The sequence below is a fragment of the Nannocystis sp. genome, from assembly GCF_016714285.1.
Lineage (GTDB): Bacteria > Myxococcota_A > Polyangia > Nannocystales > Nannocystaceae > Nannocystis.
Genome location: NZ_JADJNN010000001.1, coordinates 57672 through 173014 on the forward strand (window position 1 = coordinate 57672; position 115343 = coordinate 173014).

The 115343-nt window shown below is 70.3% G+C and carries 92 protein-coding genes, 1 tRNA gene and 8 pseudogenes (2 of these 101 cut by a window edge); 38 read left to right on the forward strand and 63 right to left on the reverse strand.

Annotated elements, in window-relative coordinates; all coding sequences use genetic code 11:
• The 6 genes and pseudogenes from IPJ59_RS00265 to drmA form a co-directional block, all read right to left on the reverse strand.
• Positions 1 to 1737, reverse strand: the 5' portion of a protein-coding gene (locus IPJ59_RS00265) for a phage tail sheath family protein (RefSeq protein ID WP_293269224.1). The gene continues 168 nt to the left of window position 1, outside the view; 1737 of the gene's 1905 nt are visible here — the first part of the coding sequence; the start codon lies at positions 1735 to 1737; its stop codon lies off the left edge, out of view.
• A gap of 42 nt (positions 1738 to 1779) precedes the next feature.
• Positions 1780 to 2607 (reverse strand): hypothetical protein, encoded by an 828-nt coding sequence (locus IPJ59_RS00270; RefSeq protein ID WP_293269225.1) that lies wholly within the window; start codon positions 2605 to 2607, stop codon positions 1780 to 1782.
• Positions 2604 to 3185 (reverse strand): Pvc16 family protein, encoded by a 582-nt coding sequence (locus IPJ59_RS00275; protein WP_293269226.1) that lies wholly within the window; start codon positions 3183 to 3185, stop codon positions 2604 to 2606. Before IPJ59_RS00275 ends, IPJ59_RS00270 begins: the two co-directional genes overlap by 4 nt.
• Positions 3186 to 3565: 380 nt before the next feature.
• On the reverse strand, positions 3566 to 4399 hold the full coding sequence (gene drmC, locus IPJ59_RS00280; RefSeq protein ID WP_293269227.1) for a DISARM system phospholipase D-like protein DrmC: 834 nt from the start codon (positions 4397 to 4399) through the stop codon (positions 3566 to 3568).
• Positions 4400 to 4442: 43 nt separating this feature from the next.
• Complete coding sequence (locus IPJ59_RS37415; RefSeq protein WP_366524531.1) at positions 4443 to 5579, reverse strand: DUF1998 domain-containing protein; 1137 nt, start codon at positions 5577 to 5579, stop codon at positions 4443 to 4445.
• Between the two features lie 869 nt (positions 5580 to 6448).
• Positions 6449 to 9694 (reverse strand): annotated as a pseudogene (gene drmA / locus IPJ59_RS00290) (DISARM system helicase DrmA); the annotation flags it as partial.
• A gap of 538 nt (positions 9695 to 10232) precedes the next feature.
• Here drmA and IPJ59_RS00295 point away from each other — a divergent pair.
• Together IPJ59_RS00295 and IPJ59_RS00300 are read left to right on the forward strand one after the other, a co-directional pair.
• Positions 10233 to 11015, forward strand: a complete 783-nt coding sequence (locus IPJ59_RS00295) for a hypothetical protein (RefSeq protein WP_293269229.1) — start codon at positions 10233 to 10235, stop codon at positions 11013 to 11015.
• A 117-nt stretch (positions 11016 to 11132) separates the two neighbouring features.
• Entirely contained in the window at positions 11133 to 11993 is an 861-nt protein-coding gene (locus IPJ59_RS00300) for a hypothetical protein (protein ID WP_293269230.1), read from the forward strand.
• 4 nt (positions 11994 to 11997) lie between these two features.
• Here IPJ59_RS00300 and IPJ59_RS00305 read toward each other — a convergent pair whose 3' ends face one another.
• The 30 genes and pseudogenes from IPJ59_RS00305 to IPJ59_RS00425 all read right to left on the reverse strand — a co-directional run bounded on the left by IPJ59_RS00305 (position 11998) and on the right by IPJ59_RS00425 (position 41529).
• Positions 11998 to 12492 carry a hypothetical protein gene (locus IPJ59_RS00305; RefSeq protein ID WP_293269231.1) on the reverse strand — a complete coding sequence of 165 codons (495 nt, stop codon included), beginning with the start codon at positions 12490 to 12492 and terminating at the stop codon, positions 11998 to 12000.
• Between the two features lie 32 nt (positions 12493 to 12524).
• Entirely contained in the window at positions 12525 to 13739 is a 1215-nt protein-coding gene (locus IPJ59_RS00310; protein ID WP_293269232.1) for an AAA family ATPase, read from the reverse strand.
• Positions 13740 to 13744: 5 nt separating this feature from the next.
• Positions 13745 to 14560, reverse strand: coding sequence for a hypothetical protein (locus IPJ59_RS00315; RefSeq protein WP_293269233.1), 816 nt, complete (start codon positions 14558 to 14560; stop codon positions 13745 to 13747).
• 7 nt (positions 14561 to 14567) lie between these two features.
• Positions 14568 to 15740: an AAA family ATPase gene (locus tag IPJ59_RS00320; RefSeq protein ID WP_293269234.1), complete on the reverse strand. Its 1173-nt coding sequence runs from the start codon at positions 15738 to 15740 to the stop codon at positions 14568 to 14570.
• Positions 15741 to 15804: 64 nt separating this feature from the next.
• A complete protein-coding gene (locus IPJ59_RS00325) occupies positions 15805 to 16284 on the reverse strand; it encodes a hypothetical protein (protein ID WP_293269235.1) in 480 nt (159 codons plus the stop codon).
• A 99-nt stretch (positions 16285 to 16383) separates the two neighbouring features.
• Positions 16384 to 16833, reverse strand: a pseudogene (locus IPJ59_RS37420) (type IIL restriction-modification enzyme MmeI); the annotation flags it as partial.
• A 115-nt stretch (positions 16834 to 16948) separates the two neighbouring features.
• Complete coding sequence (locus tag IPJ59_RS00330; RefSeq protein ID WP_293269236.1) at positions 16949 to 19753, reverse strand: Eco57I restriction-modification methylase domain-containing protein; 2805 nt, start codon at positions 19751 to 19753, stop codon at positions 16949 to 16951.
• Positions 19754 to 19767: 14 nt separating this feature from the next.
• The gene (locus IPJ59_RS00335) at positions 19768 to 20529 is read right to left on the reverse strand and encodes a hypothetical protein (RefSeq protein WP_293269237.1); all 762 of its coding nucleotides are present in this window, start codon (positions 20527 to 20529) and stop codon (positions 19768 to 19770) included.
• A 154-nt stretch (positions 20530 to 20683) separates the two neighbouring features.
• Entirely contained in the window at positions 20684 to 23341 is a 2658-nt protein-coding gene (drmD, locus tag IPJ59_RS00340; protein ID WP_293269238.1) for a DISARM system SNF2-like helicase DrmD, read from the reverse strand.
• Positions 23342 to 23755: 414 nt separating this feature from the next.
• Positions 23756 to 24118, reverse strand: coding sequence for a DUF1843 domain-containing protein (locus IPJ59_RS00345; RefSeq protein ID WP_293256576.1), 363 nt, complete (start codon positions 24116 to 24118; stop codon positions 23756 to 23758).
• A 37-nt stretch (positions 24119 to 24155) separates the two neighbouring features.
• Positions 24156 to 25642 (reverse strand): annotated as a pseudogene (locus IPJ59_RS00355) (GDL motif peptide-associated radical SAM/SPASM maturase).
• A 310-nt stretch (positions 25643 to 25952) separates the two neighbouring features.
• The gene (locus tag IPJ59_RS00360; protein ID WP_293269241.1) at positions 25953 to 27476 is read right to left on the reverse strand and encodes a c-type cytochrome; all 1524 of its coding nucleotides are present in this window, start codon (positions 27474 to 27476) and stop codon (positions 25953 to 25955) included.
• A 288-nt stretch (positions 27477 to 27764) separates the two neighbouring features.
• Entirely contained in the window at positions 27765 to 29237 is a 1473-nt protein-coding gene (locus IPJ59_RS00365) for a sigma-70 family RNA polymerase sigma factor (protein ID WP_293269242.1), read from the reverse strand.
• 109 nt (positions 29238 to 29346) lie between these two features.
• Positions 29347 to 30288 (reverse strand): hypothetical protein, encoded by a 942-nt coding sequence (locus IPJ59_RS00370; protein ID WP_293269860.1) that lies wholly within the window; start codon positions 30286 to 30288, stop codon positions 29347 to 29349.
• Between the two features lie 47 nt (positions 30289 to 30335).
• Positions 30336 to 30491, reverse strand: a pseudogene (locus IPJ59_RS37425) (glycine cleavage system aminomethyltransferase GcvT); the annotation flags it as partial.
• Positions 30478 to 32691, reverse strand: a complete 2214-nt coding sequence (locus tag IPJ59_RS00375) for a beta-ketoacyl synthase N-terminal-like domain-containing protein (RefSeq protein ID WP_293269243.1) — start codon at positions 32689 to 32691, stop codon at positions 30478 to 30480. The gene IPJ59_RS00375 and the pseudogene IPJ59_RS37425, both read right to left, overlap by 14 nt.
• Positions 32692 to 32693: 2 nt before the next feature.
• Positions 32694 to 33122 (reverse strand): hypothetical protein, encoded by a 429-nt coding sequence (locus IPJ59_RS00380; protein ID WP_293269244.1) that lies wholly within the window; start codon positions 33120 to 33122, stop codon positions 32694 to 32696.
• Between the two features lie 97 nt (positions 33123 to 33219).
• A complete protein-coding gene (locus tag IPJ59_RS00385) occupies positions 33220 to 33867 on the reverse strand; it encodes a hypothetical protein (RefSeq protein WP_293269245.1) in 648 nt (215 codons plus the stop codon).
• Between the two features lie 605 nt (positions 33868 to 34472).
• Positions 34473 to 34964 carry a hypothetical protein gene (locus IPJ59_RS00390; RefSeq protein WP_293269246.1) on the reverse strand — a complete coding sequence of 164 codons (492 nt, stop codon included), beginning with the start codon at positions 34962 to 34964 and terminating at the stop codon, positions 34473 to 34475.
• A gap of 160 nt (positions 34965 to 35124) precedes the next feature.
• Complete coding sequence (locus IPJ59_RS37430) at positions 35125 to 35916, reverse strand: GH3 family domain-containing protein (protein WP_366524532.1); 792 nt, start codon at positions 35914 to 35916, stop codon at positions 35125 to 35127.
• A gap of 479 nt (positions 35917 to 36395) precedes the next feature.
• Entirely contained in the window at positions 36396 to 36836 is a 441-nt protein-coding gene (locus IPJ59_RS37435) for a GH3 family acyl-acid amido synthetase (RefSeq protein WP_366524512.1), read from the reverse strand.
• 341 nt (positions 36837 to 37177) lie between these two features.
• A pseudogene (locus IPJ59_RS37440) lies at positions 37178 to 37405 on the reverse strand (cytochrome P450); the annotation flags it as partial.
• A gap of 4 nt (positions 37406 to 37409) precedes the next feature.
• Positions 37410 to 37496 (reverse strand): annotated as a pseudogene (locus IPJ59_RS37445) (cytochrome P450); the annotation flags it as partial.
• 137 nt (positions 37497 to 37633) lie between these two features.
• Positions 37634 to 37843, reverse strand: coding sequence for a hypothetical protein (locus IPJ59_RS00400; RefSeq protein WP_293269248.1), 210 nt, complete (start codon positions 37841 to 37843; stop codon positions 37634 to 37636).
• A 58-nt stretch (positions 37844 to 37901) separates the two neighbouring features.
• A complete protein-coding gene (locus IPJ59_RS00405) occupies positions 37902 to 38168 on the reverse strand; it encodes a hypothetical protein (protein ID WP_293269249.1) in 267 nt (88 codons plus the stop codon).
• Between the two features lie 520 nt (positions 38169 to 38688).
• A tRNA-His gene (locus IPJ59_RS00410) sits at positions 38689 to 38761 on the reverse strand.
• A 1195-nt stretch (positions 38762 to 39956) separates the two neighbouring features.
• Positions 39957 to 40064: pseudogene (locus IPJ59_RS37450) on the reverse strand (citrate/2-methylcitrate synthase); the annotation flags it as partial.
• Between the two features lie 188 nt (positions 40065 to 40252).
• Positions 40253 to 40534, reverse strand: a complete 282-nt coding sequence (locus tag IPJ59_RS00415) for a hypothetical protein (RefSeq protein ID WP_293269250.1) — start codon at positions 40532 to 40534, stop codon at positions 40253 to 40255.
• Between the two features lie 264 nt (positions 40535 to 40798).
• Entirely contained in the window at positions 40799 to 41224 is a 426-nt protein-coding gene (locus IPJ59_RS00420) for a hypothetical protein (protein WP_293269251.1), read from the reverse strand.
• A 62-nt stretch (positions 41225 to 41286) separates the two neighbouring features.
• The gene (locus IPJ59_RS00425; RefSeq protein WP_293269252.1) at positions 41287 to 41529 is read right to left on the reverse strand and encodes a hypothetical protein; all 243 of its coding nucleotides are present in this window, start codon (positions 41527 to 41529) and stop codon (positions 41287 to 41289) included.
• A gap of 1235 nt (positions 41530 to 42764) precedes the next feature.
• Between IPJ59_RS00425 and IPJ59_RS00430 the strand changes: the two genes are divergently transcribed.
• The gene (locus IPJ59_RS00430) at positions 42765 to 43043 is read left to right on the forward strand and encodes a hypothetical protein (RefSeq protein ID WP_293269253.1); all 279 of its coding nucleotides are present in this window, start codon (positions 42765 to 42767) and stop codon (positions 43041 to 43043) included.
• 678 nt (positions 43044 to 43721) lie between these two features.
• Here IPJ59_RS00430 and IPJ59_RS00435 read toward each other — a convergent pair.
• Positions 43722 to 43967, reverse strand: coding sequence for a hypothetical protein (locus tag IPJ59_RS00435; RefSeq protein WP_293269254.1), 246 nt, complete (start codon positions 43965 to 43967; stop codon positions 43722 to 43724).
• A gap of 66 nt (positions 43968 to 44033) precedes the next feature.
• On the opposite strand from IPJ59_RS00435, the gene IPJ59_RS00440 reads away from it, so the two are divergent.
• Both IPJ59_RS00440 and IPJ59_RS00445 read left to right on the forward strand, forming a co-directional pair.
• Positions 44034 to 44342, forward strand: a complete 309-nt coding sequence (locus IPJ59_RS00440) for a hypothetical protein (protein WP_293269255.1) — start codon at positions 44034 to 44036, stop codon at positions 44340 to 44342.
• Between the two features lie 700 nt (positions 44343 to 45042).
• Positions 45043 to 45372 carry a hypothetical protein gene (locus tag IPJ59_RS00445; RefSeq protein WP_293269256.1) on the forward strand — a complete coding sequence of 110 codons (330 nt, stop codon included), beginning with the start codon at positions 45043 to 45045 and terminating at the stop codon, positions 45370 to 45372.
• A 482-nt stretch (positions 45373 to 45854) separates the two neighbouring features.
• Here the strand turns inward: IPJ59_RS00445 and IPJ59_RS00450 are convergent, their stop codons facing one another.
• From IPJ59_RS00450 to IPJ59_RS00465, 4 genes are all read right to left on the reverse strand, one after another.
• On the reverse strand, positions 45855 to 46478 hold the full coding sequence (locus IPJ59_RS00450; protein ID WP_293269257.1) for a hypothetical protein: 624 nt from the start codon (positions 46476 to 46478) through the stop codon (positions 45855 to 45857).
• 705 nt (positions 46479 to 47183) lie between these two features.
• Entirely contained in the window at positions 47184 to 47501 is a 318-nt protein-coding gene (locus IPJ59_RS00455) for a hypothetical protein (protein ID WP_293269258.1), read from the reverse strand.
• Complete coding sequence (locus IPJ59_RS00460; protein ID WP_293269259.1) at positions 47480 to 48772, reverse strand: hypothetical protein; 1293 nt, start codon at positions 48770 to 48772, stop codon at positions 47480 to 47482. The genes IPJ59_RS00455 and IPJ59_RS00460 overlap by 22 nt, the downstream gene beginning before the upstream one ends.
• A 62-nt stretch (positions 48773 to 48834) precedes the next feature.
• Positions 48835 to 49719 carry a hypothetical protein gene (locus IPJ59_RS00465; protein ID WP_293256487.1) on the reverse strand — a complete coding sequence of 295 codons (885 nt, stop codon included), beginning with the start codon at positions 49717 to 49719 and terminating at the stop codon, positions 48835 to 48837.
• 165 nt (positions 49720 to 49884) lie between these two features.
• On the opposite strand from IPJ59_RS00465, the gene IPJ59_RS00470 reads away from it, so the two are divergent.
• The 6 genes from IPJ59_RS00470 to IPJ59_RS00495 all read left to right on the forward strand — a co-directional run bounded on the left by IPJ59_RS00470 (position 49885) and on the right by IPJ59_RS00495 (position 56994).
• Positions 49885 to 51615, forward strand: a complete 1731-nt coding sequence (locus tag IPJ59_RS00470; protein ID WP_293269260.1) for a serine/threonine-protein kinase — start codon at positions 49885 to 49887, stop codon at positions 51613 to 51615.
• A gap of 132 nt (positions 51616 to 51747) precedes the next feature.
• On the forward strand, positions 51748 to 52797 hold the full coding sequence (locus tag IPJ59_RS00475; protein WP_293269261.1) for a hypothetical protein: 1050 nt from the start codon (positions 51748 to 51750) through the stop codon (positions 52795 to 52797).
• Positions 52798 to 52882: 85 nt separating this feature from the next.
• The gene (locus IPJ59_RS00480) at positions 52883 to 53800 is read left to right on the forward strand and encodes a hypothetical protein (RefSeq protein WP_293256478.1); all 918 of its coding nucleotides are present in this window, start codon (positions 52883 to 52885) and stop codon (positions 53798 to 53800) included.
• Between the two features lie 31 nt (positions 53801 to 53831).
• Entirely contained in the window at positions 53832 to 54629 is a 798-nt protein-coding gene (locus tag IPJ59_RS00485) for a hypothetical protein (RefSeq protein ID WP_293256475.1), read from the forward strand.
• Positions 54630 to 54680: 51 nt separating this feature from the next.
• A complete protein-coding gene (locus tag IPJ59_RS00490; RefSeq protein WP_293269262.1) occupies positions 54681 to 55418 on the forward strand; it encodes a hypothetical protein in 738 nt (245 codons plus the stop codon).
• A gap of 208 nt (positions 55419 to 55626) precedes the next feature.
• Positions 55627 to 56994, forward strand: a complete 1368-nt coding sequence (locus IPJ59_RS00495; protein WP_293269263.1) for a choice-of-anchor L domain-containing protein — start codon at positions 55627 to 55629, stop codon at positions 56992 to 56994.
• Positions 56995 to 57114: 120 nt separating this feature from the next.
• Here the strand turns inward: IPJ59_RS00495 and IPJ59_RS00500 are convergent, their stop codons facing one another.
• On the reverse strand, positions 57115 to 59781 hold the full coding sequence (locus IPJ59_RS00500) for a DUF4388 domain-containing protein (protein ID WP_293269264.1): 2667 nt from the start codon (positions 59779 to 59781) through the stop codon (positions 57115 to 57117).
• A 371-nt stretch (positions 59782 to 60152) separates the two neighbouring features.
• Between IPJ59_RS00500 and IPJ59_RS00505 the strand changes: the two genes are divergently transcribed.
• A complete protein-coding gene (locus IPJ59_RS00505; protein ID WP_293256463.1) occupies positions 60153 to 60884 on the forward strand; it encodes a sugar phosphate nucleotidyltransferase in 732 nt (243 codons plus the stop codon).
• Positions 60885 to 60897: 13 nt separating this feature from the next.
• Here the strand turns inward: IPJ59_RS00505 and IPJ59_RS00510 are convergent, their stop codons facing one another.
• Positions 60898 to 61269: a response regulator gene (locus tag IPJ59_RS00510; protein WP_293256460.1), complete on the reverse strand. Its 372-nt coding sequence runs from the start codon at positions 61267 to 61269 to the stop codon at positions 60898 to 60900.
• Between the two features lie 181 nt (positions 61270 to 61450).
• On the opposite strand from IPJ59_RS00510, the gene IPJ59_RS00515 reads away from it, so the two are divergent.
• The 5 genes from IPJ59_RS00515 (at position 61451) to IPJ59_RS00535 (ending at position 70078) form a co-directional block, all read left to right on the forward strand.
• Positions 61451 to 62896 (forward strand): BamA/TamA family outer membrane protein, encoded by a 1446-nt coding sequence (locus IPJ59_RS00515; RefSeq protein WP_293256457.1) that lies wholly within the window; start codon positions 61451 to 61453, stop codon positions 62894 to 62896.
• Positions 62893 to 63540: a hypothetical protein gene (locus IPJ59_RS00520; RefSeq protein ID WP_293256454.1), complete on the forward strand. Its 648-nt coding sequence runs from the start codon at positions 62893 to 62895 to the stop codon at positions 63538 to 63540. The genes IPJ59_RS00515 and IPJ59_RS00520 overlap by 4 nt, the downstream gene beginning before the upstream one ends.
• A complete protein-coding gene (locus tag IPJ59_RS00525) occupies positions 63537 to 65528 on the forward strand; it encodes a sensor histidine kinase (RefSeq protein WP_293269265.1) in 1992 nt (663 codons plus the stop codon). Before IPJ59_RS00520 ends, IPJ59_RS00525 begins: the two co-directional genes overlap by 4 nt.
• 406 nt (positions 65529 to 65934) lie before the next feature.
• Entirely contained in the window at positions 65935 to 68907 is a 2973-nt protein-coding gene (locus IPJ59_RS00530; RefSeq protein ID WP_293269266.1) for a hypothetical protein, read from the forward strand.
• A gap of 43 nt (positions 68908 to 68950) precedes the next feature.
• A complete protein-coding gene (locus IPJ59_RS00535; protein ID WP_293256445.1) occupies positions 68951 to 70078 on the forward strand; it encodes a hypothetical protein in 1128 nt (375 codons plus the stop codon).
• Between the two features lie 4 nt (positions 70079 to 70082).
• Here the strand turns inward: IPJ59_RS00535 and IPJ59_RS00540 are convergent, their stop codons facing one another.
• Positions 70083 to 71423 (reverse strand): MlaD family protein, encoded by a 1341-nt coding sequence (locus IPJ59_RS00540; protein ID WP_293269267.1) that lies wholly within the window; start codon positions 71421 to 71423, stop codon positions 70083 to 70085.
• A gap of 22 nt (positions 71424 to 71445) precedes the next feature.
• Positions 71446 to 72288: a helix-turn-helix domain-containing protein gene (locus IPJ59_RS00545; protein ID WP_293269268.1), complete on the reverse strand. Its 843-nt coding sequence runs from the start codon at positions 72286 to 72288 to the stop codon at positions 71446 to 71448.
• A 101-nt stretch (positions 72289 to 72389) separates the two neighbouring features.
• Here IPJ59_RS00545 and IPJ59_RS00550 point away from each other — a divergent pair, with 101 nt between their 5' ends.
• The 3 genes from IPJ59_RS00550 (at position 72390) to IPJ59_RS00560 (ending at position 75573) form a co-directional block, all read left to right on the forward strand.
• Positions 72390 to 73328: a TIGR01777 family oxidoreductase gene (locus tag IPJ59_RS00550; RefSeq protein ID WP_293256436.1), complete on the forward strand. Its 939-nt coding sequence runs from the start codon at positions 72390 to 72392 to the stop codon at positions 73326 to 73328.
• Positions 73329 to 73402: 74 nt separating this feature from the next.
• Positions 73403 to 73792 carry a PaaI family thioesterase gene (locus tag IPJ59_RS00555; RefSeq protein ID WP_293256433.1) on the forward strand — a complete coding sequence of 130 codons (390 nt, stop codon included), beginning with the start codon at positions 73403 to 73405 and terminating at the stop codon, positions 73790 to 73792.
• Positions 73793 to 73806: 14 nt separating this feature from the next.
• Positions 73807 to 75573, forward strand: a complete 1767-nt coding sequence (locus IPJ59_RS00560; protein ID WP_293269269.1) for a thiamine pyrophosphate-binding protein — start codon at positions 73807 to 73809, stop codon at positions 75571 to 75573.
• A gap of 12 nt (positions 75574 to 75585) precedes the next feature.
• On the opposite strand, the gene IPJ59_RS00565 is transcribed toward IPJ59_RS00560, so the two are convergent.
• The 6 genes and pseudogenes from IPJ59_RS00565 to IPJ59_RS00590 all read right to left on the reverse strand — a co-directional run bounded on the left by IPJ59_RS00565 (position 75586) and on the right by IPJ59_RS00590 (position 83016).
• A complete protein-coding gene (locus IPJ59_RS00565) occupies positions 75586 to 76752 on the reverse strand; it encodes an FG-GAP repeat domain-containing protein (protein WP_293269270.1) in 1167 nt (388 codons plus the stop codon).
• A gap of 68 nt (positions 76753 to 76820) precedes the next feature.
• A complete protein-coding gene (locus IPJ59_RS00570) occupies positions 76821 to 78290 on the reverse strand; it encodes a flavoprotein (protein WP_293256424.1) in 1470 nt (489 codons plus the stop codon).
• 51 nt (positions 78291 to 78341) lie between these two features.
• Positions 78342 to 78743, reverse strand: a complete 402-nt coding sequence (locus IPJ59_RS00575) for a hypothetical protein (RefSeq protein ID WP_293269271.1) — start codon at positions 78741 to 78743, stop codon at positions 78342 to 78344.
• Positions 78744 to 78844: 101 nt separating this feature from the next.
• Positions 78845 to 80128, reverse strand: coding sequence for a citrate synthase (locus IPJ59_RS00580; RefSeq protein ID WP_293269272.1), 1284 nt, complete (start codon positions 80126 to 80128; stop codon positions 78845 to 78847).
• Between the two features lie 1443 nt (positions 80129 to 81571).
• A pseudogene (locus IPJ59_RS37455) lies at positions 81572 to 81853 on the reverse strand (DUF167 domain-containing protein); the annotation flags it as partial.
• 23 nt (positions 81854 to 81876) lie between these two features.
• Positions 81877 to 83016 (reverse strand): alanine racemase, encoded by a 1140-nt coding sequence (locus IPJ59_RS00590; RefSeq protein WP_293269275.1) that lies wholly within the window; start codon positions 83014 to 83016, stop codon positions 81877 to 81879.
• A gap of 308 nt (positions 83017 to 83324) precedes the next feature.
• Here IPJ59_RS00590 and IPJ59_RS00595 point away from each other — a divergent pair, with 308 nt between their 5' ends.
• Positions 83325 to 85154 (forward strand): hypothetical protein, encoded by a 1830-nt coding sequence (locus IPJ59_RS00595; RefSeq protein WP_293269277.1) that lies wholly within the window; start codon positions 83325 to 83327, stop codon positions 85152 to 85154.
• 133 nt (positions 85155 to 85287) lie between these two features.
• Here IPJ59_RS00595 and IPJ59_RS00600 read toward each other — a convergent pair whose 3' ends face one another.
• The 4 genes from IPJ59_RS00600 to IPJ59_RS00615 all read right to left on the reverse strand — a co-directional run bounded on the left by IPJ59_RS00600 (position 85288) and on the right by IPJ59_RS00615 (position 89936).
• Positions 85288 to 86037 (reverse strand): succinate dehydrogenase/fumarate reductase iron-sulfur subunit, encoded by a 750-nt coding sequence (locus IPJ59_RS00600; protein WP_293269279.1) that lies wholly within the window; start codon positions 86035 to 86037, stop codon positions 85288 to 85290.
• 41 nt (positions 86038 to 86078) lie between these two features.
• Entirely contained in the window at positions 86079 to 87992 is a 1914-nt protein-coding gene (locus IPJ59_RS00605; RefSeq protein WP_293269281.1) for a fumarate reductase/succinate dehydrogenase flavoprotein subunit, read from the reverse strand.
• Between the two features lie 22 nt (positions 87993 to 88014).
• Positions 88015 to 88776 carry a succinate dehydrogenase cytochrome b subunit gene (locus IPJ59_RS00610; RefSeq protein WP_293269282.1) on the reverse strand — a complete coding sequence of 254 codons (762 nt, stop codon included), beginning with the start codon at positions 88774 to 88776 and terminating at the stop codon, positions 88015 to 88017.
• 122 nt (positions 88777 to 88898) lie between these two features.
• Positions 88899 to 89936, reverse strand: a complete 1038-nt coding sequence (locus IPJ59_RS00615; protein ID WP_293256394.1) for an FHA domain-containing protein — start codon at positions 89934 to 89936, stop codon at positions 88899 to 88901.
• 440 nt (positions 89937 to 90376) lie between these two features.
• On the opposite strand from IPJ59_RS00615, the gene IPJ59_RS00620 reads away from it, so the two are divergent.
• The 8 genes from IPJ59_RS00620 to IPJ59_RS00655 all read left to right on the forward strand — a co-directional run bounded on the left by IPJ59_RS00620 (position 90377) and on the right by IPJ59_RS00655 (position 98863).
• A complete protein-coding gene (locus tag IPJ59_RS00620) occupies positions 90377 to 90844 on the forward strand; it encodes an ATP synthase F0 subunit B (protein ID WP_293256391.1) in 468 nt (155 codons plus the stop codon).
• Positions 90841 to 91518 (forward strand): ATP synthase F0 subunit B, encoded by a 678-nt coding sequence (locus IPJ59_RS00625; protein WP_293256388.1) that lies wholly within the window; start codon positions 90841 to 90843, stop codon positions 91516 to 91518. The genes IPJ59_RS00620 and IPJ59_RS00625 overlap by 4 nt, the downstream gene beginning before the upstream one ends.
• A gap of 39 nt (positions 91519 to 91557) precedes the next feature.
• On the forward strand, positions 91558 to 92109 hold the full coding sequence (atpH, locus tag IPJ59_RS00630) for an ATP synthase F1 subunit delta (RefSeq protein WP_293256385.1): 552 nt from the start codon (positions 91558 to 91560) through the stop codon (positions 92107 to 92109).
• Between the two features lie 44 nt (positions 92110 to 92153).
• Positions 92154 to 93695: a F0F1 ATP synthase subunit alpha gene (gene atpA / locus IPJ59_RS00635; protein WP_293269284.1), complete on the forward strand. Its 1542-nt coding sequence runs from the start codon at positions 92154 to 92156 to the stop codon at positions 93693 to 93695.
• Positions 93696 to 93702: 7 nt separating this feature from the next.
• On the forward strand, positions 93703 to 94608 hold the full coding sequence (atpG, locus tag IPJ59_RS00640) for an ATP synthase F1 subunit gamma (protein ID WP_293269286.1): 906 nt from the start codon (positions 93703 to 93705) through the stop codon (positions 94606 to 94608).
• A 54-nt stretch (positions 94609 to 94662) separates the two neighbouring features.
• Positions 94663 to 96276, forward strand: coding sequence for a F0F1 ATP synthase subunit beta (gene atpD, locus IPJ59_RS00645; protein ID WP_293269288.1), 1614 nt, complete (start codon positions 94663 to 94665; stop codon positions 96274 to 96276).
• A gap of 24 nt (positions 96277 to 96300) precedes the next feature.
• Positions 96301 to 96717 carry an ATP synthase F1 subunit epsilon gene (atpC, locus tag IPJ59_RS00650; protein ID WP_293256373.1) on the forward strand — a complete coding sequence of 139 codons (417 nt, stop codon included), beginning with the start codon at positions 96301 to 96303 and terminating at the stop codon, positions 96715 to 96717.
• A 172-nt stretch (positions 96718 to 96889) separates the two neighbouring features.
• The gene (locus IPJ59_RS00655) at positions 96890 to 98863 is read left to right on the forward strand and encodes a DUF4215 domain-containing protein (protein WP_293269290.1); all 1974 of its coding nucleotides are present in this window, start codon (positions 96890 to 96892) and stop codon (positions 98861 to 98863) included.
• 64 nt (positions 98864 to 98927) lie between these two features.
• Here the strand turns inward: IPJ59_RS00655 and sppA are convergent, their stop codons facing one another.
• On the reverse strand, positions 98928 to 100871 hold the full coding sequence (sppA, locus tag IPJ59_RS00660) for a signal peptide peptidase SppA (protein ID WP_293269292.1): 1944 nt from the start codon (positions 100869 to 100871) through the stop codon (positions 98928 to 98930).
• A 139-nt stretch (positions 100872 to 101010) separates the two neighbouring features.
• On the opposite strand from sppA, the gene IPJ59_RS00665 reads away from it, so the two are divergent.
• Positions 101011 to 102072: a ribonuclease H-like domain-containing protein gene (locus IPJ59_RS00665; protein ID WP_293256365.1), complete on the forward strand. Its 1062-nt coding sequence runs from the start codon at positions 101011 to 101013 to the stop codon at positions 102070 to 102072.
• Between the two features lie 60 nt (positions 102073 to 102132).
• Positions 102133 to 104724 carry a penicillin acylase family protein gene (locus IPJ59_RS00670; RefSeq protein WP_293269293.1) on the forward strand — a complete coding sequence of 864 codons (2592 nt, stop codon included), beginning with the start codon at positions 102133 to 102135 and terminating at the stop codon, positions 104722 to 104724.
• A 13-nt stretch (positions 104725 to 104737) separates the two neighbouring features.
• Here IPJ59_RS00670 and IPJ59_RS00675 read toward each other — a convergent pair whose 3' ends face one another.
• The 7 genes from IPJ59_RS00675 to IPJ59_RS00705 all read right to left on the reverse strand — a co-directional run bounded on the left by IPJ59_RS00675 (position 104738) and on the right by IPJ59_RS00705 (position 109226).
• The gene (locus IPJ59_RS00675; RefSeq protein WP_293269295.1) at positions 104738 to 105370 is read right to left on the reverse strand and encodes a YcbK family protein; all 633 of its coding nucleotides are present in this window, start codon (positions 105368 to 105370) and stop codon (positions 104738 to 104740) included.
• On the reverse strand, positions 105367 to 105837 hold the full coding sequence (locus tag IPJ59_RS00680; RefSeq protein ID WP_293269297.1) for a M67 family metallopeptidase: 471 nt from the start codon (positions 105835 to 105837) through the stop codon (positions 105367 to 105369). Before IPJ59_RS00680 ends, IPJ59_RS00675 begins: the two co-directional genes overlap by 4 nt.
• A gap of 4 nt (positions 105838 to 105841) precedes the next feature.
• The gene (locus IPJ59_RS00685; RefSeq protein WP_293269299.1) at positions 105842 to 106822 is read right to left on the reverse strand and encodes a PLP-dependent cysteine synthase family protein; all 981 of its coding nucleotides are present in this window, start codon (positions 106820 to 106822) and stop codon (positions 105842 to 105844) included.
• 5 nt (positions 106823 to 106827) lie between these two features.
• Positions 106828 to 107100, reverse strand: coding sequence for a ubiquitin-like small modifier protein 1 (locus tag IPJ59_RS00690; protein WP_293256351.1), 273 nt, complete (start codon positions 107098 to 107100; stop codon positions 106828 to 106830).
• 64 nt (positions 107101 to 107164) lie between these two features.
• Complete coding sequence (locus IPJ59_RS00695; RefSeq protein WP_293269301.1) at positions 107165 to 107854, reverse strand: HesA/MoeB/ThiF family protein; 690 nt, start codon at positions 107852 to 107854, stop codon at positions 107165 to 107167.
• The gene (cysK, locus tag IPJ59_RS00700; protein ID WP_293269303.1) at positions 107851 to 108804 is read right to left on the reverse strand and encodes a cysteine synthase A; all 954 of its coding nucleotides are present in this window, start codon (positions 108802 to 108804) and stop codon (positions 107851 to 107853) included. The genes IPJ59_RS00695 and cysK overlap by 4 nt, the downstream gene beginning before the upstream one ends.
• 8 nt (positions 108805 to 108812) lie before the next feature.
• Positions 108813 to 109226, reverse strand: a complete 414-nt coding sequence (locus IPJ59_RS00705; protein ID WP_293256342.1) for an RrF2 family transcriptional regulator — start codon at positions 109224 to 109226, stop codon at positions 108813 to 108815.
• Positions 109227 to 109609: 383 nt separating this feature from the next.
• On the opposite strand from IPJ59_RS00705, the gene efp reads away from it, so the two are divergent.
• From efp to IPJ59_RS00740, 7 genes are all read left to right on the forward strand, one after another.
• Positions 109610 to 110170: an elongation factor P gene (efp, locus tag IPJ59_RS00710; RefSeq protein ID WP_293256339.1), complete on the forward strand. Its 561-nt coding sequence runs from the start codon at positions 109610 to 109612 to the stop codon at positions 110168 to 110170.
• 42 nt (positions 110171 to 110212) lie between these two features.
• A complete protein-coding gene (locus IPJ59_RS00715; RefSeq protein WP_293269305.1) occupies positions 110213 to 111214 on the forward strand; it encodes an amino acid--tRNA ligase-related protein in 1002 nt (333 codons plus the stop codon).
• A gap of 305 nt (positions 111215 to 111519) precedes the next feature.
• The gene (locus IPJ59_RS00720; RefSeq protein ID WP_293256333.1) at positions 111520 to 112581 is read left to right on the forward strand and encodes a tetratricopeptide repeat protein; all 1062 of its coding nucleotides are present in this window, start codon (positions 111520 to 111522) and stop codon (positions 112579 to 112581) included.
• A 3-nt stretch (positions 112582 to 112584) separates the two neighbouring features.
• Positions 112585 to 113382, forward strand: coding sequence for an energy transducer TonB (locus IPJ59_RS00725; RefSeq protein WP_293256330.1), 798 nt, complete (start codon positions 112585 to 112587; stop codon positions 113380 to 113382).
• A gap of 115 nt (positions 113383 to 113497) precedes the next feature.
• The gene (locus tag IPJ59_RS00730; protein ID WP_293256328.1) at positions 113498 to 114220 is read left to right on the forward strand and encodes a MotA/TolQ/ExbB proton channel family protein; all 723 of its coding nucleotides are present in this window, start codon (positions 113498 to 113500) and stop codon (positions 114218 to 114220) included.
• A 1-nt stretch (position 114221) separates the two neighbouring features.
• Complete coding sequence (locus tag IPJ59_RS00735; RefSeq protein WP_293256326.1) at positions 114222 to 114737, forward strand: ExbD/TolR family protein; 516 nt, start codon at positions 114222 to 114224, stop codon at positions 114735 to 114737.
• Between the two features lie 230 nt (positions 114738 to 114967).
• Positions 114968 to 115343: the 5' portion of an ExbD/TolR family protein gene (locus tag IPJ59_RS00740; RefSeq protein ID WP_293269307.1), read on the forward strand. 74 nt of this gene lie beyond the right edge of the window; the window shows 376 of its 450 coding nt (coding positions 1–376); the start codon lies at positions 114968 to 114970; the stop codon falls past the right edge of the window.

The window sequence follows — 115343 nt, forward strand, 5'->3', positions numbered from 1 at the left end:
GAGCAGCGCGCCGTCTCGCCACATGACCCGCAGGAAATCCTCGATCGAGCGGCGGATGCTGTCCCACAGACGGCGGTTGTTCGGCTCGAACACGGCCCACTGGGTGCCGCGGTCGATCGAGTGGGCGAGGTAGTTGAAGATCCGGCGGACGTTGACGTACTTCCACTCGGGGTCGGAGCTCATCGTCCGCGCGCCCCAGATCCGGTTGCCGCGCCGCTCGAGCGCCCGGAGGGCGTTGACTCCCTCGGGGTTGAGCACGTCCTGACGGGCCTGGGTGATGTTCGACTCGAAGCGGACGAGACCCTGGATGATCTCGTTGGCCGGCGCCTTGTGCACGCCACGGGCGACGTCGGTTCGCGCATAGACGCCAGCGACGGCGCCCGATGGTGGCAGCGAGAGCAGGCGTGGCGGTCCTCCGGACGGGCGCTCGTTGGGATCGAGGACCTCGAGCCACGGGTGGTAGAGCGCGGCGTGCGAGCTGTCGAATCGGCCGCGGAACTCGCGGACCTCGTTGAGCGAGCTCTCCCGGGGAGCGTCGACGATGGCGATGCGATACGGCACGTTCGTGACGTGCGCCAACAAGGCGCCGACAGCGGCGGTGCAGAGGCCGTCGTCGTCGTAGGTGGCGGCGTCGGGCAGAGCGACGATGGCGATGTCATCGATCTCACCGATCGCGGCCAGGCCGGTCGCCTTGATGTTGACGTCGTCGGGATTGGCTTCCTTGCCGGCGAGGTCGTCGGGCTGGGCAAGGAGGCCGTCATGGCCGCCTGTGAGCCGCTTCGTGGGTTCGCTTACGAGGGCGTACAACAGCTGCGCGGGAATGAATGGTCGCAACTTGGCATCGAGCGTTGTCCAGTCGTCCGGAGCCCATTTGAGCCAGACCATGCAGTCCTCGTCGGCGGGGTCGTCCTTCTGCAGGACCCTTCCGACGTAGCGCCGCTGTGCCGCCGAGGTGCTGAGTTCGCTGTACTCGTCGCGTCGCTCGCGCCCGGCCTCCACGCGGACCCGCAGTTCGAGCAGTTGGATGACGACGTCGTGAGCGAGCGCGGTGGTGTTGCCGCTCTCGTCGAAGAACGTCTGGAAGCCCTCGCCATCGATCTCGACGACGCGGAGCTGGGCGGTGCCCGTCAGGGTCGAGCCGACGGGCGCCGGGCCGCTCGCAATGACCTCGACGACGGCGCCCGGGCGGACACGCCGGGCCTGTGCGATCTTCTTGGCGTTGTCATCCGGGTCCGTGATAGCGAACGCGATGTTTCGGCTGCGTATCACCTCGGCGGTCACGCGGACGTTGCCGGCCCGTCCTGGCCAGCGGGCGCGCCACGTCGCGGTCGCCGTATTTGTCCCTTCTCCCAAGGTCACGGCCAGGCTAGCGACGCCATCCTTGGGATCGGTGGTGCGCGGCACGAACACCCGCGAGATGTAGAGGCGCTTGCCGCCATTGTCGAAGAAAGCCCGGGCTGCGTGGCCCAGGTAGGGAAGGCGCTCGTCTGCCCCCGTTTCGCCGACCTGGAGCGGGTCGAGGCCGCCGTAGACCCGCTCGAACTCGGTGAAGCTGGTGATCAGGCGCGGTGCCGAGGATTTCGGGCCATATTCGTTGCTGGCGCCGTAGGTGTAGTGAACCGGCCCGAAGTGGGCCATGCCGGCGAAGCCGGTGGTGCTGGTCGGAACGCCCTCGATCGACTTCGAACGGAAGCTGACTTCCTCGACGTACACTCCGGGCGACAGATACTCGGGCATGGCGGACCTCCCTGGGCGGGCGATGGAATGGATGCAGCAGATTCAGGGCGAGAATGGGAGCACGGCCGAACTGATTCGGCCGAGTCGCAGTGCGACAGGAAACAGCGGCGCCGCCTGATACCCGGCGGGCGGTGTGGTGCCGGCCGAGATCGGATCGGGGGCACCGGGCGTGGGCAAGTCTTCGACGGGGAGTGCGGCGAGCACGTCAGTCGCGGGCGCGGGGGGCACTGACGGTCCAAAGACCCGAATCGACACGGCGATCGTGCCCTGCGGATCCACGAACGGCGCCGGGTGAGCGCCGACCAACAGCAGGAATTCGCCGCGGTCGTCGCCGTGTGCGTGGCCAGCGACCATATCGCCATGATCGGGGTAGAGCGCCTCGATGCGCGCCCAGGCGACCGGCACGCCGTCGCGGAGCACCTGGCCACGCAGCCCCGTCATTCTCTCGCTAAACTCGTAGGCGGTGCCCGGGAACACAGCGATGTGGCGGATCCGCTGTTCGATGGGATGGAGGCCGAGGTCGTCCCGTTCGATGTCGTGGGGATCGACCAGCGGGACACGGATCCGCCGTGGGACGAACCAGCGCGCGTGATCGTGGATGTAGATCGCAACGTGACGGTCCGCCGGCTTCAGGGCGATCAGGGCGGGGTGGTAGAGCAGGGCGTGCAGGCACGAGGCATGACGTGAGACCCCGGGCGAATCGCGCCACCCCGACGGCCGCGTATATGGGGAACCAGGCGTCACGTTGCGCGGTGCCCATTGGCCTTCGAGGTCGACGCGGATCGGGCGTGCGACGCGACCGCCGCGAACGGCGTCCAGCACCTCGATACCCTGGGCCAGACGCTGTTCGGATCGCGGCAGGGGTGTCACTTGGCCCTCGTCATGAAGGTGGCGACTGGGCGATCGGCGACCGCGCGCCGCTCGTCGAGGCGGAGGATCCGGGCCACATAAGCCACGCTCAGCTTGTAGTCGGTCGGCAGGGAGTCGAACACCCGCATCAGGTTCTCTGTCGAGATGTCCTCGATGCCGATCTGCAGGGCGTCGCCGACGGCCCAGGCGCCGGCAGGGTGGAGGAGCGGGCCGCTCAGGATCGGCTGGGCATCGAGGCACTGCATGGCACACCCGAGAATACGGGCCTCATGATCGGCGTTCTCGGCCCACGGGGTCATCAGGATGTGCAGGTCGAGCGGCAGGCGGGCCCGCCCGTCCTGGGCGCTGACCGCCGACCAGGCGGCCCGCATCGCCTTGTTGACATCGACGCGATAGATCAGCAGCGAGAGCGCCGGAGGCTCGATGATGCTGCCCTGAACGGTGGTATCGAGGTCGGCAGTGCGTGCCAGGACCGCGTGGGTGGTCTTGTGAGGGACCGGACGGACCTCCTCGAACGCGGCGTTTAGCAGCATCTCGATGCTGCGCGCCACAACCGAGATCGAGTCAAAGTCCGCCAATTTCCCTGCCGTTCATGTTGTCTCTGCGCAATCGCAGACAGCCTACAGGTAGAGCAGTTCGCTGCGGCATGTCAACGCGAATCGCAGCAAGAATAGCCGCGTAATGGTCTGGTGATTCTATAATAGCCCAATTTTTGAGGGTATGCCGGTGATTCCCAGGCGTAACAGGACACGATTCCTACAGAACAATGTTTACACTGATGGATGATGGATATTGAAACACGTACCATGTGTAGTGATGTCTTCGAACCCCAATTCGATCAGGCGTCGTGAGGATTCGATCTCCGCGCTGCGAACTGGACATCCACTGCCCGGCCGGCTACGTAGGTTTGCGGCGACCTGGCTCAGGCGCCGATGAGGTGCACGATCGGAGCGGACTCTCAATGGTGAGGGTCGCTGCCGTGGATCTGCAGCAGGGCCGTGGCGCAGGTGGGGGCGTCGAACTGGGCGGTGAGGTCGCGGGCGAGGGCGGGGTCTTGGAGGAGGAGGCCGGCCTCGAGGTTGCGCTGCTGACCGGCTTGCGTGAAGTTGGCGGAGGTCAGGAAGACCTGGGACTCGTCGACGATGACGCACTTGGCGTGGAGGATGGCGCGCTGGGTCGGGTCGGGGTGGAGGCTGCGGGGGTCGTAGTAGAGGTCAGGGAGGCGCTTGCCCGGCCACAGGTGGGTGGTGAAGTGGTGGCGGAAGCGGTTGACGAAGTACGCGGCGTCGCGGTCCGGGTATCTGGGGGCGTCCTTGCGCTCGACGTTGGCGAAGATGCGGACGGCGAGCCGGGGATTCGCGTCCATGGCGGCGGCGAGGGGGCGCCAGAGGGCCTGGGCGTGCTGCAGGGCCTCGCCCTCGCGGGCGCGGTCGAAGGCGTAGTTGGCGATGAGGACGCTGTGGCGGGCTGCGCTGCACAGGTCGCGGATGACGACGGCGGTGTCGCGCGGGGAGGTGCCGGGGGCGTCGGGGCCGCTCCAGACGAGCTCGGTGCGCTCGGCGGAATGTTGCTGGTGGCGGCGCTCGCTAGCGAGGGTGCGCAGGAGCAGGGCGGCCTGGGCGGCGGTGAAGTGTTGCGATTCGAGGGCGGCGAGTTCGCGCAGGGTCTCGTCGGTGGCGGCCTCGGGGACGTGGCGGCGGACGGCGCTGCGGGTGAAGGGTGCTCGCAGGCGGCCGGCCTCGAGCGCGGCCGCGAGGTCGTCCAGCGTGGTCGGGCCGAGGCTGGGGAGCATCACTGGCATTTGTCGCCCGGGGATCGTGGCGCTGGCAAGCGGCTCACGGGTCGACGAAGAACTCGGCGCCGAGCTCGTCGACGGTGGCGACCACGAGCGCGCGATCGAGCAGCTCATTGCGGCGCTCGCAGGAGGGCTCGGCGATGAGCAGGCAGCCGTGGCAGGCGGCGCCGTGGAGGAAGCGCTCCTCGTGGCGATCGTCGGGGCGATGCTGGGCGCAGATCGGGTCGTTGGAGCAGAGGCGGCCGAGCTCGAGGGCGGTGGCGAGGTAATGCTCGATGCGCTTGCCGACTGCGACGAGGCCGCCGAGGGTGCCCTCGGAGCCGGGGGTGCCGGTGTAGAGCAGGATGCCGTGGCCCGCCGCGCCGGCGTAGACGCGCTCGGAGATGGCGGTCGCGGCATATCCACACTCGAGCGCGACGGCCTGGATCAGCAGGTGGGCGAGCGAGTGGAGCATGAGGTAGGGGAGGCCAGGGAACTTGGCGTTGTCGAGGCGACGGGCGCCGGCCCAGGCGTCGAAGCCCTTGAGGAGCTGGTCGCCGCGCGCCTGGACGCGATCGCGGCGGAGCCAGGCGGCGATGGCGTCGTTGCTGAAGCCGAGGAACACGCCCTCGCCGCGGTTCTCGACGGCGGGGACCCACGTGGGCTCGCGCGAGAGGGCGGCCGGGCGCACGTCGAGGGTGAGCTCGCCGTCGATGTCGGGCATGACGGCCTCGAAGCGGGTGAAGCCGATCTGGGCGACGACCTCGCGCAGCTTGTGGACGAGCACGACGCGATCGAGGCGGCCTCGCAGGCCGGCGCGAGCTGGCCGAGCGGGCGGGCGCGGGCGTAGAAGTCGCTGGCCGGCTCCTCTTCGTGGGCGGCCTCGGGTTCGCAGGCGAGCAGGGTCTCGAGCTCGGCGACCTTGATCTTCTTGTCGGGCTCGAAGCCGCGGCGGCGGCGCTCGACCTCGGCCCAGATGTCGGCGTCTTTCAATGCGCCGAGCTTGCTCGAGACCTTCGGCTTGTTCTTGCGGCGGAGCTTGATCAGCTCGTCGATATCGTCGACGTAGGCGAGCTCGTCGTCCCACAATGCGTCGACGGCCTTGCGCACGGCCTCGTCGGCCTCGGGCAGGGAGATGACGCGCATGACCTGGGCGAAGTAGGCGTTGCTGGCCGAGCGGACCAGCAGGCGGCTCCACTCGGGTTCGTCGCTGTCCTTGGCCTTGCAGGGCTCCTGGGCGTTGCGGCCGAGCCAGGGGCGGTCGCCGTGGCAGCGGCCGAGGACGCGGCTCTCGGGCAGCTTGGCGTCGGCGAGCGGACGGCGCGCGCCGGTGGCCTCGCAGCGAATGTAGATATCGCCGAGGTCGCCGCCGGTGCCGCCCTCGTCGATCCAGAGGCGGGCGCGGGCCTGGGGGGCGTCGCCGGCGTGGACGAAGCGATACCAGTCGATGTCGCTGATGTGGCCATTGCGGCAGGCCTGGACGAATCTCACCGGGACGACGGGGATCTTCTTGCCGTTATGTAAGTAGTGGCTGCCGCCGTCGAGGGCGCGCCAGTGGACCAGGGGGCGCGTGCGGTACTGTTTGCCGGTGTGATCGCGGTGGGTGACGCCGTCGACCTGGCCGACGAACCACGCGGGGAACACGAAGCAGGTCATGCCGGCGCGCGGGGAGGCGGGGTCGCCGTCGTCGACGGGCGGGGTGTACATCGGCACGCGCTCGCCCTCGGGGAGGCCGAGCTGTTTGGCGATGCTGGCCTCGAGGCGCTTCTCGTGCACGGGCTGGCGGCCCTGCTCGGTCCAGTGCTCGAGGCCGCCGACTAAGACGGAGTGGAGCGGGAGGTCGACCATGGCGCCGGGGCCGAAGGTGCTGACGACCTGGCTGCGGCGGATCTGGCCGGAGACGGGGGCCTTGCGGGGCTTGCTCATGGCTGGGTGTCCTCGAGGTCGCCCTCGACCAGGAAGCCGTCGGGGTTGCGGATCCACAGGTCGACGGCGGGCTCGACGTCTCCGCAGGCTCCGGGCCGCCGTGAACTTGCTGAATTCGGCGGGGAGTTTTTCGAGTTTGGGGTCGCCGGGCTGGTGCAGGAGCGGGAGGTCGTTGCCGGCCTCCTGTTGATATTGCAGGCCCTCGCCGACCTGCTTTTGGGCGTGGGCGAGGCTCGACCAGTCGTCGAGCAATGCGTGCACTCTGGCGCGGACGTGTTGGCGCAGGTGGGCCTGCGCGGCGGTGTCGAGGTCGGGGTCGTGGGCCTCGGCGCGGGCGGCGATGGTGTCGGCGATGTATCCGAGGTTTGCGCGCTCGCTGGCGATGTCGACGGCGCGGCGGGCTTCGGTGAGCTTCTTGTCGCCGTGGCGGGCGAGGGCGACGGTGATGGCCGCGAGGCCGCGGCCGATCGCGCGGGGCGAGAAGGGGGTCACGCTGGTGGCCTCGACGGCGCGGTAGAAGCTGGCGTGCCAGGCGGCGAAGCGCTCGAAGTGGGAGCGGTCGCGCGGGCGGTGGACGTTGAGGAGGGCGACGACCAGGCCGGGGCGCTCGTCGTCGCGGCCGACGCGGCTGGTGGCCTGGATGTACTCGGCGGCCGTCTTGGGCTGGCCGAGGACGACCATCAGGCCCAGGCGGGTGATGTCGAGGCCGACCGAGATCATGTTGGTGGCGAGGGCGACGTCGACGCGCTCCTTCTCGGCGAAGTGGAGGGCGAGGCGGCGCTTGGTCTCCGAGACGTCGCTGGTGTTGACGCGCGAGGTGAGCTCCTGCGGGAGGTGGTCGATGTTGCGGCTGGCGAAGCTGCCCTCGGCCTCCCCCTCGCGCTTGCGGGTGCCGTAGTAGGTGAGGCGGGCGTTGACCTCGTCCTCGACGATCCGCCGGCTGCCGCCGAGCTCGCGCAGCGAGTTGAAGTAGCCGAGCAAGGTCATGTAGGGGTCGGCGGGGTTGTCGACATTCTTCGCGCCGCCGGACTGCTGCCATTGTTTCTGGGCGGCGGCCATGAGGGCGAGGTAGGTGCGCAGGAGGACGACCTTCAATGAGCGGCCCTGGCTGGCGACGCCGAGGTAGAGGCGGGCGTTCTTCTCGGATGGCGGGACGGTGCGGGCGAAGAAGCTGTCGCGCGGGTCGGGGCCGGGCGGGGGGAATACGTCGACGGTGTTCCTGCCGAACAGTGCACGGATCTGCTTCTCGGCGCGGCGGACCGTGGCGGTGGAGGCGACGATCTTGGGGCGGACGGAATGCTCGCCGTGTTTGCGGGTGGCGAGGGCGTCGAGGGCGGTCTCGTAGAGGCCGACCATGGTCCCGAGCGGGCCGGAGATGAGGTGCAGCTCGTCCTGGATGATGAGGTCGGGCGGGAGCAGTGGTTGGGGCAGGGCGCGGCCCTTGCCGGGCTCGGCGGGGCCGTAGAAGCCGCTGGCGTCGGCGCGGTCGGCGTTGCCGAGCAGCGCCCCGGCCTCGCCGACCCACGGGAGACCGGCGAACTTGTCGACGGTGGCGATGACGAAGCAGGGGAGGCGGCGATAGAGCGGCTCGTCGACGGCGACGAGCGGGAGCGACTGGTTGCGCGTGAACACGCAATCGCGGTTCTTGCAGCGGATGACCAGCTCGCGCGGGTGGTCGGTGTTGGGGAGGAGGGCGAAGGATTCGGGGAGGAAGGGGGTGCCGCACCAGGGGCAGACCTCGAGCGGGATCGGCGAGGGGTTGCGCTTGTGATTGCTCTGGTAGGCGAGCACGCGGGCGCGGGCGGTGGTCGGGCGGCTGTCGCCCTTCTCGCCGAGGGCGTTGGGGGTCGCGGCCTGGCCGACCCAGAGGCCGATCTCGAAGGGCCAGGGGCCGAGGCGGGCGGGGTCCTTTTGGCGTTCGAGCTCGAGTGCGCAGATAAGGGTGGCGGCGCGGCCGAGCTGATCGAGGGTCAGGAGGCGCAGGGTGTAGCGCATCAGGACGCTGACGCCGGCGCTTTGGAGGCCCGGGTTGCGGAGGCGGCGGAGGACCAGGGTGAAGGCCGAGAGGCCGAGGTAGGCCTCCGTCTTGCCGCCGCCGGTGGGGAAGAACAGGAGGTCGACGACGCCGCGATCGCGGTGCAGCGGGTCGATGATGCCGGCGAGGTTGAGGAGGATGAAGGCGAGCTGGAACGGGCGCCACTGCGGCGGGTCGATCTGCTCGGGGCGCTTGCCGTTGCCGTGGCTGGCCCGCTGACGCATGGCGGTGGCGACGACGCGGTTGGCGACGGTGAAGGCGTGGAAAGCATCGGGGTCGCGGGCCAGGGCGGCGAGGCCGGCGGTGATGCGGTCGCGGGCCAGCTCGGCGCGCTCGATGAGCTGCTGGCAGGTCTCGTTGCGGAGGGGCTCGGGGCAGGTGGTGCCGGCCTGGCCCTTGAGCCAGGTGGTGTATGCGGTGGCGATGCCGGCGAGGGAATGGGACAGGGCGGCGCCGTCGGGGGCGGCGGCGATGGTCTCCATGCGGAGGTTGACGCCGTCGATCGCGGCGGCGATGACCTTCTCGACCTGGGCCGTGGGCATCCAGGTGGTCTCGACGTCGTGGCAATCTTTGGTGTCGGTGCAATGCACGAGCACCGATATGTTGTGACCGACGGCGTGCTCGACGATGTCGCGGTATTGCAGGTCGGCGACGCGGTCGTCCCAGTCGGTCGAGCTGCGCACGTCGGGGCGCGGCACCAGCGGGGCATCGCTGTGCACGTGGAGGCCGGCCTGGAACACCCACGCCTGCTCGCGGGCGGCCTCGGCGGGCGGGCGACGATTGACGAGGAAGAGGGAGACCGCGCGGGTGCCCGGGGGCAGGCCCGTGGCGGTCGGGGCGGGGCGGACGGACAGGACCAGCTCGAGGCCGCCGCTGTTTGGCACGGGATGCGGGTGAGTGCCGAGTTTCAGCGGGACTGTGAGGGGCTCGGCGCGCGGGCGTCGTTGCCAGCGGGTCGGGCGGCGGCGCGTGTCCTCGGCGTCGGGGTCGGGCAGCGGGCTGTAGTCGCCCCAGCGGGCGACCACGGCGAGCTCGCGGGCCGCGGCCGGGACCAGCAGGCTGAGGCCGATGGAGGACGGGAACAGGCCCTTGCGGGCGGCCGTGGCCTCAGGCGAGGCCTCGTCGTCGCCGGCGCGGGCCTTGTCGATGCCGTCGAGCTCGCCGTCGGCGTCGTCGCCCTCGCGCTCGCCAGGCGGGGCCTCGAAGGGGACCAGGAATCCGGTCAGGTACCAGACCGAGGGGGCGGTGTTCAGGATCTCGTCGGCGTGGGCGGCGTCGGCCGGGCCGGGGCCGATAAGGTCGAGCGCGAGCGCCGAGGCGAGCGAATCACGGACGAGGGCAGGGGCCTGCACGTGGCGACGGTACAGGAATCAACGCAGCGATACCAGCGAAAGCGTGGATGCGTCGGGGCAGTCACGGCCGAGCTCCTTGCACAATACCCGGGGCCTTCGATATTGCGGAGCACGCGGGGGACCGGAGTACTCGGTTCATGACGTCATTTCACGAAGCCGGCAGTTTGCGGCGGATGGCGTCGAAATCGATGTTCGGGCGGTCGGTGTGGCGGCTAGCGAGGTAGTCGTTGAGCTCCTGGGGGCGATGGGCCACGGCCGAATGCTGGGCCTTGACCGGCCAGGACTCCGCTGATAGCGTTCCAGCGTGCGCGATTTCGGGCGGTGCTTTCTCGCTGGCCTCCTGGCCACCGTGGGGGCGTGCCAGGAGGATGCCGAGCTTCCCGCGCAGCCGACAAGCAAGGGGGGCCCCAACGACCCAGGGGAGGAGCCGCAACCGTCGCCGACGAGCACGCAGCCGACGACGGGTGCTGGGGCGAGCAGCGGTGAGCTGGGTTCGACGGGCGGCGCCTCTGAGACCACGGGCGGCGCCTCCGAGAGCGTGGGTGGAAGCTCGGGCAGCACGTCGTCCGGCACCACCGAGTCGCCGGTCCCGGAGGGCTGTGGGGACGGCATTGTTGGCCCCGGGGAGGCGTGCGACGACGGGTTTCAGGGCAACAGTGATAACGCCGCGTGCACCTCGACCTGCGCCGCGGCCGTATGTGGTGATGGGCTGCTGTGGGCGGGCGAGGAGGAGTGTGACCACGGCGCCAACAACAATGACAACAGCTATGGCGGGTGCACCGAGAGCTGTACATATGGGGCGCGCTGCGGGGACGGGCTCTTGCAGCCAAACGACGAGGAGTGTGACGCCAGCGCGCCGCCGGTCGAGGGCGAGGCCCCCTGCGACCCGCTGGCGTGTCGTTACCTCGCGCGCGTCGCGTTCGTGACGGCGGCGAAGTTCTCGGGGGCGCTCGGCGGGCTCGCGCTGGCCGACGCGGTCTGCGTGGCTGCTGCTGCCGGGCAGGGCTTCGACCAGTCGGGGAGCTTCCGGGCGTGGCTCAGCGACGGGGTGGCGACGCCGAAGACGCGGCTGAAGAAGGCTGCGGCGGACGCGGGCTACCCGTATGTGCGCCTCGACGGGCAGCTGCTCGCGGACGACCTGGATGACCTGATCGCCGAAGGCCCGAAGGTCCCGCTCGACGTGACCGAGACCGGCGTTGCCCTGAAGCCGCTGGAGTTCGTCTGGACGAACATCGGCGCGGATGGCGAAGCCATTCAGCGCGGTCAAGCACTGCGACGAGTGGACCAGCGACGCCTTCCTGGCCACCGCCCGCGCCGGTAAGGCCTCACCCGCGAGCATCGCCGAGTTGCCGGTCTGGAAAGCTGCTCGAAGGTGGACCAGCGATGGCGGACAGCCATGCCAATCCACGGCACACCTCTACTGCCTGGAAGATTGACCATGCACCTGCGATATTTTACGGTCGTCACGCTTGCTGCGTTCAGCGGAAGCTGCGCCGTGGAGTCGATCGATGCGATCATCGCCGAGCATGGCGTCACCTACTGCCCGACGACGGGATCAGGGGGCGTGGGCGACACCTCGACGAGCACCGGAGCGAGCACGGGGACGAGTGGCGACGTGGCCGGGGATACCTCGAGCAGCGGCGACGGGAGTGTCTCGATGGGCGAGGGAGAGACCCTTGGCAGCACCGATGTGACCGCCGCGAGCGGTGATCTCCCCACGTATTTCTGTGGCGACAGCGTGGTCAACGAGGACGAGGAGTGTGATGACGGCAACGCCCAGGACGGCGACGCGTGTCGCAATGACTGCACGCGGCGATGGATCGTGTTCATCACCAGCGAGCCGTCCAAGCAGGGTAAGTTCAACGGGATCATCGGCGCCGACTACGAGTGCCGCCACCGCGCCACCAACATGTTCCTCCCCAACGGCGAGCGCTACATGGCCTGGGTGAGCACCTCCGTGGTCCAGCCGGCGGATCGCATGTACCACGCGCGCGGCCCCTACGTGCTCGTCAACGGCCAGCAGGTGGCGGCGAACTGGGACGCGTTGACCTCGGGTACGCTCGAGCACCCGATCAACGTCACGGAGAAGAGCGAGACGGTGAATTCCACCGTATGGACGGGCACCGATATCACGGGCATGCGCATCCCCAACACGCAGCATTGCTCCGACTGGACCTACAACGACAGCGACCAGACCGGTTGGGCCGCCGACGGCACCGCCACCGACGCGTTCTGGACCCGCGGGGCGGAGGTCATGTGCGGCGCGTCTGCGGCGATCTATTGCTTCGAGCAGCCGTGAGGGGTCACGAGGCGTCGTCCGGCGACAATGCGAGCAGTCTGGCGTGGGCTTCGGCGGGGAAGAGCGCCGTCAGGCCGAGTTCGGTCTGGAGCAGGCGGCTGACTGCGGTGCCGCGGGACTTCTTGGCGCGTTGGGCCTTGTCCTTGGGATCGAAGAAATCGCGGTCGCGGGTCACGAACAGTGCGGCCTGGCCGGCCACGGCGGCGAAGACCTGCTTGATGTCGTGGGATTGCATGCCGGCCTGGTCGAGTTTGGCTTTCAGCTGACGCTGCTGTTTCATCGTCGCGGCGATCGCCGTCTGCGGGACCTCGATCCACTCGAGGCCTTGCAGCGCGCAGCGCTGCTCCAGCTGATCGAGGTATTCGTGGAGGGTCGCCTCGGCCCTCGTGATCGCGGAGATGATGATCGACCACGTGAGCGAAGGGCTGTCGACGTCGAGCAGGGCGCGGCAGGGCTCGCTGTGGGAGTCGCCCTGGTTCAGGGACAGCACGAAGATCACTGTGTCGTAGAAGGCGCGCGCGCTGGATCGCGTCACGGGGTCCTCCTGCGCTGCTCGGCGAGGTCGCGGGCCAGGTCGAGGCCGGTGTCGAGGAAGCCCCTGGGCCAGCGTGCCTTCGGGACGCCGTGTTGATCGAAGGACATTGTGGTGATAACAGACTGCTTGCCGTCGTGCTCGACGCAGAAGACGCGGACCCTGGCGGGGTCGAGGCCGGCGGCGACCAGGGTCTGCAGGCGGAGGACCAGGTGTTCGCTGTGGGTCTCGACGTAGACCTTGTTGCCGCGGTCGGCCGAGGCGACGAAGACATCGGCGAGGCGGGACTGGGCGAGGGGATGGAGGTGCGCCTCGGGTTGATAGGCGATGAGGTTGCCGCGCTTGAGCTGGGCGTCGTGGGAGAGGAGGGGGAGGATCTGGCTGACGCCGTAGCCGACATCGGCGAGCGTGGCGGCCTCGGTCTTGCGCCGGGGGGAGACGCGGATCTCGGCCGTTCGTGGGCCTTTGCGCTGCCCCAGGGGGCGCGCGTCGATGTCGACGGCGAGCTTCATCGTGCGCAGATTCTCGACGATCGTCGCGCGCGCGACGCTGTTGGCGTCGTCGCTCCACAGGCGCAGGAGGTCGCTGATGAGCCGGGTGTCGTCGGCGTGCATCATCGGGTCGTCGAGGACGTACACCGAGCGGGGGACCGGGCGTTGGGGGCGCACGATCATGGTCTCCTGCGGCGGCTCGCCGGCGCGGATCAACGAGCCGACCGCGCCGCTTCTCTGGAAGAAGACGGGAGCGCCGCCGAAGAATGTGACCTGTGCGGTCTTCTTTCCCCGGTCGGTCGAGCGATAGGCGCTGCCTTCGGCGTCGATCGCCTCGATCTTCTCTACCGTCCCCGGCGGGAGCCTGGCGGAGTAGTCGGCGTGATGAACGATCGTTGAGCCGGAGGAGGGGGAGCGTCGCAGGGCGAAGCGCGCCGTGAATTTATCCCATTCGTAGATCAGGGAGAATTCTGCGTCCGCGGACTTTCGGTTCTTGCCCGGGCGGCGGAGGATCGAGTCGAACGAGCCGAATGATGGCACCTGGGAGATCGCCAGCGGGCCCGGTGCGGGAGACCCCGTGCTAAGCAACGCGAGTTCGATCGCCGTCATGATGTTCGACTTGCCGGCGCTGTTCGGGCCGATGAAGACATTGACATCCGCGAGCTCGATCCGGTTCGAGTCGGCGAAGGAGCGGAAGTCGTGGAGGCGAAGTGCGTGCAGCATGGAGGTCAGTCCTTCGAGCGCGGCAAGATATTCTTCAATCGCCGTGAGATGGCATGCTCGAGGATCAGTTTGCGTTGGGTTTCATCCGCGAGGAGCTTCCTGAGGATATACTCGCCCCATTCATCCTTGGCGTTGCGCCACGTCTCGCGGATGATTTTGCGCACCGGATGCGCGGGGCGCATTCGGTGGATCGCCGCGATCGCGGGTCCCATCAGTTTCCTGCTCGGATCCCGTTCATTGGGGCCCCAACCTGTTGGCCAGCCAGGAGGATCGTCCTTGAGGTCGAGCGCTCGCCGTACTGCCCTGCCGTCATGGGTGAAGAGCGCCTCAAACATGGGCTCCATGCAGACGGCGAGGACGGCTCCGGCCTTGACGGTACGCTGGCTGCGTCCGGTGGGAGGTACGTCGCGCAGATTCTCGAGTTGAGTCGCGGCCTTGGCCGCGCAGGCTGCCCAGGCGGTGTCCCGGAGGAGCGCGAGCGGCGAACTAGCGATCCCCTGATAGACGCCGATCTTCTCGTCCCACGCGCACCGACGTTGGTCCTTATCGACTGGTGGTTCCAGATCCCAGGCGACGATGAGGGCGTCGCGGGCCGGATCGAGCTTGTGGGTCCGGCGGGCATCGCAGATCCGTGCATCGAGGCCAGGGGCCGAGGTGCTCCCTGGCAATCCGAGCATGTTGGTGATCGCATCCTTCCCGATGGGAACGACGACATCGACCGACGTTCGGCCGAGGGCAGGGAGCAGGGTGTTCCATAGTCGGGCGCACTGATCTTTCGAGCCGACCGGCGTGCTCCCCTCGACGAACAGGGCGATCTTCATGACTTTCTCAGTCTTCGAGGATGTGGACATAACGGCCTCCAGGTCGGACGCGAGGGTCCGAGATCTGGCTGGCCGGGTCGTTCTGGAGTCGGGTGTAGGTGGTGTCTCCCAGCGCCCGTCGCACGATCTGGATGTCGGCCAGATCGATGTCGTCGAGGAGCCACGGAGAGTGCGTTGTGACGATCACTTGAACGCCGCGGAGGCTCGCGTCCTTGAGGTGGTTTAGCACCTTGCGCACCGCGACCGGATCGAGGCCGTTCTCGACCTCTTCGATGCAAAGCAGGCTGGGCCCGGTCGGGTGGGCGAGGAGGGCGAAGATCGCGGTCATTCGCCGCGTGCCCTCCGAGAGCATCCATGCGGGGATGGCGAACTGCTTGCGCCCCGCCTTTCCCTTGTAGACGATATTCTCTTTCAGCGCATAGTTTCCCGCGCGGACATCGCCGCCGCGGACAACTTCGATGTCGCGGAAGTCGGGGAGTACGGACTGCAGCATCTCGAGGAGTTCTTCGCGCCCTTCGCTGTCGAGCTCCTCGATGAGCGCGGGGAGGGTGGCGCCCACTTCGTCGAGGAGGGGCGCGAGGGACGGGCGCTTGAGCGGCGCGCTGCGTGCGAGGTCGGTGGGCTCGAGGCGCAGGAACACCGCGTTTTGCCAGAACGTGGTGATGTCTGTCCCCGTGATCGAGAACTTGGGTGGAGGCAGCAGTTCGTCGAGCCTCGTCAACGCCAGGCGATCGGGCGCGGGGAATCTGCTGCGGTCGGTGGCACGTGCGCCGTCTTTGTCCGTCCAGAGCAGCAGTTCACCGATGGGCTTCGCGGGAGCGCCGATACGGAGCTCCTCCAACGCGACCACCGCGACCTCATCGCGTTGTTCGATGCCGCAGGTATAGCGAGCGAAGGCGCCGTCGGCGGCCTCCAATCGCGTCTTGAGCGTAAAGCCGGGGCGCTCGGCCGAGTAGCGGTGGTTGATGAGGTCGCGGATGCCGTTGTAGCGGTCACACGCCACGTTGACCGTTTGGCGCACCGACGTATCGATCCACTGGAGGGCCTCGAGGAGCGTGCTCTTGCCGGCGCCATTTCGCCCGATGAGCACGTTGAACGGGCCCAGCGGGACGTCTGTGAGCTCGTACGCCGCCTTGAAGCGGTGCAGGCTTACTGCGGTGAGGTGGAGTGGGGTGGTCACGAGTTCTCGCGTCTTGGGCCAGGGTACCAGGGATGACGGTGCTGGAGAATCGGGGATCCAGGGGCTAGTCCTCGTCGGGGGAGGAGCGAGGACTGGGTGGAGGGGGTGGCCTTCTTGGCGGCGGACTTGCTGGCCTTCTTGGCGGGCTTGGGTGGGGACTTGGTGGTGGAGCTGGGGGGCCGGCGAGGCGCTCCTCGGCGGCGCGCTGCTGGTTCAGGTCGAGGAGGCGGGCCAGGACCTCGTCGTGGAAGTCTTGCGGCCAGCGGTAGCGCCAGGGCTTCTTCCTGGCGCGGGCGCGCGGGGCTTCGTCGGCGTCGGGCTCGTCGTCGGGCTCGTCGTCGAGGCGGAACTCGCAGGTGGCGCGCTCGGCGAGGTCGGTCCAACCGTAGGCCGTCAGCACGGCGCGGTCCATCTCGGCGTGGAGCTCGCGTAGCTTGAGGATGTCGGGGGCGTGCTCGTCGGGGTCGTGGAAGCGGTTGTACGTCTTTGTTAGACCCTCGTTGTTGCGGACCATGAGGTCGGCGCGAAAATCGTAGTATTGCATGCTAGTTTGCGAAAGGTTAGAGTCATGTTGCCAATTGAGAGGGAATGGGAAGGTCTGGAAGCAGTCAGATGGAGTGTAAACAGGATCATCCTTCATGCTTGAGCCGAAGAATGCCGCCCAAACCTCGTGTACTCGAGACTGCAGCATTGCAAGTGCTGAATCGTTTTGCTGCGCGAACACGATTAGCTTCTGATCGAAGACGTAGGTGCTTGGGAGCCAGGTGAACAGGCGGTACTTCGCCGTTTGGCAAGTTGCGAGGATCCGTTGTAACCCTGCGATAGCTCGCTGGAGAGCCACGCGTCGTTCCCCATATAGCCACCAAGTCTTTCGATAAGTTTCGCGGTTGTTCTTCGCCCTCTCCGGTCGGACCCTGGCTTCAATGATGCTCATAAGCTTGGGCCATCGGCGAGCTTCCACTTCGGTCATGTCACCGAAATTGATTGCGTGGCGTCGAGGCTGCGGGCTTGGATTATCATTGACATCTTCGCCGCCGATGTAAGGATGTATAAGCGCCGAGTATTCAGGCGCCTGAGCGAGAATTTCATGCATTGCTGAGGATGGCGAGGCTTTCTCGTCGTCATCGTCAAAAAGGAAGCCTTGTCCGTATACCTTGACTCCTTGAAAGCTGATTCCTTCGTTGGCCGACAGACGTGAAGGGTCGGTGTCACCGCCAGAGTGGAACAGGAATGCTGAGATGCGTTCGACGGCCTTGCCGTCGAGTATTTTTGGCGTGGTCGGACCACGACGGATGCATATGATGCTGACAATCACCGCTGCGAGCCCGGGCCAACAGAAGCCTTCTTTCGGCAAAATAAATGCTCCCTTCATGTTCGCAAATTGTGCGAAGTCCTACGTTCCTCGTGTCTCCTTGCGCAACGGTGTTCGTGGCGATGATTCCCAAGGTTCCATTGCGACGTAGTAGTGTGAATATGCGCTGAATGAAGTATGCGATAATGTCAGCGTTCCCGTGGGGTTGCAGAAAGGCTGTTAGGAGCCAGTCGAGATAAGAGAGGCTGATGGTGCTCGATATGCGGGCGCCGCCAAGAAATGGCGGGTTCCCCACGAAGCAATCAAACCCCGGATTCCCGCGATCAAAAACCTCCGGAAACTCGATCTCCCAGTGAAACGGCGTCATCGGCCGTTCGCCGCTGCGCAGCTCCGCATTCATCTGCTCGAGCCGGTTGAGCGCTCGCGGGTCGCCCTTCTGCGCCGGCTGGACGGTCTCCTTAAAAATCTCCTCCCGCCGCTGATTCCGTTTCTTCTCCGAATCCTCCGCAAAGAACGCGAAGATCGCCGCATCCCCGATCAGCCGCGCCTCGTGGATCGCGTCGTCCGCACTTTTCAGCGTGCTGCGTTTCGCAGCGTCCTGCTCATCCCCGTAGTCATGGATCTCGCGCCGCAGCGCGGTCGCCTTGCCGACCTGCTGGCGCATGTGCTCGAAGATCGCCCCTTGAAAGCGTGTCTCGTGGTCCCACCTAAATTCCGCGATCTGCCCCTTATCCAGCCCCACCAGGCTATCCCCATGCTTGAGCGCATGATCCAAAAACGTAAACGGGTGGTCCTTCGCCAGCGTCACGAGCCACAGCGACAGCTTCGCCATCTCCACCGCCAGCGGGTTCTTGTCCACCCCATACAGGCAGCGTTGCGCCACCAATCTCCGCGCGTGCAGGTCCGGGTCCTCGTCCGCCGGAATTATCGGCATCGCCTTGTGTACATCCCACGCGCGGCGCAGCTGTTCGCCGAGCTGGCGCGCCGCCTCCACCAGAAACGCCCCGGAGCCCATCGCGGGGTCGCAGAGCTTCAGCTCCAGGATCTGCGCCGGGGTCGGGCGCTCGCCGAGTGCCTCGAGCACGGGCCGCAACGTCGTGCGAACGATCGGCCCGGTGAGGCTACGCGGCGTATAGTGCGATCCAGACTTGCGGCGCTCCTCGCCGGGCTGGAGATACAGGCTCCCTGCCGGCACGATCGCGGGCGTGCGCGGGCTTTGTTTGCGACCGAGAGCGGCGACGATATCGTCGGCGTTCTTCGCGGCCTTCAGGGCCGCCAGACCCGCGCCGGTGAGGTCGCATCCGGCATGCTCCTTCAAGAACTTTGCCCGCGCGTCTGGCTTTTGGGACAGCACGATCGCCAGGTCGACCACCACATGCTGCGGCCGCACCGCGATGCTCGGGCCGGTCGCGCGCTCCAGCTTGAACCCCATCATCGACTCATACACCGACCCGATCTGTTCGACATCGAGGGTGCGATACGACAGCCGCTCCCCGTCGAGGATCAGCAAGCCTTGCAGCACGCGCCAGAGCACCCCGTCGGGCACGCGGGGCGCCTCGCGGCGTTCGCCGGGCTGCCACGCCTCGCCGCGTGTGCGGCCCTCGAGGAAGGGATAGCTATCGGGGTCGAAGAGGCGGCCTTCGCGGGCGGGCAGGTGGAGGCGGTCGTGGGTCCCGCCGGTGTAGACCAGGCGGAACAGGGACAGCAGGGCGGCCCAGGCGCCGAAGCGCTGGTCCATGGTATCGGGGTTACGGCCCGCGTCCTCGCGGAGGCGGAGGTACAGGCCGGTCACGCTGTAGTGGGCGGCCCAGGTCGGCTCGCCGGGCATCAGGCCGCGGTCCTCCGCGTAGAGCAGGAACACCAGGCGGAGCAGGACCGTCAGCAGGCCGCCGTAGATATGTTGGGGGTCGTCCGTCGACAGCGCCCCGAGCAGCTCGCCGCGGGTCGCCTCATCGGCCGCCTGGAAGCCGCGGAGCAGCTCGAGCAGCGCCCCGAGCACCTGTTCGGCCAGGCGGGTCGACACCTCATTCTGGTACTTGCGAGATTCGCTGAGCAGCGCGGGCAGGCGGCGAGAGTCGGACTCGCTGAACAGGCGGTCGGCGCCGAGCAGCATCAAGCACGCCCCGAGAGACTGGCGGCCAGCCACGCTGGCCATGAACTCGAGCGGGAAGCTCAGGTGGCCCGACGTCTCGCCGCGGGGCGCGTACACCAGGCGGAGCAGCGCCCCGTTGTGGAGCAGCCCGATCGGCACGCCGGTCTCGCGCAGAAGGCGCTCGAACTTCGCTTGCGGCGGCGCGTCCCAATTGTGGGCAGATGCTTCGGCGGGGGCGTCGAGATCTGTCCCCGGGGGCAGGTCCTGGATTAAGAGGAGCCAGGGGTGGTCGGTGGAATTGCTGTCGGGGACCGCGAATGTGGGGCGGAGCGTCTCGCCGTATTCGGGGAGCGGGTGGGCGAGCGTATCGGGCAGCTCCGGGCCGCCGGGGGCGCCGGCAATGTCCGTACTACGCCAGCCGAGCAGCCCCTGCGCCAGCCCTGTGAACGGGAACGGGCGGGGCAGGGCGCGCAGGCGCTGCTGCGGCTCGCTGACCTGCTCCGACACGATCGCCTGGGCGGCGAGCAGGGCGTGGGGGGAGACCACGAGGCCGACCGGCTGGAGGTAGCCGATCCATTCCTTGTGCGCGTGGAGGGGGTCCTGGGCCATGTCTGTCTTTTGGGTCAGGCGGAGACGGGCCAGAGGTAGACGAGGCCGACGGGCTCGACGCGGACCGCCTGGACCACGTAGCCGCGCTGGATCGCCGCGGGGGCGCGGTCGGCCTCGCGGGCGAGCTCGGGGAGGCGAATATCCCAGTAGCGGCGGTCGGCGGCGAGCTGGCGGCGCTCGTGTTCTTCCTTGAAGTCGAGGCCGAGCTGGCTGGCGTCGTGCTCGGCGATCTTGCTGTGGATGCGGGCGATCTGGGCGGTGATCACCTGGGCGAGGGCGGTCGACTCCTGCTCGCCGCGGCGGCGCAGCTGCTTCTCGGCGGCGGCGATGCGCTCGCGGGCGCGGGCCTCGAGCTGGGGGAGCAGCTCGGCGACATCGCGCTGGGCGTGGGCGCGGAGGCGGTGTTGCAGGGCCTCGGGGACCTCGCGCAGGCGCGGCGTGGCGAGCGAGTGCTCGAGCTGGGCCAGGACCTCGTCGCGGGCGGCGACCGGGAGGGCGGTCAGCTTCTTGCGGCCGCGGAGGTCGGGGTCGACCCACTGCGCGGCGATGGCGAGGACCTCGTCGTGGAGGCGGGCGGCGCGGGGGCCGTAGAGCGAGAGGCGGCCGAGGACCAGGAGCTTGGGCTCGGGGTCGTCGCTGCGCAGGACGCAGGCGCGGGTGAGCTCGTCGTGGAGGAAGCCCTGGGAGCGGAAGCGGCCGAGCAGGCGCTGGACGACGCGGTGCTCGAGGTGGAGGTGGACGACCTCGCCGTCGAGGCTGCGGGGGTCGCGAAACACGATCGGTCGGATCGGTGCCTCGCGGCGCCACTCCCAGGGCTTTTGGTCGCGGCGACGGGGGACGCGGAGGGTGTCGAGGGTGGCGGCCCAGGTCGGGTCGGCGCCGGCGCGGCGGTCGAGGGCGGGGATCCGCCAGCGGGCGCGGGCGGGGTCGTTATCGGTGGTGTCGAGCTGCGCGAGGGGTTCGGCGCCGAGGAGCTCGAGCGAGGCACTGAGGGCGCCGCGGAAGTGCTCGTCGCTGAGGCCGAGCCAGGCCTGGGATTCCGCGAGCAGGGCGCGCAGCTCCTGGACGCGGAGCTTGAGGTCGTGCTGACGCTTGCGGACCTGCTCGAGCTCGCGGTCGATCTGGAGGTCGAGGAGGGTCTTTCGGCGCGGCTCCTGGGCGGCGATCTGGGCCGTGAGGTCGGCCTCGCGGGTGTGGGCGATGCCGCCGCGCAGCAGCTCCTCGAGGTTGCGCTCGACGACCGGGGGAGAGGCTGCCGAGCTCGCGGTGAATGGTGGCAGTCTTGCGGACCAGGACGTCGAGGACGCGGTCCTCGGCGCGCTGGGGGAGCACGAAGTAGCGACAATGGACAATTGGCGAGCGCTGGAGCTTGCGGTCGATGCGACCGTTGCGCTGCTCCATGCGGCCCGGGTTCCAGGGGATGTCGAAGTGGAACAGGTCGGCGCAGTGGTTCTGCAGGTTGACGCCCTCGCGGGCGGCGTCGGTGGCGACGAGGATCCGCAGCGGGTGTTTGGCGGGGTCGGCGTTGAAGGCGTGCTTGATCTGTTCGCGGGCCTCGTCGCCCATGCCGCCGTGGAAGGCGGCGATCCGGCGGCTGGCGTCGTCGGTGGATTCGATGGCGGCGGAGATCTGGTGGATCAGGTAGCGCTTGGTGTCGGCGTATTCGGTGAAGAGGAGGACGCGGCGGTTGGTCCAGGCGGCGCCGGGCTGGCCGAGGTCGGGGCAGCCGTGGAGCCCCAGCCACTCGAGGAAGCGGCGGACGCGGGCGTCGGGGAGGTGGCGGGCGGATTCAGCGATTCTGGCCATCTCGGCGAGGAGGGCGCGCTCCTCGGGGCCGAGGGTCGGGGACCGCGACGTGATGAGCTCGACCTGGGCGGCGTCCTCGCGGGCGAGCTCGTCGTCGGGGAGCTCGGCGCGCTCGTCGTCGGAGCCTGTCCCTTCGGACAGGTCGAAGGTTTCGGCATCGGTGGCCGGGGTGGGGTGTTTGTCGATCGCGCGGCGGTGGACGGCGAGGGTGCTGGCGAACGCCTCGATCGAGGAGAGCAGGCGCTTTTGCAGGGCGATGATCACCAGCAGGCCGGCGCTGCGCTGGCTGCGGGGGGCGGCGGCGAGGCGGGCTTCACGGAGCTCGCGGTAGCGCTGCAGGAGCCTTGAGAGGTGCAGCTCGGGGGCGTCGTCGGGGAGGTGGTCGATGACCTCGGGGACGACGCGGCGGTCGGGGAAGTCGTCGGTGGAGATCTCACGGAGGTCGCTCTTGAGGCGGCGGACCATGACCTCGTCGAGCAGACGAGCGTCGGGCTGGACGCCGCGGCAGAAGCGGTCGGGGTCGAGGATCTCGAGCAGGGCGCTGAAGGAGTTGCTGTGGCCGTTGTGCGGCGTGGCGGAGAGGAACAGGCGGTGCTCGAAGCGCTGGGCGAGCTCGCGGATGGCGCGGGTGAAGTGGGAGTCGACGGCGTAGCGGGCGCCCGAGGCGGGGGCGGCGTTGTGGGCCTCGTCGAGGATCAAGAGGGATTGCGCGGTGGTCTCGGTGTCAGTGGTTTCGGGGCGCAGCCACTCGCGCAAGGGGGCGGCGTAGGCCTCGTCGCGCAGGAGCGGGTGCGAGATGATGAAGCGCGTGTGGGTGGTCCACGGGTTGACGCCGTAGCCGCGCTCGCGGCGGCAGGCGGCGACGTAGTCGCGGTCGAAGATGACGAAGGTGAGGCCGAAGCGCTGCTCCATCTCCTCCTGCCACTGGCGGACGACGGAGGGCGGACAGGCGACGACGACCTGGCGCACGCGCTGGCGCAGGAGCATCTCGCGGAGGATGAGGCCGGCCTCGATGGTCTTGCCGAGGCCGACGTCGTCGGCGATGAAGAGGCGCACGCGCGGCATGGCGAGGGCCATGCGCAAGGGCTCGAGCTGGTAATCCTTGACCTCGATGCCGGCGCGGTACGGGGCCTGGAACAGCCTGGGGTCGGTCGCGGTGACGCAGCTCCAGCGCAAAGTGTGGAGATAGGCGGAGAACAGGTCGGGGCGGTCGAAGCCGCGGCTGGCGACGCGGTCCCACGAGGCGCGGCCGAGGATCCGGGCGTCGAGCTCGTGCTCCCATAACACCTCGAGGGGGGCGCCCTGGGCGTCGTCCTCGAGGCAGGAGAGGCGCAGGAGGGTGGCGTGGCCGGGGTGCGGCGGCGGGACGACCTCGTTGACGAGGTACTGGCGGGCGCGGACGTGGACGATCTGGCCGGGCTCGAGCGGGGAGGCGTCGCGCCAGGGGGTGGTGGAGTGCGCCGGGCGGGGTTGGGATGGTGGGTCGGGGGTGGCGGTGGGGTCGTCGTCCGGGGTGGGCTGGCCGAGCAGGCGGGCGACGATCGGGGACTTGTCGCGGCCGGCGTCGGGGAGGCCGTGAGCGCGGCAGATGTCCTTGAGCTCGTCGCGCAGGAGGAGGTCGAGGAGCTTCGGGAGGGTGGCCTTCTTGGAGCGGGCGAGCAGCTCGACGTGGGCGTCCTTCGACTCGGCAGCGGCGAGCTTGAGCTCGAAGGCGTCGACGAGCTCGCGCAGGCGGGCCTTGGTCAGGACCTGGAGGGCGGAGCGCTTGTCGGGCTGGGGCATGCGCGAGCGGATGGGGACGGTATCACGCTTCGGGCTGCATCGGCGGAGGGGCAAGTCCCGACGTCCTGTCGTTGAGCGCGTGCTTGCCGGTCCCGCCTCGGCCTTGTGCGACGATCCGCAAGAAGGCCGAGTGGCTCCTGAACAAGGCCGAGGGCCGGGGTCTCTGGGCCCGCCTGTTCGGCTGAGCGTGATGCGAGGTGCTCTTCATACACTGACGCTGTTGACCGCGAGCGGCCGCCGGACAGGTCGTCGTCGCGGAACTTTGGGCTTGAAACTTCCGAGCACTGCCTCCTTATGGACGGGGAGGCGAGCATGGACGAGAGGCAGCGACCGACGGCGAGACCGGGGGCGAAGGGCTGGACGCTCGCCCTCGTGCCGATGTCGGGGGCGCCTATCTCGGTGATCCGTGACCCGTCAGCTGGCGCGGTGCTGCTCGAGCGCCTTGCGCAGGGCCGGGAGCGCCTGGTGGATCTCGTCGCAGGCGTGCAGGTAGGCGACGGCCTGGGCGTGGAGGGCGGCGAGCTCGTCGGGGTCGCCCTTGCGGAGGGCGTCGCCGATCGCGTAGAGCGGCTGCATCGCGGTCACGGGTTGTGCGGCCTTCACGGTGCTCTTGCCGACGACCCTCTCGATCTGCGGGAGGGCCGCGCGGACCTGGGCCTCGCTGGCGATGTAGGTCTCGGCGTCGGCGAGCAGCGAGCTCATCTTGGCGGCGTCCTTGGAGGAGGCGGCTTGCTGCATCGGGATGCCGTAGAGCGGTCGGATGGTTCTTGCTGCCATGTCGATAGTCTCCTTGTCGTGATTGTCGGCGTGGTGGTCACGCCTCGGGTGTGGGCAATGGATTGCGTACGCGGTCGAGGATCTCGCGGATGCTGGCGGCGGCGGCGTGGGCGGCGGTGATGCTGGCGGCGTGGGTGGCGGCCGCGGCCGCGACGTCGCCGCCGCAGAACGGGCAGGCGGCGTCGCGCTGCCACACGAAGTAGCCGCAGCCGCGGCACAGCTCGAGGGTCGGCGGGTCGACGCCGCGGCGCGGCGCGGTGGTCGCTGGCGATGGGGGCTTGCGCGGGCGGCGGAGCGTGACGAGCGCGGGCGCTGGCTCGGCGGTGGTGGTGGCGGATTGTGCGGAGCCGGGGATCGGCTCGGTGATCACGGCGAAGCCGCCGATCGCGAACGGCTCGGCGGGGGCGGCCTCGCGTTTGACGATGCGCTCGCGCAGGCCCTCCTTCGCCAGCTCGATCACGCGGTGATGACAATACGGGTTGTTGCCGGGGCGGCCGAGCAGGGCGTCGGCGGTCCAGGTGCAGCCGGCCATGCAGGCCTCGGCGTAGTAGCAGCGCCGGCAGTAGCCCCACAGGTCGTCGACGTGGCGCCCGCGGATGACGTCGATCTCGGGGGCGTGGGTCCAGATGTCGCGGGCGCGGCGTCGCGGACGTTGCCGCCGGTGTAGCGGGCGGTCGGCAGCGAGGGGCAGCCCTTGACCGAGCCGTCGGCCTCGAGGGCGATCACGTTCTGGCCGGCGCGGCAGCCGATCCAGTGGTGGCGCCCGCGATCGGGGCCGCGCCACAGCTGCTCGTAGGGGCCGAAGAAGCCGACGTTGTTGCCGGCCTGGAGATCGAGGCCGCGGGCGGCAGCGCGGGCGTGGAGGTCGGCGAGCAGGGGCATGACCTCGGCGAGCTGGTGGGGCTGGAGGAGCAGCTCGTCGTTGTCGACGGCGTTGCCCATCGCGACGGTGAGCTGGAGCTGCCAGCTGCGGACGCCGACCGCGAGGATCGCGTCCATGATGGCCGGGAGCTCGCGCCAGCTGAGGGCGCCGATCTGGGTGTTGACGCTGGTGACGATCCCGCCGGCGCGGGCCCGGCGGAGCGCGCCGAGGGCGGCGTCGTGTGAGCCGGCGACGCCGCGGATGCGGTCGTGGGTGGCGCGCACGCCGTCGATCGAGACGCCGAGGCCCATGAGGCCGGCGGCGATCGCCGCGTCGAGGCGGGCCTGGGTGAAGTTGCGGCCGCCGCTCTGGATGAAGCAGGCCATGCCGTGCCCGCGGATCGCGGCGATGAGCTCGAGCCAGTCGCTGCGCAGGTAGGCCTCGCCGCCGATGAGGTTGACCTCGCGGGTGCCGAGCTCGGCGAGGCCGGCGATCACGGCGAGGCACTCGGCGGTGGTCAGCTCCTTGGGCCGGCGGCGGCCCGCCCGCGAGCCGCAGTGCTGGCACTTGAGGTCGCAGGCCAGCGTGATCTCCCAGACGACATGCACGGGGGTGCAGTTCGCGATGTCCGCGTCGGCGAGGGTGCGAACGGACTCGGTCATCTCAACAACAGCGGGGCATCCTACCACGGGTGCCACGGACGCGGTCGACGGCGCAGACCAGAAGAATCGTTACCAGGCCCCAGAAAATACTGCGCATATCGATCGCGCTGATCCGTCTTGACTTGGGAATGTGGTCGCCCGCGGTCGGGGGAGCGTCGGCTTCCACGACGCGGAGCGCGACCGGATCGTCCGCGCCGTCGTCCCCTACGCCGAGGCCGTCGCCCGCGGCGGCGGCGACCCCCCGCGAGGCCCGCGCGGCCTCACCCAGGTGCCCGCCGAGCGCCGCAACGGCTCAGCACCCCAGGAGGGCTCACAGCGTCTTGAGATACTCGAGCACGGCCTTTCGCTCGCCGTCGTCGAGGTGATCGCCGAAGGTGTGGCCGCCATTCCCGTAGGCGAACGAGGTGGTGTCATAAATGTACTTGCGCTCGCTCGCGGGCGCGTCGTCCCAGGCCGGCGCCGGCTCCCACGGCCAGCCGAGCGCGGCCTCGTCGAAGTGCGTGCTGTCGAGGTCGAGGCGCCGCCAGATGCCCGGCCGCGCCGTGCTGTCGAGCACCAGCGCGATGCTGGGCACCGAGCCGTTATGGAAGTACGGCGCCGTCGCCCACACGCCATCGAGGGGCGGCGCGGTGTAACCGGGCGTCGGATCGTCGGTCACGACCTCGCTGAACATCCCGTAGAACGAACCATTGAACCAGTCGCGCAGCTGGTGATAAAAGCCGCCAGCGGCCGCCAGCGTGGCGAATGAGGGGTCGGTGCCGATCACGTCGAGCGGGATCAGCAGGTTCGGGAAGGTCTCGGCCGCGGCGTCGGCGGAGTAAGTGCCGTGGCAGCCGGCGCACGTGCACTCGAAGATCTCCGCGCCGTCCGCCGCCAGCGCCTCGTCGATCGCAAACGGATACTTCGGCGCCTCGATCGACGCGAGATACGCCTGGATGTCGTCGAAGTAGTCAACCACGGGGGCGGCCTCCTCGACGCTATCGGTGCACAGCGACGAGGCCAGGACCATGGTCCCGCGATGGTCGCCGCGCGACATCCCGTTGGCAAAGTGGCTGGCCTTCTTGGCGACCCGCCACCATGGCGGCGGATCGGCCGGGATCACCAGATCCGTGGAGAGTTCGAACAGCGGCTCGTCTTGCCACGCGAGCGTGACCGGATCGCGGTGCGAGAGCAGGATGATCGCAAACATGATCGCCGGGTTGGCGCCGATCGTCTTCATCGTCGAATATGGCCCGAGCGCCGCGGCGCGGGCCTTGAACTTGTTGAAGGCCGCGTTGGCCTCGCTGGTCTCGGGGAGGTTCGGCAGCGGCCCGGCAACGTCGGCGAGCGAGGTCGTGAAGTCGGCCGACGCCTTGCCGAGACCGACGATCAGCTCGCCGTTGAAGTAACCCGCGTGGCACTGCAAACAGTTGGACACGACCAGCTCGCTGCCGTCGGAGCGGCTGACCACGTTCCAGGAGTGGCCGACCTCGGCGTTCTTGCCCGTGCGACCGGGCAGCGGCTCCTCGACGCCGAGCACGCCCTCGGCGATGCCGAACAATTCCCAGGGGATCCCGCAGCTGACGTAGTCCTCGCCGAGCAGCGCGGCGTAGCCCGCCGCGGGATCGCCCGCCGGCAGCTCCGGCATGGCGATCGGCCGCCCGAACTGCCACGGACCACCCTCGCACGCCGACGGTTCGCCCTCGCTGTCACCGGTGGTCGCGCCATCACCGGTGGCCTCGCTGCTGCCCGCGCCCGTGTCGGACGATCCGCCGGGCCCGTCCGCGGCCGCACCCGGAGCGCTCGAGCAGGCGGCCAACAAGGTGAGGGCGGCGAGGACGGCGAGGGGACGCATGCCGCATGGTATCTGATCTCGTGGTGCTGCTGTCGGGTCGCACGCAGGCCGCAGGGTACCGCCGACTACGAATCCGACGAGCGCGGCCCATGGTGGGGTGTAAGTCCCGCGTAAGTGCCCACGCAGGGGGCTGCGTCGCTCAGATCGACTTCGACCCGAAGCTGTCCGATAAGGTCAGCGCCGAAATGCACCAGGACACGGAGAATCGGGGCAGCAGCGCCGGCACGCACGCGACCATGGCGGACCTGCCGAATCTGCAGCAGTCGGACCTCGCGCGGTCTCGCGGGCTCAAGGCGAGCCCGCAGCGCCTAAGCCGGCGATCGAGCGAGCGGGCCCGGGCGGCTTCGCGGGGCCAGGGAGCGGCACGCCGGGGATCGGCAGGGTGTAGTGATATTCGCGGGTGTGGCCCTGCATGGTGATCGGGAAGGCCCAGCGCTCGCTGGCGGTAACGATACAGTCGACCACCGCCTGCGGGAGGTCGGTGGAGCCGGCGATCGATGGTTTGGACTTGCAATAGCCGTCACCCCTGTCGACCAGGGTGAACGCGAGATCGAGGTGACCACGCACCTCCGGGGCGTTCGTGTCACCGCGTCGCTCGCAGTAGCGGACCTCGCTGACGTGGGCGCCGATGATGGCCTCGAAGGTGCGCTGTTCGGCGAGGTCCGGCGTCGGCTTGCCGAGCACGAAGGTCGACGTGTAGCTGCGCTCGAAGCTCTCCGCCGGGGCCTCACCGACCCAGGCGTGCATCGACTGGACCAGGCACTGCAGGACCTCCTGTTCTGGGAAGGTGGTCTCGATGATCGTGACATCGTCATAGATCGTGCCGATGTCGGGGGCGCCGATCTCGGTGATCGACATCGTCATCGCGCCGCTCGCGGTGCTGCCGAGGTCGGTCATGCAGGCGCTGATGAGGGCGCGGAGGCCGTCGCCCCGTTCCTCGGGCTGGGGCGTCAGCGTCGGCCATGGCTTGCCGGGCGGCAAGACCTGGCGAATCGTGCGGCGGCGCTGCTCCCAGGCGGATCTCGGGGTGGTCGCGGCCGGGGCGGCGGTGGGTTTGCTCGGTACCGTGGTCGCGGGAGGCTCCGCGGGCTGTGGGGGTGACGGCGGCTTGGCGAGGCCGAGCCAGCCGGCGAGGCCGGCGGCGCCGACGGTGGTGGTGACGAGGATCGCCTTGGCGACAATGCTCATATCGCTGCCTTTCGTGGGGATCGAGGGGACGGGGACGGCCGGTGCTGCAAGCACGGCCGAGGACCAGCGGGCGCGCGGGCCGTGGTCGGTGTCGAGGGAGCTGCGCAGGCGCGCGAGTGATCGGTGGATCCGCGAGCGCACGGTGGCGGCGGGGAGGCCCAGGGCGCGGGCGATGTCGGCCGCATTTTCGCCGTGGATGAATCGACGCACGACGATCTTCTGATCGTCGGGCGGGAGCTGCTCGAGCTCGCGGGCGAGGATGTGGAGGATCTCGACGCGGGCCAATTCGTGATCGGGCGCGGCGGTGGTCTGCGAGGCGGATCCGCCGGTCTGTTGGCGGGTGCTTCGCCGGGTGTCGGCGCGGCGCTGCATCCTGAAGACGTTGCGCAGGACGGTCGACAGCCAGGGGCGGACGGGCTGCTCGTGGTCTCGCGGCGGGTGCGTCCAGGCGACAACGAGGGTCTGCTGGACCAGGTCGTCGGCCTCGTCGGGGTCTCTCGTGAGCAGCGCGGCGAGGCGCTGCAGCCACTGCAGGTCGTGGAGGGCGGCGCCGAGGTTCCCAGACGACGACATGGTCATCCCCAGCATGCCGCCGCAGGCTGGAGTGTTGCGGGCGGTTGATCGATTTTCTCCGGAGGAGACGGGCGAGCCCTCGATCTCGCGCGGGCGGAGACGCGGGCGCTCACGAACCGGCTCCGACCTGAATTGCTGGTCGCCGCCTGGTCGCCCTCGCAGTCCCCGCAACCCGCAACACGCGGGAGCTTGGCTCAGAGGAGCCGCGAGAGCGGCGGATATTCGATGTGCGCACGTTCAGCGTAGCTGTGCTGCAGCGGATGAACGAAGGTGCTGCGGTTGTTGAGGCGCGGGGCCCGACCGTACGTACGAGCTGGCTCCTCCTCGGGGGCTGCCAGAGCGCCGCCAGCCCAAGGTGGGCCAGGTCGCGGGAGAGCAGGGCGGTGCCGACGACCCCTGCGAGCGCGGCCGAGTAGAACGCGTCGACGACGGTGCCCGCGATCTGTCCGCCGATCTCCAGGGGCTGACCTGTCTCGGGGCCAGGGCCGTCGCCAGGGGCGAAGAACCAGGTGATACGGCCGGTCTGGGCGTCGGCCCGCAGCACCCGCAGCGCGGGCATTCCGGGGACCTCACGCGTGTAGTCGAGGCGCCACTGCAGCTGCAGCTCCAGCGGGGTCAGGGCGGCAGCCCCGGGCAGATCGACGCTGAACGACCCGTGCTCGAGGGCAGCGCGCGCGAGGGTCGTACGGTCGATCGCTACCAGTCCGTGGCTCGTAGCATAGTATGTGAAGATCTCGCGGAGCGCGGCCTCGTCGGTTCGGGGGACCAGGAAATCGTATGCGTATTCACCGACCTTGCCGGTGCGCACGCCGATCCCCGCGAGCTCCTCGAGGTGAAAGCTCGTGTAAAATGGCGCAGCGAACACGTCGGGTCCGGCGATCGCACCCGCGATTTCCCACGCGAATGGGCCCTGCACCGAGACGAGCGCGTGCGAGGCTGTGAGGTCCTCGAGCGCGGCCTCTGGACGCGGGGTGAGTGCCCGGAGATGCGCCGCGAGGCCCCGGCCGTGATCCCTCCGCGAACACCAGGGCCCCGTTCTCCCTCGCCGCAGACGATCACGTCGGCGAGCACGCGACCATCGTCGCGGAGCAGCAGGCCCGGGGTCGCTCGCCCGGGCCGCAGCGGGGTCGCCCGGGCGAGCGCGGCGTCGAGGACGGCGAACGCGCCCGGCCCGGAGATCCGCAGGCGGGCCACGTGATCCTGCTCGACGAGCGCGACGCCCTCACGGAGCGCCTCGATCTCACGGGGCAGCATCGGCGCCCTCCAGCACGAAGTCGACGATCGCGTTGACCGAGCGCAATGCGGTCATGGCCTCCACGCCAGGCGTGAGGCGCCGTCCGGTGCGCTCCTCGAGGCTCAGCGCGAGGTCGAGAGCGTCGACGGAGTCGAGCGCGAGGCCGAGCCCGAAGAGCGGCATGTCAGGGTCGATCTGGTCGACTGGCAACGCCACGCCGAGATCTTCCACCAGCACGCTGCGCACGATAGCGAGGATATGTTCGCGGCGGGCGACGGTCGCCGTGATCACGGGGTCCATGTGCTCATATCTCCGATCCGCGAGCGACACGCCATACCGTCGCACACGCGAGCGCCCCGGGATCGTCGGCGACGACGATCGCATGTTCGGTCTGGCCGGATTGTAGCGCCTCGATCGCCTGCGCACGCCCGCGAGTGTAGCCCCACACTCCCATGTCGGGATAGGGCCCGTGAGGCCGGCCGCATTCAGTGCATCTCGCACGACGGCGTCACGGCGCCCGGCTCCGAGGACCGCCCAGCCGGCCAGCGCGACCGGCGACCCCGGGCTCGCGGCCTCGCCGAGGACAACGCACGCGGCGGTCGCTTCACCGACCTCGGGTTCATCGACGGCGGCGGCGAGCATCCAGCCGACGTCGTCGGCCTGGGCAATCTCCTCGGCGGCCAGGGTGAGCGCTGCGAGTGCCGTCGCCGCGCCGCCAGAGAATGCGCACAGCGGCCCGCGCAGGCCCAGCGCGGCCTGGCAGGCGCCCGCGGGTGACACGAGCAGACCGCGGGCGCTGCCGCCTGGACCCGGTCGCAGCCACGGCGGCGTCCGGCGTCCTCGACGGCGCGCACGGGGTCGGTGACACCGATCGCTGGGCCACGAAGACGCCGCACCGGGCACCGCCACCGTCGCGGGCCGTCGATGCATCTGTCCCAAGGGACAGGAGCGCAGCTGCCACCAGGGCGTGGGTGCCAGGGTCCATGCCTGCGGTGACGACGGTACGGAGGATCTCCTGCGCGTCGGGGCCCGAGCGAGCCACGCCGCGCAGCCACACCGGGCGAGGCCGGACTGGGACCCTGCGTTCGGGCGACCCGAACGAAGCGCTGCACAGGCGCCGCCGAAGCCCGCGTTGACGCTGAGGATCGCGTCGCCGGTGAAGGCGCGCGGGCGGCCCTCGGCGATCGCGTCCGCGGCCACGCCAGGGCGCGAGCCGACGTGACGGAGCGTCGGCGGGGCCAGTCTCTGGCGGTGCCCGAGCAGCGAGAGGACCGCCTCCAGCGCTCCCGCGGCGCCCTGTGCGTGGCCGAGGATGCTCTTGCTGGCGGAGATCGGCACCCGGGCGACGCGCTCCCCGAACACCCGGGCCAGCCCGCGCCATTCGGCGATATCGTTGCTATCGGTGCCGGTCCCGTGAGTGTTGATATATGCGATCTCTGCGGGGTCGACGCCTGCGCGCCGCAGGGCCCGGCGCACACTGGCCGCGATGCCCTCGCCGCGCGGGTCGGGGCTGGTCGGGTGAAAGCCGTCGCCGGCGAGGCCCGCGGCGAGCAGGGCGCTGGTCGAGGCGCGTCCGCGGGCCGCGGCGTGTTCGTGGCGCTCGAGCACGAGGAACGCCGCACCTTCCCCCAACGACAGCCCGCTCGGTGTGCTGAACGGAGCGCAACGGTCCAGCGCCAGCACGCGCAGCGAGCGGAACGCGCCGACGACGAGCGGCGTGAGCACATCGGCGCCGCCGGCGAGGACCGCGTCGACGCGATCGCTGCGCAGCAGATGGAGCGCGATGGCGATGGCGCTGGCCGACGAGGCGCAGGCGGTCGACACCGCCAGGCGAGGGCCAGTGGCCCCGATCGCGTCGGCCACGGCCGCAGCCAGGCCGCTCATCGAGGTCGGACGGTCGTAGAGATTGGTGCCGAAGACGAGGGCGAGACGTTCAGGGGCGAGGTCGAGGCCCGCGTCGGCGATCGCCTCGCGCGCGGCCGCCACGGCGAACGCGACGCACAAGCTCTGGGCCGGCACGCCGCCGTCACCGACGAGGGCGACCTCGTCCCACCCGGGGACGACGCCGGCGAGCTCACGGGCGGCGAATCTGCGGATCGGCCCGAGCACGTCGCGGCCATCGGCGGCGCAGGCCCACAGGGCGGCGCACCCGGGCCCTGCGCCTGAGATGGCGCCGAGGCCAGTCACGACCACGGGGGCTGCGGATCGCACGGTCGCCACGCTCAGGCCTTTTGCACAGCCCCGACCACCATAACGATGATCCCAACGAGCAGTGTGATGCCCGCGATCGTGGCGATGATCGCACCCCCGAGAATCAAACCGCCTCCGAACAGCAGCCCAAAGCCGAGCAAGAGCAGGCCGAGTCCGACACCGGCCACGATCGCGCCGGTCCGGACCAGCCGCCTGCCATTCTCGTAACGAGCTTCTTCCGCGGTGTTCGATTCGACCCGCGGCCGGGCCTCTGGCTGCACGAGGAGCAGGAGCTCCTGCACGTGGATCGTGTGTGCTTGGAGCCGGGCGTACTCCGGAAAGGCCGTCCTGCGCTCGCCATAGGCCTGTCGGTACGCCGCGTCGTGGGCGTGCAGCATTGCCAGCGCGACCCGCAGCAGCGTCGTGTCGCCAGGCCGAAGCTTGTACGAGGACAGGTACATGGTCATTGCCAGATCGAGGAGCTCGGCTCGCGCCACCCGCTGCTCGTTTGACTCGACCAGTTTGGCCGCGGCCGCCCTGTACAAGGTCGCCGCTGCCTTATTTTGCCGCCGCGTCCTCCGGGTCGGTGTCCACGACCAGCTCGGCCTTTGCGCGCTGCGTCCGCCGCCGTGCGCTGCGGGTCGACTTCTGCGAGCGGGTCGACCGCGGCATCGGGCGGCGTCGCGTCCGCGTAGCGCTCGACGACCCGCAGGGTCTGGGCCTCCCAGTACGCGACGTCCTCGGCCGGCGGGCGGGCGAACGGGTCTCCGGGCGGCCGGCGCCAGCCGGGCAGCGAGGCGGCGGACCTTGTCGGTGCACTCGTGGATCACCAGCTCCGCCGGCTGACGGCGCAGACGCCAGAGAGGGCAGTGCGGGCGAGGCGACGCAGACGCCGACGGCGGCCCGACGGAAGTCGGACTTGCGCGCCTCGTCGTCGATGTACTCGATGATTCGCTCGGCCATCTCGGGGTCGCTGCGCAGCCGGTCCTGGACGCGGGCCAGCTCCTCCGGGGGCATGTGGGCGAGGCGCTGCGTCATGCCGTGGACCGCGAAGTCGACCTCGGCCGCGTGGGCATCGAGCCTGGTCTGGACCTCGGGGCGCGAGCGGTCGGCCTCCGGCAGGTCCTTGACGCTCGCGGTCAGCAACAGCGCCCGCAGCGACGACCGATACAATTGCTCGTCGAGCGGATCCTCGCGGCAGACCATGGCGTCATTGGACGCTCTTCTCGCCACGCGCCCCAGGTCGATCGGGCGGCACCGCAGGTCCTCCATCCGTGGTCGAGCTGGGCGAGGTGGTTGGCGAACTCGTCGTCGGGTAAGGTCGGGGCATTCGAGCTTCTGGGCGCCTGACTACAGCCTGAGGCGATCCCGGTCGTGGTCGCGCCGAGGACACTCGCACGGACAAAACTGCGACGGTACATCGTGGTTGACCGTACACGATTGCAGGGGCCCGACCAACGTCTCCGGGCGGCATTCTTTGCCGTCGATCTGGATCCGGCTTTACGCTCTTGGCGCGGCGGCTTGGGGCCGCTCCTTCCGCGGTCTCTGATTCAGCCGGTGGCGGGCGTACCTCGCTCGGCGGCAACTCTCCTGGGGGTCGCCGCGGCAGGTTCCATTGTCCGAGTGCCATCCCCGGTGGAGGGATCGACAGCGGGTGGCGTCGTATCCTGGTAGCGTTCGACGACCCGCAATGTCTGGGCCTCCCCAGTACGCGACGTCCTCGGCCGCGGGCGGGCGAACGGGGTCTCACGGGCGAGCGGCGTCAGCCTGTCGCTGAGGCGGCGGACTTTGTCGGTACATTCGTGGACCACTCATCTCAACGGGTTGGTGGCGTAGGCGCCACAGGGCGATGCGAGCGAGGCGACGCAGACGCAGGCGACGACCGAGCGGGAAGTCCGACTTGTGCGCCTCATCATCGATAGATTCGATGATGCGCTGGGCGAGGTCGGGGTCGCGGCGCAGGCGATCCTGGATGCGGGCCAGCTCCTCCGGGGCATGTGGGCGAGGCGATGGGACATGCCGTGGACCGCGAAGTCGACCTCGGCCGCGTGAGCATCGAGCCTGGTCTGGACCTCGGGGCGCGAGCGGTCGGCCTCCGGGAGGTCCTTGACGCTGCCGGTCAGCAGGAGGGCGCGCAGGGACGAGCGGCACAATTGCTCGTCGAGCGGATCTCGCGGCAGACCACCGGGGGTGTTGGCCGCCTTGCTCGCCACGCGCCCGAGGTCGATCGGGCGGCAACGGAGGTCGTCCATCATCCCGCGGTCGAGCAGGGCGAGGTTGCTGCTGAACTCGTCGTCGGGCAAGGTCGGGGCATTCGAGCCCCTGGGCGCCTGACTACAGGCCGAAGCCAGGCCCGAGGTGGTCGCGCCGAGGACACTCCCCTTGTACGAAACTGCGACGTCGCATCGACGCCGACCGTACACGATCTCAGCGTCCCCGCGAACGTCTCCCCGGCCGCATTATTTACGGTCGGTCACGCCGGGCGCCGTGGAGCAGCTGGCCTGCGCGTCGAGCCAGCGCAGCATTTCGACGTCGAGGACCCGGCGCGCCGGTTTTGAGCTGCACCGCCGATACGCCGTTCGCCCGGGCAGCGCCACCGCGCGAGGCGCGGAAGCTGCCCGCCGGGAGCTGCGGCCGCACCGCCGGCGGCCGATGCGATCGCCGCGGCGATAGTCGACGAAGGGGTTTTGCTCGCCGAGCTCGAGCTCGACCGCGCGCGCGAGCGCCCCGCATCGACCTGGCCCTCGAACTCGACATAAACGACGTAGCGGGCGGTGCAGCCCTCGCTGTCCCCCGTGCACCGTGAAGTCGACGAGGCATCGGCGCGACCGACCAGGCGCGCACTGGCCTGCTCGACCGCCGCCAACAGGCTTTCCGGTGGAGTGCTCTACCGACGAGGTCGAGGACGGTGCCCCCTGCCGCCAGGCGAACGACAGCACGGGCTCGCTCGTGCCAGCCCTCGACGCGGACGACGTCGCGGAGCCGGTAGCGGCAGAGGCCGCCGCGGTTGGTGAGCACCACCTCGGTGCGCGCCGACCTCGAGAGCGCCTCGACGCCGACCGTCTCGGGCTGCCTCGCCGGTTGCCGCGCCCAGCGGGATGAACTCGAAGTGGGCTGTCCTGGGGTCAGAACATAACGCTCCGGGCGATCGATCTCGAGGTTCAGGCCGATGATCGCCTCGGAAGCCGAATAGCACGATGTGTAGATCGGGAGGTCGCCGAGCGCCAGGCGCAGCGGGGCAAGTATGCCGCGAATCCCCGGTGATCACCGCCATGGCGGCGTAGCGCAGCCGCGGCCACACCCGGCGCACATACGCCGCGTCGCCACGCGAAGGCCGCGGCGACCTCGCGGGCCCGCGTGGGATCTGGACGCAGGCGGGCCGCGATCGCGGCCCGCTGCACCGGGTCGAGCACGAGCCACGACCGATTGACCGTCGGCCAGGTCGCGCACGGAGGTCCTCCTGCCAGACCTCGAGCATCCGGCACCCACCTCGAGGAGGTGCGGCGCAAACACGCCCCAAAGAAACCGCGTCGACCGCTCGCGTAGCGCGAACAAGGCGTGCAGGTACCATTGCGAGGAGATATCGTCGACTCGAACACCGGCCACGGTGAGGTCCACAGCAACTCGGCGAATCGTCGACCGCCGCAGGCCGCCGGTCGACGCCGATCCGACCGGGATCCCCGGGCGTGCGCTGCGACCCGCCCGCGCCGATCAGCGCGAGCCCGGGGTGTGGTTCATCCCCACCGGGCACCCCTGAGGTCGGCACTGCCGGGATGATCCCGGCGTAGTAGCGGGTGAAGGTCGCCTGGTGCTTCGGCGGCGTCAGGATGAGATTGCCCGTGCCGGTCGACCCCGAGGTCCTGGGCGAAGAAGTCCACGCGCTCCGCGACCAACGTTTGTTCGCCTCGCGCCATGCGATCGATCGCCGGCGCCAGATCACCGTGGCGAAGCAAGGGCACCGCGCGCCGCCACGCGGCTGGTCGCGCTGCGGCGCGTCGAAGTGGTGCGTTCGTCCGGACCTCGGTCCCCGCATTGTCCGCGAGGATCTCCCGCAGGTCGCGCGGGCGATCTCCGGCGCCAACCTGCATGCCACGATCGAAGCCCCGGAGCAGTTGCCGGGCTCGCACGCGATCGACGCCGTGAGACCATCCCGGACCGAACGGATCCACCGACATCTCGCGTGACGATGCCACCGCCACCGCGCCGCTGCAACCGGGTCCGTCGCGCAACGCCGTCGGTGGGGGCGGGTCTCAGACCCGCCGATGCACGCGCACGCCGATCTTGCCAGCAGGTCCGACCGGCACGTTGACGGTGGGCGTCGCTGTTGCCGGGCTCGGGCGTGAAGTCGAAGCGCTGGGTTAGCAGCGACAGCACGATCTTCGCCTCGAGCAGCGCGAAGTGCTTGACCGACAGCTGCGTGGACCGTTGAGGAAGGGCAGCCGTGGCAGGCCTGGGCCTGCGACTCGCCGAGGAAGCGTCGGGACGGAAGGGCCTGGGCCACGTGCAGGTCGCGGTGAAGCGCCTGTAGGTGCAACATCACGAAACAGCCGGCGGGGACGTGGTAGTCGACGAAGTGATCGTCCGCGAGGGTCTTGCGGTTGACGATCGGAACGACGTTGTAGATCCGCAGCGCCTCCTTGAGGCAGGCGCCGGCGTAGTCGAGGCGCTTGAGCGCCTCGTACTCGGGCATCCTCGCGCCGACGAAGACCTCGTCGGCGGCGTCGCGCAGGCGCGAGGCACTCAAGGTGGCGCATCAGGGCGTGCAGGGTCCAGGTGAGCATCGCGCTCGTGGTCTCGTGGCCGGCGAAGAGCATGGTCTTCAGCTCGTCGCTCAACGAGCGTAGCCGTGTCCTCGGTCCAGCTCGTCCTCGACGCTGACGAGCAGCATGTCAGAGCATGTCGAGCGCGGGTCGCTCGGGCTCGGCCTGGCGCTGGCGCCAGCGGGCGTCGATCCTGGCCCGCAAGTACAGATTTAGCTCCCGCAACGTCGATCGTACTGGAAGCGGGCGGGGATCGGCAGGTGGGCGCGGGCGGGCAGCCACACCCGGCGGTTGGCCTCGGCGACCAGCGGCTCGTAGAGGCGCGGGAGCACATCATCACTCTCCTCCGGCGTCATCGACAGCGCGGCCTCGGCGATCACCTGCAATGTGAGGCGGCGAAACAGCGTGCCCACGTCGACCACGGCGCCGCGCTGCGCGTGCTCGGTGAGCGACTCGCTGCTGCGGTCGACCGCGCGTGCGTCACGTCGGCGAGGTTGCGCAGGCTGTCGATGCGGAAGGCCCTGGCAAGGGTGGCCCGCTGGCGCCGCCACAGCGGGCCGTCGCTGGTGAGCAGGCCATCACCGAGCAGGTCGAGGAAGGTGCCATGCTGCGGATGTCCCTGGCGTAGTTGTCGGCGTTGCCGAGCAGCACGTGGCGGACGACCTCGGGGTCTGCGCTGACGATGTAGGTGGCACCAGAGAGCTTGAAGCGGAGCGTCGGGCCGTGCTCGCGCAGCCACACCTCCATGGCGTCCCATGTCGCGGCGGTGAGCAGGCGCGCCGCGTGGCCGAGGACGGGCAGATGCTGCGGCGCGAGGGGGACCTCTTTCGGGACATGGACGCCGCAGTGTCACGAGGCCAGGCTTGCGATGCAAGCGACGATGGAGCTGCGGCGCGATGCAGGTTGCGGCGCGAATTCATCGTATCTCCCGGTCGGGCCGAAGGTGCCTCGCCGTCGGCACCTCCTTTACCCACGTACCAAGCGGCGCCCGCATCGCCCCGGCCGATCGGCGAGCGCTGGGTCATCAACCCTGCCGACCCGCGGATCGTCTACTGCGGGGCCTTCCATGGCATGTTACAGGCCCCCGTGAACGGTGCCCACGGCGAGCGTTGTATGTAATGGCCTCTTAGTTAAATCGAACCCCCGCGCACCGGGTTTCTCAAAACCGGCTGCTCTGCCTTGCTGAGCTACAGCGGAGATCAGGCATTTTTGGGCCGGCGCGGGGGACACGCGCCGGTTCGCAATCCGTTCCCCGCGGCGGTGTAGTGGCGTGCGATGGGACTTGAACCCAAAACCTCCTCGAGTCACGGTCAGGCGCTCCACCATTGAGCTACGCACGCCATAAGCATGGTGCGAAGGTTCGCCAGGATGAGGGATGGAGGCGCGCGCGGACGGTGATTCCGGGGGCGAGAGGGGAACGATTGACAATAGCGGGGCGGGACTTGAAACCCGCAGCGCTCGCGTTGGCGAGCCCGGCGTGTTACCAATTACACCACCCCGCAACGAGTGGAGAAACGCGCGATCCAATGTGGGGTTTACCAGAAGGCCCGACCACCCGCGTATCAGCCGGGTGCTCGGACAGCCTGAGGTACAGGCCGAGATATCTGCTGCCGCGGGCGAGGGGACACAGCCGACGATGCGAGCACTTCGCCTGCGCCCCGTCCGTGCCGGTTCGCAGCCTCCGCAGCCGCATGGCCGCATAGACTGACCACAGCCGGGCGACCCTCCTTCACCCGGCGTCGGCATCACGCCGAACGCACGCTCAACGCGGATGACGACGGCCGCGCCCCATAGCAGCGAACATGCCACGAACCGCCGGCGCGATCTTCGTGGTCTTATGTTCCGTGCAGCGGGTCATGGCGCGATTCTCGTGTGTGCGGAGAGCGGAGTTTCGATATCACCGCCAAGGAAGCGACACACGCACCCATCTATCTGAGCTGACCCGCGTGTCAAGCACGCAAATTAAATCTCGGCGGCGCGACACGGCGATGACTACCCAGCCACGCATACCGACGGCGCGACCAGAGGCGCGCGCGCATGCGCTAAGCAGTCCCCGCGCCATGACCGACGTCACCAGCCTCACCATCGCCGCGCCGCCCGAGCGCGTGTGGGACGTGCTCACCAACCCGCCGCCACCCCGAATGGAACAACACCGTGATCTCAAAGGTCGCGGCGAGCTTCCGCGAGGGCGGCGAGCTGCGCTTCCGGCATCAAGATCGAGGCCACCCTGAGATCGGCTTTAGCGCCCGCATCGTCCGCTGCGAACCCGGCCGCGAGCTGGCGTGGCGTAGGCGGCGCCGCTGCTGCCCGCGCTCGCCTGGGGTGAACATTGGCTTTCGCCTGAGCCCTGCGAAGGCGGCACCCGTTCACCCACGGCGAGCGCTTCCGGCGGCCTCTGGCGTTGTTTCCAGGCGGCCCGGTCCACGCCCGCGGCATCTGAACCTACGACGGTTTCAACCGCGCGCTCAGCGCTCCAGCGCCGAATAGACCGACCTACGCCGGCGCTGGCCCGATGTAACGCGCGAGGCCGGAGGATTAGCCGGGCCACAAGCCCGCGACCCGACTGACCGCGAAGGTCGGCGCAAACGCGGCCCGCTCGATCCCCAGTGTGTCGAGCAGCACTGCCGTGTACAACTCGACGTTGGCCGCCGCCGTAGCGCCCCGTCGGCCGCCCGCTCGACGGCCCGCGCGCCCACGCCTTTGAGCAGCGGGCCGCCGGCTTCCTCCTGCGCCTCGCGCCCGCTACGTCGGCCCCTGACAGCCCGCCGTGACCACCTGGAGCGCGCTGACCGGTCGGCCTGGTCGTGTCCTTCTCCGTCCAGGCCACCGTTTCATCGAAGGCCTGGCCGCCGCCGGCGCAGCGTCCACAGCACCGGCACCACCATCAGCGCCGCAAAGCCGTCCGGCCCCGCGCCAGTGCGGCCCGGCCCGGCGCTGTCCGCCTCATCAGCGAGCACGTGGTGATTGTCGACGTCGCCGGCCGAGGGCCTCGGGATCCAATTCGGATCGGCGGTCATATCCCCGGCCGACATGAAGGTATGAAAGCGCGTCACGTAGTCGCCCGGCTGGAGCACCTCGGCCAGCGGTGTTTCCTCGATCTCACCCGTGACCACGATCGCGTCAGCGAACTCGGTGCTGAGCGCCTTGCCACCCGCTGCGTCGATCGCCGCCCCCAGCTTCGCTGGATAGTCCGTGGCCTGGGGCCGCCGCGACCGCGGTCGAGATCGCTGGGATCGACGGCGTTCTTGCCTGGAGCCGTAGAATGACAGCGCCTCGATCGGCCCGGCCGGGACATCAGCCTCAGCTTGATGCCAGGTGCTTCGGCTGGAGCTGGAGGCCGAAGCGCGGCGCCATGGCGACGAACAGCTGGTGCGCCATCATCGGCAGCTGGTCGTTGTCAGTCGTGAACCGCCAGCGCTCGATGAGCCGCAGCGGGTGGCCGCGTTGCGCCCGGTAGAGGCGGGCGAGCTCGAGGTAGGGCTTGCTGCCCTGGACCGCGAAGGTGGTGAGCAGGCCAAACCCGCGGCGTTCTCGACAAGGGACCGGCGGATCTCGTCGTCGGCCGGTGGCGTCGACGCGGTCAGCTCCTTGTGTGTCGTGCCGCGCTTGGTGAACAGAGCGGACGCGCCCTCGAGCCCGACGGCGGTGAGGTTGTCGGCGAGCCAGAACTGGAACCCGAGCATGCGGTAGTCGAGGGGGGCGCCGGGAGTGAACAGGCCAGCCACCAGCGAGATCGCTAGCGTCGCTGCGAGCGCGGGAAACAGGTAGCGGTACAGGTCGGGGGTCCCGGCGGCGACAGGCATGGGAGGTTCCATGATGGCAGGTTTCGCCGCGCAGGTAGCCGTTACGGGGCCGCTGCCCCCACTCAGGCGGCGTGGGCGGCGACCGGCGCAATACGGCGGAGGCTCGGCGGCAGGAGCTGCCGGGGCGGCGAGTCCAGTCGAGGCCGAGCTTGATGATACGTCGCTTCATCGAGTGACGGGTGATGAGGGAGTTTGGCGGCCCCGACGAGGTTGCCGGCGGCGCTCAAGGCCTCGACGCACAGGCGGCGCTCGTTGCCGGTGAGGTTGAAGGTGTCGAGGGCGATGGGCTGGGTGACGATCTGCACGAGGGTGGTGTGCCACCGCTGCCCGGTCTGGTGGAGATCGAGCGGAACTGCAAGCCAGACCCGTCAGCGGCCGACACCACGGAAACCCACCGCGGAGGCTCGATGGAGTTGACCGGCGCCGCGTCGGCCTTTGCACCCTGGCGTGGATCGTGAGCGAGGCAGTGGAGACGCATCGACACTCAGGCGGCGCTGAGGCCCTGATGCGGGGCCCGAGGCCGGCGGCGATCATCGACCTGGGCGGGTTGGTGCGGGCCCTGCAGATGATGGCGCCGCAATATGAAACAGTTGCGGCCGAGACCGCGCGGGTCAGCCGATCGACTTGGCTAAAGCTCGACACGGAGCGCCACCCCGAGCTCGCGCGCCTCAACATCCCGCTCACTGCCGACGCTGCTCCTGGTCCATCGCGGCGAGATCAGGACGCTGGTCGGCGCCCAGGCGGCGGCGACGATCCGCAAGAAGGCCGAATGGCTCCTGAACAGGGCCGAGGGCCGGGGCCTCTGGGCCCGCCTCTTTGGCGAGCGTGATGCGCGTCGGTCCGTAAACTGGGCCTCGGAGGGCGAGCTTGTGCGGGTCGAAGAGCGCGGGCGGATGCCGGTGACGATGCGGACGTGGGCGTCCATGTGGACGCCGTCGCCCTGCAGTGGCGGGAGAAGCGGGCCGTGAGGGCGCGCTGGGCCCGCACGTTGAGGCGTCGTCGCCGGCGCGGGCGAGATGCTCCGGTGAAGTTGGCGAAGGCGGCGAGCGTGAAGCGGGCCGCGTCCGCGGGGAGGCGGGCCGCCGACTGGCAGCGAGCCGCGCCAGGTGTGCAGCTCGAGGCCGGTGAAGCGCTCAGCCGCCGCAGATGTTGATCCGCGCGTTGGCCTCGTCGGCACGAATCCTCAGAGGCCTCGCAGGGCGTGATGCGACTGGCACGTGTAGTACGCTGCCAGGCCTCGAAGCAAGCCTCACCGTCCGTGCGCGACGAATCGAGGTCGTCGTGGCAGACCGCCTCGACCTCGGCGACGGTCGGACCGTCCGGACAGCACTCGACGGGAGTGCGCGGAGAGGCGCACACAGCGCGTTCCTCGGCGACGGGCTCGCCGGTGCTCGACCCCGCGGTCGACTCGCTGGACCCGCCGTGGTCGGGACAGTGCCAGTCGAGGTCGCGTCGCCGGTCGTCGGGTCCTCGCCACTGCTGCTCGACGAGCTCTCGTCGGTCGGCTCCTTGGTGCAGGCGCCAAAGGGGGCAGAACGACATGAACACGGCGCAGGACGTGCGTTCGGAGCACAGCCCGACTCTGCGCTTGGCGGCGCCGCGCCCCGCGCGAACGCCTCAGCTCGCGGCGGTCGCCGCGACCAGCCTGGGTGGCGCGGAGGCCCGGGTGACACCAGCGGTGGTCGAGCTGCCCATGGTCGGGCCGCCTGTGCTGCCAGGATCGGTCGTACCGGTCGAGCCCATCGTCTTTGCCGGATCCGTCGTGCCGTTCGTGCCCGTCGGATCGGTCGTACCCATCGCGCCCGTCGAATCCGTCTAGCCCGCCACGCTTGTCGAGCCGCCGGTGCCGTCGCCAGGCATCGCCGGCCGCACCCGATCGCCGCGCTCACTGCGGGATCGTGCAGGCGCACGCGTCCTTGTCGCCGTCCTTCGGCGCATAATCGTGGCACTTCGTCCCGTATTCATCACATAACCACCGCGTGCCCGTTGCCGCACACCGTCAGGCTGGCGTCGGGTTGGGGATCCGCCGCCCCTCGAAGGGCGGCAACATCTGCCCGACCCTGCCTGGCGCCACTTCACGATCGCCCCGCTTCGGGGTCCGGGATCGCCGCCTGCTGCTTGGCCGAGCCCAGGACCACGAAGTTCTCGCTGCCGGCGATCAGGCTGATGCCGTCAGGGCGGCTCAGGTCCCGGAGCGCCGCCAGGTCGACGCCGCGCGAGCCGGTCTGCCCGTCGGCGCGTCATCAACCTCTGCACCATCCTCCTCGGTCTGCCAGCTGATCACGTACATATTACTGTCGCCGTCGACCCCGTCGCCACCCCGGCGCACACGCCGATCTTTGAAGGCTTCGCCTTGTCGAGCTGGGTGTCCCCGGCGTCTGCAGCGTCACCGGGTCGGCCTCGACCAGCCCGACACTCCTGCGGATCAGCAGCGCCCCCTGTTGACCTGGGGTCGTGGCTGGCCCCGTCGAGCTGGGCAGCGCCTCCGGCGGCGCCATCACGCCGCCGAGCGGCGTGCCGTCGATCGCGAAAGCGCCGACCCGGCCCGAAGTAGCGAGAAGAACACGATCCCTTTGGCCTCGATGTTGTAATACGAGGCCTGGATCGTGTTGATGTCGCCGAGGTCGATCTGACTTCGATAGACGAAGTCCAGCGTGTCCTCGACGTCGGCGATGAGACACGCGTCCCCTCCGGTGCTCTCGTCGCCCACGCTCGAGCTCTCGCCGCCGTCGCTGCTGCTCACGCTCGCCGCACCCGTGCTCGCGTCCCGCCCGTGCTCGCGTCCGCGGCCCCCGGGCTGCTTCTCGCCGTGCTTGTCGCGCCAGTCGTCGGCTCGCCGCCGGTGGTCGGCAGCTCGCCGCTCGAGCCGGTCGCGCTCACGCCCGAGGGTGCGCTCGAGGTCGGCGCCGCCTCGGTCGTCCCCACGTCGGCCACGGACGAGCTGTCCGAGCCCGCCGAGGTCGTCGCGCCGCTGTCACTCGCGCTCGCCCCACCACCGCCGCCGCAGCCCGCGAGCACCACGAACCCCACCAGTCCTATCCCATATCGCATGTCCCAGTGGACGGGCAGGGCGCCTGCGCTGTCAACTGGCGAGTCCGCGCCGCGGGCCAAGCTTTGACGACCCTGCCCGCTCTCCTCGCGGCGCGCGCCCGCGGTGGTGCAGGCGTCCGACGGCAGCCCGCTGTGGGACGAGACCTTGCCGTCGATGCGCACGGTCACCGCCCTCGCGATCATGGCGGGACGACACAGGGGGCGCGGGGGTCGGTAGTGCGGCGACGCCCCCGCCCCCGGATCCTCGGGCCCGAGGAGGCCTGCGATTCCCCGGACAGCGCCGGCTGCGGGGCCGACCTGCCACCTTACCGGAGAAGTCGCGTGGACGGGGTCACGCGCGGGGGGGTGCGAACGTGTTCGACACTCCGGTCGGTGGCGGTCGGCCCTGACGGGACGATCGTCCTGCGCGTTTCGGGGTGGGACTGAAAGTAAAGCGAGGAGCACGTCGGGCGGCTCCGCGCGTCGATCCTCCGGGCAGGATCTGTGGCAGACGAGCGTCTCACCGCGACTCCAAGACTACTCGTCCCGGGTGATGATCGGGTCCGACGGATCGATCTGTGCAGGGCCGGACCTCGGTGCTTTGACCCGGAGGGAAAGCGGGTGGGACGCCCGTTTGGATACGACCGGAGTCACCGCCGTCGCCGTCGGCGACGATGCCGTGTTCAGCGCATCGTGGGCGCCAGCGGGGTCAGTCCTGACGACCATCCTCCCACCGACGGCCGGCTGCATCGCCACGATCCGGCCACCGGCGAGATCGTGGGGAAACCGTGCTTGACGGAAACACGCCGATCGCCTCTCAGGCGGTCGCAATCACCCTCTCCGAGGGCACGCTCGTCGCCGCGGGGGAGGTGACCGCCCAGTTCCCCGGTGACGGCTACGCATTCGCTTGCGCAGATGCAGCGACCGGCACGCCTGAAACATGCCTGCCGGGGAAATACACGCGGCCCACCACCATGCTCGAAACAATGCCATCTGGCGATATCGTGGTAGCGACCGACGCGAGCGTCAACGGAAGCGGGACTGATGCGCCGCCTGAGCCGGGAGGGCGAGATCCTCTGGACCTTCACGAATATGGCGGAATCCGGCGCCATCGATGATCTGGCGTCGGGCCCGATCAGCGGATCGCCGTGGTAGGTCAGGTCCCATGGCCGGGCGTGGGAGCCTCCGGTTGTTCACAGATGCCGGCGAAGTCGCATGGAGCCTCGAGTTTCCTCCGAAGGGCGATGCTCAGTACGCGGCGGCGGCGGCCGTTGCCTTTGGCCCGGGTTTCCTCGTGGTCGCGGGAGCCGATTTCACGAACGACGGGCAGATCACATGGCTCCGCAGGACGGTCCATGAGCCGCTGCCCGCGCATCCGCAGCGCTGGCACCCGGCGAGCCGCACCCAGCCGCTGCTGCACGATCCTCGCCCCACTAGCCCAGGGACTTCTCCATGCGCACCACCCTCTATTCCATGCGGTCACGGCCGCGACCCGCCGTGTAATCCGTGCATCGCGGCGAAATCGGCGTCGGAGGGCCCGGCGACGATCGATGCGCGAGGTGGTCGGCCAGTGGGTCGAGCCTGCGTTGGGGACAGCGGATCAGAACACGACACCCACGTAGAGGCGCAGGCGCATGTACGGCGACACTCCCACCACGTCGAGACTTCCTTCTCCGCCGAGGAGGACACGCTTGCCGAGTAGCCCTTGTGCGCCGGCACCCACGCCCGCATGCGCGAGGATGGGCCTGGCGACGAGGTGGGCCCCGGATGATCGTGTCTCCACGAATACGTCGACGATCAGGGCCAGCAGTGCATACCCGAAGACCCGGTCGTTCCCGCCGCCGACCCGTACCTGCGGGCCCATGCGCAGCCAGTGTCGCAGCTGGGAGTCATACTGTGTTGCGAGCACTCGGTGGGGCAGGGGGCTATGCTCGAAGAATCCGCCCGGTTGCACCTTGAACGTACGACCGAGAGGGAAATGATATCCAGCGTCGATCCCCCATAGATACGCAGTGCGAAAATAGTCGCTCCGGTTCAGACCGATGCCGGCGATCCCCGGTGCCAACGCGAGATAGGCCCGTCGCGCGCCCAGACCACGCCCGGAAGGCGCCAGTGAGGCCAATGGGACGGCCGGGGTCGCGGCCGCGGAGGCCTCCGTGCGCCGCGGAGGCTGGCGCGGCCCGAACTGCTGGCGCCGGCGCCCGCCAAGGATCCACGCGATCACCGGCCACTGAGCATCCGTCGAGCCTGTTGCGTGAAACGGTATCTGTGGATATCCATGCGAACCCTCAGAAACGTAGGGTGAGCCCCACAGTCCAGGCCCCGTTGCTGCGTCCGAGCCGGGGCTTGAGCACGACGCCACGCTCGTGTTGCCACGCCCGCCAGACGCGACGTCGCTGCACGCCCGCGCCGAGCAGCGGAGCCCCGACCGCAAGCGCGACGACACCGACCGGCATCGTGATCGCGCCCACAAGCCCGACCCAGCACTGCCCGGTGTCTGATCCCCGCCGCAGTCGGTGGCGGCAAACGACCACGCGGACGTGGCCAGCAGCAGGCCACCGGCGGTCGCCAGGAAGCCGCCCGTGACGAGCATTCCGAGGCCTCGCCGTGGCGGCGTCGCCAGGGCCGGCTCAGGCTGCGGAGCGCTCGGCTCGACCGCCGCTGGCGCCGCCATGTGCATCAGTCCAACAACCACGATCATCGTGCGCATCCGGACCCCGGGTCCCGCCGTAGCAACTCTCCGGCCACTGGTGATGCGCCGTAGCATGGGGCCCGGAAGCGGTGCTCCGCCAGGTCCTGCGCCGATGTGCAAACGATGCGCCGCGGCGGCTGCTTCCTGCCCAGCGTTTCCCGAGTTGGTCTGCGGGAATGGACTCGAGTCGCCACCGGGCCGGCCACCGCTGTGCGCTCGACAGCGACTGCCGTCGCATCAGAAGCTGTCGGGCAGGTCGTAGGATTTGATCAGACCATTATAGATATACTTCACCGGGGCGAAGTACAGCGTGCCGCTGGGGCTGACGCTGACGCGGCCCTTGCCTGGCATCTTGTCGAAGGACGCAACATCGCCGGTGAAAGGGTCGAAGGCGACGATCTCGAGGGTGGAGAGGCCGGCGTAGACGAGGCCGCTGAAGCTGTCGTGGCTGAAGCCGGTGATGTCGGCGTCGAGGTCGACGAGCAGCTCGGCCTGCTTGGTGAGCACGTTGAAGCGGTGCACCTCGCCGCCGATCAGGCCGACCACGAGGTGCACGGACTGACCGGCGCCGAGGCGCTGACCCGGGCCGGAAACTTGTACTCGACAGCCTGGCTCACCTTCTCGAGGTCGGCGCTGTTGAAGTCACCGTTGGCGGTGCTGTTGCCGACGTAGAGCACGCGGTCGACGCCCCAGGTGAGGCCTTGTGGGCCGGCGTCGGCGGCGGTGCTGCCGAAGGGGCCGGTGCCCTGGGTCTTCTGGGCGATGATGACGATCGGTAGTGGCGTGACCATGTCCTCCTCGACGAGGCGGGCGACGCCCTGCGGGGGGTTGGCCTGGCAGCCGCAGGTGGGGCAGCAGGTGTAGGTGATGGCGACCTCGCCGAGGCCCTCGACGTGCTCGGGGGGCTGCGGCTTGGGGACGATCGGGAAGGGGACCGTGAGCTGCGGGATCGTGAGGCTGCGCAGGACCTTGACCTCGCCCATGTTGAGGTTGGCGACGCCGGTCCACTGGGTGAGCGCACCGTCGGGCTTGAGGCGGCGCAGGTAGTCGGGACCGCTGCGCAGGGTGACCATCCATGCGGTGCAATCGTCGGCGAAATCGATGCCGCCGATGTCGACGTTGAAGGGGCCATTGAGCAGATCGATCGCGGGGTCGGTGCAATCCTTGGCGCGCTCGCAGACGCAGGCGCTGCCCCAGCAGGCGCCCTCCGTGGTGCAGGTGACGGTCGCGCAGGGCGAGATCGGGAGGCAGGTGTCGACGCCGTCGCACACGGTGCCAGGGCCGCAGCTTCCGGCGCCACACGCGACGCTCGGACCGTCGAGCACGCAGGCGTCGCCGGGGTCCTTGCAGTCGCCGCTGATCACATCACAAACCTGCGCGGGGCCGCAGGGGTCCGGATCTTGGCCCTGACAGCTGGTGGTGCAGACATTGTCGATGCACTCCTGGTTGGGCTCGTCGCAGGGGCCGCAGCTCGGGCCGGTGCTGTTGCCAGTGTCTGTGCCCGGGCCGACGCCGGTGCTGTCGCTGGTGGCCGGGCTGGTGGTGGCAGTGTTCGTGTCGCTGGTGGTGGTGTCGCCGGTGGCGGTGTCGCTGGTGGCGGGGTTGCTGGTGCCGGTCGCGCTGTTGCCGGAGGTGGGCGTATCGCTGGTCGGTGTGTCGCTGGTGGGCGCTGCGGTGCTGGTAGCGTCGCTGGTGGCGACCCCGCTGCCGTTGTTGCCGGTGCTGCCGGTGCCCGCGCTGCCGTCGCTGGTGCCTCCGCCGCCGCCGTTGCAGGCGTGTAGTCCGATGGTCGCAAGCGTGATCAAGCCAAGTGTCGTGCGTGTCATCCCCGTACCCTCCATCCCCTCGGCGCCGCGATGTGGCGCCCCGCGGCATTCTACACGCGACGTCATGCGTCGGTGTGGATGGCCTCGAGGGCCGCGCGCGCCGTCTCGCGCCAGGTCAGGTCGGCGATCGCGGTGAGCGAGACTCGCGCGGGGGTCGGGGCTGGACCGGGCATCGGGACGATCGCCTGGCGCTCGTCGTCACCGATCCACCACCACGGGGTCGGCTGGCGGCACACGCGGTAGCCCCAGCTCTCGAACCACAGGAGACGATCGAGGATCTGGGCCGGGCTCAGCGGCGCGAGGGTGTAGTCGCGGGCGAGCGCGGTGAGCCCGGGCGCGGCGGACTGCACGGCGCCGGCGAACCAGTCGAGCATCGGCACGAAGTGCTCGGGGCCGGCGGTCGGCGTGTCGGCGCTATTGGGCGGCGGAACCGCGCCGAGCGCGAAGTGGATCGCGGCGTCGTCCATCAGCGGGACGGTGTCGGGGCAGAGCAGGGCGAGGACCTTCGACAGCCCGGCCGCGGTGCCCGGGGTCGGGCCGCCGGGCGGGCCACCACGGGCCGCTGCGTCGAGGGCGGCGAGGTTGCGGACGGCGGCCGCGACGGCGGCTCGCTCGCTGCTGCTGCGGGCGAGCCAGCGATCGCTGTCGCCGTCGAGGAGGTCGATGAGCTCCGCCCACAGCTCGCGGGTGTGGGGCTGCAACCAGCGGAAGAACACGGGCGAGGGGACCTTGTTGTTGACCATCCAGCTGCCGGGCAGGGCCATCGGCAGGAGCTCGACGAGCGGGGTGCTGCGCCGGGCGGCGCGGTAGCTGGCGGTGGCGAGGTCGAAGCCGAAGGCGCCCGGCAGGCGACCGCGGACCTGCAGCTTGGCGCGGGCCATGCCGAGCCGCCACGGCGGGGCGTCGCGGTGTTCGGGGGCGCCGCGGCGGAGGAGCACGGTGGACATGCGGCGAGCATCGACCAGGCGACGGCGCGTGTCGAGGTGACAGCACGGAGGCACTGGGTGTCGCGTGGGACGGATCTTGCCGAGCCGTCGCCCTTGTCCCGGTGCACGATCGCGGTGAATTCCTGCGCGTCGCTCAGGCCCGCGGCGACGTCGCTATGCGCTCAGTTGCGCGCGATTGCCGTGATGATGCGGATCGGCGATGCTGGGCCGGTCTTCATGGCGGTCGAGCGCGACCTCAATGGCGTGGTGTTGGGCGGACGCTATCGCGTGACGGCGCAGATCGGCGGCGGCGGGATGGGCACGGTCCACGCCGGAGAGCACCTCGAGGTCGGGCGCAAGGTGGCGATCAAGATCCTGCTGCCCGAGGCGGTGGCCCGGCCGGCGCTGGTCGAACGCTTTCGCCGCGAGGCGCGGCTGACCGCCCGCATCGAGCACGAGCACGTGGTCGAGTGCCTCGACGTCGGGGTCAGCGAGGCGGGCGAGTGCTTCTACGTGATGGAGTGGCTCCGCGGCGAGGATCTGCAGGCGTTGCTGCGGCGCGAGCGGACCCTGGCGTGGCCGCGGGCGCGGGCGATCGTCGCCCAGGTGTGTCGCGCGCTGGCAGCGGCGCACGACCGCGGGGTGGTCCATCGCGACCTCAAGCCGGGCAACATCTTCCTGGTCCAGCGCGAGGACAACCCGGACTTCGTGAAGGTGCTGGACTTCGGGATCGCCAAGCTGGTCGCGCCCGACGAGGCGCCGGCGGAGGCGCTCACGCGCACGGGCGAGGTCGTGGGGACCACCCCGTACATGGCGCCGGAGCTGGCGGCGGGCGAGCCCTTCGACCACCGCATCGACGTGTACGCGGTCGGTGTGATCCTGTTTCAGCTGCTGTGCGGGCGCCTGCCGTACCGCGGCAGGACGCCGCGTCAGGTGCTCGCGGAGATCCTGCAGGGCGACCCGCCGCGGCTGGCGGAGATGAGCCCGGGGCTGATCGTGTCGCCCGCGCTCGAGGCGCTGCTTGGCAAGGCGCTGCACCGCGACGCGGGCCAGCGCTTCGCCGACATGGCGGCGCTGCACGAGGCGCTGCTCGCGTTGCCCGAGGACGCCTGTCGCAGCGGCGAGGCGGATGAGACGCGGTCCGATCCGTCGGCCAGCGAGGTGGCGATGGCGGCGTCGATGATCGGGCCGATGCTCGCGGGCAGCCGGGATCCTGGGTCGGACAGCGGGCGCATGGCGGCGACCGCCGACACCCGCATCGAGCCCGACGAGCCGCGTACGCCGATCGATCCGCCGCGCAGTGCGGCGCCGCGGCGGCGTCGCGGGCTCGCGCTGGTCGGCGCCGCGGTGTTGCTCGGGGTCGCGGGGCTCGCGGGGTGGTTCGTCTGGCCGCGGGGAGAGCTGCTGGCGGTGGAGCAGGTCGTGGGGGTGGCGGCGCCGGTGGACGAGGTCGCCGGGGCGGCGCGGGTGGACGAGGTCGCCGGGGCGGCGCCAGGGGACGAGGTGTCCGGGGCGGCGCCGGTGCCCGGCACGAGCGAGCGCGAGGGTCCGCCCGCGGACGATCGATCGGCCGAGGCGGTGGCCGATCCGCTGCAGGTCGAGGCGGAGGCGACGGCGACGGCGGACGCGAAGCAGCGCCCGCGTGGCGAGGCGCGCAGCGGCTTCGATGATGTGATGCGGCGGGCCGCGACGCGAGTGCGGCGCTGCCTCGGTCAGGGCGGGGTGAAGGCCGGCACGCGGGTGCGCTTCGACATCGTGGTCGAGGCGCGGACCGGGCGGATCACGGCCGCGACGCCGCGCCCGCCCTTCGGCGAGCAGGCCAGGCTCGGGGCCTGCGTCGTCGATTCGACGCGGGGCAGCACGGTGCGTCCGCCGCCCGTCAACGAGTGGCGACGCTCGCACGAGTTCGCGGGTTAGTCGGGCGGCGGTGGATCTCGCGGTGCGAGTGAGATTCGCGCGGCTCGGTGTTTGTGGCCCGGCTGGTGGGCGCGTGATAGCACGCTCGCCATGGTCTTGACCGGCAGTTCCCTTTCTTGTGGGTGCATCATCGTGCTCGCCGCGACGCTGCTCGCCTGCGCCGCGGACACAGAGGCCAGCGACGGCAGCACGGGCGGTAGCACAGGCGGCAGTAGTGACGGCAGTCGTGGCGAGGTCCCGACCACTGGCGGCAGCACGGGCGGCGGGGGCGAGCTGGCGCCGCGGATCGCCGAGTGCCTGCGGATCAACGCCTGCGAGGCGGAGGGCGGCACAGCGATGGGCCTGCAGGCCTGCCTCGGCCACGTGCTCGACCTGCCGTGGTTGTGGGCCTCGGTTGGGTCGCAGCGGCTCGGCGTCGAGGCGATGGCGTGCAAGCTGGCGGCCGGGGATTGCGACGCGGTGCGGGCCTGTACACCGGCGCTGGACGGCTTCGCGGCGGCTTGCAAGGACGCCGCCGGGACCGGCATCTGTCAGGGCGACACCTGGGTGTGGTGCGACGATCTCGGCGCGCCGCAGGCGGCCCTCGACTGCAAGGCGGCGGGCCAGGCCTGCAACGTCGACGTGTGGGCCGGCTGCGGCAGCGAGCCCTGCGAGTTCGGCGTCACCCCGGCGCAGTGCGACGGCGATGCGCTGATCGAGTGCAGCCCCGCGGGCTTCTTGCAGCGCATCGACTGCCCGACGGCTTACAACCTGGTGATCGTGTCCGGGAAAGCCGGCGATGACGTGTACTCGATCGCCGGCGAGACCTGCGGTCAGGATGAGATGCGCGGCTCGCTCGGCTGTGTCGGCACCGGCGAGACCTGCAGTTTTTTCTCACAGCGCTGCGACGGCGTTGTCCTGGAGACCTGCGCCGGCGGCAAGCTCGGTCGGCGCGACTGTGCGGCGTTGGAGCCGGCGGGGCAGGGCTGCGGCTTCGTGCAGGCGGGTCCCTTCGCCGGCGCTGCCGCGTGCGGACTGGTCGCCCCGGGCTGCGATCTCGCGGCCGACGAGGGCTGCGATGCCGGCATGATCGACTTCTGCGATCTGGACCGCCCCGCGAGCCTCGACTGTCGGGCCCACGGCTATGGCGATTGCGCCTCGGCCATGCTGGGCTCGCGCCGCGTCGCCTACTGCACACCCTGAGAGGGGCGCAAGATCCGGTTCGTCGCCCGCCAGCGCGCGCGGACGGGCATTGTCCCGCGCGGTCGGGGGCCTCTATCATGCGAGCGTGGTTCGCTCCGCGCGCTGGCCCTCCTCGCCGCTCCTCGCCTGGTTCGCGCTGTCGCTCGCGTGTGCCACTGGTGACGACGACAAGGGCACGAGCATCACGATCGGCCCGGTCACGCAGGTGAGCTCGGCGACCAACCCCGAGCCCGGACCCACCACCTCCGGCACCACCTTCCCGTCCGACGACTCGAGCCTGCCGACCTCCAGCGCCGACAGCAACGACAGCAACAACAGCGTGCCGAGCTTCGAGTGCGGCAACGGCGTGCTCGATCCGACCGAGGAGTGCGAGGGCGAGGACCTCGACGCTCAGACCTGCGACAGCTTCGGCTTCGACGGCGGCCTCCTGCGCTGCACCGCCGACTGCCACTACGACACCTCGATGTGCAACGCCGGGGCGGTCTGCGGCGACGGTGTGCTCGACGCCGACAAGGGCGAGAAGTGCGACTGCGGCATGCAGGGCAGCAATTGCACGCCGGATCAGCTCGGCGCGGTCAGCTGCCTGAACTTCGACAGCCCCAAGGGGGTCGCCTTCAACGGCGGCACCCTCGGCTGCAACAGCCCCGGCGCGTGCACCTACAACATCAACGCCTGCACCTACTGCGGCGACAACAAGCGCAACGGCTCCGAGGACTGCGACGGCGCCGACCTCGGCGGGCAGACCTGTCTCAGCCTCGGCTACGACGGCGGCGCCCTGAGCTGCAACGTCGGCTGCAGCTACAACACCGGCGGCTGCGAGTCCTTCAGCTGCGGGGACATGCAGTGCCAGCCGGGCGAGGACTCGTGCGTGTGCCCGGAGGATTGCCCCGAGGACCCGGGAACCTGCTCGCCCTGTGAGTGCGGCGGCGCAGGCGGGCCGGACTGCTTCTGCGACATCTTCTGCATCATCAACTTCGACTGTTGTCTCGGCGGTCCGTGCTGAGCGCCGTGCTGGGTGCTAGAACGGCCGCCGCATGCGGCAGCCGATCCCCCTCACCGTGATCGATGCGGTCCTCGCGGACCCCGATCTGCGCCCCTGTTATGTGTCCCCCGGCCTCGCACCGCTCGCGGTCGACGGCTTCGTGCCCGAGTATCACGTGCGCCTGGTGCTGATCCCCGACGCGGGTCCCGGGGCGCTGGCGGCCGCGCTCGCGGGCTGGTGCGAGGCGGCCGCGCGGGTGCTCGGGTCGGAGGTCGGCTGGCTGCACCTGGCGTCGTTGCTGGCGCCGGCGGCGGATGACCCGTGGGCGCGGGTGTCGGCGCCGCAGCGGGCCGAGCTGCTGGCGCAGGCGATCGCGTGCACCGCTCGCCACGTCGCCGAGATCGCGGTGCTCGACCTCGGCGAGCTCCCGGATCGCCAGGTCCTCGGGATGCTGCGGGCCGAGCGACTGCGCGGCGGCCCGCCGATGTTGGGGATCGGGATCGAGCACCTCTTCTTCGGTTTGCTGTGCGAGCGGGCCGAACAGGACGAGCGCGATCTACTGGCGTTCTGCCAGGGCAGCGAGCCGGGCTTCGAGCTGCGGGTGATCGTCAAGGAGCAGGCGCCAGTGTGGGGCGATGGCCTGGTCTTCGCGCCGCCCGCCTCGCTCGCGGGGCTAGCGATGGCTGAGCTCGTCGAGGTGGTGGTCTGCCAGCAGCTCGCGCTGCGTCAGCGACCGCCCCCGACGGCGCTCGAGCCGGCGCTCGCGGCGGCGCTGCAGTCCGGGCACGCGCTGCTGGCCCCGCGCCTCGCCAACCTCCTGCCGCGCGAGCGCGGCGCCTGGCTACAGTGACGCGGCTGGACGGGCGCGGGCCCGACGGCTAGCGTGGAGGGGATGGACGCGATGCGTGGCCATGGCTTCGGTTGGACGACCCCGTGCCCCGTGGGCAGCCACGAGCAGTCGGTGCGTCACGTCGAGGGCCTGTGGGCGGCCTACTTTCCGGCCGAGGCCGGCTATGTCGTGACCCGGCGGGTGTGGGCCGGTGGTCTGCGGCTGGCGGCCCATCGTGGTGATTTTCAGGCCGAGGTCGAGGTGGCGGGTGGTCGTCGCCGCGGCGGCGCCCGCCTGCGGCTGTCGGGCTGCGCCGGCTCGCAGCGGGTCGCGGTGACCGAGCGGGTCGCGAGCGCGGTGGTCGAGCGGCTGCGCCTGTGCGGCTCGCTGCTCGGCGCGGGCTTCGTCGGCGTGACCGCCTCGCGCCTCCTGGTCACGCCGCCCGAGCTGGCGATCGGCATGCTGCATATCCTCGGCGGCCTGATGCTGGTGGTGATGCTGATGGTCGTGGTGATGACCGGCGCCGGCCTCGGCGGCTGGCTCGGCGAGCAGCGGGCCGCGAGCCGCTGGGCGGCGACCAGCCAGGCCGTCGCCGCCGACACGGGTCTGCACACCGACCTGCGGCGCTGGCGGGCCGTGGTCCGCAGCCTCGCCCAGCACCGCGACGCCCTCTCTGGTGGCCTGCGTGGCTTGCCCTTCCGTTGCGAGTTCAACGAGTCTCAGGTGGGGCCCCAGGTGGGGTCGCAGGTCGGCCCGTCGCAGCTTGCCCACGATCCGGTCACCGCACTGTCCTCGGCTGAGACCGCCTGAGTGACCGCTCGCGGTCACTCAAGAGTGGTCAAGAGCAGTCAAGAGCGGTCGCCGCCGCGACTGCCAGCATTGTCCGCGGCACCTGATCCGCCTCGATCGCTGGCATTATCGCCGGGTCGGTATCGCGCGAAGATGCGCATGCGTCAAAATCGTCGGCCAGGCGGATGTCTGCTGGTGCTCGCCTGCGCGCTCCGCTAAGCATGGAAGCATGACCCGCACCCCGCTTTACCTCCTCTTGACGGCTGGCCTGATGGTCGGCTGTGGCGACAGCAACTCCGGCGAGACCAGCTCGGCGTCGGCGACCGAGGGCTCCTCGGACGCCACCAGCTCGACCACCTCGCCGACCAACGCGACGACCGAGCCGACGAGCACCAGCCCGACGAGCGGCAATTCGGACTCGGCGAGCACCACGGACAGCCCTGGCACCACGACCGAGGGCAGCACCGGCCTCGATGAGACCACCGGCAACGTCGACCCGAGCACCACCACCACCGGTCCGGACACCACCACCGGCGTGGTCGACACCACCGACGGCAGCACCGGCGGCGGTGACACCACGACGGGCGAGATGAAGGAGTGTCCGCTGGCCGAGGCGCACCTCCCCTGCGACCCCGGCTCGGACGACGCGCTGCACGCGATCGGCCTCAACTGCACCACGGCAGGCAACAAGTGGATCGACAACGACAACGCCGTGAAGCTGGCCAAGCTCAGCTTCCAGGCCCCGCCGCCGATGGACGGCAAGCGCTCGTGGCAGGTCGCCAAGTCGTACGGCACCTACATCGATCCGAACACGCAGAAGCCGTTCTGGAGCTCGCGCGAGGGCGACAAGGTGCTGCTCATCAGCTCCGGCCTGCTGCCGCCGCCCGACGGCCAGGGGGTCGTGATCGTCGACGACGGCGACGTGTACAACGACTCGGGCAACGGCGGCCAGTGGGACAGCGACGTGATGCCCCCGCCGATGAGCCCCGAGCACGGCAGCCCGGACCCGATGGGCTACACGAACTGCGACGGCAAGAACGACTGCTCGAACACGATCCTCGACCAGTGGGACCTCGGAGGCGGCGACGCCGAGGACAAGATGTGGTTTAGCTTCGAGCTCACCGCGCCGGCGATCGCCAACGGCCAGACCTCGGACGCCAAGGGCTACAGCTTCGACTTCGCGTACTTCTCGGCCGAGTTCCCCGAGTTCGTCGACTCGTCCTTCAACGACATCTTCGTGGTCTGGCAGGCCAGCGAGGACTACACGGGCAACGTCACCTTCATCAACGGCCAGCCGCTCACGGTGACCGCGCTGTGGCCGATCGACTTCCAGGGCGAGTGCGACTTCCTCGACCCGAACTGCGTCGGCGAGGACCCGCACCTCGAGGGCACCGGCTACATCTTCGAGGGCGGCGCGACCGGTTGGTACCAGGCGACCGGCGGCGTCAAGCCGGGCGAGACCTTCCTGCTCGCGTTCGGCATCTTCGACATGGGCGACTCGACCTACGACACCACCGCGATCATCGACAACTGGCAGTGGGACTGCGAGGGTTGCGTGCCCAACGAGGTCGACAGCTGCGGCATCATCCCGATGTGATCGCCGGCTCGACGTGCGCCGCGGCTCGATGTGAGCCGCGGCTCGATGTGAGCCGCGGCCCGATGTGAGCTCGATGTGAGCCGCGGCTCGATGTGGGCCGCGGTCCCCCTGGTCCGTCGCTCACTCGCTGCGGGTGTAGGCGAGCGCGAGCTCGTTCTCGGGGTCGAGGTAGAGCGCCCGCTCGAAGCACTCGTCGGCCTCCTCCTGGCGCCCCATCCCGACGAGGATCGCGCCGCGGTAGGCGTGGATCATCGGCAGGCCCGGGTCGGCCTGCTCGGCCCAGTCGAGCAGCTCGAGCGCACCGGCGCCGGAGCTCGGGTCGTTGCCGCTGGCCCGGAAGCGGGCGAAGGCCAGGTGGGCGTGCAGCTCGGCGACGTCGTAGCCGTTGGCGTAGGCGTCCTCGAACAGCGCGACCGCCTGGTCGAAGTCTCCCTCGCGCATGGCGTCCTCGGCCTGGCTGTAGCGCGTCGCGCCCAGCACCTCGGCGCTCTCGACCCCGGCAGCGACCCGGAAGCCGCCGTCGGTGTCCGCGTTGCTGGAGCGGAAGCCGCCGCCGTCGTCGCCGAACTCGTCGTCGCCGCCCTCGAGCTCGACGTCCTCGATCTCGAGGTCCTCGTCGAGCTCGTCGATCTCGTCGTCTTCACTGGCCTCGTCACCGGCGTCGTCGGCCCCGTCACCATCGTCGCCAGCGTCGAGGCCGTCGTCGTCGCCGGTGTCGAGGCCGTCGTCGTCGCCGGTGTCGAGGCCTGCGTCGTCGCCGGTGTTGAGGCCAGCATCGAGGCCAGCATCGAGGCCAGCATCGAGGCCAGCATCGAGGCCAGCATCGAGGCCAGCATCGAGGCCAGCATCGTCGCCGTCGTCGAGGCCAGGCATGATGCCGCTCTCGGACGCGTCGAGGTCGATCGCCGCCAGCGCGCCGCTGGCGTCGCTGAGCGCCGAATCGCCGAGCAGATCGCCGTCCTCGGCGTCCAGCGTCGAGCCAGAGGCGAGAGGATCGTCGCCGAGGTCGTCGCCGAGGTCGTCGCCGAGGGGGTCGTCGCCGAGGGGGTCGTCGCCGAGGGGGTCGTCACCGAGGTCGTCGTCGAGGGCGAGGTCGCCGTCGAGGTCGCCGAGGTCGCCGAGGTCGTCGTCAGCCTCGAGATCGGCGAGCGGATCGGGCTCGGGGGCACGTGCAGGTTCGGCCATGGCCCGCGGCCCGCCGAGCGTGGGCGTGGCGGCCAGGGTCGGCCGCGGGAGCGGCGACTTGTTTGAATCGGACCGCGGTTGGACGGCCGCGGCCGGCTGCGGGAGCGGAGACTTGTTGGAGTCTGGCCTGGGCTGCGGGAGCGGAGACTTGTTGGAGTCCGGTTTGGGCTGCGGGAGCGGGGACCTGCTGGAGTCCAGCTTGGGCTGCGGGAGCGGGGACCTGCTGGAGTCCAGCTTGGCGTCGAGCTTGGGCTGGGGGAGCGGCGACTTGCTCGAGTCCGGCTTGGGCTGGGGGAGCGGCGACTTGCTCGAGTCGGAGCGCCCGAGCGGCGGCTGCGGCAGCACGCTCTTGTTCGAGTCGGCCCGCGTCACCGGCTGCGCGGGCTGCTGCGGCTTGGCCGCGGCGCCGGCAGGCAGGGTCGTGTGGACCAGGTCGCTGAAGTCGGTCTCGTCGTCGTCGTCGGCGCCGAGGTCACCGAAGTCGGTCTCGTCGTCGAGCGGGCGGGGTTCGGGCGTGGGGGCGCGGGTGGCCGGCTCGGGCGCGGGACGGGCGACCGACTTGAGGCCGCGCTCGCTGACGGCGCGCAGCAGGGCCCGCGAGTCGGCGACGATGCTCTCGTCGACGTCGAGGCCGCGGAACATCTCCTCGTCCTCGGTCGGCAGCACCGGGACCCGCGGGTTGCGGCTGCTCGAGATCGCGGCGCCGCCCGGCAGCTTGTTCGGCAGCGGCGTGTCCTCGTACTCGGTGATCGCGCTCAGCTGCTCGAACTTGGGGGCGAGCTTGTCGTCGGGCGGGTTGGTCGGCGTGAGGTTCGGGCGCGGCGGCGGCAGGCGTCGCGCCAGCTTGGTCTCGCCGGCCTCGACCACGCCGCTGGCGACCAGGCCGAACAGCAGCGTCGAGATCTGCGGCACCTCGGGGTCGTACTTGCGGGCCAGCAGTTCGTCGACGCTGCGGCTGCCGTCGAGGCAGCGCAGGAAGTACAGCTCCTCGGGCAGGAGGTCGAGCTCGGCCGCCTGCTCGCCGGTCCAGCGGGCGTTCACGGCGGGGTAGCGCTCGGCCAGCGGCTTGAGGGCCGTGCGCGCGCGCTCGTCGTTCCAGCGCTCCTGCACCGCCGCGAGGATCACCGCCTCGAGCGGCTGCTCGAGCGCCATCCCGGTCGGCGCACCCGGCTCGCCGCCCGGCTTGAACTGGAAGCGGCCCTCCTCCCAGCCGAAGATCTCGAACAGCTTGATCCGGACCTGCTCCTCGAGGCCGTAGCGCAGGTTGCCCTCCGAGAGGATGCCCATCTCGACCAGCAACTCGCCCTGCTTCTTGCCGGTGCGGCGGATCGCCTCGAGCGTGTTGTCGCACTGCTCCTGCGTGATGAGGCCCTGATCGGTGAGGATCTGGCCGAGGAACTCGCTGGCCAGGTTGCTGCGCACCAGAGTGGGCCGCCCGTCGACGAAGAACACCACCTTCTTCGTCTCGCCCGCCAGCAGGTAGAGGTTCCCCGTGCTGCGCGCGCGGGAGATGTCCCGGACGAGGAACGCGAAGGGCACGCGCTTGAGGGATCCCTTGGCCGGAAAGCCGAGGTCGCTGTCGGTGGGTGCTTGCGTGGGCATGGTGCTGCGGCTCGGCCGAGGACCCCGTATTGGTGCAAGGCGAGGCGCCCCAGGATACCCCGGTCCGCCGGGTCTGGGGCCCCCCCCACGCGGCCCTCGCGTCATGGGCCCCGGGCTGGCTGCGGCGGTCCGGAGCGCGTCGGCGCGGCGGCTCGCGGACTTCGCGCGGGCCGGGGCTGGCCATGGGGAGCCGCTGGGGCGCAGATCTGCTCGCGGCTCGCCGGGCCCGCGGGGTCGATCGCGGGCTCGTATGGTCGCGGCTGGACGAGCCCCGACGGACCGCCGGTGCCGGGCCGGAGCCGCGGGGGTCAGCTGTCTCTCGGGACAGGCGTACCGCGTCCGCGACCGTCGATCTGCTAGCTTCGCGGCCAATGTCACTGGTCGCCGTGATCCTGGCCGCGGGCAAGGGGACCCGCATGGGCTCCGATCTGCCGAAGGTCTTGCACCCCTTCCTCGGCGAGCCGTTGGTGCTGCACCCGATCCGCGCGGCCCGGGCCGCGGGCGCCGCGATGGTGGTGGTGATCGTGGGTCACGGCGCCGCCGCGGTGCAGGCCGCCCTCGCGGGTCAGCAGGGCCTGCGCTTCGCGTTGCAGGCCGAGCAGCGGGGCACGGGGCACGCCGTCCAGTGCGCCCTGCCGGCGCTCGCGGAGCACGCGGGCGACGTCCTGATCCTGAGCGGCGACGTGCCGCGCCTGCGACCGGACACGCTGCACGCGCTCGCGGCCGCCTGCGCGACCAGCCGCGGCGGGCTCGCGCTCGCGAGCTTCACCCCGCGCGACCCGACCGGCTACGGCCGGATCGTCCGCGACGGCGCTGGCGTGGTCCAGGCGATCGTCGAGCAGCGCGACGCCAGCGCGGAGCAGCGGACGATCGGCGAGTGTAACGCGGGGGTCTACTGCGCCGCGGCCTCGCTGCTGCGGCGCGAGCTGCCGCGGCTGCGCAGCGGCAACGCCCAGGGTGAGATCTACCTGACGGATCTCGTCGCCGTCGCGGCCGGGCAGGGCGGGGTGGGGGTGGTTGAGGTGCCCGCGGACGAGGTCGCCGGGGTCAACACCCGCGAGCAGCTCGCCGAGCTCGAGGCGCTGGCCCTCGCAGCCACCTGACCTTTGGGACAGCTCAGGCCAGGCCGGCGGCCTCGTCGACCTGGCGGCGGAGGTCGTGGATGTCGAAGGGCTTCTCGATGAAGCGGTCGCAGCCGGCCTCCATCGCCTGGGTCCGCTCGCGCTTCATGACGCTGGCGGTGACCGCGAGCACCGGTGTTCGGGCGATCTCCGGCGAGCGCCGGATCGCCTGCACGACCTCGATGCCGCTGATGCCCGGCAGGTCGAGGTCGAGGAGGACGACGTCGGGGCGACGCTCGCGGACCATCTCGAGGCCGCTGATGCCGTCCTTCGCGCCGAGCACCTTGTAGTTGCCCGTCCACTCGAGGATCTTGCGCGCCAGGGCGAAGTTGCTCGGGTTGTCCTCGATGTACACGACGAGCTTCATGCCCTGGACCCGCGGCGAGTGTAGCGAAGGACCGCGGCCGCGGGCGCCTGTCGTGGGACCTGATCGTTGCGGACCTGGCCTGAAGTACACTCCCGGTCGCATGTCCGGGTCCCCCGCCGTCGCGCCACGGCGTCGCTCCACGCGACGTGGCCGGCACATCTGGGGGCTCGGTGCCGCAATCGTGGTCTCGCAGACCAGCCTTGTCAGCACCGCAGCGCCGACGAAGGTGACCTCCGCGTCGGCCGTCGCGGAGCGCGAGCCCGGGGAACAGCGCGACGTGAAGATCGTCGCGCTCGCGGTCCTGGGCGGCGAGCAGGTCGCCAATGCGCGGGTGCTTGAGCTGCTCGCTGGCGAGGACCTCGTCGTCGGCACCGTGCTGCGCTGGCCCGACGACCCGCGGGTCCAGCGGGGGCGCGCGCGGCTGCTGGCCACCGAGGCTTACGAGCGCGTCACGCTGCGCCTGCGCCCGGTGGCCGGCGACGTCGGCAGCGCCCGCCTCGAGGTCGAGGTCGAGGAGCGCGGCAGCCTCGAGGTCACAGACCTGTACCTCGGGACATCTCGCATGACGCCGTTCCATGGCGGCTTGCAGGTCCGCGAGCGCAACTTCCTCGGTCGGGCGATCCGCATCGGCGGCGGCCTGGTGTGGGGCACCCTGGCGCGCCAGATCCCGCAGAGCCGGCGGCAGCAGGCGCTGCGCCTGTTCATTGAGGCGCCGCGCCTGCGAGGCAGCCGCTTCGGCCTCGGCGGCACCTTCTATGTCCACTCCGCGAGCGAGCCCTACCGCGTCGCCGGGGCCGCCGACGACCCCGACCCGAAGCTGTTTCGCACCGTCGACTACGGCCGCGTCGGCGGCTTGCTCGGGACCACGGTGGCGATCACCAGCAGCCTCGTGTTCGGCGTCGACTACCGCTTCGAGCGGGTCAACGCCCTCACGCCGCAGGACCCGAGCTACCTCCGCCCCGACGGCGTGACCCAGCCGGTCGACCTCGATCTCCAGCGCGGCGTGCACCTGCTGACCTCGGCCAACTTCGGGCTCAACTACGACGGCCGCGAGGAGGCGGCGCGGCTCGGCAAGGGCGCCCGCTTCGCGCTCGAGCTGCAGCTCTCGTCGCCGCTGGTCGGCAGCAGCTACGAGTACATGAAGCTGGTCGCGGGCGGGGCCTACACCTTCCGGCTGCCGTGGAAGCACTGGATCACGCCGAGCCTGGTCGCCGGCCAGATCGCCGGCCGTGCGCCCCGCTTCGAGCGCTTCTACGCCGGTGACCTCAGCGACTGGACCCCCGGTCGCGAGCTCGGGATCATCTACTCGACCCGCGGCCCGGTCGACGTGTTCGGCACCGGCGTCGACACCCGCCTGTTCGGCTCGCTGTTCGCCCGCTTCGACCTCGAGTACGTGTGGCCGCTGTTCTCGCGCAACCGCGTGCGCGGCATCAAGGGCGGGGCGCTCTACTGGTCGACCGGCGTGTTCACCTTCGCGGGCGACGCGGGCGAGCGCAAGGCGAGGCGGGCGGCCGGCGAGGTCGCGGCGCCGCTCGGCTTCAACGCCAACTTCGGCCTGCGCCTCGAGACCGCGATCGGCGTGGTCGACCTCAGCGTCGGCAACGTGCTGCGGAGGACCCCGCTGTGAGGCGCCGCGGCTTCCTCGGCCTGGTCGCCGCCCTGCCGCTGCTGACCGCCGCCGGGGGCCTCGAGCTGCTCAAGCCGCGGCGGGCCCGCTTCGAGGAGGTCGGCGACTCGGTGCTGATGACGGTCGACCTGCCCGAGCTGCTGCTCCTCCGCGACGCCGACGCGATGGCCTCGCTCGACTCGGCGTTTCGCACCCGCCTCGAGTACGAGCTCTCGCTCTACCGCGCCGGCCAGAGCGACCCCGTCGAGCAGCGGCGCGTCACCGTGTACATCCAGTGGGACCCGTGGAAGGAGCGCTTCGTCGTCGAGACGCAGGAGCAGGGCCGCAGCCCGACGCGCCGCTACTTCATCGACCGCGACGAGGCGATCGTCGCGGCGATCCGCCTCGATCGGGTCCGCCTCGCCCGCGCCAGCGCGCTCGATCGCGGGCCCAAGGCCGTCTACTTCGCCACCGTCGTCGGCCAGCGCAACCCGATCGAGAAGGGCCTGCTCGCCCCCGATGAGGGCGAGGGCGACGGACGCGGTCAGGGCCGTGACCTGTCGGTGTTCTCGCGCTGGGTCGGGATCTTCATCCGCGCCACCCAGAGCGCCGAGAAGACCGTCGCCATCAAGACCTCCCCCGCCTTCTACCTGGTGCCGCGATGACCGAGCCCCGCGACCCCGGCGAGGCGGAGCGGTCACCTGTCCCCAAGGCCAGGTCGTCGGACGCTGGCGAGGCGAAGCGAACACCTGTCCCCGAGGCCGGGTTGTCGGAGGTCGCCGCTGGCGAGGCGAAGCGAACACCTGTCCCCGAGGCCAGGTCGTCGGAGGTCGCCGCTGGCGAGGCGAAGCGAACACCTGTCCCCGAGGCCAGGACGTCGGAGGTCGCCGGCGCGGCGAGCGAGACCCGGACGGGCCCGCTCGCGCAGGCCCACGGCGGCAAGACCTCGCGCGCCGAGTCCTTCGCGGGCGGCCTGCTCGCCAATTCGAGGGCCACCCTGGGCAGCCTGCGGGCCTCGCGGATCCGCCTCACGCGCACCGGACTGCGCATCGTCGTCGGCCCGCGCGTGCCGTGGTGGGGTCGCCTCGAGTCGCGGGTGATCACCGCGTTGGTCGCCCTCGGCATCCTCTGCGTCGGCGCCTCGGCCTACCTCGTGACCCTCACGGTGCAGTACTTCGACGGCATGGTCCGCGACGCGGCGCGCCAGAGCGACCGGGCGGTCGCCGCGGCCGGCCCGCTCTACGACGCCTTCGTCCGCGCCAGCAAGCAGGCCTACCGCGCGCGCACCCAGGCGATCGCGCGGGAGCTCGAGCTGGGCCTGCTGCGCCCGGCCGGGAGCGGGGCCGGGGCGAGCCCCGACGCCGCGGTCGGCCGGGTGCCTGGCCAGCTCGCGGCGATCCTTCAGCGCGACGCCGACATCGTCGAGCTGCGCGTCGAGCCTGCCGGCGGTGTCGCGGAGCCCGTGGTCGCCGAGCGCCGCCAGGCCCTGCCCGAGGACCCGCTGACCTGGGTGTGGTTCACTGCCGGCCCCGAGTCGCTCGCGCTCGACGGCCCGGCGCAGCTCACCGTCACCTTCGCCCAGAGCACCGACATCGACCGCCGCTACCAGGACCTCGGCGCGCTCAAGCGCGGGCTCGACTACGTCGAGGTCAACGACGCGGTGGTCGACCGCGGCGAGCTCGAGGCCGCGGTGTTCCGCGCGATCGGGGCGGCCAGCGCCCTCGTGCTGATGGTCGCCTTCATCGCTGGCTTCATCCTCGCCCGCGCGACCACCCGCAAGCTGAGCGTGCTCTCCGAGGTCATCCTGCGGGTCGCTGGCGGCGATCTGCGGGCCCGCGTGCCGGACCTCGGCCAGGACGAGCTCGGTCAGCTCGGGGCCGCGTTCAACGGCATGCTCGACGAGCTCGACTCGGCCCAGCGCAAGGTCAGCTATCTCCAGCGCGTCGGCGCCTGGCAGGAGATGGCCCGCCGCATCGCCCACGAGATCAAGAACCCGCTCACGCCGATCCAGCTCGCCGTGCAGCAGATCCGCGAGAAGGACCCAGGCACCAGCGCCGCCTTCACCCGCCTGCTGCTCACCTCGGTGGAGATCGTCGAGGACGAGGTCGAGGCGCTGCGGCGCATGGTCACCAGCTTCTCGCGCTTCGCGAGGGTGCCCGAGGTCCAGCTCGAGCCGGTGGAGATCGCCCGCGTCGTCGGCGAGTTCGACCGCGCCTACGGTCACCTCACCGAGCGCGACAGCGACGTGCTCGAGGTCCCGCCCGTGCCCGAGGGTCTGGTGATCCTCGGCGACCGCCAGCTGCTCAAGCAGTGCCTGGTCAACCTGGTCGAGAACGCGGTGCTGTCTCAGCGCGAGCGGGGGCCGGTCCACGTGCGCGTGTCCGTGCGCCCGGTCCCGCCCGAAGCGGGCGTCGACCCGGGCCTGGCGCCGACCGCCGCCGAGCTGCGGGTCGACGACAACGGCCCCGGCATCGAGCCCGAGCGCCGCGAGCGGGTCTTCGAGCCCTATGAGTCGACCCGCAAGGAGGGCACCGGCCTCGGCCTGGCGATCGTGAAGAAGGTGGTCCTCGACCACGGCGGCGAGGTCCGCGTCGACGAGAGCGAGCTCGGCGGCGCCGCGATCGTCATCCGCCTCCCGCTGCACACTGGCTAGCTCATGGGGGCCCGGGGCGTGAGGCGCCCGCTGCACGCCGCCAGGCTCATCGGGGTCCGGGGCGTGAGGCCGGTCGCCCTTCGCCCGTCGTGGGCAAAGGTGGGAGCGGCCAGCGGCGCGAGTCAGGCGTCCGCGAGCCGCCCGCAAGCTCATCGCGCACACCGTATTCCCCGGCCCTTGCGTGGCTCTTGCGCCTGTGCGACGGTTTTTGCCTGGGCGGGCAGGGCCGGGGCGTAAGTCCCGGCGCGGGGTTGGCGTGAAGTTCGGGGTCCATGTGAACAGCGGGCACAGGGCAACGCGAGGGCGACGGGGGGCGACGTGGATCGCCGCGGCCTCGCTCGTCGCGGGCTGCACGAACCTCGCCGGCAAGGCCGCGAGTCCCAGCGATCGATCTGGCCCGAAGGACATGTCCTCGCCGACCGACGAGGTGCTGGTCGGACGCGGCTCGCCGATCTCTCTGACCGCCGCCGACGGCACCGCGCTCACGCTGCGCAGCCTGATCGTCCGCGCCGTGGTCGACGAGCCGCTGGCCTTCACCGAGCTCGAGATGGTGTTCGACAACCCCGAGGGCCGCGCGCTCGACGGCAAGCTCGCGGTGATCATGCCGCCGGGCGCCCGCGTCACCCGCTTCGCCCGCGATCTCGGCACCAGCGGCTGGGAGGAGGCCCAGGTGGTGCCGCGGCGCACCGCTGACCAGCAGCTGCCGCCGGGCGACCCGCGCCAGGCCCCGCCGCTGCTGGCGGTGTCGCAGGAGCTGCGGGCGGGCGAGCAGTTCACCGCGCGGGTCGACGCCATCCCCGCCCGCGATCCGACTCGCATCGTCGTCGCCTATGTCGAGGAGCTGCGCGGGCGCAGCCAGCCCTACCGCATCGCGCTCGCCGGCCTGCCGCGGCTGCACGAGCTCGGCCTGCGCATCCGCTCGCGCACGCCGGTCAGCCTCGGCGGCGAGCCCTCGCTGCTGAAGACCAGCACCCACGGCGCGGTCGCCAGCTACCCCGACTTCAAGGCCAGCCGCGACCTGACGCTGCACTTCTCCGGGCCGCGCGAGCTCGGGCTGCGCCGCGATGACATGGTCGTCGCCCGCCTCTCGCCGGTCCCGCACGACCATCCGGATCCGATCGACGGTCTTACGATCCTGTTCGACACCAGCGCCTCGCAGGCGCCCGGCTTCGACGCGCAGGTCGACCGCCTCGCCGCCGTGGTCGCGGCGATCGATCGCCGCGTGCCGGGCGACATCCCGCTGCGCGTGGTGGCCTTCGATCAGGGCGCCGACACCGTGTTCGAGGGGCGCCTCGGCGGCTTCGGTGAGGCTCAGCTGAGCGCGCTGCGCGAGCGCGGGGCGCTCGGCGCCTCGAACCTCGCGGGCGCGCTGCGGGCCGCGGCTGTCCGCGGTGAGCGTCGCTATCAGCGGCTGCTGTTGATCACCGACGGCCGCGTCACCGCCGGCTCGCCCGGGCCCGAGGCGGTCCGCGCCGAGGCCGGCCGCCTGCTCGACGCCGGCTTCGTCCGCGTCGACGTGATGATCGAGGGTGGCATGCACGACGACGAGGTGCTGCGGGCCCTGACCGCGCTCTCGCCCGACCATCCCGGCCTCGTCCTCCACGCCGCGCTCTCGCCCGAGGTGATGGCCTCGCGCCTCACTCGCGGCGTGGTCAACGACGTCGAGGTCGAGGTCCCGAACAGCGCCTGGGTCTACCCGCAGCGCTTCGACGCCCTGCAGGCCGGCGACGACGTGCTGGTCTACGCGGGCCTCGAGGTCGGCGTCGACGGCATCGACGCCGCGGGCCAGCGCGACGAGCTGGCCGTCCAGGTCCGCGGCGGCGAGATCGATCGCGCGTTCAACGTGCCGCTGGCGCCGACCACCTCGCCGCTGCTGGCCGACGCGTGGTCGGGCGCCCGCGCCAGCTGGCTCATCGACCAGGCCCGCTCGCTGTGCGCCGGCACCGACCGCGGCCTGTGCGAGGGCTGGCGCCGCCAGGCCCTCGACTGGTCGGCCGAGCACCGCGTCGTCAACGACCTGACGGCCCTCGTCGTCCTGCCTGCGGCCGTCGACTACGCCCGCTTCGGCCTGGGCGCCGGCGCCCAGAGCCCGCTGCTCGCGGTCGGGGTCGACGGGCTCGAGTGGCGGCGCAACGGCCCTCCGAGCTCGATCGGGGTCGTCCTTCCGGCCCGCCGCGGTCAGCCCTACGCGCTCCGTCCGGCGCGACTCGGCGAGCGCCTGCTGTGGGACGAGGCCCCGGCCGCGACCACCACATCGACCGCCGCGGTGCGCCGCGACAGCCAGCAGCGTCACGCCGCCCGTCGGCGCGGCCGGGCGCAGCCTGTCCGTGAGGACAGGTTCGGATCTCAGGACTCTACGCCACCGCTGGAGCGCGACAGCGAGATCCCGGACAAGGACGCCGGCGCGCCCTTCGGGCCGCGCCGCACGCCCGACGATGCGTACGAGGGCAACCTGCTCACGGTGATGAACCTGCTGGCGATGTGGGACGCCAAGCAGAACGCGCTCGAAGTGGCGAGCCGTTGGCGCCGCGCCCAGCCCGGCGACGTGATGGCGCTGGTCGCCCTCGGCGAGGCGCTCGAGGCCAACGATCGCCCGGAGCAGGCGGCCCGCGCCTACGGATCGATCGTCGACCTCTACCCGGGCCGCGCCGACATGCGCCGCCTCGCCGCCGGCCGCCTCGAGCGCCTCGGCGAGCCCTACACCTGGCTGGTCCTCGACAGCTACGGCCGCGCCGTCGAGGAGCGCTACGACGACCCCGCCGGCCACCGCCTCTACGCCTTCGCGCTGGTGCGGGCGGGCTACTACAAGGAGGCCTTCGACGCGCTGGTCGACGGCCTCGCCTGGGCCCGCAGCGACGCCAAGACCCGCGCGATCGAGTCGGTGCTGCTCGCCGACCTCGGCCTCGTCGCCGCCGCGTGGATCCGCCGCTGGCCCGAGCAGGAGGCGCACGTGCGTGAGGCCCTGCGCGTCCATGAGGCCGAGCTGGCGACCCGCCCCTCGCTGCGCTTCGTGCTCAGCTGGGACAGCGAGCAGGCCGACCTCGACCTCCACGTGCGCGACGGCCTCGGCCGCCACGCGTTCTACCGCAGCAAGCAGCTCGAGTCGGGCGGGGCGCTGTCCGACGACATGGACGCCGGCCACGGCCTCGAGGCCTTCGTCATCGACGGCGCCGCCGGGGCCTTCCCGTACCGCCTCGAGGTCGGCTACTACGCGCGCGGCGCGGCCCAGGGCACCGGCAAGCTGGAGATCGTCGAGCACGACGGCGACGGCCAGCTGTTCTTCGACGAGCGCCCCTTCGTGGTCGTGAAGCAGCGCGCCTACGTCGACCTCGGCATGCTCACCGCGCTGCCGTCGAGCGCCGCGAAGAAGCGCCGCTGAGGCCTTGCCAGCCCGGCGATCCTGAAGGCACGCTCGGCGCGGCATGATCATCGAACTCGAGCGCGGCAGGCAATCTTCGCTGGATCAGATCCGTGATCTCGCGGCCCGCTTCGGCAATCGCATCGAGCGCAGCGAGGGCACCGGCGTCTACGACACGATCCTGGTCATCGGCGACAACCGCGAGTTCGCGGCCCGCCTCGACTTCATCCGCGGCCTGCCCGGCGTGCAGGCGGTCTGGGAGGCCTCGGCCGGCTACAACAACATCGCCCGCGTGGTCCGCAGCAGCGACGGCAAGGCCCTCCACCGCGATCGCCGGGTCGTCGAGGTCAAGGGCGCCGACGGCAAGCTGCGCCGCTTCGGCGGCGGCAAGCACATCTTCGTGTGCGGCCCCGACTCGCCGCAGACCCTCGAACAGACGCTGGCCACCGCCCGCCTGGCCCGCGCCGTGGGCGAGAAGTTCGGCATCACCGAGCGCGTGATGCTGCGCGGCGGCGCCTTCAAGCCGCGCACGCGCCCGATCGACTGGCGCGGCCTGGGGATGAAGGGCATCGCCATGCTCGACGCGGCCCGCGAGGACACCGGCCTGCCCTACGTCACCGAGGTGATGGATCACAGCCTCGTCGAGCAGATCGGTCAGCACGCCGACATGCTGCAGATCGGCACGCGCAACGCCCAGAACTTCGACCTGCTCGAGGCCGCCGGGCGCTTCGGAAAGCCTGTGATCCTCAAGCGCGGCTTCGGCAATGAGGCCGACGAGTGGTTCTACTCCGCCGAGTACATCGCCAACCAGGGCAACCTCGACATCGTCCTGTGCGAGCGCGGCATGAAGACGCTGTTCACCAAGGGCGGCTACTGCCGCAATCAGCCCGACCTCAACGCCTGCACCCACGCCCGCAAGCAGACGATCTTGCCGGTCATCTTCGATCCGAGCCACGTCTCCGGCGACCATCGCATCGTCGCCGAGAACCTCATGGCCGCCTGCGGCCACCTGGTCGACGGCAGCATCACCGAGACGGTGCACGCCGAGAGCTTCCGCCAGGACCAGCTCTGCGACGCCTCGCAGGCGCTGGTGATGGACGCCTACTGCCGCCTCGTCGAGGCGGTCCTCGCGTTCGAGCAGCACGTGCAGCCGCACATGCTGGCGATCAACCGGCAAACCGGCGCGCTCTGAGCCGTCAGTCGATCGCCCGCGGGATCCGGGGATCGCGGGTGTCGCGAGCGCGGGCCCAGCGGACCAGGAACTTGATCGCGCCGCTGCGCTGCAGGCCCTGGAAGAAGCCGACGAGGTCGTCGTAGACCTTGGGGTCGCGCAGCAGGCGGCCGGCCGTGCCCTCGCCGGCGTTGATGCCCGCGGTCAGGCGGCGGGCCCCGCCCAAGGTCTGCTCGACGTGGCCGACCAGCTTGCCCTCCGGGTCGCTCAGCAGCTCCGCGGCGAGGCTCTTGCTGTTCGGATCGCGGATGTCTTCGACGGCGTGCGAGACCTTGGCGATCGACTCGCGGCCGCGCTGCACCGCGGGCTCGAGGTCCTGTTCGAAGGTCTGAAGGCCCGAGCGGGCCCGCTCGAGCGAGCGGTCGAGCCCGCTGGCGCTCTCGCGGACGTTGCGGAGGCTGGCGCTGAAGTCCTTGGCGGTGCTCTCGTTGTTGAGCAGGGAGCCGAGAGTGCCGGTGCCCTCGGCGGTGCGGCGGGTGACGTCGTTGGCGTTGGCGAGCAGGTCCTGGATGTTGCGCACTGTCTTGGGGTCACCCATCGTCTTCGCCAGCTCGGCGACGCCGCCGATCGTGGACTCGACCTTGTCGAACATGCCGTCGGCGCGGTCCTTGATGTTGTCGAGCTCCTCGATCATCGCGGGGATGGTCTGGACCTGGCCGCCGGGCTCGATCTGGGTGCCGCGCCCGACCGAGAGCTGGACCAGCTGATCGCCGAGCACGCCGTTTTGCGAGATCGTCGCGCGGCTGTCGTCGCGGATGTGCTGCATGCGGTCGGCGTAGACCGCCATCACCACCTGGATGCGCTTGTGACCGGTGACGTAGCCGTCGCACAGCCCCTTGTTGCTGTTCCAGCTGACGCGGCGGTAGCGGCGGCGAAATTCATCGGTGACGCAGACCTCGCCCTCGCGGCACTGGTCGTCCTGCTCGCAGCGGAGGTAGAGGTCCTTGTTGAAGGAGTAGGGGTCGAGCTCGGCGCACTTGCCTTCGGGCGCGCAGAACAGCGTGCGGTCGCAGTGATCGGTGCGGCCCTGACCGAAGCGGCCGCGGTCCTCGGTGTCGGGGTCGCAGGGGTACTCGATCTCGACGAAGCGCCGCTCCTTGACCATCCCGATCTCGATGCCCTCGAGCTGCACCGGGCTGCCCGGCTTGAGGCCCGAGACCTGGCGGAAGTCGGCCGTGATCTCGACCTTGTCCTTGAACAGGCCCTTGCTCTGGAACACGGCGATGGCGACGACGAAGAGGATGCCGAAGGCGATCACGGCGGCGCCGACGATCAGGCTGCGGCGGGCTTCATCGATGCGGGCCATGGCGAAGCCGCAGTGTACGCCCTCAGGCGGCGTCGGCGAGCAGGGCCTGGAGCGCGTCGAAGTCGTGCACGCGCTCGGCCGCCGGGATGTCGGCGGGCCAGCGGCCGGCACCCCCCAGGATCAGGCGCGTACCCATGGCCTGGCACGCCTCGGCGATCGGCAGCGCGGCCACGCGCAGCGAAGCGGCGTCCTGCAAGCACTGCGAGGCCGTGAGCCCGACGAGCGCGGCCCGGTGGCGGCGCACATGGGCGGCGAGGTACTCGCCGGGCGTGTGGCGGCCGATCCACTCGACCGTGTAGCCGGCCTCGCGCAGCACCACCTCGGCGAGCGCGAGGCCGAGGGTGTGCTCCTCGCCGGTGGCTGCGGCGAGCAGCGCGAGGGGGGCCCCGTGTGGGGTGGGCAGGCCCTCGCCGCAGCGGGCCAGCGCCCGCGTGAGCCGCTCCGACGCGAGGTGCTCGTCGATCACGCTGATTTCGCCGCAGAGCCAGCGCTCGCCGAGGTCGTGGAGCGCCGCGCCGACGCGGTCGGCGACGCGCCACCAGGCGCCGAGCGCCTGCCGCTCGCTCCGCAGCGCGTCGTGCAGCGCGACCGGGCCGAGCGCGAGCAGGCGGTCGGTCCACTCGGTGACGTGGGCCGCGGGCGCGACTCGCGGTGGCGCTGGCGGCAGCTGCAGGCCGATCTGTCCGGCCTGCACGGCGCGGGCGAAGCGTTCGACCTCGTCGTGGGTGAAGCGGCGGTGGTTGCCGGCCGTACGCACGCAGCCGAGCAGGCCCAGGTCGGCCCAGCGCTTGACCGAGGTCGGGCCGACGCCGAGGAGCTCGGCGGCCTGCGCGGTGGACAGATACTGCCTGCGTTGGGAATTCATGCGCAACTCAAGCGGCCGGGCGACAGGCTGCCTGCATGCGTGCGACTTGCCCATGCGGCCGAGTGGACTATAGACCTGAGCGGGCGAGGCAGTAAACCACGATGTACATCTTCATCACCGGGGGGACGGGCTTTGTCGGCCAGGCGCTCGTGCGACGGCTGCGACGCGAGGGTCACGCGCTGCGGCTGTGGGTGCGCTCGCCGGAGCGGGCGCGCGAGCAGCTCGGGGAGCTCGCCGGGCAGGTCGAGCTGGTGGCGGCCAGCGGCGGCCCGACGGCGATGCAAGCCGCGATCGCCGACGCCGACGCGATCGTCAACCTCGCGGGCGAGCCGGTGATCGGCAAGCGCTGGAGCGCCGGGCAGAAGCAGGCGCTGGCGGACAGCCGGGTCGGCATCACCCAGCAGATCGTCGCGGCGATCGCCGCGACGCCGATGCCACGGCACATGGATCGCGTGCTCGTGTCGACCTCGGCGGTCGGCTACTACGGCGACACTGGGGCGCGCGAGGTCGATGAGGACAGCCCGCCCGGCGCGGGCTTTCTCGCCGATCTCACGCAGGCGTGGGAGCGGGCGGCGCTGGAGGCCAGGGCCCACAACACCCGGGTGGTGCTGGTCCGGGTCGGGCTCGTGCTCGGGCGGGGCGGGGGCGTGATGGCGCAGATGCTGCCGCTGTTCCGCCTCGGCGTCGGCGGCCCGCTCGGCAGCGGCGAGCAGTACTTCCCGTGGGTGCATCTGCACGATCTGGTCGAGCTGTACGCGGCGGCGATCACCGACGCGAAGCTGCAGGGACCCGTCAACGGGGTGGCCCCCGGCATCGTCACCAACCGTGAGTTCGCCCAGGCGCTCGGGCGGGCCGTCCATCGTCCGGCCATCTTTCGCGTCCCGCCCTTCGCCCTGCGCATCGCCCTCGGCGAGGCGGCCAGCGCCCTCGTGGCAGGGCAGCGGGTGGTCCCGCGGCGCACGCAGGCGCTGGGCTTTCACTTCGATCACCCCGAGCTCACAGAGGCGCTGGCCGAATTGACGGCAGCGTCGCCGGGTTGACCGGGTTGACCGGGTTGGGGCGGTCGCTGGCCCGGGTGGGCGCTGCGACGCCTGTGGTATAAGCGCGGGCTCGCATGTCGTCCGCGCAGACCCACCTCGGGATCGATCGCAGCCTCTGCGGTGAGCCCGTTCGCCTGGGTCCCGGGAGCGCCGAGCTGTCGCTCACCACCGTGGCCAGCATGGCCGTCGACGACCGCGGGCTGGTCCATGGCGGCTTCGTATTCGGCCTCGCGGACCATGCCGCGATGCTCGCGGTCAACGACCCCAACGTCGTCCTCGGGGCGGCGAGCGCCCGCTTCCTCCGCCCGCTGCGCGTCGGCGAGGTGGTAATGGCGCGCGCCAGCGTCACCGCCGAGGCTGGCCGCAAGCGCAGCGTCGCCGTCGAGGTGCGCCGCGGCGACGAGCCGGTGATGACCGGCGAGTTCACCTGCTTCGTGCTCGAGCAGCACGTGCTTGACCCCTGACCCTGGAGGCCCCGATGGACGGCGGCGCGCTGATCGCTGAGGTGTTGCGCAAGCAAGGAGTTCGGTTCCTGTTCACGCTGTGCGGCGGGCACATCTCGCCGATCCTGGTCGGCGCCAAGCGGGCCGACATCCGCGTGATCGACGTGCGCCACGAGGTCAACGCGGTGTTCGCCGCCGACGCGGTCGCCCGCCTCACCGGGGTGCCCGGGGTCGCGGCCGTCACGGCCGGGCCCGGCCTCACCAACACGATCACGGCGGTGAAGAACGCCCAGCTCGCGCAGTCGCCGGTGATCATCCTCGGCGGCGCGACGGCGACGGTGCTCAAGGGCCGCGGCGCATTGCAGGACATCGATCAGCTCGCGCTCATGCGCCCGCACGTGAAGTGGGCCGTCAGCGTGAGCCGCGTCCGCGATCTGGTGCCGGTGCTCGAGCGGGCCTTCGCGGTGGCGCTGTCCGACGTGCCCGGCCCGGTGTTCGTCGAGTGCCCGGTCGACCTGCTCTACGCGCCGGAGATCGTGAAGAGCTGGTACTCGGCCAAGACCCGCCCCGATCGCACGCCGACCCTGCAGGAGCGGGCCCTGGCGGCCTACCTCGACATCCACACCTGGCGCATGTTCGCGGGGGCGAACTCGGTGCGGGTCGGGCCGGCCCGGGTGGTCGCGCCGCCGCATCCGCCGACCGACGAGGTGCGGGCCGCCGCGAAGGCGCTGCAGGCCGCGCAGCGCCCGGTCATCGTGATCGGCAGCCAGGCGATGGCGCTGCCCGGCGAGGCGCGGGCGATCGCCGGCGCGGTCGAGTCGCTCGGCGTGCCGGTCTACCTCTCGGGCATGGCCCGCGGCCTGCTCGGCGCGAAGCACCGCTTGCAGATGCGTCACGCTCGCAAGGCCGCGCTCAAGCAGGCGGACCTCGTGCTGCTCGCGGGCGTGCCCTGCGACTTCCGCCTCGACTACGGGGCGCACATCGGGCGCAAGGCCGTGTACGTCGCCGCCAACCGCAGCGAGGAGGAGATGCAGCGCAACCGTCGCCCGCAGATCGCCGCGCCCGGCGACGCGGGACGCTTCCTGCAGGCGCTGGCCCAGGCGGCGCGCGGCCTCGGGGCGACGCCCGAGCGCGGCGAGTGGGTCGCCAAGCTGCGCGCCGCGGATGACAAGCGCGACGCCGAGATCGCCGAGCAGGGCGCGGCCGGGGCGGCCGACGCGGTCGACGCGGCCGAGCCGACGGTCAGCCCGCTCGACCTGTTTCGTCGCCTCGAGGCGACGCTGCCCAACGACAGCGTGCTGGTCGCCGACGGCGGCGACTTCGTGGCCACCGGCTCGTACATCCTGCGCCCGCGCGGGCCGCTGTCCTGGCTCGATCCGGGCGTGTTCGGCACGCTTGGCGTGGGCGCAGGCTTCGCGCTCGGGGCCAAGCTGGTGCGCCCCGACGCCGAGACCTGGATCCTCTACGGCGACGGCTCGGTCGGCTACAGCCTCGCCGAGTTCGACACCTTCGTGCGCCACAAGGTGCCGGTCATCGCCCTGGTCGGCAACGACGCCTCGTGGGCGCAGATCGCCCGCGAGCAGGTCGAGATCCTCGGCGACCCGATCGGCACCGAGCTGCGGCGCACCGACTATCACACTGCAGCGGCCGGCTTCGGCGGCGTCGGCCTCGAGCTGCGATCGCCGGAGCGCATCGACGCGGTGCTCGCCGAGGCGCGGGCGACCGCCAAGGCGGGCGAGCCGGTGCTGATCAATGCCCACCTGCGGCGCACTGATTTCCGCAAGGGGTCGATCTCGATGTGAGGCCCGGGCCAGTCAGGGGCCCGACAGCGCGATCGTCAGCGGCGCGTCGCCCGTGAAGGTGCCGGCGATCAGGTCGTCGCGGCCGTCGAGGTTGAGGTCGAGCAGGGTGAGCTCGACGACCGGGGCGGGGAACTCGAGCTCCGTCCCCACGGCGAAGCTGCCGTCGCCCACGCCGCGCAGCAAGGACACGCGCGCCTCGTCGATGACCGCGAGGTCGAGCCAGCCGTCGTCGTCGAGCTGGCCGAACACCAGGCTCGCCCACGCGACGTCGAGCGGCGTGTAGCCGGCGTGGCCGAAGTCCTCGCCGTCGGACAGCAGCCCGACCAGCTGGCGATGCTCGCGGTCCGCGAGGACGAGGTCGAGGCGGTCGTCGCGATCGAGGTCGCGCAGTCCGAGTCCGGTCGGGCGCAGGTCGATCGTCAGCGGCTCGGGCGCGGCGAAGCTGCCCATGCCCGCGTAGTGGGTGCGGTACAGGGCGCTGGCGCGGTCGGCCTCGGCGAAGATGACGTCGAAGCGACCGTCGCGCTCGACCCGCGCTGCGGCCATCATGCCGGGCGTGAACATCGGCAGCGCGGGCACTGGCAAGGGGGTCAGATAGGCCGGCGCGAGGCTCTGGTCGGGCAGCGACTGGGCGAAGCTCAGGTTCGGCACGCCGCCGGCGTCGATGCCGAGCACCAGCAGGTCGCGCAGGCCGTCGCCGTCGACGTCGGTGATCGTCGCCTGGCGCACCCCGACGCCGACCGGGATCTCGAGCGGCTCGGCGAAGCCGTCGCCGGCGCCGCGAAACACCAGCAGGCTGTTGGTGCAGGTGGCGAACACGAGGTCGTCGCGGCCGTCGTCGCCGAGGTCGCCGCTGATCGGGTACGCGCTGCAGCCGTAGACACCGACGCGGCGGCCATCCTTGAGCCCACCGTCGCCGTCGCCGACGAGCAGGCGCCCGGTGACGCCCGTCTCGTCGGTGCCGAGCACGATGAGGTCGGCGATCTCGTCGGCGTCGAAGCGACCCGCCCGCAGGGCCAGCGGGGTCGCCAGCTCGAGATCGGGTGTGAGGCGATCGTCGAGGAAGCACAGCTCGCCGGGATCGCGGACGTCATCGCCGCACTCCGGCTCCTCGCAACAGCACGACAGCGGCCATGCCGTCGCAACGAGCAGCACCAGCCACAGGCGAGAGCGGGGCACGAGGGTCAGCGTATCGAGCCAGCTCGCAGCTTGCTGCGCGGGTTGCGAGCCCAGGCCCGAGAGCTGGGTCACGCCCCGTCGTGGCGCGTCGGGCCGCGTCGCAGCACGAAGAGGCGCGCCGCCGGGGCCTCGCGCGGGCCGGGCAGGCTGCTCTCCAGGTCCTCTGCGAGCGTGAACTGGGGCGCGAACAGGGCGGCGATCGAGGCGGCGTCGTGGGCCGTGGCGTGCCGCGTCGCGGCGCTGGTCGGCGTGAACGCCTTGATCACGAGGACACCGTTCGCAGCGACGAGTCTGGCCACGCTGCGGGCGTAGGCCGCCGCGCCGTCGGCGTCGAGCACGTGCAGGCAGCCGCGGTCGATCACCGCCGCGAAGCCGCCGCGCAGCCGTGTGTCGCGGATGTCGTCCTGCAACCAGACCACTGCGGCCTCCGGGCTGCGCGCGTGTGCCTCGGCCAGCGCGACCTCCGAGAGATCGCTGGCGATGACCTGATGTCCGCGGCCCGCGAGCGCGACCGCGAGTCCGCCGAGGCCGGCGCCGATCTCGAGCACGCTGGCCGGTCGCGGCACCAGGCGATCGATCGCGGCGAGCAGGTCGGCGTCGACCTCGTCGCGGTGCCACGGCAGCGCCGACGGGTCGACGCTGCGGTAGATGCGGTCCCAGTCGGCGGCCTCGCGGGGCACCAGGCCCGCGACCGCGGCGCTGAGGATCGCCGTGAGCAGCTGCACCACCACCTCGGGCGGCAGGGCCCCGCCGAGCACCGGGCTGCGCTCGTCGGGGCGGTCGGCCACCTCGATCCCGCGCGCCGGGTGAGCGACGTGCACGCCGTCGGCGGCCAGCTGCGCGAGGTTTCGCTGCACTGGCGGGCTGGCGTACATCGCCGCGTTCATCGCCGGCACCACCAGCACCGGCGCGTGCGTGGCGAGGGCGATGGCCGCGACGATCGAGGAGAAGTCGCCGGCGGCGATGCGGGCGATCGAGGTCGCCGAGGCCGGGGCGATCAGCACCGCGTCGGCCCAGGCCGCGAGCTCGATGTGCGGCACGGCGTGCAGCGCATCGACCGGCCACAGGCCGTGGACCACAGGGCGGTGGGTCAGCGCCTCGAGGGCCTCGCTGCGGACGAAGCGCAGGGCGGACTCGGTGGCCGCGACGCGGACCTCGAAGCCGCGGCTCTGCAGCAGCTGGACCAGCGCGGGCGCGTGCATCGAGGCGACCGCTCCGGTCAACCCGAGCACGACCCGCGGCCCGCGTCGGCGCTGCGGTCCTGGCACGTCGGCGGCGATCGCCCGCGCCTGCACGAGCAAGGCGAGCAGATCGTCGATCACGGCCGGGCGATCGATCGGGGCGCCGCACTGCTCGGCGAGCAGGGCGAGCAGCTCGCTGCGGGTGCGCGGCTGCTCCAGCAGGCTCAGCACGGCGCGCGCCAGCGCGGCCGAGTCGCCCGCCAGCTCGTGCCGCGTCCCGTCGGGCGCGAGCACGACGGTGCGGTCGAGGACGTCGTAGATGCGGACCAGCGACGCGCGGCGCAGGGCTTGTTCCACAGGACTTGCTTTCGTTCGAGTCACGCGGCCGGACCGGCCGCCAGGGTGCTATCAGGCCAGCACCAGCGAGCACATCTCGTCGAACCAGGAGCAGAACGGCTGGCCGACGCAGGTCGCCTCGTCCGTGAGCTTGGTGCAGTCGACGATGCACTCGCCGAGGTCCTCGAACCAGAAACAGCCGGTCTCTGCCTCGCAGGTGGCCATGTCGGGGAGCGGGGCGCAGTCGGGCAGCGCGCCGGTGGTGAGGCCGTCCGTGCCGGTGTTGCCGGTGTTGCCGGTCGTGGTCGGGCCCGTGGTCGGGCCCGTGGTGGGTGTCGAGTCGGTGCCGGTCTGGGCTCCGCTCGAGGAGTCGCTGCTCGAGGTCGTCGGTTTCTCGGTGCAGGCGGGCGCCGCGATGGTGGTCACGGCCAGCAGCGCCGGCACGCAGAGTTTGCCTCTCGTCGTGGGTCGCACGCGGCCAGGCTACACCCGCACGCGCGACGCGACGAGGGCCGGCGATCCCTCGATCGACGGCCCTCGCAAGTCTGAGCGGTGGTCGTGGGCCGCGGAGCGGCTCAGCGCTGGGCGATCGGCACGTAGTCGCGCAGTTCGATGCCGGTGTAGATCTGGCGCGGGCGGGCGATCTTCTGCTCGGGGTCGCCGAGCATCTCCTGCCACTGCGACAGCCAGCCGGAGGCGCGGGGGATGGCGAAGAGCACCGGGAACATCTCCACCGGGAAGCCCATCGCCTGGTAGATGAGGCCCGAGTAGAAGTCGACGTTCGGGTAGAGCTTGCGCTTGATGAAGTACTCGTCGCTGAGGGCGATGTTCTCGAGCTCGATGGCGATGTCGAGGAGCGGGTTGCGGCCGGTGACCGCGAACACGTCGTGGGCCATCTTCTTGATGACCTTGGCCCGCGGGTCGTAGTTCTTGTACACGCGGTGGCCGAAGCCCATCAGGCGGCCGTTGCCGGCCTTCACCCCGGTGATGAAGTCCGGGATGTTCTTGATGTCGCCGATCGCACGCAGCATGCGCAGCACGGCCTCGTTGGCGCCCCCGTGGAGCGGGCCGTAGAGGGCGGCGGAGGCCGCCGCGAGCGTGCAGTACGGGTCGGTCTCGGCCGAGCCGACCGCGCGGGCGGCGTTGGTCGAGCAGTTCTGCTCGTGGTCGGCGTGGAGGATGAACAGCACGTCGAGCGCCCGCTCGAGCACCGGGTGCGGCCGGAAGCGCGGCTCGGACATGCGAAACAGCATGTTGAGGAAGTTGCCGGTGTAGGACAGCTCGTTGTCCGGATAGACGTAGGGGCGACCGACGCTGTGGCGGTGGGCCCAGGCGGCGATCGTCGGCATCTTGGCGATGAGCTTGATGATGTGGTCGTGGCGGACCTTCGGGTCGCGGACGTTCTTCGACTCGGGGTAGAAGGTGCTGAGGGTGCCGAGCATCGACACCAGCTTGCCCATCGCGTGCGCGTCGTAGCGGAAGCCCTTCATGCCCTCGCGCAGGAACTCGTGCACGTAGGTGTGGTGGGTGATGTCGTTGGTCCACTTCTCCAGCTGGGCCTGATTGGGCAGCTCGCCGTTGAGCAGCAGGTAGGCGACCTCGAGGTAGGTCGAGCTCTCGGCCAGCTGCTCGATCGGGTAGCCGCGGTAGCGCAGGATCCCGACGTCGCCGTCGATGAGCGTGATGGCCGAACGGCACGAGGCCGTGTTCATGAAGGCCGGGTCGTAGGTCATCAGGCCGAAGTCGCCGTCGCCGGTCTTGATCTGGCGGAGAGCGTCGGCGCGGATGGTCCCGTCCTGGATGGCGACCTCGTAGGTCTTGCCGGTGCGGTTGTCGGTGATCGTCAGGGTGTCGGCCATGAGAGGCTCCTGGGCTCCGTGGAGCGTGAGCATTGCGGGCGTCGGTTGAGGCGGACGTCAGGGCTTGGTGGATGCGAGCGTCGGCACGAAGACATGCCAGTGGTCCACGGGACGGTCGTCCCCAGTCCAGCCGCCGACCAGGAAGGTAGCACCGGTGGACAGCAAAACGGAATGCCCGCCGCGCACTCGGGGGCTCGCGCTGGTGAGCGACTCGAGCTCGAGGGTCCGCCGGTCGACGCGAAACCACTGCGGGCCGGACTGGGCGTAGACCGCGGCGGGGTCCTCGAACAGTCGGGGATCCGCGACGGGCTGCGGGAGAAAGGCCGGCATCACGGTCAGGGACGGCTCTGCGGCGCCCGGTGGGAAATTGAGCACGATCGCGTCCGCCGTGGCCACGCCGCTGCGCAGGCCGCCGAGGCAGAGCACACGCACCGTCGCGTCGGCGTCCGCGTCGGCGTCGCGATCGAGCTGGGCGCAACGCAGACCGGTCCACGCCTCGGCGCCGCCGAAGCTCACACGGGTCTCGTCGGCACGGATGAGGCTCGCGAGCGCGACCTCGGGGTCGTCGCCGCCGACCAGCAGCACGCCCTCGCCGACGTCGCCGTCGCTGCGGACAAGGTACATCGCGGTGGCGGCCCGGCGCGGCGAATCCAGCGTAGGTGACAGCGCGGTCACGAGGTGGGCGCTGGCGTCATCGGGGCGCAGGTCGATCTCGAGGACGCTCGCCAGCTCGCCGCCGCCGAAGATCAGCAGGCGCTCGAGGCTCGCGTCGAGCAGGTGAGCCGCGCCTGCGCGCGGGCCATTCGCGGAGCCCAGGACGGCGGTGTTCAGGGTGGCGTCGTCCCAGCGGTCCTCGCCGGGCACGTAGATGTTGGCTCGCAGCGACTCGGCCCAGGCGACCCGCCACACGTTGCCGAGGCTGTCGGGGACCAGGGCGCCGTCGGCCGGGTCGGGCAGGCCGGCCGCTGGCTTGAGGGTGGCGCCGACTTCGGTGGCGAGCGTGAAGGCGTTGAAAAGTCCGGTGGCGCCGTCGCTGTCGAGCAGCAACATGCCGCGGCCGAGCGCGGGGCTGGCAAGGACGGCGGGGTCGGGGCTGCCGATCTTGCCGGGGAAGGTCGAAAGCGCGCCGGGGGGCGAGAGATAGATCGCGAGATCGTCCTGCGGCGAGGCGAGCACGAAGGGCGCGCTGCGACCCCACGCGAGCAGCTCTGTCCCTTCGGCCAGGTAGACCGAGAGCGTGCTGGTCTCGCTGTCGGGCTCGAGCTCGATGCCGACGCTGAAGTCGGTGCCGTCGACCTCGTAGTTGATCTGCACGTTCTGGGGCGCGAGCGCGAGGGTGACGTTGTCGGCGCGGGCCAGCTCGTCCTGGTCGTCGGGCAGGACCACGTGGATCGGGAAGCTGTACGTGCTCTCGCAGGCGGGCGCGAGCAGGAGCAGCGCGGCGAGGCCGAGGCGGCGCAGGAGTTCGGTCGCGGGGAGGCCGATCCGCAGGGTCTTGCGCTTGCCGGTGTGACCGCGCAGGACCTCGATCTGGGCCCGCGGCACGGCGAGCGTGTCGGCCAGCAGATCGACCAGGGCCGCGTTGGCGGCCCCGTCGACTGGCGGCGCGGCGAGCTGGATCTTGAGGCGGCCGTCGTGCAGGCCGACGACGCGGCTCTGCGAGGCGCGCGGGACCACTTGCACGTCGAGCTCGGAGGCGCGGCTGTCGGCCGGGCCGGGGCGCACGGGGCCCGTCGCATTCGTAGGGCTCACGTTGCCTCCGTCAGCCACAGGCGGCGGCTGCTCGCCTCGATCGCGGCCTCGCCGACGATCACCGCGCCGCGCAGCAGCAGCGCGTGGCGGTAGAGGTTGACGGACGTGCACACATGGTCGGGCACGAGCAGCACGAGCTCCCCGAGCCCCGGGGCCTCGATGTCGTCCGCTACGGCGACGACGAGGTGCTCCTCGGAGCGGACGCTCGGGGTGAGGCCGGGCCAGCCGAGCAGGCGGGCGCTGCTCGGCGGGCGGTCGGGCGCGAGGGCCTTGCTGCCGGCGTCGAGGGTGATGCGGCCGGCGCCCGTGCTGATGACGCGCGACGCGATGACGACGGCCTGTCGCAGGCCGAGGTCGGTCATCGCCGCGCGGCTGTGTAGATCGGCGAGCACGACCGTGCCGGGCGAGACGCGGTGCTGCCACGGCCCGCCCGCGAGGCCCGGGTGGACCAGCGCCGCGGCGTAGCTGTGGGTGCCCGAGGTGACGATCTCGAGGTCGGTCGCGGGCAGTTCGCGAGCCAGTGTGCACAGCGTGTCGTGGGCGGCCGCGGCTCCGGCCCGGTCGTCCCACTCGAGGTGGCCCTCGTAGCCGTGCAGCCCGGCGATGCGCAGGCCGGGGTCGGCGAGCAGGGCGGGCAGGGCGGCGCGCCACACCGCCGCCGGCGCGCCGGTGCGACGCATGCCGAGGTCGACGTCGAGGAACACCGCGAGCGGGCGATCGAACGGCACCGCGTAGGCGAGCAGGGCCGCGTGCTCCGGGCTGTCGAGCAAGTAGTGCACGCGGCAGGCGGGGCTGCGAGCGGCGCGGCTGAGGGCGGCGCGCAGTCCGTCGGGGTGCTGCGGGTAGGCGAGCAGGACGTCGAGGCCGACGCCGTGGTGGTCGGCTGTCCCGAGGGCCAGGTCGAGCTCGTCGAGGGTGGCGACCTTGCAACGGGTGACGCCGGCGGCGAGCAGGCGGGCGATGAGGGCGGCGGACTTGAGGGTCTTGAGGTGGGGACGCCAGCGTTCGCCGGCGCGGCGCCGCATCGCGGCGATGTTGTGGTCGACGGCGTCGAGGTCGATCACCAGCGCCGGGGTGGCGAGGCGGTGCAGCTGCGGGGCGAGGGCCGCTGCGATCGTGTGTCGGTCGAGATCCACGGGTGCCCGGCATAGCACTCGTCGCAGCCGAGAAAAATCCCGATCGTCGGGTGGTCGCGGTCGGGGAGGGCCCAGGACGGCCAGCCCGCTGTTCGTGACCCCGAAGCCGTCGGGCCGATCCCCCTGACGACGGTGGGTAGTGTGCCGCGGCTGGGGCGCCTCGGCCTCGCAGACCACACGCGCCGGGCCGCATTCGCCGCTGTAGGAGCCCGCGTCGGGGCAGGGGCTGGTCGCGTGGCCATCGCGGACCCGCGCGATTACTTGCGGGTGCATTGAACTCGGGTCCGGCGTGTGGTTAGTCTGCCGTCATGAACACCTCGCTTGTCTTTCGCGGGCTCACGGTAGCCCTTGGCCTGACCCTCGCCGCTTGCGGCGACGACTCGGTCGGGACCTCCACCCTCAGCGGTGGCAACACGGACGGCACCGGCAACGGGCCGAACCCGACGACCGGCACCGGCGACGTGCCGACCTCCGGCAGCACGGAGACCACGCCGACCAGCGGCGACTCCCTGGGCACGGACAGCCAGGCCACGACGGATGTGAGCAGCTCGAGCACGGCGAGCAACACGACCAGCGGCGACAGCTCGAGCAGCGCCACGACCGACGCCTCGACGGGCGCGATCGACCAGACCACCAGCGGCAGCACCAGCGGCGACAGCACGACCGGCAACAACAATTGCCTCGAGGACGTGCCAGATCCGGCCTGTACCGGCGACGAGGGCCTGATCTTCGTGTCGACCCCGCCCGACGGCGGCAGCGACCTCAACAGCGGCACGAGTAAAGAGGATCCGGTGGCCACCCTGGCCGAGGCGATGAAGAAGGCGCTGCTGTGCCCGGACATCTGCGACATCGTCGTCAGCGCCGGCACGTACCAGAAGACCGTCACGCTCAGCTCCGGCGTCAACATGTACGGCGGCTACAAGCCCAAGACCTTCGTCTACGACCTGCCGAACAACCTCACGGTGATCGCCGGCACCGAGGCGCGTGCGGTCATCGCCCAGGGCCTGAACCTCAGCACCAAGCTCAGCGGGTTCACGATCAAGGGCAAGAACTTCGCCAATGATGGCACCTCGAGCTACGCGGTGTGGGCCAAGGACATCGCTGACGACCTGTTCATGGTCGACCGCTGCACGATCCAGGCGGGCACGGGGGGCGACGGCGTCGACGGCACGGGCGGCACCAAGGGCGCCGATGGCGGACTCGGCGGAGCCGCGAGTGAGTCGTCCGGCGGCAACGGCGGCACCTCGGCCTGCGGGGCGACCGGCGGCAAGGGCGGCTCGGCCGGCAACTGTTTCAGCGAGGCCGGCGCGATGGGCCAGGCCGGCGGCGACGACACCGAGGGCGGCGCCGGCGGCACCAACGGCAAGAGCGAGTGCAGCGGCAACATCATCACCGGCTGCAATGACAAGGGCGGGCTGGGGCTCGGCGGTCAGCTCGGCGGGGCCGGGGATGCGGGGACGGCCGGACAGGCCGGCCCCAACGCTGACGGCACCTTCGATGGCAACGGCTTCTGGAGCGGCGGCAGCGGCATGGCCGGCGTGCGCGGCAAGCACGGCCGCGGCGGCGGCGGTGGCGGCGCGGGTGGCACCGACAACGAGCCGTTCACCTGCGGTAACTCGGTCGATACCGGCGGTGGTGGCGGCGGTGGTGGCGGCGGCGGGTGTGGCGGCGGCGAGGGTCTGCCGGGCGGCGCCGGCGGCGGGTCGTTCGGCGTGGTAGCGATCGCGGCCTCGATCCAGGTCGCTAACTCGATCATCCTGCCGGCCAAGGCCGGCGACGGCGGCAACGGCGGCAACGGCGGCAACGGCGGCGTCGGCAAGGCTGGCGGCAGCTTCGCCAAGGGCAAGAACAACGGCGACCAGGACGACGGCGGTGGCGACGGCGGAAACGGGGCGAACGGCGGCGACGGCGGCGGTGCGGGCGGAGGGGCTGGCGGCTGCGGGGGGATCGCCGTGGCGATCGTCCGCGTCGGCAACGCCTTCGTCGGCCAGAGCAACCTCGACATCCAGCTCGGCACGGCGGGCGCGGGCGGGGCTGGCGGCACCGGCGGCTTCGAGGGGAACGCGGGCGGCAAGCCGCAGGCCCCCAAGGGCGCGGCTGGCTGCAAGGGCAAGGCGGTCGACGAGCTCGACCTCTGAGCTGAACCTGGCCGAAATAACATGGCCCCTGCGGACCTGTCCGCGGGGCCATGTTTCATGCATACAACAACGACGGGCGCGCCTTCACGGCGAGCCCGTCCTTGCCCTGGGTTCGAGCGCCGGCGAGCGCCGGCTACTCCTTGCCGGCCACGGTCGCCCGCATGTACTCGCGGTTGAGCATCACGATCGCGTCGAAGGGGATCTCCTTGGGGCAGGCCTCGGAGCACTCGCCGTGGTTGGTGCAGCTGCCGAAGCCCTCGAGGTCCATCTGCGCGACCATGTTGCGCACGCGGCCTGAGCGCTCGACCTGGCCCTGCGGCAGCTTGACCAGGTGCGCCACCTTGGCGCCGGTGAACAGCATCGCCGCGGCGTTGGGGCAGGCGGCCACGCAGGCGCCGCAGCCGATGCACTGGGCGTAGTCCATCGCCTCGTCGGCGTCCGTCTTGCCGATCGGGGTCGCGTTGCCGTCGACGGTGGACCCGGTGTTGATCGACACGAAGCCGCCGGCCGCGATGATGCGGTCGAAGCTCGAGCGGCTGACGCTGAGGTCCTTGATCACCGGGAAGGGCGCGGCGCGCCACGGCTCGATCGTGATCGTGTCACCGTCCTTGAAGCTGCGCATGTGCAGCTGGCAGGTGGTGGTCGCCTTGCGGGGCCCGTGCGGGCGGCCGTTGATGACCATCGAGCAGGCGCCGCAGATGCCCTCGCGGCAGTCGTGGTCGAAGGACACCGGGTCGCCGCCGGACTTGGTGAGCTGCTCGTTGAGCACGTCGAGCATCTCGAGGAAGGACATGTCGGGCGAGACGGCGTCGAGCTTGTAGGTCTCGAGCTTGCCCGCGGCCTTGCCGTCCTTCTGGCGCCAGATGCGGAGGGTGAGTTTCATGGTCGCAGCGGATGAACCGGACATGGGTGCAGGGCCTCCTTCTACGTGTACACGCGGGTGGCGAGGTGGACGTGCTCGAACTCCAGCTGCTCCTTGTGGAGCGCCGGGGCCTGGCCGGGGCCCTTGTACTCCCACACGGCCGCGTGGGCGAAGCGCTCGTCGTCGCGTTTGGCCTCGCCGTCGTCCATCTGGTGCTCCTCGCGGAAGTGGCCTCCGCAGGACTCGTCGCGGGTGAGCGCGTCGAGGCACATGAGCTCGCCGAACTCGAGGAAGTCGGCGACGCGCCCGGCCTTCTCGAGGTTCTGGTTGAACTCGGCGCCGACGCCCGGCACGCGAACCTCTTTCCAGAAGCGCTCGCGGATCTCCGGGATGAGGCCGAGCGCCTTCTTGAGGCCGGCCTCGTTGCGGGCCATGCCGCAGTGGTCCCACATCACCAGGCCGAGCTCGCGGTGGAACTCGTCGACGCTGTGCTTGCCGTTGATCGAGAGCAGCCGCGAGGTCTGGGCGTTGACCTCGGCGATGCTGCGCTTGAACTCCGGGTGGTCGGCGCTGACCTTGGGCTGCTTGGCCGTGGCCAGGTAGTTGCCGATCGTGTAGGGGAGGATGAAGTAGCCGTCGGCGAGGCCCTGCATCAGCGCCGAGGCGCCGAGGCGGTTGGCGCCGTGGTCGGAGAAGTTGGCCTCGCCGATCACGTGCAGGCCGGGGACCGTGCTCATCAGGTTGTAGTCGACCCACAGGCCGCCCATCGTGTAGTGCACGGCGGGGTAGATGCGCATCGGCGTGGCGTAGGGGTTCTCGCCGGTGATGCGCTCGTACATCTCGAACAGGTTGCCGTAGCGGTCGGCCACGCCCTTCTGCGTCAGGCGCTTGATGGCGTCGGCGAAGTCGAGGTAGACGGCCATCTTGCTCGGACCGACGCCGCGGCCCTCGTCGCAGGCCTGCTTGGCGGCGCGTGAGGCCACGTCGCGGGGCACCAGGTTGCCGAAGCTCGGGTAACGGCGCTCGAGATAGTAGTCGCGCTCGTCCTCGGGGATGTCCTGCGGGCGGCGGGCGTCGCCCTTCTGCTTGGGCACCCAGACCCGGCCGTCGTTGCGCAGCGACTCCGACATCAGGGTCAGCTTGCTCTGATAGTGGCCGGAGACCGGGATGCAGGTCGGGTGGATCTGCGTGAAGCAGGGGTTGGCGAACCCGGCGCCGCGCTTGTAGGCGCGATAGGTCGCGGTGACGTTGCTCCCCTTGGCGTTGGTCGACAGATAGAAGACGTTGCCGTAGCCGCCGGTGGCGAGCACCACCGCGTCGGCGGCGTGGGCCCGGACCTCGCCGGTCAGCAGGTCGCGGACGACGATGCCGCGGGCGTGGCCATTGATGACGACCAGGTCGAGCATCTCGGTGCGCGGGTACATCTTCACCGTGCCGAGGCCGATCTGGCGCTCGAGCGCCTGGTAGGCGCCGAGCAGCAGCTGCTGGCCGGTCTGGCCGCGGGCGTAGAAGGTGCGCGAGACCTGGGCGCCGCCGAACGATCGGTTGCTGAGCGTGCCGCCGTACTCGCGGGCGAAGGGCACGCCCTGGGCCACGCACTGGTCGATGATGTTCACGCTGACCTGCGCGAGCCGGTACACGTTGGCCTCGCGGGCCCGGAAGTCGCCGCCCTTCACCGTGTCATAGAACAGCCGGTAGATGCTGTCGCCGTCGTTCTGGTAGTTCTTGGCCGCGTTGATGCCGCCCTGCGCCGCGATGCTGTGGGCGCGGCGCGGGCTGTCCTGGAAGCAGAAGCAGTCGACGTGGTAGCCGAGCTCGGCGAGGGTCGCCGCCGCGGCGCCGCCGGCGAGGCCGGTGCCGACGACGATCACGGTGAACTTGCGCTTGTTCGCGGGGTTGACCAGCTTCATCTCGAAGCGGTGGCGGTCCCACTTCTCGGCGATCGGGCCTTCAGGGATGCGTGCGTTGAGGTCCATGGCGATGACTCCGAGGCGAGCGTCAGAGGTGGACGACGCCGGCGAGCACGGCGATCGGGAAGGAGATGTTGCCGAGGGTCACGAGGGTGGCGATCGTGGTGCCGATGCGCTCGGCGACCTGGCGCTGGCCGCCCTTGCTGTAGCCGAGGGTGGCGAAGCCGCTGGCGACGCCGTGGCTGAGGTGGCGCCCGAGCAGCAGGTTGGCGAGGATGTACGAGCCGGCGATGATCGGGTTCTGGAAGCCGCGCACGAACATGCTGTAGGCGTCGTGGCGCTGCATGTGCTCGGGGACGGAGGCGAGGATCTTGACGTTCTCCTCGCGCACCCACACGTCGCCGCGCAGCACCTCGTGCAGCACGAAGTGCTCGTGCTGGATCGTGCCGATCGTGAAGTGCAGCAGGTGGAAGATGATGAATGCGAGGATCACCAGACCGCTGCCGCGCATGAACAGCGCGGCGTAGCTGGTGCGGTCGTAGCGGCGCGGGCTGGCGTAGGGCTGGGGCCGCGCCGCCCAGTTCTTTTGGGTCAATCGCCACGCCGAGGCGATGTGCAGCAGCACGGCGCTGAGCACCACGATGCGCACGGTCCACAGCAGCGGCGGCGTGCCCTTCAGGGTCTGCGCATAGTGATTGAAGACGTCAGAGCCGAGGTAGATCTGGAGGTTGCCGGCCATGTGCGCGAGGATGAAGCCGACCAGCACGACGCCAGTGGCTCCCATCACGAACTTGAGGCCGATCGACGATCCAAGCAGGCTGTGGGGGCGACCAGGACTGGACTCGCTCATGGCATGTTCCTCGTGCACACGCGGAGCCCTTGGCTATACAGCGTTCGACCGGCTCCGCTGGCCTTGCGAGTAGCACAGATCCCGCGGATTTGCCTGGCAAAAATTAACGCGAGGCGACCAGTTCAATGCACGCGGATGCGTTCGGCCGGGGTCCAGCTGAGCTCGAAGTGGCCGAGCATCACCGGCTCGTTCTGTCGCAGGCGCACCACGGCGTGGCTCGGGCCCTCCGTCTCGTGGCCCGGGCGCACGCCGTTGGTGCTGGCCAGGTCGTACACGAGCAGCGAATTGGGGCCCTCTTCGGTGACGAGCGCGTGCACACGAGACAGGTTGCGACCCGACCCGGCGAGCGAGCAGCGGTCGCTATAGCGGCCGATGAGGAGTCCGCGCTGCAGCTGCTCGCTGTCCACGTCGAGCTCACGCGTGGCCTCGGCGCCGCGTTGTGACTTCGCCGACTTGAGCGAGCGCAGGCGCAGCACCCCGCGCGGCTGGGGGCGGGCGTCGACGTCGATCGGTCGGTAGCCGCCGAGCTGGGCGACGCTCGGCTCGGCCATCGCCGAGATCGCCAGACGGATCCCTCCGCCGTGACGATCGATGCCGGTGAGCCGCTGGAAGGCCTGGTCGGTGCTGCCCTCGAGCAGTGCGAGCCCAGCGGGCCCGCCCGGCAGCACGAACAGGCCCGTGTGACCGAAGGAGAGGGCGACGTGCCCGAGCGCCGAGAAGCCAGGCACGCGCTTGCCGTCCGCCAGGACGATGCCCGCGCGGCCGCCGAGGTCGTAACCGCGGAGGCGCAGCGCGCCCTGGCCCGGCCAGGCGGTGACGAGGATGTGGCGCAGGCTGACCCGCGTGTCGTGGGGGATGGCCAGACTGCAGCGGTTGTGCCGGCCGAACACCATCGCGTGCGGGAGGTTCTCCGGACGACGGATCGGTCGCTGCGCGACCGGAAAGCCGAGGTCGTTGGTGACCACGACCAGCGACTCGCCCGGGGCCATGTTGCCGACCAGCGCGCCGAGCACGGCCTTGGCCCGACCGAAACAATCGATGAGGTCGAGCGGGCGCGTCTCGCCTCGGAGCTCGGGGTCGAAGTCGCGGTCGCTCTCCTCGTCGTCTTGTGCCAGCGGATTCGCTGGGCGGTCGTACGGGTCGGGCCGTTTGCTACTCACAGACCTGCAGGGTATGCCAGACCCGTCGGCAGCGCCACGCAAATTGTCCGCGATCGGGCCCCCCTCAGAGGCCGTCAGAGGGGCCGCCAGAGCCCGTCCAGGGCGGTCTAGCGGACCCTGGGCGATATCAACCGAGGGCCGCGGGCAGAGCCTCGTTCATTGCGACCAGAACGATCGACGAGGCCGCGAGGGGCGAGGGACGCGGACGAAGCTCACGACTCTCGGTGGAGCACGCGTCGCGGTCGCACCGCCGATGTGTGCGCCACGATGCAGCGAGTGCCAGGCGGTTCGGCTCGTGGGCAGTGACCCACGTCTCGCTCCTGCAAGCCCGTCGACGCGGGTGCGAGGCGTTGACGCCCCCCATCGTGCGTGGTAGATGCCCGCGCGCCTCGCGGTATTGCGATTTTCGCTCACCGTCGCGGCATCGGACCGTCTGACTCATGCCAGCACCCGTCCTCCTCCTCGCTTCTGCGGCCGCGCCGGTCGTCGACATCGATGGGACCATCTTCATCCAGGCGGGCATCTTCCTGCTGTTGATGGCGATCCTCCACCCGCTGTTGTTCAAGCCGTGGCTGGCGACCCGGGCGCGCCGCGAGCATGCCATCGACGGCACCTTGCTGTCCGCCACCGAGCTCCGCGTCGAGGCCGAGCGCATCGGTGTCGACTACGACGCTCGCCTCGCCGACGCACGCGGTCGGGCCGGGGCGGTCCGCTCCGAGGCCGTGAAGGCCGCGGAGAGTGATCGCCAGCGCCGGCTCGCGGACACTCGCAGCGCCGCCAACGTCGAGATGGAGGAACTCCGCGGTCGCCTGGCCCGCGAGTCTGACGCCGCTCGCAGCACGCTCGCCGCCCGCGTCGACGAGCTCGCCGCCGACGTCGCCACCCGTATCCTCGGGAGGACACCATGAGCATGGATCTCGCGCGCCGCGCGGCGGCCCGCTGTTCCGCGTGCTGGACCACCACGAGCGCCGCCCTGTGCTGGCTGGTCAGTATGCCGGCACTCGGGGCGCCGGCCGGGGGAGGTCACGACGCCGCTGTTGGCCACGGCGCCCACAACGGCATTACGCTGTTCAACTGGCCGAGCGCAGAGGATCCGCGGATCGGCCTCGGCTATCTCGTCATCAATTTCGTCGTCTTGGCGTTCCTCATTCACCGCCTGATCCTGCGCAAGCTGGTCGACGACAACGCCACTCGCCACGACGACATCAAGCGCCAGGTCGACGAGGCCGCCCGCAATCTGAGCGACGCCCAGGCCGCGCTGGCCGACTTCAAGGCGCGGATGGACCGCGTCGACGCCGAGAGCAAGCAGATCCTCGATGCGGCGCGCAAGGCCGCCGAGGCTGACCGCGCCCGCTTGCTCGCCGAGGCGGAGCAGGAGGCCCTGCGCTTCAAGACCGCGGCGATGGCCGCAGCCCAGCGCGAGGTCGGTCTGCGTCGCGCCGAGATCGAGGCCGAGGTCGTCGACCGGGCGATCGCCCGCGCCGGCGAGATCCTGGCCACGCGCATCACCGATGCCGACCAGGGGCGACTGGTCGACGACTACGCGGTCGAGCTAGCGAACAACCGCACCGCTCGCGCCTGACCGGAGCGCCACGAATAAGATGACGACGAAAGGACCGGCATGATCCCCGCCACACTCGCCCGCCGTTATGCACGCGCGCTGCTCCAGCTCGCCGATACGCCGATGCAGCGCGAGATCTACGGTCGCGACCTCGCCGCCTTTGTGCGCAGTACCTCCGTGCCCGTCGAGGGCGCGGCGAGTCTGCTCGCGGTCCTCGATTTCAACCTCCACGCTCAGTCCCAGCGCCGCAGCGTGCTCGACGCGGTGCTCAAGCGGATGAACCTCGACGTCACGGTCAACCGCTTCCTCCAGCTGGTCTTCGAGCGCGGCCGCATCGCCGGCGTGCCCCAGATGGCCGTCGCCTTCCAGGACATGGCTGACGCCCTCGCCGGCCGCCAGAAGGCGACCATCACCTCGGCCCGGCCGCTCGCCGGTGAGTCCCTCGCCAAGCTGAAGGCCGCGCTCGAGAAGGTCACCGGCAAGACCATCCTCGTCGACAGCAAGGTCGACCCGGCGCTGCTGGGCGGCGTCGTCGCCCAGGTCGGCACCTACGTGTTCGACGGCAGCGTCAAGTCGCAGCTCGAGCGCATGCGCGGCGCGCTGCGCAGCTAGTTTCCTCCCTCTCTCTCCTCATCCAAGCAAGCACGAGACATCCCATGGATATCAGAGCCGACGAAATCTCCCGGATCATCAAGGAGCAGATCCAGGGCTACGAGACCAAGATCTCGGTCGAGGAAACGGGCACCGTCCTCACCGTCGGCGACGGCATCGCCCGCGTCTACGGCCTCGACAACGCGATGGCCGGCGAACTGCTCGAGTTCCCCCACGGCGTCAAGGGCATGATCCTCAACCTCGAGGAGGGCAACGTCGGCGTCGCCCTTCTGGGCAACGATCAGCTGATCAAGGAGGGCGACGTCGTCCGTCGCACCAAGTCGATCATGAGCGTTCCCGTGGGCGACGCGTTGATCGGCCGCGTGGTCAACGCGCTGGGTGTGCCGGTCGACGGCGGCCCCGCGCTGGCCAACACCGAGAGCCGCGTGGTCGAGCTCAAGGCGCCCGGCATCATCGCCCGCAAGAGCGTGCACGAGCCGATGCAGACCGGGCTCAAGTCGATCGACTCGATGGTCCCGATCGGCCGCGGCCAGCGCGAGCTGATCATCGGCGACCGCCAGACCGGCAAGACGGCCGTGGCGCTCGACACGATCATCAATCAAAAGGGCCAGAACATGATCTGCGTCTACGTGGCGATCGGGCAGAAGGCCTCGACCGTAGCCACGGTCGTCGATCGCCTGCGCCGCGAGGGGGCGATGGAATACACCATCGTCGTCGCCGCCAACTCCTCCGAGTCTGCGCCCTTCCAGTTCATCGCGCCGTACACCGGCGTCACGATGGGCGAGTTCTTCCGCGACCGCGGCGGCCATGCCCTCCTGGTCTACGACGACCTGTCCAAGCAGGCGGTCGCCTACCGCCAGCTCTCGCTGCTGCTGCGCCGCCCGCCGGGCCGCGAGGCGTACCCCGGCGACGTGTTCTATCTGCACAGCCGCCTGCTCGAGCGCGCCTGCAAGCTGTCCGACAAGGAGGGCGGCGGCTCGCTGACCGCGCTCCCGATCATCGAGACCCAGGCTGGCGACGTATCAGCGTACATCCCGACCAACGTCATCTCGATCACCGACGGTCAGATCTTTCTCGAGAGCAACCTTTTCTACAAGGGCGTCCGCCCGGCCATCAACGTCGGTATCTCGGTGTCCCGCGTCGGCGGCGCCGCCCAGACCTCGGCGATGAAGAAGTACGCCGGCCCGCTGCGCCTCTATCTCGCGCAGTACCGCGAGCTCGAGGCCTTCTCGCAGTTCGCCTCGGACCTCGACAAGGCCACCCGCGACACCCTCGCCCGCGGCCAGCGCCTCACCGAGCTGCTCAAGCAGAACCAGTACGTCCCGCTCCCGGTCGCGCTGCAGGTCGTCAGCATCTACGCCGGCACCCGTGGTCACCTCGACAGCCTTGAGCTCGCCGAGGTCCGCCCGTTCGAGGCCAAGCTGCACGCGTGGATGAAGGACAGCCGCGCCGACCTGCTCGAGCTCATCGGCCGCGCCACGTCCAAGCCCGACCTCGCCAAGGTCGACGAGACCCTGGAGAGCTCGATCAAGGCCTTCAAGGAGATCTACGCCAAGGACGCCGCGCGCAAGCCGGCGAAGGTCTAGGAGACTCATGGCCAACCTGAAGGAGATCCGCGGCCGCATCGGGTCGGTCAAGAACACCCGCAAGATCACCTCGGCGATGAGCCGGATCGCCGCGGCGCGGCTGGTCAAGGCCCAGCAGGCCGCCCTCGCCGCGCGTCCCTACGGCGAGCGCCTCGAAGAGGTCGTCCGGGCGCTGGTCACTGGCGCGAGCGAAGGGGAGGGCAGCGCCCTCCACCCGCTGCTGGGTCACCGCACCGGCAACAATCGCGTGGGTCTGATCCTCCTGACAGCCGACCGCGGCCTCGCGGGTGGCTTCAACGCCAACGTCAATCGCGCCGGCTTGACCTTCATCAAGCGCGAGCAGGCCGAGGGTCGCGAGGTCGTCGTGATCACCGTCGGCAAGAAGGGCCGGGCCTTCCTCGGCAGCGCCCAGAAGATCGAGCGCAGCCACGAGGCCCCGACGCTCGCCAACATCGTCGAGCGGGCCAAGGAGGTCGCCGCCGAGGTGATGGCGCTGTTTGAGCCGCCGGCCGAGGGCCAGGTCGGACTGCCGCAGTGCGACTCCGTGCACCTCGCTTATAACTACTTCAAGAGCGTGCTGACCCAGGAGCCGCGCATCGTGCAGGTCCTCCCGGTCAAGGCGCCCGAGCCGAGCGCCAGCGGCGACCAGCCGGTCCCGCCGCTGTTCGAGCCCGACCGCGCTAGCCTGCTCGGTCACCTGCTGCCGATCGCCATCGAGGCGCAGCTCCAGCAGGCAATGTTCAACTCGATCGCCGGCGAGATCGCCGCGCGCCGCACCGCGATGGAATCGGCCACCGACAACGCCACCCAGCTGATCGGGGAGCTGACGCTGCACTACAACCGCGAGCGTCAGGCCGCGATCACCAAGGAGCTCATGGAGATCATCGGCGGCGCCGAGGCCCTCAAGGGCTAAGCGCCGTCGTCATCCCGAGCCCGCCCACTCTTCCTGCCCCTGCCCGGAGCCCCCATGACCAACCTGCCGCCGCCGCCCACCAACAAGCCCTCCATCTTCGGACCGTCGAGCCCTCTGCTCGGTAGCCGCCCTGGCTCCGCCCCGCAGCGGGCCGCTGACGCCGACCTCCCGGCCGCTCCGGGCGCTGGCAAGGTCATCCAGGTCATCGGCCCGGTCGTCGACGTCGAGTTCACGGGCAACCTGCCCGAGGTCTACACGGCGCTCAAGTTGACCAACCCGCGCATCAACGACGCCGCCGACAACCTCACCCTCGAGGTCGCGCTGCACCTCGGGGAGCGAGTCGTCCGCACGATCGCCATGGACACCACCGACGGCCTGGTCCGCGGCATGGATGTGCGCGACACCGGCAAGCCGATCCAGATGCCCGTCGGCAAGGGCGTGCTCGGTCGCATCATGAACGTCATCGGCGAGCCGGTCGACGAGCAGGGCCCCCTGGCGGTCACCGAGTTCCGATCGATCCACCGCGCCGCCCCGACCTTCGTCGAGCAGAGCACCAAGGTCGAGGTGCTGGTCACCGGCATCAAGGTCATCGACCTGCTCGCCCCCTACCGCCGCGGCGGCAAGATCGGCCTGTTCGGCGGCGCTGGCGTCGGCAAGACCGTGCTCCTGCAGGAGCTGATCAACAACGTCGGCAAGCTGTTCGGCGGCTACTCGGTGTTCGCCGGCGTCGGCGAGCGCACCCGCGAGGGCAACGACCTCTACTTCGAGATGATCGAGTCCGGCGTCATCCAGGCCGACTGGGACCACGAGACCCGCCTGGTTCGTAAGGTCGACACCGACAAGAGCAAGGTGTCGCTCGTCTACGGCCAGATGAACGAGCCGCCCGGCGCCCGCGCCCGCGTCGCCCTCTCGGGCCTCACGCAGGCCGAGTACTTCCGCGACGAGATGCGCCAGGACGTGATGCTCTTCGTCGACAACATCTTCCGCTTCACCCAGGCGGGCTCCGAGGTGTCGGCGCTGCTCGGTCGCATCCCGAGCGCGGTCGGCTACCAGCCGACCCTCGCCACCGAGATGGGCGCGTTGCAGGAGCGCATCACCACGACCAACAAGGGCTCGATCACCTCGGTGCAAGCGATCTACGTGCCCGCGGACGACCTCACCGACCCCGCGCCCGCGACCGCCTTTGCCCACCTCGACGCCACCACCGTGCTCAGTCGCGCGCTGACCGAGATCGGCATCTACCCGGCCGTCGATCCGCTCGACTCGAGCAGCACGATCCTCAGCGCCGAGGTCGTCGGCCAGGAGCACTACGACGTCGCCCGCATGGTCCAGCAGACCCTGCAGAAGTACAAAGAGCTGCAGGACATCATCAAGATCCTGGGCATGGACGAGCTCAGCGAGGACGACAAGAAGATCGTCGGCCGCGCCCGCCGCGTGCAGCGCTTCCTCAGCCAGCCCTTCGACGTCGCCAAGGTGTTCACCGGCAGCGACGGCAAGCAGGTCGAGCTCAAGGACACCATCCAGAGCTTCCGTGAGATCGTCGAGGGCAAGCACGACCACCTACCCGAGGAGGCGTTCTACATGGTCGGTGGCATCAGTGAGGCTGTGGCCAAGGCCAAGCGCCTGGCCGAGGAAGACGCCAAGAAAGCCGCCGCGAACAAGGCCTGATCGGCGCCGCGGCAAGGATCGACCATGGCCCACACCAGCATCAAGCTCGACATCCTCACGCCGCTCGGCCCCAAGCGCCGCAACCTGGAGGTTTCGGGCGTCGAGATCCCCGGCCTCAATGGCGAGCTCGGCGTGCTCCCCGATCACGTGCCCTTCGTGACGCCGGTCGTTCCGGGGGTGGTCCGGTTCCGCGAGGGCGAGACCTCGGTGCGCATCGCGGTCGGCGCGGGTTTCCTCGAGATCGGCGCCGATGGTCGTGTGGCGATCCTCGTGGAGCGTGCGCTCGAGTCCGACGAGATCGACGTCGGCGCGGCGCGTGAGGCTCTGGTGCGCGTCAACGGGGAACTGGTGGCCCAGCACGACTCGATCGATGCTGCCGAGCATCGCAAGCTGGTCACGCAGCAGGGCTGGCTTGAGGCGCAGATCCGAGCCGCGAGCTGAGTCGACGCGGACACGTTGATCGATAGCCATCGGGTGGCCGATGGCTCTGCATTCGCAGGGCCATTTCGCCATCTTGAGTGGTCGCGGCTGCGGCCTTGTAGAGCGCGTAGGATGCTGCGCATTGCCACTTCGAGCGGCGTGCCTTAGCGTCGTAACTATGCATGTACGTTCGATGAATTGTTACGGTTTGTTGGCCTCCCTGTCGTTGCTCGCCGGCCTCGCCGGCGCCTGCAAGGGCGGCGAGGCGACTGAGACAGAGGGTACCGAGACCGAGGGAGCCACCGAGGGAGCCACCACCAGCGGCGAGCCGACCACGGATACGCCCACCACGGGCGGGCCGCAGGAGCCGGTCTGCGGCAACGGTCAGCAGGAGGAGGGTGAGGAGTGCGACAACGGGGCCGACAACGCCAACGACAAGGCGTGCAAGGTCGACTGTACGGCGAATGTCTGCGGCGACGGAGAGGTCGGCCCCGGCGAGGGCTGCGACGACGGCAACACGGACAACGCCGACGAGTGCACCAACGAGTGCAAGGGTGCGGGCTGCGGCGACGGCGTGGCGAGCAAGACCGAGGCCTGCGACGACGGTAACCCCGACAACACGGACGAGTGCACCGACTCCTGCACGCTCGCGGAGTGCGGCGACGGCTTTGTCCAGCCCAGCAACGGCGAGGAGTGCGACGAGAAGGAGAACAACTCGCCCGGCGGGGCCTGCACCCCGGAGTGCAAGAACGCGATCTGCGGCGACGGCTTCATCCAGACCGACGTCGAGGTCTGCGACGACGGCAAGAACAACGGCGACATGGGCTCCTGCCTCGGTGACTGCACCCCGAACATCTGCGGCGACGGCAAGCAGAGCCCCGACGAGCCCTGCGACGACGGCAACGTCGACCCCGGCGACGGCTGCAACGCCGAGTGCAAGCTCGAGGCCTGCGGCAACAGCGTCGTGGACGCCAACGAGGCCTGCGACGACGGGGCCAACGGCGACAACGACGACGCCTGCACCGACCTCTGCACCGTGCCCGCGTGCGGCGACGGCTTCCAGCAGGCGAGCCTCGCGGAGGAGTGCGACCTCGGCCAGGACAACAAGGACACCGGCGACTGCACCTCGACCTGCAAGGCGCCGATCTGCGGCGACGAGTTCATCTGGGAGAACAACGAGCAGTGCGACAACGGCGTGGAGAACGCGGACGACGCCATCTGCAAGTCGGACTGCACCGACAACGTCTGCGGCGACGGCTTCCCGGGCCCCGGTGAGGAGTGCGACGACGGCAACAAGGACGACACCGACTCGTGCACGTCCGTGTGCAAGAACGCCAAGTGCGGCGACGGGTTCCTGCAGCCGCCCGAGGAGTGCGACAAGGGCGATATGAACGACAACATGGGCGCCTGCACCTTGCAGTGCACCAACGCCAAGTGCGGCGACGGCTTCCCGCAGATGGGCGAGGAGTGCGACGACGGCAACATGAGCAACACCGACGTCTGCCTGAACGCGTGCAAGAGCGCCAAGTGCGGCGACACCTTCGTGAACATGGGCGTCGAGGACTGCGACGACGGCAACATCCTGCCCAACGACGGCTGCAGCGCGATGTGCAAGCTGGAGAACGTGGCCGTGGTGGAGAAGCTGGCGCAGGCGCTGGCGATCACGGACGACGCCTACACGGGCACCCAGGCGAGCATGAAGTGCGTCGATCTCGTGGTGGCCAAGGTCGGTACGGTCCAGACGGCCCAGGTCATCGTCGGCCTCGATCACCCGTGGATCGGCGACCTCACCTTCAAGCTCTTCAGCCCCGCGAACGCTAAGACCCTGACCCTGATGAGCCGCCCCGGGATCATCGAGGCCCTGGACAACGGCACCGAGATCTCGCTCGAGAGCTCCGACTACGCCAAGGCCTTCCCGGTCCTGTTCAAGGACGGGGGGGCCAAGGACGCCGAGCTCACCGGCAACACGATCAACTCGGCCGGCGTCGTGTGCAAGGACGACATGTTCTGCGAGTACTTCACCAACCCGGGCAAGGGTCCCGGCGTGAAGTTCACCGACTTCGCCGGTCTCGCCTCCGCGGGCACCTGGAAGTTCTGCGCCGGCGATGCGGGTCCGGGCGACGTCGGCACGCTCGACATGGTCAAGCTGACGCTGATCCTCCAGTGATCGCGGCCCTGGCTGCCCATGCATCGCGCCGCGGGCCTTCGCCCGCGGCGCGTCTGCTCGTCGCTCACTCGACCGTGAGCGGCAGCATCGTCGCCATCAACACGGGCTCGCGGCGAAGCTGCAGCAGTTGGCCGAGCGTCGCCACCACCGTGCTCACCGCGCCGTGGCCGAACTCGGCCCGCAGCTGCGCCAGCGCACCGACCACCTCGGCGCGCCCGAGCATGTCCGCGGGCGAGGCCTCGACCAGACCCTCGAGCACGTCCTTGAGCGTCGGCTCGGGCGGGTAGACCTCGAGCTCGACCGTCGGGCCGACCTGGGCCAGCGTGCGCGCCTCGGCGAGCGCCGCGTCGAGGTCGCCCATCGCGTCGACCAGGCCGCGCTCCTGGGCCGCCTTCCCGGTCCACACGCGACCCTGGGCGATCGCGTGGATCTCGTCGTAGGCCTTGCCGCGACCCTCGGCGACGCGGTTGACGAACACCTTGTACACGTCCTCCATCATTCCGAGCACCATGGCCCGCTGCTCGTCGGTCCACGGCGTCATGGCCGACCACATGGTCGCGTGCTTGCCCCGCCCGACCGCGAAGGTCTCGACGCCGATCTTGGCCAACATGCCGCCGAGCGCCAGCTTGCCGCCGACGACGCCGATCGAGCCGGTGAGGGTGTCGGGCTGGGCGAAGATCTTGGTCGCGCCGGTCGAGATGTAGTAGCCGCCCGAGGCCGCGACGCGCCCCATCGACACGATCACCGGCTTCTTCGCCTTCACCGCCGCGACGGCCCGCCAGATCTCCTCGGAGGCCTGGGCGCTGCCGCCTCCCGAGTTCACGCGCAGCACGATGGCGCGGACCTTGTCGTCGGCGGCGAGGTTGTGCAGCGCCGCCGACAGGGTGTGGCCGGCGATCTCGCGGCGCGCTCCGATGAGGCCGCCGCCCTTGCCGTCGATGATATTGCCGACGGCGTAGACCAGCGCGACGTGCGGGTCGCTCGGGCGCTTGGTCGGCAGCAGGCCGAGGAAGACCTGCAGCTTCTCGATGTCGAAGCCGCCGGCGCCCGCGCTCTCCTTGAGCTTCATGCGCGACCACGCGGTACCGCCGGTGGCCTCGTCGCGGAAGCTCTCCCACGGGGTGACCACGTCGACCAGCTTCGCTGCCACAGCGGACTCGCCGAAGTACATCGCCTTGTCGATCGTCTCGACGGCCGACTCGCGCGTCAGCCCGCGGCCCTCGACGAGGCCGGCGATCAGGCTCGCGTACATCTGGTCGACGATCGCCCCGAGCGTCGCCAGCATCTCCGGCGACGGCTCACGGCGCGTCAGCGGCTCAGCGGCGCCCTTGAACGCGCCGACGTGCACGAAGTCCGGCTGCACGCCGAGGCGATCGAGCAGCCCCTTGAGGTGGATCGGCGTCGCCGCGGGCCCGGTCAGCGCGAGCTCGCCGAGCGGCTCCAGGCCCACGCGGTCGCAGGCGCTGAGCAGGAAGTAGGCGAGGTTGCCGGCGCTGTCGGCGTGGCAGTGCAGCTTGCGCGCACCGCTCGGCCCCTTGAACGCCAGCATCGCCGCGCGCAGGTCCTCGGCGCTGGCCATGTCGATCTCGGGCGCGTCGACGCGGAGCACCAGGCCACGCACGTTGGGGTCGGCTGCGGCCCGGTGCAGGCGATCGGTGAGGGCGCGCAGCTCGGTGACCCCACCGCCGCCGCCGAACAGGTTGATCTGCGAGAGGTCGTCGATAGCCCCGTGCAGCTCGTAGGTGAGAAAGTGCGGCGCATCCTTGTTGAAGTCCGCCGACTTGATAGGCGCGTCGTAGGGCCCCGGCTGCTCGAGCTTGCTCGCCATCATCCCCGCGAGCGGGCCGAGGGCGCCGAGCGGGTTGGCAGCCGGCGCCGGCGCGGGTGCGTCCTTCGGCTCGCTGCTCGCGGGCTTGGGTGCGTCGGCTGTTGCGCCGCGCTCACCACGATTGCAGGCCGCCAGTAGCAGGGGCAGGGACAGGGACAGGGCCATCCATCGCTTCATCATGCGCGTCTCCGGTGGGCAACTTGGACCCGCGCGAGGCTGCAGCGTTTCGCTCGCGCGCGCCAGCCCAGGGCGGCGTGGTCACTGCCTGTGTACCTGTTCAGGTGCGACGGGGCAGGGGGCGGATATGCTCCGCGTCCGCATGCAAGCCCCCGTGCCCGAGCAAGTCGCCTCGCTGTCCGAGGTCGTCGCCGATCCGAACCGCGTGTACATCGCTCACGCCTGCGTGCGCGGCCTGCAAGAGGGCCGCACACGCCAGGGCCGGCCCTTCCTCGACCTCAGCCTCGCTGACGCGACCCGCGTGCTCGCTGGCAAGATCTGGGACGACGCCCCCGACGCGCTCGAGGCGGGCCGGGCCATCGCCCGCGGTCAGATCGTCAAGCTGATGTTCCGCGCCGAGCTCTACCAGGGCGCCCTTCAGCTCGGCGTACGAAAGATCCGGCCGGTTCAGCCTGGCGAGGCCGACATCGACGCGATCCTCGGGCCCGGTCACGAGCCTGTCGCTGACCTGCTGTGTCGCGCCCTGGTCTTCGACATCGAGACCGTGCCGGCGCAGCCCCGTGACGAGCTGCCCGAGAGCGTCGGCAAGGCGCTCGAGCGCTTCGCCGGCGGCGATGATGCGGCCGCCGGCCTCGCGTGCAGCCTCTCGCCGCTGCTCGCCCGGGTCGTGTCGCTCGCGTTCGCTGACGGCGAGGCCGCGGCCGACGAGGCCGCCGTGACCGTGCTCGCCGTACCGCCGCCTGGCCGCTCGTGCGACCCCGCCGACTATCCGTCGTGGCTGCGTCCGGTCGACGAGCCGGCGCTGCTGCGGGCCTTCTGGATCCTGGCGGCCCAGGCCGACGTGGTCGTCAGCTACAACGGCCGCAACTTCGACGTGCCCTTCCTGGTCAACCGGAGCCTGTTGCACGGCGTGCCCGCTCGTGTCGACCTGCTCGGCAAGCCCTACGATCTGCGCCCGCACCTCGACCTCTACCGCCTGCTCCAGCCGGGGCGTGCGCTGGGGCCCGCGGGCCTCGACGTGCTGTGCTGGGCGCTGGGTCTCGCGTCACCCAAGGGCGCCCTCGACGGCAGCCAGGTCGCGCCGACCTACGCCCGCGGCGACATCGAGGCGATCGCCGCGTACAACCGCGGCGACGTGCTGGCCACCGTCGGCGTGTATCAACGCGTGCGTGACACGCTCCTCAAGTTCCGCTCCGACTGGTGAGGGGCAGGTCACGGGGGCATTTCTTGTGCTGCCCGCGCGACCTGTGCTCATGTGCGAGGCATGATGTTGCCTCGCTGTCTCACGCTGCTCGCGCTGCTCTCCACCCCGTCGCTGTTGGCCTGCGGCGGCGGATCGGCCGGAGAAGCCGAGGGCGGCAGCAGCGAGACCGGCGAGGAGCTCGGCGATCCGGAGCTATTCCCCGGTCTGCGCGCCGAGGTCGAGATCCTCATCGACGATCGCGGCATCCCGCACATCTACGCCGAGCACGAGCGCGACCTGTTCTACGCCGCCGGCTATCAGATGGCGACCGACCGCCTGTTCCAGATCGACCTCATGCGTCGGCGGGCCTACGGTCGCGGCGCCGAGGTGCTCGGGCCGTCGAAGGTCGACGAGGACAAGATCTCACGCCTCTTCAACTTCAAGCGCTGGGGCACCCTCGACGCCGAGCGCCTCAAGGCCGAGGCCCCCGCTGACTACGCGCTGTTCAGCGCCTGGATCGCCGGCGTCAACGCCCGCATCGACGAGATCAAGAGCGGCGCGGCGCCGCTGCCCTACGGCTTCGGCCCCGCCGAGGCCGACTACCAGCCCGAGCGCTGGGACAACGTCGACACCTTCGTCATCGCCAAGATGATCATGTTCGGCAACTCCAACACGCTCGAGTACGAGTTCCTCGCCAGCGTGGTCCAGCGCCTGGCGAAGGACGCCTACGCCTCGATCGAGCTGCTGCGCCCCGGCATGCCCACCTTCACCATGCCGCCGGAGGATCGGCCCAAGGCCGGCGCCGGGGCGACGCGCCCGGACAAGCCGGGCCCCGACGCGTTGGCCAAGCTGCAGGCCACCGCTGGCAAGGCCGTGCCGCCCGACGCCGCCGCCGCGCTCGCGCGCATGCACAGCGCGCTGTCCGGCTTCCATGTGCTCGGCAGCAACAACTGGGCGGTCGACGGCCGCTTCACCGACAACGGCAAGCCGCTGATCTGCAACGATCCGCACCAGCCGCTGCAGAGCCCGTCGGTGATGTACGCGCAGCACCTCAACACCGCCGACAAGGGCGGGACCTTCGATGCCGCTGGCTTCGGCTTCGCCGGTGCGCCCGGGGTGCAGCTCGGTCACAACCGCCACATCCAGTGGGCCGCGACCACCGGCTTCGCCGATTGCATGGACCTCTACGCGGTCAGCAGCGACGGCAAGACGATCACCGCTGGTACCAAGAAGCCCGCGATCACGAAGCGGAGCGAGGAGATCAAGGTCAAGGGCGGCACGACGGTCGTGCTCGCGGTCAGCGACGTGGACGGCTACGGCGTGCTGCTCGGCGACGCCTTGCCCTTCCCCGAGGCCCTGGTCGTCGACGCCAACCGCCACGTGCTGATCAACTGGACCGGCTTCCGCGCGACCAACGAGGCGGCGGCCTTCCTGGCGATGGGCCGCGCGAGCTCGGTGAGCGAGTGGGAGACGGCCGTCGAGAAGATGGAGGTCGGCACCTTCAACTGGCTCGCCGCCGACAAGGACGGCATCAGCTATCACCTGAGCACGCTGGTCCCCGATCGCGGCGATCCGTCGGCGCACCCGATGCCCTACACCGTCGTCGACGGCGACGACCCGAGCTACTACTGGACCGGCAAGAACCTGACCGCGGACAAGCTGCCGCGCAGCCACGCCGACAAGACCGGCTTCATCGTCACCGCCAACAACGAACCCTTCGGCTTCACCGCCGACGGCGACGTGCACAACGATCCCTGGTACTACGGCGCCTTCTTCGACCCCGGCTACCGCGGCGCGCGCATCGAGGCGCGCCTCCAGGAGCTGACGAAGAAGGGCAAGCTGTCCGTCAAGGACATGCAGGCGGTGCAGACCGACACCCACAGCGGGCTCGCGGATCAGCTGCTGCCGGTGCTCGCCGAGGTCTACGCCAAGGTCCCGAGCGACGAGGAACTCGCCACCTTCCGCGATCGGCCCGAGCTCGACACCCTGGTCAAGCTGATGACGATCGACTGGAACCGCAGCATGCAGCAGGACCAGCCGGGCGCGCTGGCCTTCCACGCCTTCGCCCACTTCCTCGCCACCCAGGTCTACGAGGACGACCTGCTGCTGACCTTCGGCCCGATTATGGAGGCCTCGGCCGTCACGGCGCTCAAGCTCACCTCGCTCGCGGTCACCGGCGCGTTCCCGGACGGCGACGGCGTGATGAAGGAGGGCCGCGACGTGCTCGTGATGTCGGCGCTCAGCGACACCGCGGGGTGGCTCGGCGGCGAGTTTGGTTCGGTCAACCCGGCGATGTACAGCTGGGGCGAACGGCACGGGACCGGCTTTCGCAACGGCTTCGGCGGCGAACTCGACGGCGGCTGGGTCGCCACCCACGGCGGCGAGGACACCGTCAATGTCTCGTCCACCGTGTTCTACGAGCCGAATACGACCACCGTGAACAAGCAATTCGAGTCGCACGACGGCCCGGTGTTTCGCGTCGTCACTCGCTTCCTCGACGACGGCACGCCCGAGGCCTACATGAACTTCCCGCGCGGCAACAGCGGCGAGCCCACGAGCCCGCACTTCGCCGACACGGTCGAGGACTGGCGCAACGGCGTGTACACCAAGTACCCATACACCCGCGCCGAGGTCGAGGCGACCAAGCCGACCCGCATCGTGCTCGCGCCCTGAGGCGCGGCGGGCCTCAGGTGCCCCGCCAGGTCCGCTGCTTGCCCGTGTCGACGTGGACGAAGCTGCTGACCGGGTAGTAGCCGACGCCGCCGTGATGGGCCTTGAGCAGGTGGCGGTACAGCAGTTCGGTGGCCACGCCTGGCAGCGAGAAGTCGATCGCCTGGCTGCGCGTGTGGTTGCTGTCGCGCGACACCTCGCGGCCCTTCTTGGCCAGCAGCAGGTTGTACTTGGCGTTGCGGTAGCCGCTGACGATCGCGAGCTTGTGCGCGCCGAACTTCTCCGCGGTGGCGAGCACCCGCAGCACCAGCTCGCGCGGGTGCTCGCCCGGCAGGCCGCTGTTGTGGCAGCGGAGGAAGCGGCCGAGCGCCGCGCGGTCGAGCACGATCGGGCCGGTCCACGGCATGTGCTCCTCGGTCCACAGGTTGTGCGCCGTCAGGACGGCCTGCCCGCTGTCCCCCGCCCGCAGCGGCGGGCGACAGGCCGGGTCCACGCGACATGTCCTCTCGGGCAGGTGCACGCCCGGCGCGCAGCACTCGGCGGGGCGGGGCGGAGCGAGCTGCTTGTCGGCGAGGTAACGCGCCTTCTTGCTTTCGGCCGGATCCCCGCCGGCGGCGGCGAGCAGGATCGCGAGCGCCGCGGCGATCACGTCGCGGCCCCCGGGAAGCGCGCCACGGCGACGAAGGCGGGCCCCTCCGGGCCGGCCTGCGGGTCGCGGCGAAACAGCACTGCCTCGCGGATCTCGTGCTCCTGCACATCGACCACCAGATAGTCGACCATCCACCCGGCCGAGAGCGCAGCGGCCTCGTCCTCGAGCGAGAAGTACGCGCCGACCCGTGGATGCGAGTGATAGATGATCGTCGCCGGGTCATCGCCGTTGAAGCTGTTGGCGAAGTCGATCTGCTGGCGCCCGCCGAAGTTGTAGCCGTTCGCCGACGTGCGCGGGTTGGCCACGGGGTCGAGCGCATGCAGGCGATCCTGATAGTTGGTGCAGCGAACCAGGGTGCGCTCCGGCCCGGGCCCGCGCAGGTAGCCGCAGCATTCGCCCGGGAACTCGGCGCGCGCCTGGGCGTAGATCGCGGCGAGGATGTCGGCGGGGATCTCGAGGTCGGTCATGAGCTCACCAGAGATAGTGCCGCTCCCACTTGAGCGGGAGGAAGTAGCGGTCGCCGCGGTCGCACAGCACCGTCACGACGACGCCGCCGCGGCCCTCGGCGATCAGCGTCCGGGCGACGCGCACGGCCCCGGCCACGTTGCCGCCGGAGGAGTGGCCGACCATCAGCCCCTCCTCGTGGGCCAGGCGCTCGGCCATGTCCCAGCCCTCGTCCGTCGGCATCCAGATCATGCCGTCGAGCGCGGCCTCGTCGTAGATCTTCGGCACGATGCTGCTCGGCAGGTGCTTCATGCCCTCGAGCCCGTGCATCGCGTCGTCGGGCTGGAGGCCGAGGCAGCGGACCTGCGGGCCGAGCTCGTGCAGGCGCCGCGACGTGCCGATCACCGTGCCGCTGGTGCCGATCCCGGTGACGAAGTGGGTGACGCGGCCGGCGGTCTGGGCCCAGATCTCGGCGCCGGTGCCGTGGTAGTGGGCGAGCGGGTTGTTGGGGTTCGAGTACTGGTCGGCGTACCAGTAGCGATCGGGCTGTTCGGCGGCCAGCTGCTTGGCGAGGACGATCGCCCCGTCGCTGCCCTCGAACGGGCTCGAGTACACGATCTCCACCCCGTAGGCCGCCGACACCTGCTTGCGCGGCACGCTGACGTTCTCGGGCATCACCAGCGTGATCGGGACGCCGAGCGCCGCCCCGACCATCGCGTAGGCGATGCCGGTGTTGCCGCTGGTGCTGTCGAGCAGGCGCACGCCGGGGCGCAGCTGGCCGCTGCGCAGCCCCTCGCGGACGATCCGGAGCGCCGCCCGGTCCTTCACCGAGCCCGCCGGGTTGGTGAACTCGGCCTTGGCCCACAGCTCGACGCCCGGGCAGTCGCGCTCGATGCGGTGGAGGCGGAGCAGCGGCGTGTCCCCGACCAGGTCCGTGATGCTGTCGACCCGCACGGCGCGGGGGCGCAGCTGGGCCTGCAGCTGCGTGCGGGCGGAGGGCGCGTCCATCGCGACTAGCCGCCGGCGATCGCGGGGATGATGCTGATCTCGTCGCGCTCGGCCACTGGCGTCTGCAGGTTCTCGAGGAAGCGAATGTCCTCGTCGCCGACGAACACGTTGACGAAGCGGCGCACCTTGCCGTGCTCGTCGAGGATGCGCTCGCGGATGCCGGGGTGGCTGTGCTCGAGCGCCTCGATCACCGCCTGCACGGTCGCGCCGGCGATCTGCACCTCTTCCTTGCCCTGGGTGTACTTGCGGAGGGGGGTCGGGATCCGGATGGTTGCCATGGAAATTCTGTTCAGGATAATGAACAAGGGACGGGCGAACCGCAAGGGGGCCCTGGCGCGCCGTCTACGTGGAGCGCGCCGCGCCGCAGGCCGGGCAGTCCGGGCGCGGGCGCGGGCGCATCTGCTGCGGCAGGAGCGTGCGCGTGTCGATCGCCCACAGGGTCCCGGCCACGGGCTCGCCCGCGTGCAGGGCCACGGCGAGCTGCGCCATCCAGAAGCCGAGCAGCCCGGCCGCGGCTCCCATCACGCCGACCAGGCTGCACGGCTCCTGCAGCTCCGTCGGCGGCGGCCCCTCGAACATGCAGCGCAAGCACGCGTGCCCGCGCTGCACCGCCTGGACCTGGCCGCGCCAGCGCTGAACGCCGCCGACCACGAGTGGCAGCTGGCCCGCGAGACATGTGTCATTGACCATGAACTTGAGGTCAGGTGCGTCCGAGCACTCGAGCACGATCGTACCCGGCGGCTGTTCGGCGAGCAGCGGAGCGAGGTTGGTGGCGTCCAGGCGCAGACGCAGCGCTCGCACGTGTAGCCGTGGATCGCGGCTGCGCAGACGCACCTTCGCAGCATCGACCTTGGCCATCCCGACGTCGGCGGTCGTGTAGAGCACCTGGCGCTGCAGGTTGCTGGCGTCGACGACGTCGTGGTCGACGATCGTGATCGCCGCGGCCCCCGCGGAGACCAGGCCGAGCAGGGCAGGGCAGCCAAGTCCACCGGCGCCGAGCACCAGGTAGTGGCCGCCAGGTCCCGCGCTCACGGGCGCAGCTCGCCGTCGGCGGTGAAGTACTCGTCGAGCGAGAAGTAGCGCTCGCCGGTGTCGCACAGGACGGTGACGACATGCTTCCCGGGGCCGAGCTCGGCCGCCAGATCGAGCGCCGCGACCATCGCCGCCCCGGCCGAGATGCCGACCAGCAGGCCCTCCTCGCGGGCGAGCCGTTGCTTCATGCGGTAGGCCGCCTCGTCGCCGATGCGGGCGATCCGGGAGTAGCTGCCGCGATCGAGGATCGGCGGGACGAAGCCGGCGCCGATGCCCTGGATCTTGTGCGGCCCCGCTGGCTCCCCGCTGAGCACCGCGCTGCGATCCGGCTCGACCGCGACGACGATCAGCTCCGGATGATGCCGCCGCAGCACGTCGCTGACGCCGGTGATCGTCCCGCCGGTGCCGACCGCGGCGACGAAGCCCGCGAGCTCGAGGCCCTCGGTCTGCGCCAGCAGCTCCAGCGCCGTCGTGCGGCGGTGGGTCTCGGGGTTGTTCGGGTTTTCGAACTGCTGCAACATGAAGTGCCCCGGTCGCTGACACAGCTCGCGGGCCCGGGCCACGGCACCGGGTATCGCCTGCTCCTCGGGCGTGAGCACCAGCTCGGCGCCGTAAGCCCGCAGCAAGTTGCGGCGCTCGAGGCTCATGCTCTCGGGCATGGTGAGCACGAGGCGGTAGCCCTTGATCGCGGCGACCTGGGCCAGGCCGATGCCCGTGTTTCCGCTGGTCGGTTCGATCAGCACGCTCACGCCGGGCGTGATCTGACCGGCCGCCTCGGCGGCCTCGATCATCGCCAGGGCGATGCGGTCCTTCACCGATCCGCCAGGGTTCAACATCTCGCACTTGCCCCACACCGTCGCGTCCGCGGGCCCCGTGAGCCTGCGGATGCGACACAGCGGCGTGTTGCCGATCAGCGCGAGGATGTCGTCGACTAGCGCTGCCCGCAGCATGGCGCAGATCAGACCACGAAGTCGGTGCGACGGCGGTGCGTCTCGCGGGCCTCGCCGAGCAGCTGCTCGAGGCTCAGCTGGCCCACGGCCGCCTCGAAGCGGGCGTCGACCGAGCGCTCGACCATCCGCGTGATCTCGTCCTGCGGATCGCCGGTCGAGGGCCCGCCGTTCGCCGGAGTGGACAGCGCCTGAAGCACCTCTGCCACCGCGATGTCGGCCGCGGGACGCGCGAGTTTGTACCCTCCGCGAGGTCCGCGCTTGCCGACGACGAAGCCCGCCTTGCGGAGCTCGCCAATGATTTCCTCCAGATACCGGGAGGGAATGGCCTGCTGCTCCGCAATGACGTGGGCGGAGGCATATCCCCGGTGTGCCACATGGCAAAGAGCGCGCAGACCGTATCGTGCCTTGGTCGTTAGTTGCATTTTTCCCGGTCAACCTTGATGAAAAGCTGCGGCCGCAGATTGCCACAAGAATCTGGCTTCCGTCACCGGAGTTGCGCCGGAAATTTCAATCCGGGGCCTTGAATCCGACCGATGTTCACCGTGTAAAAATGTGCAAATAGATCCTGGAACCAAGCCCGAATGGGCAAGCAGGGGCTGCAGACCCGCTCCGCGCGCAGAAAAGGGGAAATCAGCGCGCCAGCGCGCCAGTGCTGGAGCATGAGGGGAGGGGAGGCGCGATCTCCCTCGCGAGACTTCGCGCGACGGAGCGCGGGAGACCGGGCGTTGACAGCAGGGGGCCGGAGGGAATAGGCACGCTGCCGCTGGCCGCCTCGCCGCGGCCGCGCGCCCGAGAAGAAAGCCCCATGGACGTCTCCGAACTCCGCAAGAACGCCAAGCTCCAGATGGACGGCCACCCCTTCGTGGTCACCGACTTTCAATTTGTGAAGCCTGGCAAGGGCCAGGGCCTCTACAAGTGCAAGCTCAAGAACATGATCACCGGCGCGACGATCGATCGCACGTGGCGCTCGGGCGAGCGGCTCGAGGCGGCCAACGTCGAGTCGCGGCGCATGCAGTTCCTGTTCGCCGGCGGCGGCAGCTTCACCTTCATGGACAGCGAGAACTACGAGCAGGTCGAGCTCAGCGCCGACCTCGTCGGCGACGACAAGAACTTCCTGCTCGAGCAGCTCGAGGTCGAGGTCCTCTTCTACAACAACCGCCCGGTCGGCGTGACCCTGCCGAGCCACATCGTCATGAAGATCGTCGAGGCAGAGCCCGGCGTGAAGGGCGACTCGGCCAACAACCCGACCAAGATGGCCACCCTCGAGTCGGGCTACCGCCTGCAGGTCCCGCTCTTCGTGAAGGAGGGCGAGCGCGTCAAGATCGACACCCGCACCGGCGACTACATCGAGCGCGTCAACGGGTGATCCCGGCGACGCCTGGATCCACGGTTGCCATCGCTCGGTGTGATGCACGGCGGGCCAGTGCCCTTCGCCCGCCGCGTCGCTGTCTGGGACGCGGCGCTCACCGCGGTGCGGGCGTACCTACGCGCCGCTGGAATGCTCGAGGTGAGCACCCCGATCCGCGTCGCGGCGCCGGCGATCGAGCCCTACATCGATCCGATCGCCGCACCGCCGGGCTACCTCGCCACCAGCCCCGAGCTGGCCATGAAGCGCCTGCTCGCTCGCGGGAGCGGACCGATCTTTCAGCTGTCGCACGTGTTTCGTCAGGCCGAGCGCGGCGACCGGCACAGCGAGGAGTTCCATCTCCTCGAGTGGTACCGCCTCGGCGGTGAGCTGGCGGAGGTCGAGGCCGACGTCGAGGCGGTCGTCGCGGCGGTGTTTGCGGCCGTCGGCGCCGAGCCGCCCACGCGCTGGCTGCGGGTCGACTTCTTCTCGCTGTTCGAGCGCACCAGTGGTGTGGCGCTGCGCGGCGACGAGGACGACGAGGCCCTGCGCAGCGTCGTCGGCCCAGCGCTTCGTGCCATGGTGTGGGACGGCCGGCCTGGCCCGCTCACCAGTCCGGACGCAGAGATCCGCAGCCTTGCCGCATGGACCGCCCTGTTCAGCGCCTGGTCGGACCTCCACCTCGATCCCTGGCTGTCACGGCAGGTCGGCGTCGGCGTGCACCTCGGGGAGTTCCCGGCCGCCCTCGCCGCGCTGGCCCAGCGATCGCAGAAGGACGGCCGGGCCGTGGCGCACCGCGTCGAGTCCCACGTCGCCGGTGTCGAGCTGGCCAACGGCTACCTCGAGCTGCGCGACCCGGCCGAGCAGCGTCGCCGCTTCGCCGCTGTCAACGCCCTCCGCGGCGCCCTCGGTCAGGCTGTCCTGCCGCTCGACGAGGACTTCCTCCGGGAGCTCGGCGGCCTCCCGCTGACCACTGGCATGGCCCTGGGCCTCGACCGCCTGATCATGCTGGCCTGCGGCTGCACACGCCTGGACGACATCTCACTGGCCCTCGGCGCTCCGTGACGCCGCGGGCTCGTCAGGCTCGTCAAGCATGTTGCGGCACGTTGCGGGCAGCGGGCAGCGATGAGGCTCGTTGCGGCAGCGTTGTGGCACTGTGGAGGGAGATCTGCCTCGGACCTGCCTCGGACACGTCCCCGACCAGGCACATCGCCAGCGCCGAATGGCGAGGCTCCCGTGGCCGCGGTGACCTGCGCGCCGGAGGGAGCTGCGGCCCCCAAGGGTGGCCCTGCCAAGGGTCCCGCCACGGTGCCTTGCCCCCGCTCGTGCGTCTTGAACTCGCCAGGCATCCCTGTACACTGGCGCTCTCCATGCGCCCGATTCTCGCCGTCGTCGCCGCGTGTGCCCTGACCTGGATGTCGGGCTGCACCAAGATCGCAGCGCGCGATCTGATCCGTGAGGGCAACACCCTCTACCATAGTGGCAAGTACGCCGACGCCATCGGCAAGTACGACGAGGCGGCGAAGCTCGAGCCCGACGGCGTCACGCTGTTCTGGAACCGGGCCTGCGCCGCGGAGAGCATCGTCCTCAAGATGCGCGACCCGACCCTCACCTCGGACCGCAAGCTCTACACCGACATGGCCCTGTCGGACTTCAAGACCTGGCTCGATCGCCTCGAGAACCAGACCGAGGCCGATCGCACCGCATACCTCGATCACCGCCTCGCCCTCCTCGACGCCGACGAGCGCTGCGACGACCTCCTCAGCTACTGGCTCGAGAAGCACAACGCCGAGCCCAAGGAGGAGGGCTGGTACAGCGTGATCGCTCGCCAGTACGACAAGTGCGGGCGCACCAAGGACGCCGACCAGTGGTTCGCCAAGCGCACTGTCGACTTCCCGCAGTCTGTCCGCGGCTTCCTCAGCCTGGCGATCCGCAAGCTCGAGCAGCTCTACCCGGAGGTCGAGAGCGGCCTACAGTACAACGCGAACTACAGCGAGGACGAGCGCATCGCTATTGCGAACGAGGCCATCGCGCTGCTCGACAAGGCGACCCAGATCGACCCCAAGTTCCGCGAGGCCTACACGTACCGCTCGATCGCGTTCACGCAGCGCCAGCTCGCGCGCCGCTACGGCGACGACCCGTTGCAGAACACCGCCCAGGAGAACCTCAACCGCCTGTTCGCGCGCGAGGACACGATGGCGGCCTGGCGCCAGCAGAAGGCGATCTGCGACATCGACCAGCAGCCCGAGTGTCCGCTCGACAAGCCGCCCGAGGGCCCGTGTTGCATGCTCCCCCCGCGCCCGCTCAGCGCCGAGGAGGAGGCCGCGGACGTGGAGCAGAAAAAGCTCATCGAGGCGGAGATCGCCGCCCTCACTGCTGGCGTTCCAGAGCCCGACAAGGGCAAGCGCAAGGGCAAGAAAGGCGGCAAGTAGGCGATGTTCGACCATTACCTCCACTACCAAAAGAGTGATCCGCGGCGGCAGAAGCGGATCGCGATCGCGTCGATCATCTCGGGCTCGATGACCTTCGCCGGCATCCTCTTCGTGTGGGCCGCGAACAAGATGAACATCGTCAAGGTCGATCCGCCGACGGTCAGCTTCATCATGGTCCAGATGTCCATGGAGGACGCACCGCCACCGCCGCCGCCACCGCCACCGCCAGCCGCCGCGGAAGAGGTGGAACCAGAGAAGGAGGACATCCCGGACGAGGATGTCCCCGAGGAAGAGATCGTCCAGCCCAAGGACACGCCGGACAAGGTCCCCGACGCCAAGAAGGCCGGCGGCGCCAAGGGCCCCGCGATCCCGGGCGGCGTGCCAGGCGGTGTGCCAGGTGGCGTGCCAGGCGGCGTGCTCGGCGGTGTGCTCGGCGGCCAACTCGGCGGTCAACTCGGCGGCGTTGCGACCAAGCGTGAGCCGACCCAGGCCGCGGCCCCGAAGCCCTTCAATGTCGTCGTCGGCAACGCCATCTACAAGCCCGACCCCGACAAGAACGCCCTCTCCGCGACCAAGGCGTCGATGTTCGACAAGCGCCCCGGCACCAACGAGACTTCGTTCTGCGTCGACGTCGATGGCAAGACGGTCGACGTGAAGACCAAGAAGAAGTTCCCCAACGACCCCAAGGTCGACGAGATCTGCCGCGACACCATCAAGAAGTGGCGCTTCAAGCCGTTCATCGTCGGCGGCAAGCCGGTCAAGACCTGCAGCGTCGCCGAGTTCAACCTCAAGTTCACCTGACGTATCCCCGGCCATACCCCTGCTGGGGTGACCCCGGACAAACCCCTGCCGGGGTGACCCGGACCCCCCGGCCCGACCCGACCGACCCGAAAGAAGACAGCCAGTCATGGAGCTCATGGAATTTTCGACACTGCTCGCCAACACGGGCACGGACTTCTCTCTCGCCGGCATGTGGGAGCAGATGGGCATCATCGCCAAATTCGTGATGGTGCTGCTGATGCTGATGTTCCTGCTCAGCTTGGCCCTGATGATCGAGCGCTCGCGGGCCTATTCGCGGGCCAAGCGGCAGTCGATCTCGTACATCATGCTGCTGCGCAACTTCCTGCAGGAGCGCAAGCTGCAGGAGGCCGTCACGGCGGCTGGACAGCACGGTGACAGCCCGCTGGCCAAGGTCGTCGGCGCCGGCATGAGCGAATACCTCAAGGGCATGGAGGCGCTGCAGGAGGAGGGCCCCGAGGATGTCGGTGACTTCGACCTCGTCGATGCGGTCAATCGCCAGCTCGAGCGTGCCAAGGAGCGCGAGACGGCCAACCTCAAGCGCGGTCTCACCGTGCTGGCCACGGTCGGCTCCACCTCGGTGTTCGTCGGCCTCTTCGGTACGGTCGTCGGCATCATCACCGCCTTCCAGGGCCTCTCGAGCGACGGCGGCGGCGGCCTCTCTTCGGTGGCCGGCGGCATCTCGGAGGCGCTGGTCGCCACCGCGGTCGGCCTCATGGTAGCGATCCCGTCGGTGGTCGCCTTCAACCTGTTCAACGGCCGTGTCGAGGGTTTCCAGATCGACATGAACGACGTCGCCTCCGAGCTGATCGACTTCGTGTTGAAGGAGGGGCGCTACTAAGATGGCAGGCGCCACCCACCGTCGCGGGAGCAGCAGCACCAAGCACGGCAAGCACCGCCATATCGCCTACAAGAGCGATCACACGGTCAAGCCGGCGCCGACCAACAGCGAGATCAACGTGACCCCGCTGGTCGACGTGTGCCTGGTGCTCCTCATCATCTTTATGGTCGTCACCCCGATGTTGGGCCGTGGCATCGACGTGCAGCTCCCACTGCTCGTGTCCGCCTCTCAGCACAAGGAGGGCGATCAGGTGTTCATCTCGGTGAACGACGACGGCGCCTGGGTCGAGACCGACGTGTACACCGAGAAGGACCTGTTCATGTCCCGCCTCGAGGAAGACCTCAAGATCGCCGCGGGCAAGGCGCTGGCCAACGACGACAAGGGCCCGCTGCTCTTCCTCAAGGGCGACAAGGGGACTGACTGGGGCAAGGTCAAGACGGTCATGGAGTGGATCACTTCCAGCAACGCCCAGATGCAGGACATCGCGTTGGTCGTCGACCTCCCCGAGAACACCTGAGCGTCGCCCCTGGCGCGCTGACCCCTCGGCGATCGGACCCGGCTCGACGCCCGGGCGCTCTTCCACCACGGGCGATCGCCCGAAATCCCCGTCAGGACCTCGCTGCGAGGCTGATCGCGGATCTTCCCCAACGCTCCCCTGCGCTGGCACATGGCTGCCCGCGCCTTCTGTTTTTCCTATACCTTCGCGCGGATCTGCCGTAGGCTTCAGTACGCAAAGGAACGTCCCCCATGGGCATGTCAACCGGAGGCTCCAAAGGTGGAGCCCAGAGCGAGATCAATGTCACCCCTCTCGTCGACATTTGCCTCGTGTTGCTCATCATCTTCATGGTGATGCTGCCGAAGAATGTCCCCGAGATTTCGGTGCGGGTGCCACCCGAGAGCAAGCAGCGGCAGAAGCCGCAGCAGGCCAACGAGAACTTGGTCCTGGGTCTCACCAAGGATGGCGCCATCACGCTCAACCGCACGCCGGTCGATCGCGCCAACTTGGGCGACACGCTGGAGACCCAGCTCAAGTTTCGCGACAAGAAGGTCATCTTCGTCAACTTCGACGACGACGCCAACTACGGCGTGGCCGTTGAAGTGCTCGACCTCGCCAAGCGCTCGG

Excerpts from the sequence above, each read along its gene's own strand:
- drmC (WP_293269227.1), bottom strand. The coding sequence starts at position 4,399 with ATGCTCCCCAGCCTCGGCCCGACCACGCTGGACGACCTCGCGGCCGCG.
- IPJ59_RS00300 (WP_293269230.1), top strand. The coding sequence starts at position 11,133 with ATGCACCTGCGATATTTTACGGTCGTCACGCTTGCTGCGTTCAGCGGA.
- IPJ59_RS00310 (WP_293269232.1), bottom strand. The coding sequence starts at position 13,739 with ATGCTGCACGCACTTCGCCTCCACGACTTCCGCTCCTTCGCCGACTCG.
- IPJ59_RS00315 (WP_293269233.1), bottom strand. The coding sequence starts at position 14,560 with ATGAAGATCGCCCTGTTCGTCGAGGGGAGCACGCCGGTCGGCTCGAAA.
- IPJ59_RS00325 (WP_293269235.1), bottom strand. The coding sequence starts at position 16,284 with ATGCAATACTACGATTTTCGCGCCGACCTCATGGTCCGCAACAACGAG.
- IPJ59_RS00330 (WP_293269236.1), bottom strand. The coding sequence starts at position 19,753 with ATGGCCCAGGACCCCCTCCACGCGCACAAGGAATGGATCGGCTACCTC.
- drmD (WP_293269238.1), bottom strand. The coding sequence starts at position 23,341 with ATGCCCCAGCCCGACAAGCGCTCCGCCCTCCAGGTCCTGACCAAGGCC.
- IPJ59_RS00345 (WP_293256576.1), bottom strand. The coding sequence starts at position 24,118 with ATGGCAGCAAGAACCATCCGACCGCTCTACGGCATCCCGATGCAGCAA.
- IPJ59_RS00360 (WP_293269241.1), bottom strand. The coding sequence starts at position 27,476 with ATGCGTCCCCTCGCCGTCCTCGCCGCCCTCACCTTGTTGGCCGCCTGC.
- IPJ59_RS00365 (WP_293269242.1), bottom strand. The coding sequence starts at position 29,237 with ATGTCGTCGTCTGGGAACCTCGGCGCCGCCCTCCACGACCTGCAGTGG.
- IPJ59_RS00380 (WP_293269244.1), bottom strand. The coding sequence starts at position 33,122 with ATGTACCTGTCCTCGTACAAGCTTCGGCCTGGCGACACGACGCTGCTG.
- IPJ59_RS00385 (WP_293269245.1), bottom strand. The coding sequence starts at position 33,867 with ATGGTCTGCCGCGAGGATCCGCTCGACGAGCAATTGTATCGGTCGTCG.
- IPJ59_RS37435 (WP_366524512.1), bottom strand. The coding sequence starts at position 36,836 with ATGTCGGTGGATCCGTTCGGTCCGGGATGGTCTCACGGCGTCGATCGC.
- IPJ59_RS00405 (WP_293269249.1), bottom strand. The coding sequence starts at position 38,168 with ATGGAGGTGTGGCTGCGCGAGCACGGCCCGACGCTCCGCTTCAAGCTC.
- IPJ59_RS00420 (WP_293269251.1), bottom strand. The coding sequence starts at position 41,224 with ATGCCTGTCGCCGCCGGGACCCCCGACCTGTACCGCTACCTGTTTCCC.
- IPJ59_RS00430 (WP_293269253.1), top strand. The coding sequence starts at position 42,765 with ATGAACACGGCGCAGGACGTGCGTTCGGAGCACAGCCCGACTCTGCGC.
- IPJ59_RS00460 (WP_293269259.1), bottom strand. The coding sequence starts at position 48,772 with ATGACACGCACGACACTTGGCTTGATCACGCTTGCGACCATCGGACTA.
- IPJ59_RS00465 (WP_293256487.1), bottom strand. The coding sequence starts at position 49,719 with ATGTCCACCGTGCTCCTCCGCCGCGGCGCCCCCGAACACCGCGACGCC.
- IPJ59_RS00485 (WP_293256475.1), top strand. The coding sequence starts at position 53,832 with ATGCGGCAGCCGATCCCCCTCACCGTGATCGATGCGGTCCTCGCGGAC.
- IPJ59_RS00490 (WP_293269262.1), top strand. The coding sequence starts at position 54,681 with ATGCGTGGCCATGGCTTCGGTTGGACGACCCCGTGCCCCGTGGGCAGC.
- IPJ59_RS00495 (WP_293269263.1), top strand. The coding sequence starts at position 55,627 with ATGACCCGCACCCCGCTTTACCTCCTCTTGACGGCTGGCCTGATGGTC.
- IPJ59_RS00500 (WP_293269264.1), bottom strand. The coding sequence starts at position 59,781 with ATGCCCACGCAAGCACCCACCGACAGCGACCTCGGCTTTCCGGCCAAG.
- IPJ59_RS00505 (WP_293256463.1), top strand. The coding sequence starts at position 60,153 with ATGTCACTGGTCGCCGTGATCCTGGCCGCGGGCAAGGGGACCCGCATG.
- IPJ59_RS00510 (WP_293256460.1), bottom strand. The coding sequence starts at position 61,269 with ATGAAGCTCGTCGTGTACATCGAGGACAACCCGAGCAACTTCGCCCTG.
- IPJ59_RS00525 (WP_293269265.1), top strand. The coding sequence starts at position 63,537 with ATGACCGAGCCCCGCGACCCCGGCGAGGCGGAGCGGTCACCTGTCCCC.
- IPJ59_RS00530 (WP_293269266.1), top strand. The coding sequence starts at position 65,935 with ATGTCCTCGCCGACCGACGAGGTGCTGGTCGGACGCGGCTCGCCGATC.
- IPJ59_RS00535 (WP_293256445.1), top strand. The coding sequence starts at position 68,951 with ATGATCATCGAACTCGAGCGCGGCAGGCAATCTTCGCTGGATCAGATC.
- IPJ59_RS00540 (WP_293269267.1), bottom strand. The coding sequence starts at position 71,423 with ATGGCCCGCATCGATGAAGCCCGCCGCAGCCTGATCGTCGGCGCCGCC.
- IPJ59_RS00545 (WP_293269268.1), bottom strand. The coding sequence starts at position 72,288 with ATGAATTCCCAACGCAGGCAGTATCTGTCCACCGCGCAGGCCGCCGAG.
- IPJ59_RS00550 (WP_293256436.1), top strand. The coding sequence starts at position 72,390 with ATGTACATCTTCATCACCGGGGGGACGGGCTTTGTCGGCCAGGCGCTC.
- IPJ59_RS00555 (WP_293256433.1), top strand. The coding sequence starts at position 73,403 with ATGTCGTCCGCGCAGACCCACCTCGGGATCGATCGCAGCCTCTGCGGT.
- IPJ59_RS00560 (WP_293269269.1), top strand. The coding sequence starts at position 73,807 with ATGGACGGCGGCGCGCTGATCGCTGAGGTGTTGCGCAAGCAAGGAGTT.
- IPJ59_RS00580 (WP_293269272.1), bottom strand. The coding sequence starts at position 80,128 with ATGGCCGACACCCTGACGATCACCGACAACCGCACCGGCAAGACCTAC.
- IPJ59_RS00595 (WP_293269277.1), top strand. The coding sequence starts at position 83,325 with ATGAACACCTCGCTTGTCTTTCGCGGGCTCACGGTAGCCCTTGGCCTG.
- IPJ59_RS00600 (WP_293269279.1), bottom strand. The coding sequence starts at position 86,037 with ATGAAACTCACCCTCCGCATCTGGCGCCAGAAGGACGGCAAGGCCGCG.
- IPJ59_RS00605 (WP_293269281.1), bottom strand. The coding sequence starts at position 87,992 with ATGGACCTCAACGCACGCATCCCTGAAGGCCCGATCGCCGAGAAGTGG.
- IPJ59_RS00610 (WP_293269282.1), bottom strand. The coding sequence starts at position 88,776 with ATGAGCGAGTCCAGTCCTGGTCGCCCCCACAGCCTGCTTGGATCGTCG.
- IPJ59_RS00620 (WP_293256391.1), top strand. The coding sequence starts at position 90,377 with ATGCCAGCACCCGTCCTCCTCCTCGCTTCTGCGGCCGCGCCGGTCGTC.
- IPJ59_RS00625 (WP_293256388.1), top strand. The coding sequence starts at position 90,841 with ATGAGCATGGATCTCGCGCGCCGCGCGGCGGCCCGCTGTTCCGCGTGC.
- atpH (WP_293256385.1), top strand. The coding sequence starts at position 91,558 with ATGATCCCCGCCACACTCGCCCGCCGTTATGCACGCGCGCTGCTCCAG.
- atpA (WP_293269284.1), top strand. The coding sequence starts at position 92,154 with ATGGATATCAGAGCCGACGAAATCTCCCGGATCATCAAGGAGCAGATC.
- atpG (WP_293269286.1), top strand. The coding sequence starts at position 93,703 with ATGGCCAACCTGAAGGAGATCCGCGGCCGCATCGGGTCGGTCAAGAAC.
- atpD (WP_293269288.1), top strand. The coding sequence starts at position 94,663 with ATGACCAACCTGCCGCCGCCGCCCACCAACAAGCCCTCCATCTTCGGA.
- atpC (WP_293256373.1), top strand. The coding sequence starts at position 96,301 with ATGGCCCACACCAGCATCAAGCTCGACATCCTCACGCCGCTCGGCCCC.
- IPJ59_RS00655 (WP_293269290.1), top strand. The coding sequence starts at position 96,890 with ATGAATTGTTACGGTTTGTTGGCCTCCCTGTCGTTGCTCGCCGGCCTC.
- sppA (WP_293269292.1), bottom strand. The coding sequence starts at position 100,871 with ATGATGAAGCGATGGATGGCCCTGTCCCTGTCCCTGCCCCTGCTACTG.
- IPJ59_RS00665 (WP_293256365.1), top strand. The coding sequence starts at position 101,011 with ATGCAAGCCCCCGTGCCCGAGCAAGTCGCCTCGCTGTCCGAGGTCGTC.
- IPJ59_RS00670 (WP_293269293.1), top strand. The coding sequence starts at position 102,133 with ATGATGTTGCCTCGCTGTCTCACGCTGCTCGCGCTGCTCTCCACCCCG.
- IPJ59_RS00680 (WP_293269297.1), bottom strand. The coding sequence starts at position 105,837 with ATGACCGACCTCGAGATCCCCGCCGACATCCTCGCCGCGATCTACGCC.
- IPJ59_RS00685 (WP_293269299.1), bottom strand. The coding sequence starts at position 106,822 with ATGGACGCGCCCTCCGCCCGCACGCAGCTGCAGGCCCAGCTGCGCCCC.
- IPJ59_RS00690 (WP_293256351.1), bottom strand. The coding sequence starts at position 107,100 with ATGGCAACCATCCGGATCCCGACCCCCCTCCGCAAGTACACCCAGGGC.
- cysK (WP_293269303.1), bottom strand. The coding sequence starts at position 108,804 with ATGCTGCGGGCAGCGCTAGTCGACGACATCCTCGCGCTGATCGGCAAC.
- IPJ59_RS00705 (WP_293256342.1), bottom strand. The coding sequence starts at position 109,226 with ATGCAACTAACGACCAAGGCACGATACGGTCTGCGCGCTCTTTGCCAT.
- efp (WP_293256339.1), top strand. The coding sequence starts at position 109,610 with ATGGACGTCTCCGAACTCCGCAAGAACGCCAAGCTCCAGATGGACGGC.
- IPJ59_RS00715 (WP_293269305.1), top strand. The coding sequence starts at position 110,213 with ATGCACGGCGGGCCAGTGCCCTTCGCCCGCCGCGTCGCTGTCTGGGAC.
- IPJ59_RS00720 (WP_293256333.1), top strand. The coding sequence starts at position 111,520 with ATGCGCCCGATTCTCGCCGTCGTCGCCGCGTGTGCCCTGACCTGGATG.
- IPJ59_RS00725 (WP_293256330.1), top strand. The coding sequence starts at position 112,585 with ATGTTCGACCATTACCTCCACTACCAAAAGAGTGATCCGCGGCGGCAG.
- IPJ59_RS00730 (WP_293256328.1), top strand. The coding sequence starts at position 113,498 with ATGGAATTTTCGACACTGCTCGCCAACACGGGCACGGACTTCTCTCTC.
- IPJ59_RS00735 (WP_293256326.1), top strand. The coding sequence starts at position 114,222 with ATGGCAGGCGCCACCCACCGTCGCGGGAGCAGCAGCACCAAGCACGGC.